This is a genomic window from Moorella naiadis (nom. illeg.) (assembly GCF_051020825.1).
In the GTDB taxonomy this organism is placed as follows: Bacteria; Bacillota; DSM-521; order Neomoorellales; family Neomoorellaceae; genus Neomoorella; species Neomoorella naiadis.
Window position 1 is genome coordinate 1 of the sequence record NZ_JAXGFQ010000004.1, and the last position, 115,343, is coordinate 115,343.

General features: G+C 57.7%; 113 protein-coding genes, 1 pseudogene and 3 riboswitches. Of the genes and pseudogenes, 33 read left to right on the top strand and 81 right to left on the bottom strand.

What is annotated here, in order from left to right; all coding sequences use genetic code 11:
- Positions 1–126: 126 nt before the first annotated feature.
- Together SDD30_RS03405 and SDD30_RS03410 are read left to right on the top strand one after the other, a co-directional pair.
- Positions 127–342 carry a hypothetical protein gene (locus SDD30_RS03405; RefSeq protein WP_434073534.1) on the top strand — a complete coding sequence of 72 codons (216 nt, stop codon included), beginning with the start codon at positions 127–129 and terminating at the stop codon, positions 340–342.
- Between the two features lie 3 nt (positions 343–345).
- Positions 346–1,182 carry an energy-coupling factor ABC transporter ATP-binding protein gene (locus SDD30_RS03410; protein WP_434073535.1) on the top strand — a complete coding sequence of 279 codons (837 nt, stop codon included), beginning with the start codon at positions 346–348 and terminating at the stop codon, positions 1,180–1,182.
- A 141-nt stretch (positions 1,183–1,323) separates the two neighbouring features.
- On the opposite strand, the gene SDD30_RS03415 is transcribed toward SDD30_RS03410, so the two are convergent.
- From SDD30_RS03415 to SDD30_RS03555, 29 genes are all read right to left on the bottom strand, one after another.
- Complete coding sequence (locus tag SDD30_RS03415) at positions 1,324–1,491, bottom strand: hypothetical protein (protein WP_434073536.1); 168 nt, start codon at positions 1,489–1,491, stop codon at positions 1,324–1,326.
- A 126-nt stretch (positions 1,492–1,617) separates the two neighbouring features.
- Positions 1,618–1,956, bottom strand: a complete 339-nt coding sequence (locus SDD30_RS03420; RefSeq protein ID WP_434073537.1) for a hypothetical protein — start codon at positions 1,954–1,956, stop codon at positions 1,618–1,620.
- A 174-nt stretch (positions 1,957–2,130) separates the two neighbouring features.
- The gene (locus tag SDD30_RS03425) at positions 2,131–3,789 is read right to left on the bottom strand and encodes a methyl-accepting chemotaxis protein (protein WP_434073538.1); all 1,659 of its coding nucleotides are present in this window, start codon (positions 3,787–3,789) and stop codon (positions 2,131–2,133) included.
- 154 nt (positions 3,790–3,943) lie between these two features.
- Positions 3,944–4,774: a phosphoribosyl-AMP cyclohydrolase gene (hisI, locus tag SDD30_RS03430; RefSeq protein WP_434073539.1), complete on the bottom strand. Its 831-nt coding sequence runs from the start codon at positions 4,772–4,774 to the stop codon at positions 3,944–3,946.
- 13 nt (positions 4,775–4,787) lie between these two features.
- Positions 4,788–5,546: an imidazole glycerol phosphate synthase subunit HisF gene (hisF, locus tag SDD30_RS03435; protein WP_434073540.1), complete on the bottom strand. Its 759-nt coding sequence runs from the start codon at positions 5,544–5,546 to the stop codon at positions 4,788–4,790.
- Between the two features lie 131 nt (positions 5,547–5,677).
- Complete coding sequence (hisA, locus tag SDD30_RS03440; protein WP_434073541.1) at positions 5,678–6,424, bottom strand: 1-(5-phosphoribosyl)-5-[(5-phosphoribosylamino)methylideneamino]imidazole-4-carboxamide isomerase; 747 nt, start codon at positions 6,422–6,424, stop codon at positions 5,678–5,680.
- Entirely contained in the window at positions 6,402–7,034 is a 633-nt protein-coding gene (gene hisH, locus SDD30_RS03445; protein ID WP_434073542.1) for an imidazole glycerol phosphate synthase subunit HisH, read from the bottom strand. The genes hisA and hisH overlap by 23 nt, the downstream gene beginning before the upstream one ends.
- A gap of 25 nt (positions 7,035–7,059) precedes the next feature.
- Positions 7,060–7,650: an imidazoleglycerol-phosphate dehydratase HisB gene (hisB, locus tag SDD30_RS03450; protein ID WP_434073543.1), complete on the bottom strand. Its 591-nt coding sequence runs from the start codon at positions 7,648–7,650 to the stop codon at positions 7,060–7,062.
- Complete coding sequence (hisD, locus tag SDD30_RS03455) at positions 7,647–8,939, bottom strand: histidinol dehydrogenase (RefSeq protein ID WP_434073544.1); 1,293 nt, start codon at positions 8,937–8,939, stop codon at positions 7,647–7,649. Before hisD ends, hisB begins: the two co-directional genes overlap by 4 nt.
- Complete coding sequence (gene hisG / locus SDD30_RS03460; protein WP_434073545.1) at positions 8,923–9,609, bottom strand: ATP phosphoribosyltransferase; 687 nt, start codon at positions 9,607–9,609, stop codon at positions 8,923–8,925. Before hisG ends, hisD begins: the two co-directional genes overlap by 17 nt.
- A gap of 39 nt (positions 9,610–9,648) precedes the next feature.
- On the bottom strand, positions 9,649–10,824 hold the full coding sequence (gene hisZ / locus SDD30_RS03465; protein WP_434073546.1) for an ATP phosphoribosyltransferase regulatory subunit: 1,176 nt from the start codon (positions 10,822–10,824) through the stop codon (positions 9,649–9,651).
- A gap of 224 nt (positions 10,825–11,048) precedes the next feature.
- The gene (locus SDD30_RS03470; RefSeq protein WP_434073547.1) at positions 11,049–11,348 is read right to left on the bottom strand and encodes a YerC/YecD family TrpR-related protein; all 300 of its coding nucleotides are present in this window, start codon (positions 11,346–11,348) and stop codon (positions 11,049–11,051) included.
- A gap of 192 nt (positions 11,349–11,540) precedes the next feature.
- On the bottom strand, positions 11,541–11,768 hold the full coding sequence (locus tag SDD30_RS03475) for a hypothetical protein (protein WP_434073548.1): 228 nt from the start codon (positions 11,766–11,768) through the stop codon (positions 11,541–11,543).
- A gap of 92 nt (positions 11,769–11,860) precedes the next feature.
- Positions 11,861–13,333 carry a Ger(x)C family spore germination protein gene (locus SDD30_RS03480; protein ID WP_434073549.1) on the bottom strand — a complete coding sequence of 491 codons (1,473 nt, stop codon included), beginning with the start codon at positions 13,331–13,333 and terminating at the stop codon, positions 11,861–11,863.
- Positions 13,330–14,427 (bottom strand): GerAB/ArcD/ProY family transporter, encoded by a 1,098-nt coding sequence (locus SDD30_RS03485; protein WP_434073550.1) that lies wholly within the window; start codon positions 14,425–14,427, stop codon positions 13,330–13,332. The genes SDD30_RS03480 and SDD30_RS03485 overlap by 4 nt, the downstream gene beginning before the upstream one ends.
- The gene (locus SDD30_RS03490; RefSeq protein WP_434073701.1) at positions 14,428–15,984 is read right to left on the bottom strand and encodes a spore germination protein; all 1,557 of its coding nucleotides are present in this window, start codon (positions 15,982–15,984) and stop codon (positions 14,428–14,430) included. It lies immediately after the preceding gene.
- 296 nt (positions 15,985–16,280) lie between these two features.
- Positions 16,281–17,546 (bottom strand): phosphoribosylamine--glycine ligase, encoded by a 1,266-nt coding sequence (gene purD / locus SDD30_RS03495; protein ID WP_434073551.1) that lies wholly within the window; start codon positions 17,544–17,546, stop codon positions 16,281–16,283.
- A gap of 15 nt (positions 17,547–17,561) precedes the next feature.
- Positions 17,562–19,103 (bottom strand): bifunctional phosphoribosylaminoimidazolecarboxamide formyltransferase/IMP cyclohydrolase, encoded by a 1,542-nt coding sequence (gene purH, locus SDD30_RS03500; protein ID WP_434073552.1) that lies wholly within the window; start codon positions 19,101–19,103, stop codon positions 17,562–17,564.
- A gap of 30 nt (positions 19,104–19,133) precedes the next feature.
- Positions 19,134–19,751, bottom strand: coding sequence for a phosphoribosylglycinamide formyltransferase (gene purN, locus SDD30_RS03505; RefSeq protein ID WP_434073553.1), 618 nt, complete (start codon positions 19,749–19,751; stop codon positions 19,134–19,136).
- Positions 19,752–19,769: 18 nt separating this feature from the next.
- Entirely contained in the window at positions 19,770–20,819 is a 1,050-nt protein-coding gene (gene purM / locus SDD30_RS03510; protein WP_434073554.1) for a phosphoribosylformylglycinamidine cyclo-ligase, read from the bottom strand.
- A 38-nt stretch (positions 20,820–20,857) separates the two neighbouring features.
- The gene (gene purF, locus SDD30_RS03515; RefSeq protein ID WP_434073555.1) at positions 20,858–22,297 is read right to left on the bottom strand and encodes an amidophosphoribosyltransferase; all 1,440 of its coding nucleotides are present in this window, start codon (positions 22,295–22,297) and stop codon (positions 20,858–20,860) included.
- The gene (gene purL, locus SDD30_RS03520; protein WP_434073556.1) at positions 22,261–24,462 is read right to left on the bottom strand and encodes a phosphoribosylformylglycinamidine synthase subunit PurL; all 2,202 of its coding nucleotides are present in this window, start codon (positions 24,460–24,462) and stop codon (positions 22,261–22,263) included. The genes purF and purL overlap by 37 nt, the downstream gene beginning before the upstream one ends.
- Positions 24,452–25,162 (bottom strand): phosphoribosylformylglycinamidine synthase subunit PurQ, encoded by a 711-nt coding sequence (purQ, locus tag SDD30_RS03525; protein ID WP_434073557.1) that lies wholly within the window; start codon positions 25,160–25,162, stop codon positions 24,452–24,454. Before purQ ends, purL begins: the two co-directional genes overlap by 11 nt.
- 174 nt (positions 25,163–25,336) lie before the next feature.
- Positions 25,337–25,603: a phosphoribosylformylglycinamidine synthase subunit PurS gene (gene purS, locus SDD30_RS03530; RefSeq protein WP_434073558.1), complete on the bottom strand. Its 267-nt coding sequence runs from the start codon at positions 25,601–25,603 to the stop codon at positions 25,337–25,339.
- A gap of 266 nt (positions 25,604–25,869) precedes the next feature.
- Positions 25,870–26,586, bottom strand: coding sequence for a phosphoribosylaminoimidazolesuccinocarboxamide synthase (gene purC, locus SDD30_RS03535; RefSeq protein WP_434073559.1), 717 nt, complete (start codon positions 26,584–26,586; stop codon positions 25,870–25,872).
- A gap of 41 nt (positions 26,587–26,627) precedes the next feature.
- Entirely contained in the window at positions 26,628–27,923 is a 1,296-nt protein-coding gene (purB, locus tag SDD30_RS03540; protein ID WP_434073560.1) for an adenylosuccinate lyase, read from the bottom strand.
- Entirely contained in the window at positions 27,920–28,444 is a 525-nt protein-coding gene (gene purE / locus SDD30_RS03545) for a 5-(carboxyamino)imidazole ribonucleotide mutase (RefSeq protein WP_434073561.1), read from the bottom strand. Before purE ends, purB begins: the two co-directional genes overlap by 4 nt.
- A 391-nt stretch (positions 28,445–28,835) precedes the next feature.
- A riboswitch (purine riboswitch) is annotated at positions 28,836–28,938 on the bottom strand.
- Between the two features lie 747 nt (positions 28,939–29,685).
- On the bottom strand, positions 29,686–29,979 hold the full coding sequence (locus tag SDD30_RS03550) for a hypothetical protein (RefSeq protein WP_434073562.1): 294 nt from the start codon (positions 29,977–29,979) through the stop codon (positions 29,686–29,688).
- A 14-nt stretch (positions 29,980–29,993) separates the two neighbouring features.
- On the bottom strand, positions 29,994–31,658 hold the full coding sequence (locus SDD30_RS03555; protein WP_434073563.1) for an AAA family ATPase: 1,665 nt from the start codon (positions 31,656–31,658) through the stop codon (positions 29,994–29,996).
- A 225-nt stretch (positions 31,659–31,883) separates the two neighbouring features.
- Here SDD30_RS03555 and SDD30_RS03560 point away from each other — a divergent pair, with 225 nt between their 5' ends.
- Entirely contained in the window at positions 31,884–33,041 is a 1,158-nt protein-coding gene (locus SDD30_RS03560) for an IS3 family transposase (RefSeq protein WP_434073564.1), read from the top strand.
- A gap of 61 nt (positions 33,042–33,102) precedes the next feature.
- Here the strand turns inward: SDD30_RS03560 and SDD30_RS03565 are convergent, their stop codons facing one another.
- Genes SDD30_RS03565 through SDD30_RS03590 form a run of 6 tightly spaced genes read right to left on the bottom strand, consistent with a single transcriptional unit; the run spans position 33,103 to position 39,954 of the window.
- The gene (locus SDD30_RS03565) at positions 33,103–33,312 is read right to left on the bottom strand and encodes a hypothetical protein (RefSeq protein ID WP_434073565.1); all 210 of its coding nucleotides are present in this window, start codon (positions 33,310–33,312) and stop codon (positions 33,103–33,105) included.
- Positions 33,313–33,324: 12 nt separating this feature from the next.
- Positions 33,325–35,208 (bottom strand): restriction endonuclease subunit S, encoded by a 1,884-nt coding sequence (locus SDD30_RS03570; protein WP_434073566.1) that lies wholly within the window; start codon positions 35,206–35,208, stop codon positions 33,325–33,327.
- Positions 35,205–36,875, bottom strand: coding sequence for a type I restriction-modification system subunit M (locus SDD30_RS03575; RefSeq protein WP_434073567.1), 1,671 nt, complete (start codon positions 36,873–36,875; stop codon positions 35,205–35,207). Before SDD30_RS03575 ends, SDD30_RS03570 begins: the two co-directional genes overlap by 4 nt.
- Before the next feature lie 7 nt (positions 36,876–36,882).
- The gene (locus SDD30_RS03580) at positions 36,883–39,177 is read right to left on the bottom strand and encodes a DEAD/DEAH box helicase family protein (protein ID WP_434073568.1); all 2,295 of its coding nucleotides are present in this window, start codon (positions 39,175–39,177) and stop codon (positions 36,883–36,885) included.
- Positions 39,178–39,221: 44 nt separating this feature from the next.
- On the bottom strand, positions 39,222–39,719 hold the full coding sequence (locus tag SDD30_RS03585; protein WP_434073569.1) for a type II toxin-antitoxin system VapC family toxin: 498 nt from the start codon (positions 39,717–39,719) through the stop codon (positions 39,222–39,224).
- Positions 39,709–39,954 carry a hypothetical protein gene (locus SDD30_RS03590; RefSeq protein ID WP_434073570.1) on the bottom strand — a complete coding sequence of 82 codons (246 nt, stop codon included), beginning with the start codon at positions 39,952–39,954 and terminating at the stop codon, positions 39,709–39,711. Before SDD30_RS03590 ends, SDD30_RS03585 begins: the two co-directional genes overlap by 11 nt.
- A 277-nt stretch (positions 39,955–40,231) precedes the next feature.
- Between SDD30_RS03590 and SDD30_RS03595 the strand changes: the two genes are divergently transcribed.
- Complete coding sequence (locus tag SDD30_RS03595) at positions 40,232–41,233, top strand: serine hydrolase (protein WP_434073571.1); 1,002 nt, start codon at positions 40,232–40,234, stop codon at positions 41,231–41,233.
- Positions 41,234–41,459: 226 nt separating this feature from the next.
- Here the strand turns inward: SDD30_RS03595 and SDD30_RS03600 are convergent, their stop codons facing one another.
- The gene (locus tag SDD30_RS03600) at positions 41,460–43,463 is read right to left on the bottom strand and encodes an oxidoreductase (protein ID WP_434073572.1); all 2,004 of its coding nucleotides are present in this window, start codon (positions 43,461–43,463) and stop codon (positions 41,460–41,462) included.
- Between the two features lie 451 nt (positions 43,464–43,914).
- Between SDD30_RS03600 and SDD30_RS03605 the strand changes: the two genes are divergently transcribed.
- Both SDD30_RS03605 and SDD30_RS03610 read left to right on the top strand, forming a co-directional pair.
- Positions 43,915–44,703 (top strand): copper amine oxidase N-terminal domain-containing protein, encoded by a 789-nt coding sequence (locus tag SDD30_RS03605; protein WP_434073573.1) that lies wholly within the window; start codon positions 43,915–43,917, stop codon positions 44,701–44,703.
- Positions 44,704–44,708: 5 nt separating this feature from the next.
- Positions 44,709–44,957 carry a hypothetical protein gene (locus tag SDD30_RS03610; RefSeq protein ID WP_434073574.1) on the top strand — a complete coding sequence of 83 codons (249 nt, stop codon included), beginning with the start codon at positions 44,709–44,711 and terminating at the stop codon, positions 44,955–44,957.
- Positions 44,958–45,012: 55 nt separating this feature from the next.
- Here SDD30_RS03610 and SDD30_RS03615 read toward each other — a convergent pair whose 3' ends face one another.
- Together SDD30_RS03615 and SDD30_RS03620 are read right to left on the bottom strand one after the other, a co-directional pair.
- Positions 45,013–45,444: a type II toxin-antitoxin system VapC family toxin gene (locus tag SDD30_RS03615; protein ID WP_434073575.1), complete on the bottom strand. Its 432-nt coding sequence runs from the start codon at positions 45,442–45,444 to the stop codon at positions 45,013–45,015.
- Positions 45,425–45,682 (bottom strand): AbrB/MazE/SpoVT family DNA-binding domain-containing protein, encoded by a 258-nt coding sequence (locus SDD30_RS03620; RefSeq protein ID WP_434073576.1) that lies wholly within the window; start codon positions 45,680–45,682, stop codon positions 45,425–45,427. The genes SDD30_RS03615 and SDD30_RS03620 overlap by 20 nt, the downstream gene beginning before the upstream one ends.
- 170 nt (positions 45,683–45,852) lie before the next feature.
- Between SDD30_RS03620 and SDD30_RS03625 the strand changes: the two genes are divergently transcribed.
- The gene (locus SDD30_RS03625) at positions 45,853–46,617 is read left to right on the top strand and encodes an ABC transporter ATP-binding protein (RefSeq protein ID WP_434073577.1); all 765 of its coding nucleotides are present in this window, start codon (positions 45,853–45,855) and stop codon (positions 46,615–46,617) included.
- Between the two features lie 16 nt (positions 46,618–46,633).
- Positions 46,634–48,304 (top strand): putative ABC transporter permease subunit, encoded by a 1,671-nt coding sequence (locus SDD30_RS03630; protein WP_434073578.1) that lies wholly within the window; start codon positions 46,634–46,636, stop codon positions 48,302–48,304.
- A 281-nt stretch (positions 48,305–48,585) separates the two neighbouring features.
- Here the strand turns inward: SDD30_RS03630 and ligD are convergent, their stop codons facing one another.
- The 5 genes from ligD to SDD30_RS03655 form a co-directional block, all read right to left on the bottom strand.
- Positions 48,586–49,572 carry a non-homologous end-joining DNA ligase gene (ligD, locus tag SDD30_RS03635; RefSeq protein WP_434073579.1) on the bottom strand — a complete coding sequence of 329 codons (987 nt, stop codon included), beginning with the start codon at positions 49,570–49,572 and terminating at the stop codon, positions 48,586–48,588.
- Positions 49,573–50,146: 574 nt separating this feature from the next.
- On the bottom strand, positions 50,147–50,902 hold the full coding sequence (locus SDD30_RS03640; RefSeq protein WP_434073580.1) for an energy-coupling factor transporter transmembrane component T family protein: 756 nt from the start codon (positions 50,900–50,902) through the stop codon (positions 50,147–50,149).
- Positions 50,877–51,722 carry an energy-coupling factor ABC transporter ATP-binding protein gene (locus tag SDD30_RS03645; protein WP_434073581.1) on the bottom strand — a complete coding sequence of 282 codons (846 nt, stop codon included), beginning with the start codon at positions 51,720–51,722 and terminating at the stop codon, positions 50,877–50,879. Before SDD30_RS03645 ends, SDD30_RS03640 begins: the two co-directional genes overlap by 26 nt.
- 187 nt (positions 51,723–51,909) lie before the next feature.
- Complete coding sequence (locus tag SDD30_RS03650; protein WP_434073582.1) at positions 51,910–52,764, bottom strand: energy-coupling factor ABC transporter ATP-binding protein; 855 nt, start codon at positions 52,762–52,764, stop codon at positions 51,910–51,912.
- 25 nt (positions 52,765–52,789) lie between these two features.
- Positions 52,790–53,344 (bottom strand): tryptophan transporter, encoded by a 555-nt coding sequence (locus SDD30_RS03655; protein ID WP_434073583.1) that lies wholly within the window; start codon positions 53,342–53,344, stop codon positions 52,790–52,792.
- Between the two features lie 372 nt (positions 53,345–53,716).
- Here SDD30_RS03655 and SDD30_RS03660 point away from each other — a divergent pair, with 372 nt between their 5' ends.
- Complete coding sequence (locus SDD30_RS03660) at positions 53,717–54,226, top strand: sigma-70 family RNA polymerase sigma factor (protein ID WP_434073584.1); 510 nt, start codon at positions 53,717–53,719, stop codon at positions 54,224–54,226.
- A complete protein-coding gene (locus SDD30_RS03665) occupies positions 54,219–55,100 on the top strand; it encodes a hypothetical protein (RefSeq protein ID WP_434073585.1) in 882 nt (293 codons plus the stop codon). Before SDD30_RS03660 ends, SDD30_RS03665 begins: the two co-directional genes overlap by 8 nt.
- A 176-nt stretch (positions 55,101–55,276) precedes the next feature.
- Here SDD30_RS03665 and SDD30_RS03670 read toward each other — a convergent pair.
- Positions 55,277–55,914, bottom strand: a pseudogene (locus tag SDD30_RS03670) (acyltransferase family protein); the annotation flags it as partial.
- Positions 55,915–56,328: 414 nt separating this feature from the next.
- Here SDD30_RS03670 and SDD30_RS03675 point away from each other — a divergent pair.
- Entirely contained in the window at positions 56,329–56,643 is a 315-nt protein-coding gene (locus SDD30_RS03675) for a nucleotidyltransferase domain-containing protein (RefSeq protein WP_434073586.1), read from the top strand.
- Positions 56,633–57,055, top strand: a complete 423-nt coding sequence (locus SDD30_RS03680; protein ID WP_075517190.1) for a HEPN domain-containing protein — start codon at positions 56,633–56,635, stop codon at positions 57,053–57,055. The genes SDD30_RS03675 and SDD30_RS03680 overlap by 11 nt, the downstream gene beginning before the upstream one ends.
- On the opposite strand, the gene SDD30_RS03685 is transcribed toward SDD30_RS03680, so the two are convergent.
- Both SDD30_RS03685 and SDD30_RS03690 read right to left on the bottom strand, forming a co-directional pair.
- On the bottom strand, positions 56,959–57,510 hold the full coding sequence (locus SDD30_RS03685; protein ID WP_434073587.1) for a TolB family protein: 552 nt from the start codon (positions 57,508–57,510) through the stop codon (positions 56,959–56,961). The two genes, SDD30_RS03680 and SDD30_RS03685, sit on opposite strands and share 97 nt — an antisense overlap.
- A gap of 187 nt (positions 57,511–57,697) precedes the next feature.
- Positions 57,698–58,486, bottom strand: a complete 789-nt coding sequence (locus SDD30_RS03690; RefSeq protein ID WP_434073588.1) for a hypothetical protein — start codon at positions 58,484–58,486, stop codon at positions 57,698–57,700.
- 230 nt (positions 58,487–58,716) lie between these two features.
- Here SDD30_RS03690 and SDD30_RS03695 point away from each other — a divergent pair, with 230 nt between their 5' ends.
- The 3 genes from SDD30_RS03695 to SDD30_RS03705 all read left to right on the top strand — a co-directional run bounded on the left by SDD30_RS03695 (position 58,717) and on the right by SDD30_RS03705 (position 60,598).
- Positions 58,717–59,004: an autorepressor SdpR family transcription factor gene (locus SDD30_RS03695; protein ID WP_434073589.1), complete on the top strand. Its 288-nt coding sequence runs from the start codon at positions 58,717–58,719 to the stop codon at positions 59,002–59,004.
- Entirely contained in the window at positions 59,001–59,672 is a 672-nt protein-coding gene (locus SDD30_RS03700) for an SdpI family protein (protein WP_434073590.1), read from the top strand. The genes SDD30_RS03695 and SDD30_RS03700 overlap by 4 nt, the downstream gene beginning before the upstream one ends.
- 197 nt (positions 59,673–59,869) lie before the next feature.
- Complete coding sequence (locus SDD30_RS03705; RefSeq protein ID WP_434073591.1) at positions 59,870–60,598, top strand: carbon-nitrogen hydrolase family protein; 729 nt, start codon at positions 59,870–59,872, stop codon at positions 60,596–60,598.
- Between the two features lie 373 nt (positions 60,599–60,971).
- On the opposite strand, the gene SDD30_RS03710 is transcribed toward SDD30_RS03705, so the two are convergent.
- From SDD30_RS03710 to SDD30_RS03765, 12 genes are all read right to left on the bottom strand, one after another.
- On the bottom strand, positions 60,972–62,132 hold the full coding sequence (locus SDD30_RS03710) for a bactofilin family protein (protein WP_434073592.1): 1,161 nt from the start codon (positions 62,130–62,132) through the stop codon (positions 60,972–60,974).
- Between the two features lie 119 nt (positions 62,133–62,251).
- A complete protein-coding gene (locus tag SDD30_RS03715) occupies positions 62,252–62,482 on the bottom strand; it encodes a hypothetical protein (RefSeq protein ID WP_434073593.1) in 231 nt (76 codons plus the stop codon).
- Positions 62,483–62,721: 239 nt separating this feature from the next.
- The gene (locus tag SDD30_RS03720; RefSeq protein WP_434073594.1) at positions 62,722–63,261 is read right to left on the bottom strand and encodes a DUF1648 domain-containing protein; all 540 of its coding nucleotides are present in this window, start codon (positions 63,259–63,261) and stop codon (positions 62,722–62,724) included.
- Positions 63,262–63,328: 67 nt separating this feature from the next.
- On the bottom strand, positions 63,329–64,519 hold the full coding sequence (locus SDD30_RS03725; protein ID WP_434073595.1) for an ABC transporter permease: 1,191 nt from the start codon (positions 64,517–64,519) through the stop codon (positions 63,329–63,331).
- Positions 64,516–65,247 carry an ABC transporter ATP-binding protein gene (locus tag SDD30_RS03730; RefSeq protein WP_434073596.1) on the bottom strand — a complete coding sequence of 244 codons (732 nt, stop codon included), beginning with the start codon at positions 65,245–65,247 and terminating at the stop codon, positions 64,516–64,518. Before SDD30_RS03730 ends, SDD30_RS03725 begins: the two co-directional genes overlap by 4 nt.
- Entirely contained in the window at positions 65,244–66,503 is a 1,260-nt protein-coding gene (locus SDD30_RS03735; RefSeq protein ID WP_434073597.1) for an efflux RND transporter periplasmic adaptor subunit, read from the bottom strand. Before SDD30_RS03735 ends, SDD30_RS03730 begins: the two co-directional genes overlap by 4 nt.
- Before the next feature lie 225 nt (positions 66,504–66,728).
- A complete protein-coding gene (locus SDD30_RS03740; RefSeq protein ID WP_434073598.1) occupies positions 66,729–67,397 on the bottom strand; it encodes a YIP1 family protein in 669 nt (222 codons plus the stop codon).
- Between the two features lie 325 nt (positions 67,398–67,722).
- Positions 67,723–68,352, bottom strand: coding sequence for an ABC-2 transporter permease (locus SDD30_RS03745; protein WP_434073599.1), 630 nt, complete (start codon positions 68,350–68,352; stop codon positions 67,723–67,725).
- Positions 68,353–68,357: 5 nt separating this feature from the next.
- Positions 68,358–69,266: an ABC transporter ATP-binding protein gene (locus tag SDD30_RS03750; protein ID WP_434073600.1), complete on the bottom strand. Its 909-nt coding sequence runs from the start codon at positions 69,264–69,266 to the stop codon at positions 68,358–68,360.
- A 117-nt stretch (positions 69,267–69,383) separates the two neighbouring features.
- Positions 69,384–69,773: a GntR family transcriptional regulator gene (locus SDD30_RS03755; protein WP_434073601.1), complete on the bottom strand. Its 390-nt coding sequence runs from the start codon at positions 69,771–69,773 to the stop codon at positions 69,384–69,386.
- A 168-nt stretch (positions 69,774–69,941) separates the two neighbouring features.
- Positions 69,942–70,316: a nucleotidyltransferase domain-containing protein gene (locus SDD30_RS03760; protein ID WP_434073602.1), complete on the bottom strand. Its 375-nt coding sequence runs from the start codon at positions 70,314–70,316 to the stop codon at positions 69,942–69,944.
- Positions 70,317–70,388: 72 nt separating this feature from the next.
- Positions 70,389–70,952, bottom strand: a complete 564-nt coding sequence (locus SDD30_RS03765; RefSeq protein WP_434073603.1) for a Uma2 family endonuclease — start codon at positions 70,950–70,952, stop codon at positions 70,389–70,391.
- A gap of 1,019 nt (positions 70,953–71,971) precedes the next feature.
- Here SDD30_RS03765 and SDD30_RS03770 point away from each other — a divergent pair.
- Entirely contained in the window at positions 71,972–72,709 is a 738-nt protein-coding gene (locus SDD30_RS03770; protein WP_434073604.1) for a stalk domain-containing protein, read from the top strand.
- A 113-nt stretch (positions 72,710–72,822) separates the two neighbouring features.
- On the opposite strand, the gene SDD30_RS03775 is transcribed toward SDD30_RS03770, so the two are convergent.
- Complete coding sequence (locus SDD30_RS03775) at positions 72,823–74,238, bottom strand: DUF6612 family protein (RefSeq protein ID WP_434073605.1); 1,416 nt, start codon at positions 74,236–74,238, stop codon at positions 72,823–72,825.
- A gap of 397 nt (positions 74,239–74,635) precedes the next feature.
- Between SDD30_RS03775 and SDD30_RS03780 the strand changes: the two genes are divergently transcribed.
- The 9 genes from SDD30_RS03780 to SDD30_RS03820 all read left to right on the top strand — a co-directional run bounded on the left by SDD30_RS03780 (position 74,636) and on the right by SDD30_RS03820 (position 85,726).
- Positions 74,636–75,718 (top strand): HlyD family secretion protein, encoded by a 1,083-nt coding sequence (locus SDD30_RS03780; protein ID WP_434073606.1) that lies wholly within the window; start codon positions 74,636–74,638, stop codon positions 75,716–75,718.
- A 105-nt stretch (positions 75,719–75,823) separates the two neighbouring features.
- The gene (locus SDD30_RS03785; RefSeq protein WP_434073607.1) at positions 75,824–76,654 is read left to right on the top strand and encodes an ABC transporter ATP-binding protein; all 831 of its coding nucleotides are present in this window, start codon (positions 75,824–75,826) and stop codon (positions 76,652–76,654) included.
- Positions 76,651–77,784 (top strand): ABC transporter permease, encoded by a 1,134-nt coding sequence (locus SDD30_RS03790; protein WP_434073608.1) that lies wholly within the window; start codon positions 76,651–76,653, stop codon positions 77,782–77,784. The genes SDD30_RS03785 and SDD30_RS03790 overlap by 4 nt, the downstream gene beginning before the upstream one ends.
- Before the next feature lie 110 nt (positions 77,785–77,894).
- Positions 77,895–78,455, top strand: coding sequence for a TetR/AcrR family transcriptional regulator (locus tag SDD30_RS03795; protein WP_434073702.1), 561 nt, complete (start codon positions 77,895–77,897; stop codon positions 78,453–78,455).
- 155 nt (positions 78,456–78,610) lie between these two features.
- Positions 78,611–79,066, top strand: coding sequence for a ferritin-like domain-containing protein (locus SDD30_RS03800; RefSeq protein WP_434073609.1), 456 nt, complete (start codon positions 78,611–78,613; stop codon positions 79,064–79,066).
- A gap of 120 nt (positions 79,067–79,186) precedes the next feature.
- Positions 79,187–80,572, top strand: a complete 1,386-nt coding sequence (locus SDD30_RS03805; RefSeq protein ID WP_434073610.1) for a cytochrome ubiquinol oxidase subunit I — start codon at positions 79,187–79,189, stop codon at positions 80,570–80,572.
- Complete coding sequence (gene cydB / locus SDD30_RS03810) at positions 80,563–81,567, top strand: cytochrome d ubiquinol oxidase subunit II (protein ID WP_434073611.1); 1,005 nt, start codon at positions 80,563–80,565, stop codon at positions 81,565–81,567. Before SDD30_RS03805 ends, cydB begins: the two co-directional genes overlap by 10 nt.
- A gap of 240 nt (positions 81,568–81,807) precedes the next feature.
- A complete protein-coding gene (gene cydD / locus SDD30_RS03815) occupies positions 81,808–83,754 on the top strand; it encodes a thiol reductant ABC exporter subunit CydD (RefSeq protein WP_434073703.1) in 1,947 nt (648 codons plus the stop codon).
- The gene (locus tag SDD30_RS03820) at positions 83,741–85,726 is read left to right on the top strand and encodes an amino acid ABC transporter ATP-binding/permease protein (RefSeq protein WP_434073612.1); all 1,986 of its coding nucleotides are present in this window, start codon (positions 83,741–83,743) and stop codon (positions 85,724–85,726) included. The genes cydD and SDD30_RS03820 overlap by 14 nt, the downstream gene beginning before the upstream one ends.
- A gap of 9 nt (positions 85,727–85,735) precedes the next feature.
- Here the strand turns inward: SDD30_RS03820 and gmk are convergent, their stop codons facing one another.
- From gmk to SDD30_RS03845, 5 genes are all read right to left on the bottom strand, one after another.
- Complete coding sequence (gmk, locus tag SDD30_RS03825; RefSeq protein ID WP_434073613.1) at positions 85,736–86,383, bottom strand: guanylate kinase; 648 nt, start codon at positions 86,381–86,383, stop codon at positions 85,736–85,738.
- 82 nt (positions 86,384–86,465) lie between these two features.
- Positions 86,466–87,515, bottom strand: coding sequence for an MtaA/CmuA family methyltransferase (locus tag SDD30_RS03830; RefSeq protein ID WP_434073614.1), 1,050 nt, complete (start codon positions 87,513–87,515; stop codon positions 86,466–86,468).
- Between the two features lie 111 nt (positions 87,516–87,626).
- Complete coding sequence (locus SDD30_RS03835) at positions 87,627–88,901, bottom strand: PucR family transcriptional regulator (RefSeq protein ID WP_434073615.1); 1,275 nt, start codon at positions 88,899–88,901, stop codon at positions 87,627–87,629.
- 281 nt (positions 88,902–89,182) lie between these two features.
- The gene (locus SDD30_RS03840) at positions 89,183–90,190 is read right to left on the bottom strand and encodes an MtaA/CmuA family methyltransferase (protein ID WP_434073704.1); all 1,008 of its coding nucleotides are present in this window, start codon (positions 90,188–90,190) and stop codon (positions 89,183–89,185) included.
- A gap of 27 nt (positions 90,191–90,217) precedes the next feature.
- Positions 90,218–91,567 (bottom strand): MFS transporter, encoded by a 1,350-nt coding sequence (locus SDD30_RS03845; RefSeq protein WP_434073616.1) that lies wholly within the window; start codon positions 91,565–91,567, stop codon positions 90,218–90,220.
- 322 nt (positions 91,568–91,889) lie between these two features.
- Positions 91,890–92,033, top strand: a riboswitch (cyclic di-AMP (ydaO/yuaA leader).
- A gap of 8 nt (positions 92,034–92,041) precedes the next feature.
- On the opposite strand from SDD30_RS03845, the gene SDD30_RS03850 reads away from it, so the two are divergent.
- Complete coding sequence (locus SDD30_RS03850; RefSeq protein ID WP_434073617.1) at positions 92,042–92,695, top strand: C40 family peptidase; 654 nt, start codon at positions 92,042–92,044, stop codon at positions 92,693–92,695.
- A 192-nt stretch (positions 92,696–92,887) separates the two neighbouring features.
- Here the strand turns inward: SDD30_RS03850 and SDD30_RS03855 are convergent, their stop codons facing one another.
- The 5 genes from SDD30_RS03855 to hpt all read right to left on the bottom strand — a co-directional run bounded on the left by SDD30_RS03855 (position 92,888) and on the right by hpt (position 95,898).
- Positions 92,888–93,124, bottom strand: a complete 237-nt coding sequence (locus SDD30_RS03855; protein ID WP_434073618.1) for a type II toxin-antitoxin system HicA family toxin — start codon at positions 93,122–93,124, stop codon at positions 92,888–92,890.
- On the bottom strand, positions 93,121–93,342 hold the full coding sequence (locus SDD30_RS03860; protein ID WP_434073619.1) for a type II toxin-antitoxin system HicB family antitoxin: 222 nt from the start codon (positions 93,340–93,342) through the stop codon (positions 93,121–93,123). The genes SDD30_RS03855 and SDD30_RS03860 overlap by 4 nt, the downstream gene beginning before the upstream one ends.
- Before the next feature lie 51 nt (positions 93,343–93,393).
- Positions 93,394–93,612 carry a type II toxin-antitoxin system HicB family antitoxin gene (locus tag SDD30_RS03865; RefSeq protein ID WP_434073620.1) on the bottom strand — a complete coding sequence of 73 codons (219 nt, stop codon included), beginning with the start codon at positions 93,610–93,612 and terminating at the stop codon, positions 93,394–93,396.
- A 71-nt stretch (positions 93,613–93,683) separates the two neighbouring features.
- On the bottom strand, positions 93,684–95,234 hold the full coding sequence (guaA, locus tag SDD30_RS03870; RefSeq protein WP_434073621.1) for a glutamine-hydrolyzing GMP synthase: 1,551 nt from the start codon (positions 95,232–95,234) through the stop codon (positions 93,684–93,686).
- Positions 95,235–95,355: 121 nt separating this feature from the next.
- Positions 95,356–95,898 (bottom strand): hypoxanthine phosphoribosyltransferase, encoded by a 543-nt coding sequence (hpt, locus tag SDD30_RS03875; protein WP_434073622.1) that lies wholly within the window; start codon positions 95,896–95,898, stop codon positions 95,356–95,358.
- Positions 95,899–96,034: 136 nt separating this feature from the next.
- On the opposite strand from hpt, the gene SDD30_RS03880 reads away from it, so the two are divergent.
- The 7 genes from SDD30_RS03880 (at position 96,035) to SDD30_RS03910 (ending at position 101,130) form a co-directional block, all read left to right on the top strand.
- Positions 96,035–96,343, top strand: coding sequence for a J domain-containing protein (locus tag SDD30_RS03880; RefSeq protein WP_434073623.1), 309 nt, complete (start codon positions 96,035–96,037; stop codon positions 96,341–96,343).
- Between the two features lie 147 nt (positions 96,344–96,490).
- On the top strand, positions 96,491–97,915 hold the full coding sequence (pabB, locus tag SDD30_RS03885; protein WP_434073624.1) for an aminodeoxychorismate synthase component I: 1,425 nt from the start codon (positions 96,491–96,493) through the stop codon (positions 97,913–97,915).
- A complete protein-coding gene (locus SDD30_RS03890) occupies positions 97,912–98,745 on the top strand; it encodes an aminotransferase class IV (protein ID WP_434073625.1) in 834 nt (277 codons plus the stop codon). Before pabB ends, SDD30_RS03890 begins: the two co-directional genes overlap by 4 nt.
- 231 nt (positions 98,746–98,976) lie before the next feature.
- Positions 98,977–99,155, top strand: a riboswitch (cobalamin riboswitch).
- A gap of 69 nt (positions 99,156–99,224) precedes the next feature.
- Complete coding sequence (locus SDD30_RS03895) at positions 99,225–99,974, top strand: ABC transporter ATP-binding protein (protein WP_434073626.1); 750 nt, start codon at positions 99,225–99,227, stop codon at positions 99,972–99,974.
- Between the two features lie 12 nt (positions 99,975–99,986).
- On the top strand, positions 99,987–100,541 hold the full coding sequence (locus SDD30_RS03900; protein ID WP_434073627.1) for a hydantoinase/oxoprolinase family protein: 555 nt from the start codon (positions 99,987–99,989) through the stop codon (positions 100,539–100,541).
- Between the two features lie 23 nt (positions 100,542–100,564).
- A complete protein-coding gene (locus SDD30_RS03905) occupies positions 100,565–100,870 on the top strand; it encodes a DUF4258 domain-containing protein (protein WP_434073628.1) in 306 nt (101 codons plus the stop codon).
- 5 nt (positions 100,871–100,875) lie between these two features.
- Entirely contained in the window at positions 100,876–101,130 is a 255-nt protein-coding gene (locus tag SDD30_RS03910) for a YgiT-type zinc finger protein (protein ID WP_434073629.1), read from the top strand.
- A 96-nt stretch (positions 101,131–101,226) separates the two neighbouring features.
- Here the strand turns inward: SDD30_RS03910 and SDD30_RS03915 are convergent, their stop codons facing one another.
- The 12 genes from SDD30_RS03915 to SDD30_RS03970 form a co-directional block, all read right to left on the bottom strand.
- The gene (locus tag SDD30_RS03915; protein ID WP_434073630.1) at positions 101,227–101,778 is read right to left on the bottom strand and encodes a nickel-dependent lactate racemase family protein; all 552 of its coding nucleotides are present in this window, start codon (positions 101,776–101,778) and stop codon (positions 101,227–101,229) included.
- A gap of 19 nt (positions 101,779–101,797) precedes the next feature.
- A complete protein-coding gene (locus SDD30_RS03920) occupies positions 101,798–102,490 on the bottom strand; it encodes a hypothetical protein (RefSeq protein ID WP_434073631.1) in 693 nt (230 codons plus the stop codon).
- A 413-nt stretch (positions 102,491–102,903) separates the two neighbouring features.
- Positions 102,904–104,013, bottom strand: a complete 1,110-nt coding sequence (locus tag SDD30_RS03925; protein WP_434073632.1) for a uroporphyrinogen decarboxylase family protein — start codon at positions 104,011–104,013, stop codon at positions 102,904–102,906.
- A 94-nt stretch (positions 104,014–104,107) separates the two neighbouring features.
- A complete protein-coding gene (locus SDD30_RS03930; RefSeq protein ID WP_434073633.1) occupies positions 104,108–105,943 on the bottom strand; it encodes an ASKHA domain-containing protein in 1,836 nt (611 codons plus the stop codon).
- A complete protein-coding gene (locus tag SDD30_RS03935; protein WP_434073634.1) occupies positions 105,924–107,579 on the bottom strand; it encodes a response regulator transcription factor in 1,656 nt (551 codons plus the stop codon). Before SDD30_RS03935 ends, SDD30_RS03930 begins: the two co-directional genes overlap by 20 nt.
- Before the next feature lie 106 nt (positions 107,580–107,685).
- On the bottom strand, positions 107,686–109,509 hold the full coding sequence (locus tag SDD30_RS03940; protein ID WP_434073635.1) for a histidine kinase: 1,824 nt from the start codon (positions 109,507–109,509) through the stop codon (positions 107,686–107,688).
- A gap of 137 nt (positions 109,510–109,646) precedes the next feature.
- Positions 109,647–110,444: a methyltetrahydrofolate cobalamin methyltransferase gene (locus tag SDD30_RS03945; protein WP_434073636.1), complete on the bottom strand. Its 798-nt coding sequence runs from the start codon at positions 110,442–110,444 to the stop codon at positions 109,647–109,649.
- 17 nt (positions 110,445–110,461) lie between these two features.
- The gene (locus SDD30_RS03950) at positions 110,462–111,088 is read right to left on the bottom strand and encodes a corrinoid protein (protein WP_434073637.1); all 627 of its coding nucleotides are present in this window, start codon (positions 111,086–111,088) and stop codon (positions 110,462–110,464) included.
- Positions 111,089–111,278: 190 nt separating this feature from the next.
- Positions 111,279–112,046, bottom strand: a complete 768-nt coding sequence (locus tag SDD30_RS03955) for a response regulator (protein WP_434073638.1) — start codon at positions 112,044–112,046, stop codon at positions 111,279–111,281.
- Between the two features lie 46 nt (positions 112,047–112,092).
- Positions 112,093–112,494: a response regulator gene (locus SDD30_RS03960; protein WP_434073639.1), complete on the bottom strand. Its 402-nt coding sequence runs from the start codon at positions 112,492–112,494 to the stop codon at positions 112,093–112,095.
- Positions 112,460–114,577: an ATP-binding protein gene (locus tag SDD30_RS03965; RefSeq protein ID WP_434073640.1), complete on the bottom strand. Its 2,118-nt coding sequence runs from the start codon at positions 114,575–114,577 to the stop codon at positions 112,460–112,462. The genes SDD30_RS03960 and SDD30_RS03965 overlap by 35 nt, the downstream gene beginning before the upstream one ends.
- Entirely contained in the window at positions 114,570–115,253 is a 684-nt protein-coding gene (locus SDD30_RS03970) for a LuxR C-terminal-related transcriptional regulator (RefSeq protein ID WP_434073641.1), read from the bottom strand. The genes SDD30_RS03965 and SDD30_RS03970 overlap by 8 nt, the downstream gene beginning before the upstream one ends.
- Between the last annotated feature and the right edge of the window lie 90 nt (positions 115,254–115,343).

Genomic DNA, 115,343 nt, shown 5'->3' on the forward strand with positions numbered 1-115,343 from the left:
TCGCCGTTATGGTAAATATTCCTGCTACATTATGTCGATTTGAAGGTGTTTTGAGAGGGTTTTTGCACCGGAATCATTATTGCCATCGAGCATAACCTTGAACTCCTGGCTGCCGTGGCCGACGAAATGGCTTTGCTTAATGACGGCCGGATTATTTTTCAGGCCCCAACCCGGGAGTTCTTCGATAACTACGACCTGCTAATCGCCAACCGGATCTACCCGCCCGAGGTAACCCAGATGGCTGGTATCTTAAAGAAGGATGGTTTCTGGACCGGTCCCCTTCCTTTAGATATTGAGCAGGCCCGCAAACAAATCCGCAAATCTTTAGCCAGGGTGGTGTAATCCATGGCTGCCTATATCGATGTCCAGAACCTTTCTTATAGTTACCCTGATGGGACGTTAGCTTTAAGGAAGATTAATCTCCGTGTCCATGACGGCGATTTTCTAGCCCTCATCGGCCAGAATGGCTCCGGTAAAACAACCCTTTCCAAATGCTTGAATGGCATTCTGAAACCCAGCGAAGGCACAGTCCTGGTCGATGGCTTCGACACCGGCACCGCTGCCGTTGCCGATATGGTAAGGCGCGTGGGGTACGTTTTTCAAAACCCTGACCATCAGATTTTTAACAGCAGCGTTTACGATGAAATAGCCTACGGACCCCGCAATATCGGCTTAAAAGAAGCGGAAATCAAAGAAAGGGTTATCGAGGCGACGCGGGTGGTGGGCTTAAAGGATGAACACCTGGGCGTCCACCCCTTCTTTTTACCCAAAGGGCTACGCCAGCGGGTAGCTATCGCCTCCATCCTGGCTTTAAGGCCCAAGGTGATTATTGTTGATGAACCGACAACCGGCCAGGATATGCACCAGTCCCACGAGATAATGAATTTCCTGACCGAACTCCACGAAAACAGCGGCCACATCATCATCATTATTACCCACGACATGCCTATCGTCGCTCGCTACGCCAAAAGGGCCGTAGTTATGGCCATGGGACAAATTATTATGGACGGGCCGACAGACGAGGTGTTTGCCCACCCGGAGGAATTAAAAAAGAGCTTTGTTAAACCGCCCCAGATTACCCGCCTGGGCCAAAGTTTATTAACCTACGGTTTTCCCCCCAATATATTGCGGGTTGAAGAAATGGCGACCATCATTAAGGAAAAAATAGCCTTTGCCCCTTAGAAACAAAAAAAGGCAGCTATTACTTTTCCCGCAAAAGTAATAGCTGCCCGATCGTGAAAATCGAGGTTGGTGTTGGACGTAAGCCCCGGTATGAAAGTCTGCCTTCTGCCAGCGCCAACCTATCGGTATCACTGGCAAATTTTAATCTGCCGGCGGCACCGGTGAAGGAATGGCAAAGGCCAGGATTGAAGCGAACAGGAAAAAGAGGGAACCCACCAGGCTCAAAACATTGACCAAAAAGGTGAGATCAAAAGTGGGTTTCTGCGCGGGCTTTTGCCGGGGCGGTGCCCCGGGTCTTTCATTAGGCATAACCCAACACCTCCGTACCCTTTATCTCCTAGCTTAACCAGCGAATCTGCGGCCCCTTGAAAGGAAACCAGTTCTCCTGGCGTAAAATCGAACTCCCACAAGGGTAGCGCGGTTATATCTTAATAATTAGTTGCCCTTCCCCCAGCCTTTTAAAAACTCCTCGACATCCGGCGGCAGCGGCTGGCCGTTATTCAACTCATAGGCCATGCCCTGGATAACCTGGGAAAGCTGCTGTTTCACCTCCGGGCTCAAATCCTTGGTCAGGTTATTAATCATGCCCGGCATATCCACCTGGCCATCCGGGAAGAAGCTGCTCGGGTCAAAACCGGCCTGCTTCATTAGTTCCTCTAAAGCCCGGGGGTTGTCGGGGGTTATACCCAACTCTTTGAATACCTGGCCGGGGGAGATCCCCTGCATGGCGGCTTCCAACAGGCGCTGGCGCAGGGTTTCGGGATCAATGCTCACTGGCTTCACCCCATTGTTTAAAAATTAATCTATAATCATCATATGTCCCGCCCCGCCTTTTAGTGCCGGGCTACAATAACCCGGCCCAGAAAATTCTCCCGGGCGGACGCCTAATAAAAGACGCGCCCCTGGTAAATAATGAGAGGGCGCGCCCTTATTGCCAGCAATAGCCGCTTATCTTTCCGCCGGGGCGATGTTGGCCGCCAGGACGCCTGCAATCCGGCCGTCATCACTGCGGACCGGCACGGACACGGTAATAGCCACCCGGTTGGAACTCTGGGTCACATAGGGCTCGCTAGCATAGTTTTCACCCTTGATGGCCGCCTGGAACCACGGCCGGAAGGCCCAATTGGTAACTGCTGCCTGCGGCCGGTTGTAGATGGCTTGACCATCGGGCAGGGTGGCGATCAGGGTCTGGATAATGGGCGAGTTACTGAAGGTTTCATCGAGAAGGGGCGCCAGGCTGGTGGCCTCCATCTTTTTAACGGCCGGGTTGGCGGCTACCTTAGCCAATACCGCCTGACCTTCCCGTATAAGCTCCCGGCGTAAACCTGCATCCCAACCTTCCCTGGTGTAGGCAGCGGCCATAGTCGCGAAATTCTGGGCCATCTCCGTAAACTTGCGGGTATTCTCCTCTACCACGGCCATGGTGGCCTTTTGTTCCTGGGTCGAGGCCGACACCTCTTCGATACTGGCCGCCGTCTCCTGGGCCACGGCAGCCATGCGGTTGGCAGCTTCGCTGACCTCCTTCACCCTGGCCAGCTGGTTGGCAGCCTGGTGACTGATGTTGGTCATGACCTCCGCCGCTTTGCTGATCGCCTGGCTCACAGTAGTAAAGTTCTCCCGCACCTGGGCGCCGCGCTGGAGGTTATGCTGGACCAGTTCCACGTTCTTGTCCACCTGGGCCGCCGTCTGGCGCGCTTCGTCGCCGATAGAGGCGGCCAGGGAGGTTATATTCTGGGCTGCCGCCGCCGATTGTTCGGCCAGCTTGCGCACCTCTTGGGCTACCACGGCGAAGCCGCGGCCCTGCTCTCCGGCCCGGGCAGCTTCGATGGCGGCGTTCAGGGCCAGGAGGTTGGTCTGATCGGCGATATCCGTCACCGCCTGGACCAAGGTATTGATCTGGTTCATTTTGGCTTCCAGCTGGCGCATCCGCCCGGCCGCTTCCTGGATGGAAGTAGCCCCGGCTTTGATCTCCTGGAGCAACTGCTCCAAAAAACCCTGGCCTTCCTTTTCCTTCTGGCTGACCTCCTCACCCAGCTCCATACCCAGGCTGGCCCGGTCGCTGATGTCCTCCGCCAGACTATGTAAAACATTGATATTTTCGGCTACCTGCTGGGCTGAACCGGCCTGCTCGTCGGCGCCGCTGGCAATGCCCTGGATGGCCGCCGTAACCTCTTCCAGATTACGATAAGTAGTGCCGGAACTCTCCCCCAGATTACGAGAAAAGTAACTTAATTCATCGGCAGTCAACTGCAGGCGGCCTACCAGGCGGTAAAAGCTATCCAGGACGGCTGTCACCGGTCCCTGGAAGCTCTCCCCCAACTGAGCCCCCTGCAAAGACTGCTGGGCCCGGACCGGGTCGCCCTCCCCCAGTAAATTGAGGAACTGCAGCATCCGTTGCAAGGGCCGCATCCACTTTATGTAAAGGTTAGTGAGGATAATCAGGCTTAAAACCAAACCTAAAGCGCCGGCGATAATGGCCGGTAAAAGGAGGGTCTGCCAGCTGGTACCCTGCAGGGCCACCAGGGCCGTACCTATGGTGCCCGGCGCCAGGGCCAGCAGCAGTAAAAGGATAAAATAGAGCAGTTTAGTGCGCCAACTAATTACCATAATCCCCCACCTCCGTACATTATTCTTTATATTACCACAAATACCGAGCCTTGGCCAGGAAAAAATAAGGGGGGGAGTCTTTCCCCCAACCACATTCTGGAGCAATGCTTAATGACGCGCAGGTTGCGGGGCTGCCGGCTTCTGCCATCTATATTTAGCGTCGGGCGGCCAGCTCGGCAGCCAGCTCACCCGGTTCCAGGTCGTGGTAGGCCAGGAGGACCAGGGTGTGGTAGTAGAGGTCAGCCAGTTCGTAAAGGATCTCATGCCGGCTGTCGTTTTTAGAGGCGATGATCGCCTCCCCGGCCTCTTCGCCGATTTTCTTCAAGATCTTGTCCTGGCCATTATTAAAAAGATAAGCCGTATAGGAGCCCTCGGGCCTGGTGGCCTGGCGCTCCTTGATCACCCGAAAGACCTCGTTCAGAACAGCTCCCAGGTCGAATTTAGCGGTTGGGGCGGGAACATCTCCCGGCCCAGCCGTGGCTACCGGCGGCAAAGCAGGGGCCTGTACGCCGGCCGCGTCTAAACCCCCGTGTCCGTCGCCGTCTGACGCCGGCCCCTTCCGGCCCGGTTCTTCCGGTGCAGGGTAACACCCCCCCTCTGGTACACTGCCTGCCATCCAGCCGCCTCCCCCTGCGGTGGTCCGGGGGCGGCTCACCTGCAAGGGCAAGGGATTATGGAAACAGGAAAACTCCCCTTCGTGGCAGGCCACCCCTACCTGGCGTACCTGGAAAAGGAGGGCGTCGGCGTCGCAGTCATAACTGGCAGCTTCGATATACTGGCGGTGGCCCGATGTCGCCCCTTTATGCCATAACTCCCGGCGGCTGCGGCTATAGAACCAGGTCTCACCGGTGGCCAGGGTCCGGGCCAGGGACTCCCGGTTCATATAGGCCAGCATTAACACCTGGCCGCTCGCGATATCCTGAATAATGGCCGGGATCAGGCCCTCGGCGTTAAAGTGAATAATACTGGGAATAGTAACGGCCATAGGAAATACCTCCTTACAACCGCACCGGTACGCCGCGTTGGGCCAGGTAGTCCTTGGCTGCGGCAATAGTATAGGTACCAAAGTGAAAGATAGAAGCAGCCAGGACAGCATCAGCGCGGCCGGTCGTTAGACCCTGGTAAAGGTGCTCCAGGCTGCCGACACCGCCGGAGGCAATTACCGGGATATTGACGGCCTGGCTGACGGCGGCCGTCAGCTCCAGGTCATAGCCGTCCTGGGTACCGTCGCAGTCCATGCTGGTTAAAAGGATCTCCCCGGCCCCCAGCTCCTCCGCCTGCCGTGCCCAGGCGAGCGCCCCTTTGCCGGTGGGCCGCCGGCCGCCGTGGGTATAGACCTCCCATTCACCGGGACCGGTACGCCGGGCATCGATGGCCACCACCACGCACTGGCTGCCGAAACGCCGGGCGGCCATAGCCACCAGGTCCGGGTCCAGGACGGCGGCTGTGTTCAGGGAGATCTTGTCGGCCCCGGCAGCCAGCATGGCACGGATGTCCTCAACCGATCGCAGGCCCCCGCCGACGGTAAAGGGGATGAAGACCTCTGCCGCCACCCGCCGGGCCACGTCGACCATAATATTCCGGCCCTCCACCGAGGCGGAGATATCCAGGAAGACCAATTCGTCGGCCCCGGCCCGGTCATAGGCCGCCGCCAATTCTACCGGATCACCGGCATCCCTCAGGTTTAAGAAGTTGGTACCTTTCACCACCCGGCCGTGGTCGACGTCCAGGCAGGGTATAATCCGCTTGGTGAGCATTCCCTCATGCCCCTCCGAAATTAGCTGGTTATTAATAACCTGACTCCGGAAGATCCCCTAAAAACAGCAATTAATACCGTAAGGTTCCGGCTGCCTGGTAATAGCTTGATGTCCTGGCAATCAGCATCTACCTACTTGCTTGCCTGGCTAGCAATTCCCCCGGCCACGGCCAGGGCCTCCTCCAAGGTAAAATTGCCGTTATAAAGGGAGCGGCCCAGGATAGCCCCCTCTACGCCTATGGTTTCCAGCTCCCCTAGAGCCCGCAGGTCGTCCAGGCTGGCGATGCCCCCGGAGGCGATAATCTTTAAATCACTGTGGCAGGCCATCTCCCGGATAGCGGCAGTGTTAGGGCCCTGCAGGGTGCCGTCACGGCTGATGTCAGTAAAGACCGTCCTTTTAACCCCCAGGGTGGCCATACTCTGGGCGAACTCCACCGCCCCCCGGGACACCGTAGCCTCCCAGCCCTCGATGGCGACCATCCCTGCACGGCTGTCGATGCCTACGACTACCTGTTCGCCAAAACGTTCCACCGCCGCAGCTACAACCTCCGGGTTGGTAATGGCTACCGTACCCAAGACCACCCGGGCGGCGCCGGCAGCCAGCAGGGCCGCCAGGCTCTCCAGGCTGCGGATGCCACCCCCCACCTGGACCGGTACCCCAGCGGCCTTGATAATGGCTGCCACAACCTCCTGGTTGCGCGGCCGGCCGGCAAAGGCGCCGTCCAGGTCCACCACGTGGAGCCAGGAAGCCCCCCGTTCCACCCACCCCCGGGCTACAGCCACCGGATCGGTGGAATAGACGGTCTCGTCTTCCAGCCGCCCCTGGTAAAGACGCACACAGCGGCCCTCACGTAAATCAATGGCCGGCATGATCAGCATGACGCACCACCTCCCCGAAATTCTTTAAAACCGCCAACCCCAGGCTGCTACTCTTCTCGGGATGAAACTGGACCCCGAAGAGGTTGCCCCGCTGGATGCTGACGGCAAACTCGAGGCCGTAGGTGGTCGTCCCCGTAACCACTTCTGCATCCCGGGGGACAATATAATAAGAATGGACAAAGTAGAAGTTTGTTCCCGCGGGAATCCCCTGGAAGAGGGCTCCCGGCCGCGGGAAGCGGACCTGGTTCCAGCCCATATGGGGCACCTTCAGGCCCCCCGGCAGCCTCTTAACCGCACCGGGCAGGAGATCCAGGCCGGCTACCAGTCCCCCTTCCTCGCTGGTGGAAAATAGGAGTTGCAGCCCCAGGCAGATACCCAGGAAGGGCACCCCCCGTTCTACCACCTGGCTGATGACGGCCACCAGCCCCTGCTGCTGCAGGTTGGTCATAGCGTCGGCAAAGGCCCCTACCCCGGGCAGGATCACCCCGGGAGCAGCAGTGATTACTCCGGGGTCGCCAGTGACCTCAGCAGGATAACCCAGCCGGGCCAGGGCCTTCTGGACGCTCAAAAGGTTACCCATCCCATAGTCGATAATAGCTAACGGGCGCATGCAGGTGCCTCCAAAAAATCGCTATTTAAGTAAGGCTCCCCTTGGTGGAAGGTACTCCGGCCACCTGGGGGTCGAGGGTGACGGCCTGCCGGAGGGCCCGGCCCAGGGCTTTAAAGAGGGCCTCCGCCAGGTGGTGACTATTATGGCCGGCCAGTTGCCGGGCGTGGAGGGTCAGGCCGCTGTTGTTAACCAGGGCCCGCAAAAACTCCTCCACCAGCTCCGTCTCCAGGCTGCCAATCCGACCCGGGAGCAACTCCAGGCCCCAGGCCAGGTAGGGGCGGCCGCTGCAATCCAGGACCACCTGGACCAGGGCTTCGTCCATGGGTACCAGGGCGCTGCCGTAGCGGCCAATACCCGCTTTATCCCCCAGGGCCTCCTTCAGGGCCTGTCCCAGGCAGATGCCGATATCCTCCACGGTGTGGTGGTTATCGACCTCCAGGTCGCCCTCGGCCCAAACCTTCAGGTCCAGGAGGCCGTGGCGGGCCAGCTGGGCCAGGAGGTGATCAAAGAAAGGGATGCCGCTGCTTCCCTGCCAGGTGCCGCTACCGTCCAGTTCCAGCTTGACGCGAATATTTGTCTCCGTTGTCCGCCGCTCAACAAGGGCCTCGCGACTCATTGCGAACTACCCCCTTCTCCCACCCGCAGGGCTATTGCCTGGGCGTGGGCTTCCAGGCCCTCGGCCCGGGCCAGGTCCTGGATGAAGCCGCCGGCCGCCTGCAGGTAGGCCGGGCTGGCGGCAATGAGACTGCTCCTCTTCATAAAGGTAGCCACGCTCAAAGGCGAATAGAACCGGGCTGTGCCCCCGGTAGGCAGGACGTGGCTGGGGCCGGCCAGGTAATCCCCCAGGGGTTCGGAGCTGTAGGGTCCCAGGAAAATGGCCCCGGCATTCTCCACCTGGCCCACCAGGCCCCAGGGGTCGGTTACATACAGCTCCAGGTGTTCCGGTGCCAAGTTATTGGCCAGATCCAGGGCTACTTCCAGGTCGGCCGCTACCACGGCCGCCCCATAATCCTCCAGGGAACGGCTGGCTATCTCCCGCCGGGGCAGGGTAGCCAGCTGGCGATCTACCGCAGCGACCACTGCCCGGGCCAGGCCGGCATCAGGCGTAATCAGGACCGCCCCGGCCAGGTTGTCGTGTTCGGCCTGGGAGAGGAGGTCAGCGGCCACCCACTCCGGTCGGGCGTTGCCGTCGGCAATGACGACAATCTCGCTGGGCCCGGCCAGCATATCGATGTCCACCTGGCCATAGACTTCTTTCTTGGCCAGGGTGACGTAAATATTCCCCGGCCCGGCGATCTTATCCACCGGCGGCACCTTTTCCGTTCCATAGGCCAGGGCGGCTACAGCCTGGGCGCCCCCCATTTTATAGATCTCCTCCACCCCGGCCACAGATGCCGCTACCAGCAGTAGGGGCGGCAGGGTGCCGTCCCGGCGCGGCGGGGTGGCCAGGGCTAGCTCCGCTACCCCGGCCACCCGGGCCGGTACGGCGGTCATCAACACTGAGGAAGGATAAGCCGCCGTGCCGCCAGGTACGTAGAGGCCCACCCGCCCCAGGGGCCGGCAGAGCTGGCCCAGGATGGTACCTGTTTTATCCGTTTCCATCCAGGAACCCTTCCATTCCCGGCGGTGATAGGCCTCAATATTATCCCGGGCCTTAGAAATGGCCTGCACCAGGTGATCAGGGACGGCCTGGAAGGCCGCCTCGACTTCTTCACGCGTCACCCGGAAACCGGCTGCCTGCAAGTCAACGCCGTCCAGTTCGCGGGTATAACGCTCTACCGCGGCCTGGCCTGCTGCCTTTACATCGGCCACAATAGCCCGTACCCTGGCGGCCACTTTTTCCTGGGCCAGTAAGCGCCCGGACCAGCGACGCCGGACCTCTTCCCCATCACGAAGTGGTAACAACTTTTTCTCCCCCTTGACCGGCCGCCCGCTTCAGGGATTCCACCACCGGGGTAAGGCGGCGATAATTAATGCGATAGCTAACCCGGTTGGCTATCAGGCGGGCAGTAGATGGAAAGATAGGAGCGACCTCCACCAGGTCGTTCTCCTTCAGGGTCCGCCCGGTAGAGACGATATCGACGATCAAATCCGCCAGGCCCGCCCGGGGAGCCAGTTCAATATTGCCGTGGAGTTTGATGATCTCTACCGGCAGCCCGCGTTCCTGAAAAAAAGAGGCCGCCACCCGGGGGAACTTGGTGGCCACCCGCCGGCTGCCGGCCAACAGGTTCTCCAGGGAGCGGCCGGCCCCTTCCCAGCGCTCCCTGGGGGCGGCGACGACAAAACGGCAGTAGCCGAAGCCCAGATCGGCCAGCTCAAAGACGTCCGCCCCGGCTTCGGCCAAGGTATCCTTGCCGACAATTCCCAGGTCAGCAGCCCCGTGCTCCACATAGGTCGGCACGTCTGTGGGCCGGCAGATCAGGTAACGTACCCCTTCGGCGGGGAAGATAAAGGTCAACTGCCGGGCTTCGGTAGCCACTCCCTCTACCGGCAACCCGGCTGCCTGTAAAAGCTGTAAAGCATCCTGGCCCAGCTTGCCCTTGGGCAGGGCCAGGGTCAGCAAATTGGCACCCATGATCTTCCTCCGTAAATTCTCGGCTAGCAAACTTCGCGCTCAGCCTTCCTCGTCCACCCAGACTAAGGTCAAGTTCTGATCTGCGGCCCGGGCGGCTGCTTCCGCCCGCCCCCGGCTCTCACCATCGAGAATTACCATTGCTCCGTCCCGGCGCAGTTCCCGGGCCCGCCGAAGGAGGGCGGCCGGATCCGGCCCGGCTACCAGGTAGCCCTCTGCCGGGCTTACCTGGATCATAGCACCCCTGGCGTGAAGGACCCTTTCCAGGCCCAGGGCGAAGCCCGTAGCCGGGCAGGGATAGCCAAACCGGGCCAGGAGCCCGTCATAACGGCCGCCGCCGCAGATTGGAGCCCCCATACCCGGCGCGTAACCTTCAAAGACAATCCCCGTATAATAATCAAAATCCCGCAGGATGCCCAGATCGATAAAGAGCCATTTCTCCAGGCCGGCGGCCCGCAAAGCCGCCCATACCCGGGACAACTCCGCCAGGGAAGCGGCCGCGGCCGTATGGCCGAAACAGGCCCGGGCCTCGGCCAGGGCCTCGTCGCCGCCGTTGATGGCAGCCAGCAATTCCAGCTGCCGTCGCCGCTCCCCGGTTAAATGATATTCGTCATAGATTCCTTCCAGGGCCACTAGGTCCTTGCCGGTCAGGGCGGTTTTAATCCTGGCGACAACCTCCGGGGCCAGGCCCAGATCCTGGAGGACGTCCTTGGTCACGGCCACTTGGCCCAACCCCAGACGAAAATCATCCAAACCAGCCTGCACCAGGCTTTCCACTGCCAGGGCAATGATCTCCACATCCCCGGCCACGCCCCCGGCACCGATAAGCTCCACACCCGCCTGGTGGAACTCCCTCTGCCGCCCGGCCTGGGGTTCCTCATAGCGAAAGACCCGGGCGCTGTAACCCAGGCGCAGGGGCAGTTCCCGGCGGCGCAGGGAGGTTGCTGCCAGGCGGGCAATGGGAGCGGTCATTTCCGGCCGCAGGGCCAGGACCCGCCCCTGGCGGTCGATAAATTTGTAGAGGGTATCTTCATCCCCGGCCGGGGAGCCGGCTTGAAAGGTTGCCGCGAATTCCAGGGTCGGGGTCATTACTTCCTGGTAACCCCAGCTCCGGAAGCAAGCCAGCAGCCGCTGTTCCAGTTGCCTGAGGGCGGCCGCCTGGGGAGGCAAAAAGTCCCTTACCCCGGCTGGCACCTGGAGGGGAAGGTTAATGGCCACTCTGGCTCCACCTGCTTTAATATGTTAACGTATTAACGTAATGATAACACTCGTTCCCCCCGCAAAGCAAAGCCCGCCTACCGCTATAAATGGCCCTGACTATTAATTAGCTCCCCTAAAAGCAGATAGAGGCAGGAAAACTGCCGGTTACACCCGGGCTTGCCGCTTTCCTACCTGGATCCCACCCTGCCCCGGGCTCTCACCCCGACCCGGTTCCGGAGGTTCTATTTACCATCGCTCTCCAGGCGCTCTAGAATCAGCTTATAACCGTCGGCGCCATAATTTAAAAATCGCTTGACCCGGCTGATGGTGGCGGTGCTGGCCCCGGTGATTTCGGCAATGGCCGTATAGGTGACCCCCTGCCGTAAAAGACGGGCTACGGCCAGGCGCTGGGCCATGGCTTTGATCTCGGCGGTGGTACAGAGGTCTTCAAAGAAACGGTAACACTCGTCAATATCTTCCAGGGCCAGGATGGCCTGGAAGAGCCCATCGACCTGGGGGTCCCGTAATTTATCCCGATCCATAAAAACCCTCTCCCAGACACCATTATATTTTCAGACAAAAGCAGACGGCGGCCATCGCGACCATATTCCGGGCCTAAGGTCATCGGTGGGTGTTCACTACCCGGCCGCGGCAGTTCAAGGAAATTGCTTGAAAACCGCCCTGGTTATTTTCGCCACGGACCAGGCTTTTTCCTCCTGAAAATCACTGCTCCTTCAACCAATCAACCCGCTCAACCATTCCGTCAACGGGCCAAAGACCCGGGCCAGGAGCTTGGCCGGACTGGGAAGGGGGAGGTTTAAGGCCACGGCCAAGGCTAGGGCCAGGCCCAAGGTCCAGATAATGCCCATGACGGTGAGTTCCCGCCATTCTTTTTTCTGCCAGAGGGTTGGAGCGTCCAAATAGGCGATACTCAGGAACCCCAGGACAATAAGGATTAGCATTTTCCCCTTAATAACCTCCCCCGAAAATAGGGTTCTGCCAAAATGGACCCACAGGTGGGGATGGGCCCCGGCGCTAGAGCAAGTAAAGGGGTTTACCTGGTGTTGCCCTGGGTGACGCTTTTACCACCCGCGGCCCTGATTATGCCCGGCGTCCTGTTGGTCATACCCACCCGCCGCAACTGGATCTCGACCTCGACCTGCACCTGGGCCCGGGGAAATTCATCGTTCCAGTGGTCCTGGACCTGGTGCCAGTAGCGGGTATTGCTCCGGTGCAGGATCTCGCCGAAACCGAAAAGGTCCGTCCGCAGTTCCTGCTGGGCTTTAGCCACGACGGCCCGGGCGCGGTCGGCAATTTCTTTGTTCACGGCCTCCTGAATGACCCGTAACTGGTCCAGGTTGTCAGGGTTGAAGTTGCCTATCACCTCGAGCAAATCGCCGTGGCCCTTGATGTGTACTGTAAAAACAACCTGCTGGCCCTGGACCCGGGCCTGCGTATTGGTGTTAATACGGTGAAAGGCAATAGAAGCCCGGGCCGGTGTTGGGGTCGGAGTTTGCACCAGGGGCAGATCCCGGCGCTCTCCCTTCGTCGCCCTGGGGCTTGGCGCCCCGCCCTGGCCGGGACCCTGGTCCTCCCCGGGGGATGCACCCTGCCCCTGGCCGGCATCCGGACTCTGTTCCTGGCCCTTTTGCCGGCCCGGACCCTGTCCCGTCAGCGGTCCCCGGACCCCGGGCGGGAGGGACACAGTAATAACTCCTTCCGTTACCTCCCCCCGCAGCCACATGAGGCCGTTGGTCTCCCTTTCGTCGAGCCAGCCAACCAGGCGGTCGTAGCGGAAAGCTCCGGCACCCTTGATGACTACAGCTTCGGGTTGTTGCTTTTTCTCTCCTTCCTTGCCCCCTCTCCCGGCGTCCTGTCCCCCACCGCCACCTGGTGCCTGGCTTCCCTGTTCCGGTGTCGGCGTCATAACCACCTCGGGCAGGGCCGGGTTATCTCCCGGCGCCTCCCACATGGCCAGAAGGTCCTTTAATTCCACTTTAAAAGTGGTGTGATTGCGTAAAATTCCCGTCAAGATGGTACCGGTGTTTAGTTCGATCCCCGGCGGCAGGTCCAGCACCCGGCGCGCTTCACCCCTCGTGATTAAAACCGGCGTGATCAGCCGCATCTGGCGATCGCGGATAAAAAGGTCCAGGTAATACAACCCCCGGCGGGCCAGGTCGGCGCCAATAACCAGGACCCGGTTCTGGGCCCAGTAAAGGCGCCGCGGCACCTGTCCTTCCAGCCGGCGGGCGGCCTGGGAGTAGTCGCTGCCGGTGGCACTGATAATCTCACCTGCTTTCTTGGGTTCACCGCCGCCGCCGCCACCCATGGAGGGGCCCCCGCCTACGGCCCGGGGAATAACAACATAAACGCTCAAACGCACCTGGTTTCCAGGAGCGGTATCCAGGGCCGCAGCCATAACAATCGCCAGATCTTCAATCTCGTGGCGGCTCCAGCAGCCGGTGAGGAGGGGCAGGCCGCAGGCCAGCAAAACCCCGGCCAGCAACCGCCGGCACCAGACCCTCACGACCCGGTCCTCCTTTTCCCCCGCAGCCAGGCCACGACCAGCAAAAGCGCCGGCAGCAGGAGCTGCCAGGTCAAAGTCCAGCCCGGTTCGACCATCAACAAATCACGCCGAACTTCACTGAGGTTTTGATAAGAAATAACCGCGATCACGATGTTCAAAGCCCCCAGGGGCGCCACCAGGGGCCGGAACTCCTTGAGTCCGGTGACAGAAGCCAAGCCCAGGGCGGTAACATAAAGGTTAAGGGTGATTTTAATAAACACCCCGGCCACCCAGATGGCCAGGAAAAGCACTTCGATGCGCTCAAAAAACTGGCCCAAGGAGACTACGCGCGCCAGGGTATAACCGGCAAAAATCAGGCGCGAGGCTTCGAAGGGCCCAAAGGCAAAGATTATCCCCATGGTCACCAGGCCCAGGAAAAAGGCGATGCCTGCCAATCCGGTTACCAGACTGAGCCCCAGGGCCCGGGGCGAATTGACGAAGGCGCCGTAGGCAGCCAGGATAATCACCTGGCCCAGGAAACTCCAGGTCACCAGGGCGCCGCCCAAAACCGGGCGGGGGCCGTATTCCATTACGGGGAACAGGTTGCGGACCGTCATTTCCGGCGCGGCAAAGAGCAGGATAATAACTATAAACGCCACCAGCAAGGGCATGATAAAATCCGTACAGCGGGCGATAACCTCCAGGCCTTGGCGGGCGGCATAGATAGCTACGGCGACAATACTGCAGGCAAAAAACAGGCAAGGTGTCTCCGGCATGACAGCAGTCGTCAAAAACTCACTGAACTCCCGGATGACGACGGAGTTTAGTAAAAAGAAAGCCAGGACAAATAACAGAGCCGCCATTTTGCCCACCGGTTTTCCCAGGATCAACTCGCAATATTGAAATAGGGTATAATGGGGAAAGCGTTGGGCCAGCAGGTAAATACCGAGGGACAGTACTCCGGCCGCCAAAGTGGCCACAATAACGGCCAGCCAGGCATCCTGGTGGGCGCGCAGGGCCAGTAGGGACGGTAGGAAAAGAATGGCCGTGGGCAGGATGGCGAACCACAACAACACCGCCGCCTGGCGGGGGCTGATATAACCCTCTTCCCGCATCTAGGAATCTCCCCTTCGGGGTGGGGGATTGGAACTGGCCGGCGGCGTCGGCTGCAGGCCGGCCCCCTGGCGGATCGGGTCGCGGTAGCCGATCTGGTCGGGCCGGGAGTTCATGGCCCAGCGGGGCACCCGCACAAAGACATCTTTAAAATCGCCGAAGTTTGCCGGTGCCACCGGCGCCAGGTAGGGAACGCCAAAGGAACGCAGGGTATTCAGGTGCACCAGGATAACCAGCAGGCCGAGCATGATACCGTAAAAACCGATGGTTCCCGCCAAAATCAGCATGATGAAACGGAGCAGGCGCAAAGTAATGGCCATGGCGTAAGAAGGGGTGGCAAAGGAGCTAATCCCCGTCATGGCGACGACAATGACCATGGCCGGGGAAACCAGACTAGCGCTGACGGCCGCCTCGCCGATGACCAGGGCGCCGACAATACTCACCGCCTGGCCTACCGGCCGGGGCAGGCGCACCCCGGCCTCCCGCAGGAGTTCGAAGGTCAGCTCAATAATCAGGGCTTCCACCACCGCCGGGAAGGGAATCCCTTCCCGCTGGGAGGCCAGCTTGACCAGGAGGTTGGTAGGCAACATTTCCTGGTGAAAGGTGCTGACGGCCACATAAAGTGCCGGCAAGAGGAGGGCGACATTCAGGGCGACAAACCGGGCCAGGCGCAGGAAACTGGCCAGGTAATACCGTTCATAATAATCCTCGCTGGACTGGAGGAATTGGACAAAAACGGTGGGTACAACAAGGGCAAAGGGAGTATTATCCACCAAGATGCCCACCCGCCCCTCCAGCAGGGCGGCCGCCACTTTATCCGGCCTCTCGGTATGGTCAATCTGGGGAAAAGGGGAAGTAGGGTTGTCTTCAATAAGCTCTTCGATGTAGGCGCTTTCCAGGACGCCGTCGATCTGGATCCGCTCCAGGCGCTGACGCACCTCTCGCACCACCGCCGGGTCGGCCAGGTCCTCGATGTAAGCAATAACGACGTTGGTCATGGTATAGCGACCCAGGCAGATAGCCTCCATCTTCAGGGCGGGGGTCTTCAGGCGCCGGCGAATGAGGGACGTATTGGCCCGCAGGCTTTCGATAAAGCTCTCCCGCGGGCCCCGTACCGCGCTCTCGGTTATGGGCTCTTCAATGGACCGGTGCTCCCAGGAGCGGGTACTCAGGGCCAGGGCTTTTTTATAACCATCCAGGAGCAGGACCGTGTCGCCGTTGAGGACGTGTTTGACCACGACCGCCAGATTATCACAAACCGCCACGTCCGTCAGGGGCATAATGCTCTCCATGACGGTGACCAAGTCCCGGGTCTTCTCCGCCAGGTACCGGGCCAACTCCGCCGGCGCCTGCTGCAGGGTCCGCACCAGGGTATCTTCAATCAGTTTTTTATCGGCCATGCCGTCGATATAAAAAACGGCTACCTTGAGCGCCTGACCCAGATAAAAATCGCGGTGGACGACGTCGCTGCATTTAGCAAAGATCTTCTTTAATTGCTCCAGGTTGAGCTTCAGTTCGGCCGTCAGCTGGTATTCCTCCAGGGGCGGGTAGGGGGTCATCTGGTTATTGCCAGAGGACTGACCCTGAACCTGTTTCCCGCCCTGCTTCCCCTGTTGGACCGGACGCTGCCGGCGGCGGAACAGGGCCGCTCTTAAAGGCTTGCGATAAGGACCGGGCAATTTTGTTCCCTCCTACGTACACAGGCTGGACTTCCATGCCGCCAGGCGGCACCACCGGAAAATAAAAAACCGGCGCCAGCCCTTCCCATGGAAGTTAGCTTTCACCGGTGGAGGAAACTTTATGCATCCAGGGGTATTTCGGGATTTATTGTCCCACAGCCCCTCGTTGCTAGCTTCTAGCGAGCAGGCAGCGCCCGGCGGCCGATGTCGCGGCGGTAGTGCATACCGGGAAAATGGATGCCTCTGATACCGGCATAGACGCGCGCCAGGGCGGCCGGTAAATCTTCGCCCCGGGCGGTGACACAGAGGACCCGGCCCCCGGCCGTTACTACCCGGTTGTCCGCCAGGGCGGTGCCGGCGTGAAAGACTTCCACCCCGGCCGGTACCTCCTCCAGCCCGATAATGGGCTCGCCCTTCCGGTAAGGCCCGGGATAACCGCCGGCCGCCAGGACCACCCCGGCGGCCGCACCCGGGTACCATTCTACTTCCTTCCCGGCCAGCTCGCCGCGCACGGTTGCCAGCATCAGCTCTACCAGGTCGCTTTTCAGAAGCAGCACCAGCGGCTGGGTCTCCGGGTCGCCGAAGCGGCAGTTGAATTCCAGGACTTTAGGGCCTTCCCGGGTCAACATCAGCCCGGCGTAAAGGACACCCCGGTAGGGGTGGCCAGCCGCAGCCATAGCCTGGATCACCGGCCGGAGAATGGCCTCCTCTACCTGACCGGCTATGGCCGGGGTGTAAAAGGGGACCGGCGCATAGGCCCCCATACCGCCAGTATTGGGACCCGTATCCCCTTCCCCCACCCGCTTGTGGTCCTGGGAAGGCAGCAGGGGTAAAAGCGTCTCCCCGTCGCAGAGGGCCAGGATGCTGACCTCTTCCCCCTCCAGGCGCTCCTCGATGACCACCCTCGCCCCGGCAGCGCCGAACCGGCCGCTGAACATATCCCTTACCGCGTCCTGGGCTGTAGCCGGATCTTCGGCCACCACCACCCCCTTGCCGGCGGCCAGGCCGTCGGCCTTCACGACTACCGGGCCGGGATGGGCCTCCAAGTAAGCCAGGGCCGCCCCGGCCGCTGTAAAGGTAGCATGGTGGGCGGTAGGGATGCCGGCCCGGAGCATCACTTCCTTGGCGAAGACCTTGCTTCCTTCCAGCCGGGCCGCCGCCCGGGAGGGGCCGAAGATCGGTAGGCCCGCTTCCTGGAAGGCGTCGCCAATACCGGCCACCAGGGGGGCCTCGAGACCGACAACGGTGAGATCGATAGCTGCCTGGCGGGCGAAGCCTATCAGGCCAGCGACATCGTTTGCGTTTATAGGAACGCAACTTGCCAGCCGGGCGATACCCGGGTTGCCCGGGGCGCAGTAGATTTCCGTAACTCCAGGGCTTTGGGCGATTTTCCACACCAGGGCGTGTTCCCGCCCGCCGCCGCCGACTACCAGGACGCGCACCTGACACTACCCCCTTTAATGACGGAAGTGGCGGACGCCGGTAAAGACCATGGCTACTCCGGCGGCGTCGGCTGCCTGGATGGATTCCTCGTCGCGGATGGAGCCGCCGGGCTGGATAATAGCCGTAATGCCGGCTGCAGCCGCCTGTTCCACGGTATCGCCGAAGGGAAAGAAGGCATCGGAGGCCAGGACGGCCCCCTTCGCCCGGGCCCCGGCCTGCTCCAGGGCGAGGCGCGCCGCCCCCACCCGGTTCATCTGGCTGGCGCCTACCCCCAGGGTGACACCATCCTTTGCCACCACGATGGCGTTGGATTTGACGTGCTTGACCACCTGCCAGGCGAAGAGGAGGTCTGCCATTTCCCCGGCTTCAGGTTGACGGGTGGTTACCACCTTGAGGTGTTCAGGGTCGAGGATATGGTAATCCGGCTCCTGGACCAGGAAGCCGCCGCTGACGGGCCGGACCAGATATTCCTGGGTATGGTAGCCGGCCCTGGCGCCGGCAGCCAGGAGGCGCAAGTTGGCTTTGCTTTTCAGGATCGCCAGGGCCTCCGGGGTAAAGGACGGGGCAATGACTGCTTCCAGGAAGATCTCCGCCACGGCCCCGGCCATTTCGCCGTCCACCGGCCGGTTGCAGGCGACGATGCCCCCGAAGGCGGAAACCGGGTCGGCGGCGTAGGCCAGGCGGTAAGCCACGGCCGGGGTAGCGGCCCGGGCGACGCCGCAGGGGTTGGTATGCTTGATGATGGCCACCACCGGCTCCTTAAAGTCGCAGGCCAGGTTCCAGGCGGCATCCAGGTCCATGAGGTTGTTATAGGAAAGCTCCTTGCCCTGGAGCTGCCGGGCCCCGGCCAGGCTGCCGGCGGGCGGGGCCGGCAGGCGGTAGAAAGCGGCCCCCTGGTGGGGGTTCTCGCCGTAGCGCAGGTCCTGGACCTTTTCCCCGCTGAGGACGAAGCTGGCCGGGAAGGCTTCTTCATGGCGGATTAAGCGCTGGAAGTAGGCGGCAATGGCCGCGTCATAGGCGGCAGTATGGGCAAAGGCGGCTGCCGCCAGGCGCCGCCGGGTGGCCGGGCTGACGGCGCCCTGTTCCCGCAACTCGGCCAGCACCTCGCCGTAACTGGCCGGGTTGACGACCACCGCCACCCGCTCGTGGTTTTTAGCCGCCGCCCGCACCATGGCCGGGCCGCCGATGTCGATATTCTCGATGGCCTCTTCTGGAGTCACGCCGGGCCGGGCGATGGTCTCCCGGAAAGGGTAGAGGTTGACCACCACCAGGTCGATGATCTGGATGCCCTGTTCCTGGAGCTGCTCCTGGTGTTCCGGGGTCGGCCTAGCCAGGATGCCGCCGTGGACCCGTGGGTGCAGGGTCTTCACCCGGCCGTCGAGGATCTCCGGGAAGCCGGTAACAGTCGCTACCGGGGTGACAGGCAGGCCGACCTCAGTTAACGTTTGGGCCGTGCCGCCGGTGGAGATGAGCTCCCAGCCCAGGTCGACAAGGCCGCGGGCGAATTCCACCAAGCCAGTTTTGTCGGCAACGCTAAGCAGCGCCCTTGGTGCCATATGTAAATCAGCTCCTTTGAAATGAGATTTTTACGCCTTCACCCTGACCCGGCGGCCCTGGAGTTCTACCCGGCCCTCGGCGATCCATTTGATAACCTCGGGGTAGAGGCGGTGTTCCTCCACCAGGATACGGGCCGCCAGGGTTTCCGGGGTATCGTCGTCTCGGACCGCCACTACTGCCTGGGCGATAATGGGGCCGGTATCGGTGCCAGCATCGACAAAGTGGACGGTACAGCCGGAGTATTTGACGCCGTAATCCAGGGCCTGGCGCTGAGCGTTAATCCCCGGAAAGGCCGGCAGCAGGGCCGGGTGGATGTTGATGACCCGCCCCGGGAAGTGGTCCAGGAAATCCTGGCTAAGGAGGCGCATAAAACCGGCCAGGACCACCAACTTGACGCCCTCTTCCTTTAGGGCCGCCGCCAGGGCCCGGTCGTAGGCTTGCCGGGCAGGGAAAGCACCAGGCGCCAAGCTAAGGGCCTTTAGCCCACGTTGCCGGGCCAGGTCCAAGGCCCGGGCCTGGGGCCGGTCGCTGATCACTACCTGGATGCGGGCCGGCACCTCCCCGGCCTCGATGGCGTTGGCAATGGCTTCCATATTGCTCCCCCGGCCGGAGACCAGAATGCCGAGAGGTAAGGGTGACGCAACCATGGGCTTTACTCCTCCCTATTATAAACCAGGCACGAATTCTACTTCCCCCTGGCCGGCTATAACCTCACCCACGACAAAAACCTTCTCGCCGGCGGCCTCCAGCCGGGATTTTACCCGGCCGGCGTCACCAGCAGCGACTACCACCAGCATGCCCAGGCCCATATTGAAGGTGCGGTACATTTCCGCCTCGGGCACTCGGCCGGCGGCCTGGATGAGCCGGAAGATGGGCGGCACCGGCCAGCTGCGCCGGTCCAGGCGCAGGCTACAGCCCGGCGGTAGGATCCGGGGCGGATTCTCAACGAGCCCCCCGCCGGTGATGTGGGCCAGACCCTTGATTACTCCTTCTTGCAATAGGGGTAAAATACTGGCTACATAGATCCGCGTCGGTTCCAGGAGCTCTTCCCCCAGGGTACGACCCAGTTCCGGCAGTAACTGCTCCAGGGAATAGCCGGCTTCGGCCAGTAAAACCCGCCGCACCAGGGAGAAACCATTAGAGTGCAGGCCGCTGGCGACCAGTCCCAGGACTACCTGCCCGGGCCGGATACCCCGGCCGTCCAAAAGGTGTTCCCGCTCGACAACGCCCACGGCAAAGCCGGCCAGATCGTATTCGTTTTCCGGGTAAAAACCCGGCATCTCCGCTGTTTCGCCGCCAATCAGGGCGCAGCCAGCCTGGCGGCACCCCCCGGCCACCCCAGCAACGATTTCGGCCACCTTTTCCGGCACCATCTTCCCCACCGCCAGGTAGTCCAGGAAGAATAGGGGCTCGGCACCCTGGACCAGGATATCGTTGACGCACATGGCCACGGCATCGATGCCAATGGTGTCATGGCGGTCCAGGAGAAAGGCGATTTTCAGCTTCGTCCCTACCCCATCGGTGCCCGCCACGAGTACCGGCTGTCGATAGTGCCCGGGTTCCAGGGCAAAGAGGCCGCCAAAGCCGCCCAGGTCCCCCAGCACCCCGGGCCGGAAGGTCCGGCGGACGTGCTCCTTCATTAACTCAACCGCCCGGTTGCCGGCGGCGATGTCCACGCCGGCGGCAGAGTAGGTGAAGCCTTCGCTAGCCACCATTACATCTTCCTCCGCAAATAGAATTCTTACCCTCCGCATCACCCTTCCAGGCTATATTTGGTAGCCTCCTCCGGGGAGGGGATGGGAATGGGGTAGCGGCCGGTAAAGCAGGCGGCGCAGAATTCCTCCGCCCCCCGTTTTACCGAACTGAAGAGACCCTCCAGGCTCAGGTAGTGGAGGCTGTCGGCGTCGACGTGGCGGCGGATGTCCTCCAGGGTGTACTGGGCGGCAATGAGCTCGCCCCGGGCGCTGGTGTCAATACCGTAATAACAGGGGTGAAAGACCGGGGGTGAAGCCACCAGCAGGTGCACCTCCCGCACCCCGGCCTGGCGCAGCATGGCTACGATCCGCCGGCTGGTGGTCCCCCGCACCAGGGAGTCATCAATTATGATTACCCTTTTATCTTTTAAAATTGGCTTGATGGGATTAAGTTTCAGGCGTACCCCCAGGTCGCGCATCTCCTGGGTGGGCTGGATGAAGGTGCGGCCGACGTAGCGGTTTTTCATCAGCCCCTCCACAAAGGGCAATCCGGCCACCTCGGCATAACCGGCGGCGGCGGCGATACCCGAGTCGGGCACCGGTATAACGGCGTCGGCCGCCACCCGGTATTCCCGGGCCAGGTTGCGGCCCAGTTCCCGCCGCACCAGGTTGACGGTCTCCCCGTCCAGGGTGCTGTCCGGCCGGGCAAAGTAGACGTATTCAAAGATACAGTGGGCACGGTGGGGGGCCCGCGGTCCTTGGAGGGAGCGGACCCCCCGGCCGTCGATGATCACGATCTCCCCCGGCTCCAGGTCCCGGATAAAATCGGCCCCCAGGGTATCCAGGGCGCAGGACTCCGAGGCCAGGATCCAGTCTTCCCCCAGCTTGCCCAGGCACAGGGGCCGGACGCCGTGGGGGTCGCGGACGCCGATGAGCTGTTCCTCCGTCATGACCACCAGGGAGTAGGCGCCCCGGAGCTCTTCCTGGCAGAGGCGCAGGGCTGCTTCGATGGGCTCCTGGCTGTGACGGGCGATGAGGTTGACGATAATCTCGCTGTCGGTTGAGGACTGGAAAATGGAGCCACTGGCTCCCAGATCCCGCCGCAGCTCGCTGGCATTGGTCAGGTTACCGTTATGGGCGATGGCCACCATGCCCCGCAGGTAGCGGAAGACCAAGGGCTGGGCGTTGACCAGGGAACTGGCGCCGGTGGTGGAGTAGCGCACGTGGCCGATGGCCAGGTCACCCTTCAAGGTCCGCAAGTTGTCCTCATTAAAGACCTCCGCCACCAGGCCCATACCCTTGTGGACGGCGATGTGGCGGCCGCCGGCTACGGCAATGCCGGCGCTCTCCTGGCCGCGGTGCTGCAGGGCAAAGAGGCCATAATAGGTAAGGCGCGCCACGTCCCGGCCCGGCGCGTAGATGCCGAAGATACCGCACTCCTCGTGCCAGGGCGTCCCTCCCCTCACCGGGCCATTAAGGCCGGTATGCTCTCCCGCCATGTTTTCTCCATCTCCCCAGGGCTAAGACTAATGATCTTTCTACCGTTAACCTGTATAACCAGCTCCCGGCCGCCGCAGCGGCCGATGGGCGCCGCCGGTACGCCCTGCTCCCGGGCCAGGTCCAGGACCCGCGCCACCGTCGCCGGCTCCACCGCCAACAACACCCGCGACTGGCTTTCGCTAAAAAGGAGCCAATCCGGCCGCAGCTCGCCCGCCAGGGCCACCTCGGCCCCCAGGCCTCCGGCCAGGACACTCTCCGCCAGGGCCACGGCCAGACCACCCTCGGCACAGTCGTGGGCGGCCGTCACCAGGCCGGCGGCGATGGCCGCCCGGACCAGGGCCTGGACGGCAGCCTCCCGCTCCAGATCCAGGGCCGGGGGTTGCCCGGCCACCAGGCCGTGGACTGCGGCCAGGTATTCACTGCCGCCCAGCTCCGAGTAAGTCGCTCCCAGCAAGATTATAACGTCCCCCTCCCGCCGGAAACCCATGACGCAGCGTTTTTCGATATCCGGCAGCAGGCCGACCATGCCCACTACGGGCGTAGGATAGATGGCCTCGCCCTCGGTTTCATTGTAAAAGCTGACGTTGCCCCCGGTGACGGGGGTTTGCAGGACCGCGCAGGCCCGGCTCATACCGGTTACCGCCTGGTAAAACTGCCAGGCCACCTCCGGCTTTTCGGGATTGCCGAAGTTGAGGCAATCGGTGATGGCCAGGGGCCGCGCGCCCACGCAGGCGAGGTTCCGGGCCGCCTCGGCCACGGCGATGGCCCCGCCCCGTTCCGGGTCCAGGTAGCAGTAGCGGCCGTTGCCGTCCACCGTCAGGGCCAAACCTTTACCGGTTCCCTTGAGCCGCAGGACGGCGGCGTCGCCCCCGGGCCCGGCCACCGTGTCCGTGCGCACCATATAGTCATACTGGCGGTAAACCCATTCTTTACTGGCCAGGTTCGGCGCCGCCAGCAACTGCAATAGCACCTGGTTGTAATCCTCTGGTTCCGGCAGGTGGCCCAGGTCCCTGGAGTGGACTTCGTCCAGGTAGGCCGGCCGGCGGCGTTCCCGTTCGTAGAGGGGGCACTGGTCCGTCAGGGCCTGGGCCGGTACTTCAGCCACCACCAGGCCGTTTTCCTTGATGCGCATCAGGCCGTCGTCCGTTACCCGGCCGATAATTACCGCTTCCAGGCCCCAGCGCCGGCAAATGGTCCGGATTCTCTCTTCAGCGCCCCTTTTGGGCACCAGGAGCATCCGCTCCTGGGACTCCGACAGCATGACCTCATAGGGGGTCATGCCCTCTTCCCGCCGCGGCACCAGGTCGATGTCGATCTCCATGCCGGTACCGGCCCGGGCCGCCATTTCGCAGGAGGAGCTGGTGATCCCGGCGGCGCCCAGATCCTGCATGCCGATGATTAAATCTTCTTTAATAATATCCAGGCAGGCTTCAATGAGGAGCTTCTCCCGGAAGGGGTCGCCCACCTGGACGGAAGGCCGCCGCTCCTCCGAGGCCTCACTCAGCTCCTCAGAAGCGAAGGTGGCGCCGTGGATGCCGTCCCGGCCGGTGCGGGCGCCTACCAGCATGACGCTGTTGCCCACGCCGGCAGCCGTGCCTCGGCGGATATCCTTTTGCTCAATGAGGCCCACGGCCATGGCGTTGACCAGGGGGTTGCCGGCATAGGAAGGCTCGAAGTAAACTTCCCCGGCCACCGTGGGCAGGCCCAGGCAGTTGCCGTAGAAGGCGATACCCCCCACCACCCCGCTCATGAGGTAGCGGGTGCGGGGGTCGTCCAGGGGGCCGAAGCGTAAAGAATCGAGGACGGCAATGGGCCTGGCCCCCATGGCAAAGATGTCGCGGACAATACCCCCCACCCCGGTGGCCGCCCCCTGGAAGGGTTCGATGGCCGAGGGGTGGTTGTGGCTCTCGATTTTAAATACTACGGCCTGGCCATCACCGATATCGACTATGCCGGCGTTCTCCCCCGGCCCCTGGAGGACCCAGGGGGCCTTCGTCGGGAACATCTTTAACACCGGCCGGGAATTCTTATAGCCGCAGTGTTCGGACCACATGACGGCAAACATGCCCACTTCTACGTAGTTGGGTTCCCGGCCCAGAATGGCCCTAATCTTCGCAAACTCCACGTCTGTCAGGCCCATCTGCCGGTAGACTTCAGGCTCCAAGACGCTTTCCCCCCTGCCACCAGTCAATAATAGAAGCTAACAATTCCCGGCCATCGGTGCCGCCTAGAATACCTTCGGCGCAGCGTTCCGGGTGGGGCATCATCCCCAGGATATTGCCCTCCCGGTTGCAAATGCCGGCGATATTGCCCACCGAGCCGTTGGGGTTGGCCGCCGGCGTCACGGCGCCGTCCGGGGTGCAGTAGCGCAGGACCACCTGCCGGTTGGCCTCCAGTTCGGCCAGAGTGGCGGCGTCGGCGTAGTAATTACCCTCCCCGTGGGCAATGGGGATGCGGATGACCTGCCCCTCCCGGAAACGGTTGGTAAAGGGCGTGGCGTTATTCTCCACCCTCAGGTGGGTCCACTGGCAGCGGAACTGGAGGCAAGCGTTGCGCTGCATGGCCCCGGGCAGAAGGCCGGCCTCCAGGAGGATCTGGAAACCGTTGCAGATGCCCAGGACCAGGCCCCCGGAGCGGGCAAAATCGATGACCGCCGGCATAATGGGGGCAAAGCGGGCAATGGCCCCGGCCCGCAGGTAGTCGCCGTAGGAGAAGCCCCCGGGCAGGACCAGACAGTCATACCCCGCCACCCGGGTGTCGCCGTGCCAGAGGTAGTCTACCGGCTGGCCCAGGACCCTGCCCAGGGCGTAGTGGACGTCCTGATCGCAGTTGGAGCCGGGAAAGACGATGACGCCAAATTTCATGGCTGTTCCTCCGTATATGAGATGTGAGAGGTGGGAAGTGAGGGGTGGGAGGCTGGTCGGAACTGGCTAAAGCCAGTTCCACATTTCCAAATGGAAACCCCTCAGGCCTTCAAAATCACCTGGCTCCCGCCGTTTTTAGTATTCGCTGGCGGGACTCAGCCCCCCGGGAGTAAATCAGGATGTGAATGCGCCGGTAACCTCCTCCAGCGAGTAGCGGTACTCCTCGATTACCGGATTAGCCAGGAGGCGCCGGCACATCTCTTCGACCTGCCGTTCTACCTCCGCCCGGTCATCCCGGTCCAGCCGGACTTCCAGATATTTACCGACGCGCACCGCAGCAACGCCGGCATATCCCATAGCTTTAAGACCCCCGGCTACAGCTTCACCCTGGGGGTCGAGGACGCCAGGCTTCAGGGTGACGTGAATTTTAGCCAGTAACACAGACGCTACACCTCTTCCACAGACGGATATTAGTGGAACAACCCCGTTAATACTGCTGGCGGTACAGGCTCCGGCTCCAGTGGTTTTCGGCTAGCAAACTTAACGCTCAGCCTTGCTCCCCCATCCCGTTCACCGCCGCCTCGCTACGGCACAGCTCGAGTTTGCTGACGCCTCAAACCAAAGTCGCCTTGCGCCTGTACACGCCAGCACCTATACGCCACATCTGCTATTTCATATGCCTTTCTGATGCTACCGCGCAAACAGCCCTAACCGCACAAGCTTTCTACCCGGCGCAGGACTTCCTCATAGGCATCCTCTACGCCGCCCAGGTCGCGGCGGAAGCGGTCCTTGTCCAGTTTTTCGCCGCTGCTACTGTCCCAGAAACGGCAGGTATCAGGGGAGATCTCGTCTGCCAGGAGAACCCGGTCATGATAGAGGCCGAACTCTAGTTTGAAATCTACCAGGACCAGGTTGGCCGGTTGCAGGAATCCCGTCAGTAGCTCATTAACCTTCCAGGCGTAGCTTTCCATTTCTTTAATCTGGGTAGCGGTGGCCAGTTCCAGGGCGGCAATGTGGTAGTTATTAATCATGGGGTCATGGAGTTCATCGGATTTATAGTAAAACTCCAGCACCGGGCGCTTGAGGACTGTCCCTTCTTCCAGGCCCAGGCGTTTGGCCAGGCTGCCGGCGGCGATGTTGCGGGCTACCACTTCCACCGGGATGATCTTGACTGCCTTTACCAGCATCTCCCGGGGACCGGTCTGCTCGATAAAGTGGGTAGGGATGTCCTGGCCGGCCAGCATGGTAAATAACAGGGCCGACAGCCGGGTGTTAATTTCCCCCTTGCGGGCGATGGTGCCTTTTTTCAGGCCGTCAAAAGCCGTGGCGTCGTCTTTAAATTCCACTAAATAACAATCCGGGTCGTCCGTCCGGTAAACCTTTTTGGCTTTACCCTCATAAAGTAATTCTCCCTTAATAAGCATGGCAGCTCGCTCCTTTTGAAATTTCTATACCGGTCCCGGGGTTACTCCAAACCGGCGCGGCGGAAGATGTAGTCCACATGGCGCAGGTGATAGTCGTAATCGAAAAGTTCCTCGACTTCCTGCGGGTCCAGATGGGCCTTGATGTCTTGATCTTTGAGGACCAGTTCTTTAAAGGGCTGGTGGGTCTGCCAGGCCTGGAGGGCGTTGCGCTGCACCCAGGCATAGGCCGTCTCCCGCAGGACGCCCTTGTTCACCAGGGCCAGGAGGACCCGCTGGGAAAAGACCAGGCCGTGGGTGGCCTCCAGGTTGCGGCGCATATTCTCCGGGTAGACGTTGAGACCCCTGATAATCCCGGTGAACTTCACCAGCATGTAGTCCAGCAGGATAGTGCTGTCGGGGATAATTACCCGTTCCACCGAGGAGTGGGTCAGGTCGCGCTCGTGCCAGAGGGCGATGTCTTCCATGGCGGCCAGGGCGTTGCCCCTTAACACCCGCGCGAGGCCGGCCACCCTTTCGGATAAAATAGGGTTGCGTTTGTGGGGCATGGCCGAAGAGCCCTTCTGGCCTTTAGCGAAGGGCTCTTCCACCTCCAGGATGTCGGTGCGCTGGAGGTTGCGGATCTCCGTGGCCATTTTCTCCAGGGAACTGCCGATGATGGCCAGGGTGGCCAGGAACTGGGCGTGGCGGTCCCGCTGGATGATCTGGGTGGAGACGCCGGCGGGCTGGAGACGCAGGCGCCGGCAGACGTGTTCCTCCACCCGGGGGTTAATGTTGGCGAAGGTACCCACGGCGCCGGAGATCTTGCCCACGCTGATCATCTCTTGGGCCTGTTCCAGCCGGGCGAGGTGGCGGTCCACCTCCATAACCCACAGGGCCATCTTGAGGCCGAAGGTGGTGGGCTCAGCGTGGACACCGTGGGTGCGGCCGATCATCAAGGTGTACTTGTGCTCCCGGGCCTTTTCTACCAGCTCGGCCCGTAGATCCCGGAGGCGCTGTAAGAGCAGGCCGGCGGCGTCCCGCATCTGCACGGCCAGGGCCGTGTCCAGAACGTCGGAGGAGGTCATCCCCAGGTGGATGTACTTGGAGGCGTCGCCCACCTTTTCCGCCACTGCCGTTAGAAAGGCCAAGACATCGTGGTGGGTGGTGGCTTCGATTTCGTTAATGCGGTCAAGGTTAAAATCAGCTCTGGCCCTAATCTCTTCCAGGGCCGCCGGCGGGATCCGGCCCAGCTCGGCCCAGGCCTCACAGGCGTAGATCTCAATAGCCAGCCAGGTGCGGAACTTGTGCTCTGCTTCCCAGATCTTCCCCATTTCCGGCAGGGTATAGCGTTCAATCATTTCCGTTCCTCCCCCAAATAACCTTTGATTCCCCGTTGCGTCAGCCGGGCGTCTTTGGCCGCCACCTCGCGGGCCAGTTCTTCTTTATAGGCCGCCAGGCGTTCCCGGAGGGTCCCATCGTTGACAGCCAGAATCTGGGCTGCGAGTATCGCGGCATTGGCCGCACCATCGATGGCCACAGTGGCCACCGGGATACCCCGGGGCATCTGGACCATGGCGTAAAGGGAATCGACGCCGCCCAGGGCCGCCGTATGGATGGGAACGCCGATGACCGGCAGGGTGGTCACTGCCGCCAGGACGCCGGCCAGGTGGGCCGCACCCCCGGCGCCGGCGATCAAGACCTTGAGCCCCCGGCCGGCTGCTTTGCGGGCGTATTCCAGAGCGGCGTCGGGGGAACGATGGGCGGACAGGATTTTAACTTCATAAGGGACCTGGAAGCGGTCCAGCATAGCCGCCGCCCGAGCCATAATAGGCAGGTCGGAGTCGCTGCCCATGACAATACCTATATGTACAGGATGCATCAAATTCCTCCTTTTCCTTAAAATTTAGCATCTATTACATCAAGCAGCTTTATGCTCTTTGCCATCTACTCCTGTTTAAATATAGTTTAACTCCCGGTCCGGTTCATCTCCACTTCATCTCCGCTTCTGCTCCCATTAATGAGCATAGAGATCATAAAGTATAATTTAACTCTTATTTCCACCTCTTCCCAGTAACCCCTCCTGAAAATAACGTGCTTTCGTCCATTGCTGGTGCCGCCTGGCGGCCTGGGTGTCTTGTAAACTAAAGAACCCAGGCCAGGGTAGGTCGCGCAACGCTGAAACCTACCCGCCTGGGTTTTTGTCCCTCCGGTGTAGCACGAAAGTGCCTGTACCACTCGGACCTGGCCGCGGCAGCCCCCGCGCGGAACCCTGAGGTACACTTTCAGGCTGTAGCCAGGGCAATTTACGGTTGCCCGGTAGAAACCCGGAAGCCCTATTCCCCCGGTTATACAGACCATTTCCTTATTCTCTTTTCGCCCCCATAATAGCAAAAGGGGTGGTAGCTGTCAATAAGTTTTCGCGCCATAACGTTCCAATCATGAAATTTCCCTTTCACCGCGAAGCTTAAACGGGCTCATAACAGGGTCGTAATCATTCCATCTTCTTCTACGTACATCCTCATCGAGGAGGCTCCAGTCAGTGCTGTTCCCGTGGGAATCGGTTCGGCAATCCAAACCTCCAGGCGTGGATATTCCGCACTGATCGGTTAGAATGAAACGGTCATGCATCGTTTCTGAGTCCCGTAGTGATTCCCACAGAAAAACCTTGAAGCGATGACCGTCTGCTGCGATCAGTGGGCGGAGTTTCTGATCCCATGCATCCAGGTAATCGCTGACGGTGCGGCCGTCCGGTTTCTGATTTCGGTATTCCGCATGGATGTGGATACGGCCCTGGAGCCTGGCATATCCCCTTTGACCCATGACGTTTGAGCAAATTGTAACGGTGTCAAAATAGCGGGACTCATGGGAATTCAGCCAGGGATCAATCAGGGAGAGCGATTTTGCATAACGCAAGATTGGGGTAAGTGCTGCTCGATAATCAGCAGTGGACTTTGTTAAAGTAAAAGTACGCTGTCGTCTCCTATCCCATTGGGGCGAATCCAAGGCACCGAGAAACTCGACAAAGGCGCCACATTCCTGGTCACAGGAGTCCATAAGAATTTGGCTCAATATAATTCCATGAAAGGGAATTCGCCGATGGGAATCTAATGCCAGGTTGAGTCAATCCAGATCAGATGATGGATCGCCACTCATGCATTTCGGGTGGCGGACCAGGCGGTGCCGGTCATGCAGGACCTTCAGGCAGGTCATGACCTTGTCTTTCAATGTAGGAGGGAGCGTAGAAACCCTTGCTTCGGTGACATGGCGTAGCCAGCGATCTTTATGGAGATTCGCTAAGAGCCCGTTTTCCGCAATTCCTCGCAGAAGTTCGACCAGTACGATGCCGGCCGTGCCGTCCGTATTTACTCTGGATGCGTCGAACAAATCTGGTGTCATGGCGAATTCATACAGCACAGGCAGTCCCTCCTTTAAGCAAACCTTTCACGGTATCCTTCTTCAAAGAAGCCGCCCGGCCAAGCATCAAGAAACTGTCCATCCTCATCCAACTCCAAATGGCGCACAGCTGAAGAGGTGCCCCTGGGCTGCACGAAAAGTACGCACACGTCTTCGGGTTTGACCATTGGTACGTTTTTCGGAAGGTTGCCGTTACTGGTTTCACGCATTCGCCGCATGACTCGCAGAAGCAAGTGTTCGCTATGGGTCTCAATCAGAAAACGGTTCTGATCGTCACCAAGCGCCGACTGGATGAACACATCGCCCAGATCGGTTTGTAACGCCGGATGAAGGTGAATCTCAGGTTGCTCGATGGCGATAATCTGTTTCTTGGAAGCATAGGCCCCCACCAGAACTGGTAGAACCTGGCTCACACCGATTCCTACGTCCCGGTGGCTCACTATAGTGTTCGAACGGCGATCAATCATGATGAGTTCGTTGAGTTTCTCAATATCCGAAGACTGAATAAGGTTGCGGATCTTTGTCGCCTCTGCTTCAAGGTCCTTGATTACGGGCCATGAGGGACCCATCTGGTCCTCGTCGATTTCGTGTTCTATGCCAAGTCCTTCTTCATTCAGCCGTTCAAGACCCTCGAGTAACGGCCCGCCGAGTTGGTCAATCCCTACGAGATCTCTCAAAACCAATTCATAAGGCGTCTGCAGCCGATCCGGGGCGGTGAGCCAAGCGTTAACCAATTCGCGCACACGGGAATCGCGACGAACCACATCCCAGGCATAACCCCCGCCGGCAATCCAATTAGGGTCATGATGCTGTGAAAAGGCCAGATGCCGTGGTGGATAAGACCGGAGGGGGCCCAAATACTGAAACCGGGAGAGTTCCTCAGCAACCGCCTGTCCAATGCCCCGTATCAACTCGTCCAGTGTACGGGGAATGAAAAACTGGACGGCAGCGGCCAAATCCTCCCGACGGCGTCCGCGGCTGACAGGAAAAAGCGAAGCTTGCGTGCCGGGGTTAAAAACCTCTGATCTGGTGAGTCCCTCGGGCAGAAACTTCCCTGCGGAGGCAACGATTTTAGGAACAACTTCTGTGATGGCCTCCTCTAACCCTTCGAAATCGGAAGGCAGAAGGGTTTCGGTGGTTGTGGACATCTCCACAATCGCCTTCACGACTTCCCGGAAAACGGGGTGCCGGTGATCCAGCCGGTCCAGTTGCAGCTTACCGTCTGGGCGCTTACTCATGCGCATCAGGCTTCTATCATCGCCCAGAACCTCATAAGTATGAATCTCAGGCAAGGTTTCGGGGAGAGGCCGTCCCTGATCATCTAATGCCATTCCCACCGCAAGAGAGACTGTCAGCCGCTTCACCGGAGCTAGAAGTTCGGCCATTCGGCCCCTCAACGACGCCGTGTCAAGTTCCGCCGACCACTCCATCCGGCGGTTAACATCCCGGCGATGGATAAATTGGCGGAACCCTCCCAAATCCACGGACTCACCGCCCACGGTGGTCCGATGTACATCCAAATCGCCCGTCTCCAATGCATGGCGAGCCAGAATCAGGCTGTGAATAATACTCGATTTCCCCGAGCTATTGGCCCCGTAGATCAGGGTGAGGGGGCGCAAGGGAATCCGTTGCGTTTCGGCAAAGGCCTTAAAATTCGCGATTTCTATGGCGGTAAGCACAGCTATTTCGTCCCCTCCCATATTTGCAGAATATACATGAGCCAGGAATCCGTTTTGAGGAGGAGGGCACGGAGTTGCTCATCTGTCAGTTCCAACTCCGGCGCATGAACAGTGCATGTGCGCTCAACCCCTCATTTACGGCGGCGGTTATACGGGGACTGGTTGGTCGGCTTGTATAATGGACCCAGGATTTAAGACACAAAAACAGGGGGTCCTAAGATAAAAATGTCTGTTCGGAAAAGCTACTCACCAGAATTTAAAGCCAAAGTGGTGCTGGAAATTCTCAAAGAGGAAAAATCCATCTCGGAACTCTCATCCGAACACGGGGTGCATCCAACCCAGCTCAATCGGTGGACGGCCCTGGCCATTAAAGAACTGCCGAGCCTATTTACTGACAGGCATAATGAAGTCGCAGCTCTTAAGGCCGATTATGAGCAGCAGCTCCAGGAGTTGTATGCTGAAGTAGGGAAGCTCACCACCCAATTGGCCTGGTTGAAAAAAAATCTGGTTTCTGACCTTACCCGAGCTGAACGCGTGGCCCTGGTGGAATGGGACAATTCCGAAATACCCATCATGGCCCAAGCAGAACTCTTGGGGCTTAACCGCACCAGCCTCTATTACAAACCCGTTGAGCCCAGCCCGGAGGAGGTGGCCATTAAGCGCCGTATCGACGAGATCTATACCCAGACTCCATTTTATGGTTCCCGGCGCATAACGGCTCAACTACAAAGGGAGGGATATCTGGTCAATCGCAAGGCCGTGCAGCGCCATATGCGGGAAATGGGGATAGCCGGCATCTGTCCTGGTCCCAATCTGAGCAAAAGAAATCAGGAACACCAGACCTTCCCCTATCTCTTGCGCCATCTTACAATCGATCACCCCAATCAAGTCTGGGGCATTGATATCACCTACATCCGGCTAAAACGGGGATGGATGTACCTGGTCGCCATCATCGACTGGTACTCCCGCTACGTCGTAAGCTGGGAGTTGGACCAGACTCTGGAGGTCCCCTTTGTTTTAGAGGCTGTCCAAAGGGCTCTGCATCAAGCCCGGCCGGAGATTATCAACAGCGATCAGGGGAGCCAATTTACGAGTCACCAGTACATCAGTCTCCTCCAGGCAGCCGGTGTAGCCATTAGCATGGACGGCAGGGGTCGGGCCCATGACAACATCTTTACTGAGCGATTATGGCGTAGCTTGAAGTATGAAGAGGTTTACCTCCATGAATACCAGACTCCCAGGGAAGCCCGTGAGGGCATTAAAAACTACCTCAAATTTTATAACGAACAACGCCTCCACCAATCCCTGGGCTATTATACACCGGCTCAAATTTACTATCAGGCAGCCGATTCCCAGGAACTAGTATCCATATCTGGAAACTAAACAAGCCATATCAAGATAATCAATTTCCAAATATAACCTTATCGAAACATCTGTTTGTAGCTTAAAATTTTTCATTTTGTGTCTTGACATCGGGGTCCACCTTATTGAACGTGATACTTTCCTCGCTTGCCTTGGCGCGGACTGCATCCTCGGTGCGTCCCAGTTTGAGCGCGATCACCCGCGTGGGCGTGTTCTGATCGGCCAGCTTCTGCAATTGCTTAACCTGCTTGTCCGTCCAAGGTTTACCGTGATTTTCCGGTTTCGTGGCCATAATATGCCTCCTTTAGTTTTGGGTTGGAATAAATCCGAAGCTGCGTAGCCCTCGAAGTGCAGCTTCGATATTCCTGTCCGAGAATTCTTTGCGTTCGAGCTTGGCCCGCCAATCAGGGTATCGTTGAATCTCATCTTTAATGGAAGCTACAGTCACCTGGCTGCCCAAGGTGTCAAGTGCTTCGGCGGCCTCGAGGACTGTGGCCCAGCACTCCAATACCGGATACCTCCAGCCCTTCATCCCCTCAAGCATCTGATCCACCATAATCCTGGCTTGACCGAGTAATTTAGCAGTCTGCTCGGTAGCTTCGGCGGCATTTGCCCCGGGCCAAACCGGTTTCAGCTTGCCTTGAGCCTTACCAAGAATGACCCACCCTTTCTTTTGCGCGAGATTTAGAAACTTGTAGAACTCGTCGTCTAGCGGGCCTGCAGCGCGCTTGGCAAAGGTTTCGGTGAGCTCCAGTTTAGCCTTGCGCTGCACCAGGTAGAAGAGCTTGGCCAGCTTCACACGACCGATTGGCCGGTCCGGCTCGTGACATTTCTGCGTGATGTAGGCGGCCAGGGCAGCCTTGTTATACATGTCATGACCGGCGTGGCGCTTGGTCCTCACCTCTGGTTTGCCCTTTTCGCAAGCGGGAGCCTCCAGCGCTTTAGCCTGCTGCTCCATCTCGGCCAAGAGTTCCTTCATGTGCGCCTCGCGCCACTTGGCGGTGAGGTCGCCGGTAAAGGCGCGGTGGAGGAGATTTTGGAATATCTGCTCAACTTTATTTTTCAACTCGTCAACCTGGTTCGCTCGGTTGAGGATGTCTTGCACAGCCACAGCAAATCGGTGTTGGAGTTCAAGCGGTGGACAGGGAATACGATAGCGCTTCAAAAAATCAACCGGTACCCGTTGTTGCCCGGCTGATCCCGTAAAGCTGGCTACCGCTTGCCGTCGGAACACTTTAAGGCGAACGAGGCAGTAAAGCCACTCGGGGGTCGCCATTGCTCCCGCACGGAGAACATGAAACTCTGTGGAGCCAAAGCCATACCCATTCCGTAGCCCGGAAGCGATTGCACTTTTCCCATTCTGCATACAGGGTGTGATTTTGGCGAATAGGATGTCACGGTCTTTGAATGGAGTGTACCCGCGAGAAACCTCCGCAAAAGGTCGGCACTGGGAACCGACTATTCGTCCCCATTTCTCATCAATATCGGACATGGGCACAAAACCGAATTCGGTTTCCGGTTGAGGATTCCCTCCATCGAAGCGTGGGTTTATTTCGGCGACATCCGGATCTCCCAAAAACCTGGTTGGCCACCCCTTTGGGTTCGTGACTGGGTCGCCGAACATTTTGTAGAAAAGAGCGGGAAGGATACGGGCAGCCCTGGCGTCGGCCTCAACGCGCTTCTTCCGCAGCGCATCAGCCTGATCGAGTATCTCCACAATTCGCCTTTGCTCGGAGGGGGACGGAAGGGGCAATTTGTATTTTTTTAGTGCACCACGTCTAATCTCTTTGAAGGTCGTTGACCCAGCCAAAGAAGAAATCTCACCTGTAAAGTACTGGAGGGCGTATGCTAGATATTTAGAATCAACCCCTGGCTTGGGGATAAAATTTGTGAAGCCTTGGTTGGTTGCCAAAGGAACACGAGCTATACCAATCTTTCCGATTGTCGCACGAGACGAATAGAGTACAGTCCCAACAGGAAGGAGGTTTGCGGCACAGGAACGTAAACCCGTCTCGGTAATATGATCGGCCGTATCGTAAACATCTGCTATCCCAGACCCCGGCAGTGGGAGATCAGTCGGCGTAACCCAAGGAATATCGCCATCCCAGTATTCAGAGCGATTACGTTTGGGGGTACTACCTCCAGAAACACTGGCAAGTTTGTCAAGTTGAAGCATCGGCCACTTCATTCCCCTGCCTCCACTTCCCGAAGCAACTTCTCCAGGCCGTTTGCGATTTCCCGTTCGATAGCCAGTGTCTCACGGATAAGCTGGGCCGGGTCTTCGTCCGGGGCGTTCTCGGCGACCTGCGGCTTATAGCGCCCGGCGGCCAGGTTGTAGTCGTTTTCCGCAATAGTTTTTATCGACGCCCACCAGCAACGCGGCTCATCGCTGCCAGGAGGTAGAAACGTTTCTGCTTCAACGCCGGGGGGGTTCTTATAGCCAGACTTCTTGTATTCCTCCCATCGGCGCAAAAGGTCGGGGATATCGTTGCGATCTGGTGTCTCTGGCCTGCCGCCGGCCTGAATTTTATCCGGGTCAAAGCCGTCAGCACGGACATCATAGAACCAGACTTTTTCCTTGTACTTGGCTTTCTTGTCCTTCCGGCCCCCGGCGGCAGGCCGCCGGAAGACCAGCACCCCGGTCTTCACGCCAGCATAGGGCTTGAAGACGCCGGCGGGGAGCGACACTACGGCCAGGAGGTCGTAGTCCTCGACCAGCTTGCGCCGAAGCTCCATATGTGCCGAGGTCGAACCAAAGAGTAGCCCTTCGGGCACTACCACGGCGCAGCGGCCGCCGGGAGCGAGGGCTTCCATCATCACCGCCAGAAAGAGCAACTCGCTCTTTTTGGAGTTCGTAGGTAAGTCCTTGCGGATAGACTCCCTGGGCAACACGCCGGCGAACGGCGGATTAGAGAGGATCACCTTGTAGCGGCGATTAAGATCGTCCTCGGTGAGCCCGCCCATGTCGGAAAGCGTGTTGGCGCGTTTGACGTTGGCCTTACGGATGCCGTGCAGCACCAGGTTCATCATAGCAATTCGCATCATCTGCCGCGATACGTCGTAGCCATAAATGGAGTGCTCCAACAGGTCCCAATCCGCGATCTTCTCGCCCGCGCCCTTGCGGTAAGTCTGCAGAGTCGGGATGTCCTTCCTGGCCTCCTCGATGGTCTGGCTGCGTTTCTCCAGCCATTCCTCACCGTAAATGGGCACTTCCTGAGGCTCGGCGGAGTACTTGGCGAGAATGTATTCCACGGCGTCAATGAGGAAGCCGCCCGTGCCGCAGGCCGGGTCATAGATGGTATCGCCCACGTCCGGGTCCACCATTTCCACCATCATGGTACGGATCTGGCGCGGCGTGCGGAACTGGCCGTTTAGAGCCGACTGGCCGAGGTGGGTCAGCAGGTATTCGAAAATATCGCCTTTAACGTCAGTGCCCAGTTTGGCAAAGTCAATGCCGTCGATCTCGTCCACCACCTGCTTAAGCACGTTCGGGTCAACGATCTCGAGCACCGCGTCACGGAAATATTCGGCTATCTGGGGCTCTTCTTGGACCAGGGAAGCCATATAGGGGAAAACCTGGTCGCGCACGAAGTCACGCAGGTCCGGACCGCTCTTGAATCTCCATTTACTCCAGCGGTAGCGCTCCGCCTGTTCGGGGAAAAGGCATTTGCCGTTGCCGTTGGCTTTTTCACCGAGAAGGCGCGCTTTGAGCTCGCGGCTCGACTCCTCTTCATCGAGCAGCTTCAAGTAAATGAGGTAAGAAATCTGTTCTATATAGGTGACTGGATTGGTGACTCCCCCGGCCCATAGGATGTCAGTGATCCGGTTCAATTTTCTGCGCAAGTCCTGGTTCATTTCTTCTTCACTTCTCCTTGGGCGATGCAACCTTCTTCATGAAGACCGATTCATTCATATCCTGGATGATTTCTTTGAGCCCTTTTTCCCCGAAGAGTTCCACGCCGAGCCCCGCAGCGTTCAAGATGGAAAGTGGCGGCTGGAAGAGGTCTTCCAGCTCAATTTTGCCCCTGGCAATACCCCGGTTTTTAAGGAGCGACAGGTATTGCGCCTGCTGGGGTGTGAGGGATTTGGCCACCAGCCAGGCCTGGAAGTTTTCCGTTAGTTCCTCTTCGCGGTCCTTGATCTTGAGGCTACCCAGTGCGGCCCGGATGAAGTCGATCAGGTTACCGCCGGGCTGACGGTATGCTCGCCGGAGATTTTCCTCGTTGAAGTACATCTCCGGCCGATTTAAACGCCCGGCCAGAGCCTTTTCCTCTTCTTCCGTGAGCAGTTCGCCACGACGCACCTTCTGAAGAACCGGGTCATCCTTGGCATTGGACTGTACAGTTTTCTCCCAGTTGGTAATGTACTCGCGCTTGTCTATGCGCTCACCTTCCGGACCAACTTCAATATAGGTAACAGCGTAAAGCCACTCATCTTCAAGACCCAGTTCGACAAGGTCGCCCGGCGATTTGGGCGGTTTCCGAATGCCGCCAGTTGCATGACCACGGCCGGCACCGCTGAAAATGTCGGTATCGCTATCGTTGAAGTACTCGTGATTACCGAAGAAATCGTAGATGACAAACTTTTGCTTGCCGATGTGTGGTGCGGTCCTGGTTCCGCGCCCTCGCATTTGCTGGTAAAGGATAGGGCTGCGCACGCGGCGGCACATAACTAAATGCAAAACCTCACGGCAATCAAAACCAGTATCCAGCATACCCACGCTGACCGCGACCTGGGGATATTTCTCCCACTTGAACTTGCGGATCAGATCATCAGCGTTGGCAACATCACTGGTGATGATCTCGGCATATCGGCCCTTGAGTTCCGGGTGCAGTTCGTTCAGATAATGAGCTAACCTTGCAGCGTGGTGCTTAGTGATGGCAAAAACGATAGTCTTGCCCGGGCCGACACTCTGACCGGGCGCGAGCTCCTTGTAGTTTTCCCAGGCGAGGCGGTCGAACTCCTCCATCATCTTGCGGTTTGTGTCTTCATTGGTCCACTTGCGCTCGAACTCGGCCGGATCGTAGGTCTCATCATTTACTTCCGCGCCTTCAGCGAGAATGACCGTGATACCGGTGGCAAATTTGTAGGGGACAAGGTAGCCATCTCGGAACGCTTGCTGGATGGGGAACACAAAATCCGGTTGGCTATCCTTGCACTGATAAAACTGGAAGGTGTTCCGCTCGATATAGGCTGATGGCGTCGCAGTCAAGCCAATGTGTAAAGCGTCGAAATGTGTAAGGGCAGTCTGCCATGCGCCGTAGATGGAACGATGACATTCGTCGGCAATAACAACGTCAAAATACCCACTGGTAAACTCCATATACCGGCTGATCATAGTCTGGAGAAGGCAAACAGTAATCTGCTGTTCCTGGCGGTCCATTCCGGGCCGTAACCAGTAACTGCTATACTGATTCAGGATATCTTGAATGGTTCCCAATGCCTGATTAGCGAGCTGCTCGCGGTCCACAAGGAATAAGATACGTTCAGCTCGTCCTGCCTGGATGAGACGTTTAATGTACAGGCAAATCATGTCTGTTTTGCCCGTACCAGTAGGAAGCTCGATTAAGAAACGGCGCTTACCCAATTCCACCGCATGGTCAAGCGCCTGCATTGCCTCCCGCTGATAGGGACGAACCTGGCGAGTTTCCCCTTGACGGAGGTAGTATTCGGGGATCTCGATTGTAGCGAGCGGTTGGCGAGTTGCGCGCATCTCCACAAGCCGTTCCAGGTCGCGCCTTGAAAAAAACGAATTGACGATGCGGGCATCATCGTTTCCGTAGTCCCAGAAATAAATAAGTTCACCGTTCGTTAAAAAGATGAAAGGTGAGCCTATCTTCCTGGCATAGGGGAGGGCCTGCTTTTTGGCCGTGTAGGGCTCAATAGCGGAGCGCTTGGCCTCGATAATGGCCAGCGGCCGGCCGCGACAGTCTAACAACACATAATCCGCTCTCCCGGTCGGGATCTCATCGCCATCAGGTGTCCTGCGGGATGGCCCGGCTTCATATTCAGCCTGAGACTCGGCGACTTTGGCGATAGGTAAGCCGATCTGAAATTCAGTGAGTACCTGCGATTTGTCGGCGGGATCCCAACCTGCTTGCCGGAGCAGGTCATCAATCATGATTCTTGCATCCGCTTCGCTTGAATGATGTTTCACAGGCACTCCTCCCGTGATCCTCGATAATTGTAATCTTCAGGTGATCACACATCCATCGGCTGTAATAGGGTTAAATTTTCCACCTGGCTAAAGGCTGAATCATTGCTGGCCAGATGCAGGCAGTCCTGTTGCCGGCAGGCGGCTAGAAGGATAGAATCATTAGTCATTAGCCCGTACTTCTGTTGCCAGGCAACCGCCTGATAGCATAATTCCTGGGTAACGGGGATTATGTTAATATTCATTTCCGGTATTTTTTGTACCTGACTGGCGTAAGCAGTGAGTTGCTTAACTATTTCCGGCTTACTTTTTAATTTTTTGGCTATATTGCCCGGCGTAACCAGTTCCCGGGCCAGGGCTTCCAGCATCATTAGACGATGCATGACTTCTAATAAAATGCTGGTAGTGGTAAACCCCAGGATCTCTTCCCCTTCACAACGCTCCAATAATAAACTGCATTCCTCTGATATGCCGGTGAAGTGATAGATAAAGATATTCGCATCAATAAAGATGCTGCTTCCTGCTTTTAATTCCTCAAATCTCAAAAAAGGCTTCCTCCTCGAGGACCTTCTTTACCAGGTCCGCCGGCACCGGTAAACTCCCTTTAGTACTTCTAACTACAGACAGCAAGCCTTCCCCGGTTTTCTTTTTACTTTGGGCCAGATACTGTTCCAGGGCTTCTTCGATTATTTCGTTTAAATGTTTTTGCTTTTGATTGGCAAAAAGCCTAGCCCGGTAAAGCAGCCGGGGGTTAATGGCCGTACCTATTTTTTGGCGCATATTACCACCTCACCTAATTAAAGTATAGTTCCAGCTATAAAATATGTCAAGATTGTATCTAGATATATTTCGTGGGAACAGCAAAGTGATTGCCGATTTTACCCTCCTTGCCCCTGGTAACTGCTACAGGACTTTCCTCCACCGGTAAAAATTACGCTGGTGATACTTATACTTCTTTAATCTTTCACCGTCGCTTCTATGTTTTAATATTTAAAGGGACACCCCCCCTCATTCCTATCAATTAATATTTCCCCAACTATCCTCAGGAGGTGCTTTGATGTTCCGGCGTCATAAGTTCAAGTTCTTTTTACTAGCCGGCACCCTGGTAACTATAATAGCCTTTCCCCTAGTGGCCTGGGCCATGAATTATCAGGTCCAACCCGGCGATACCTTGTGGGCCATTGCCCGACGTTTCAGTACCAGCGTCACCGACTTAAAGGCCGGCAATAATCTTAGTAGTGATGTTATTTATCCCGGCCAGAATCTCAACGTTCCCGATGGCGCCTCGCCTGGTGTTCCCGATTATACCACCCTGCAGCAGCAGATCCAGAATTATCTGGCGGACAAGCCTGGGACCTACGGCGTCTACTTTAAAGACCTGGCCTCCGGCCGGTCCTTCGACATCAATGCTGACACTCCTCTGCCGGCAGCCAGCACGGTGAAACTACCGGCCGTCCTCTTCATCAATAGCTTGGTGGACCAGGGTATCCTGGACTGGCAGCAAAAGCTGACTTACAACAGTGCCACCGATTACCAGGGCGGTAGCGGTATCCTGCAGTTCAGCGTCAAGGACGGGGATCAATTCACCCTGCGTACCTTGACTACCCTGGCCATTACCACCAGCGACAACATAGCTTACAACATGCTGCGCCATTTCGTCGGCCAGGGCAGCATCGCCGGTTATATGGAAAGCCTTGGTGGCCAGACCGTCTTCCCGGACGGGCAAAACCTCAGTACCGCCCGGGATATGGCTGCCTATGTCCAGGCCGCCCTGAATTCCGCCGATACCAGCGCCAACGGCCGCCGGTTGCTGGACGATATGGCCAACGGTATTTATAATGAAGGTATTCCTTTGCAAATACCCGCCGGTGTTACTGTAGCCCACAAGGAGGTCTTTGTCTGGGGTAGCCCCGGTGACGTCGGCGTGGTCTTCGGCTCCCGGCCCTTCATCTTCACCATCCTTTCCCAGGACGTTCCCGATCCGGACCAGGGTTTCGCCAATATCGCTACTATCACCCGGATGACGTATGACTACCAGGAGAATTCGGCTGGCAAATAAGCTATTCTCTTGAGGTTGACTCAAAACCTTTATTCAGGGGCTTGCTCCCTGAAACGCCCGGCAATAAGAGGCCCCCGGTATGCCTGCAGGCACTACCAGGGGCCTTTTTAGCTGATACTATACAACCAAGCCACCCCGCCGCCGAGCACGGCTGAGTGCCAAGTTTGCTAGCCGAGAACCACCGGAGCCCGGTGCCTATACTACCAGCCCGTAAGTTAGAGATTGCCTAAATGCTCCGCCCCACCTCGTAGCCCTCCCAGATGGCTGCCAGAATGTTCCGGGGCTCCCGGGAGTCGCCGATGAGATACAGGTTGGGGGTCTTATCCCGTAGGGCGTTGTAGAGCCGCTGGTCGGCAGCAAAGCCCACGGCCAGGACGACGGTGTCGGCCGGCAGGTTGCTACGCCGGTAGGTCTTACTGATAAGGGTTACGCCCGCATCAGTCACCTCCAGGACGCTGGTCTCTGTCAACCATTTGACTTTCTTCATTTTAAGCAAATCAATAAGCATCATGCGGTTCATATAAGGAACGGGGATGCCGGCGCGCATCAGGTCGTCCAGGATCTCGATAATGGTGACCTCCTTACCCTGTTGCGCCAGCCAGAGGGAGGCTTCGCAACCCGCCAGGCCGCCGCCGACCACGACCACCCGGCCCCCTGCCTGCTTCCTGCCCAGGAGGAGGTCGGAGACGGTAGTTACTTTATCTTTATTGACTCCGGGTATGTCGGGGATCGCCGACGTAGAACCGGTAGCCACAATAACCGCATCGGGATTTTGCTGCTGGACTAACTCCGGCGTCACCTCCTGGTGCAAGTGGATCGCCACCTGTAACTCGCCGAGTTCAGTCTTGTACCACTCCAGCAGGCGGCCGTCATCAGCCTTGAACTCCGGCACCGCGGCCTCGACGACGTGGCCGCCCAGGCGGTCGCTCTTTTCGTAAATGGCTACCCGGTGACCCCGCAGGGCGGCCACCCGAGCCGCCTCCATGCCGGCCACGCCGCCGCCGATGACCATGACCTGTTTTGCTACCGGCGCCCGGTCGATGGCGTACTCCTTTTCCCGGCCGCAGGCGGGGTTCACCGTGCAGGAGAGGGGCCGGCCCAGGAAGCCCCGGCCCAGGCAGCCGTCATGGCAGCCGATGCAGGGCCGGATATGCTGGCTCCTCCCGGCCATGGCCTTGTTGACCCAATAGGGATCCGTGAGGAGGCCGCGGCCGATGGCGATCATATCGGCCTGGCCTTTGTTCAGGGCTTCTTCCGCCAGTTCCGGGATCTCCATTCTCCCGGCGACGATGACCGGTACCTTGACAACTTCTTTTAACCTCTGGGTAAGGGGCAGGTAGCAGCCGTGCTGCTGGTAGACCGGCGGGTGGGCCCAGTACCAGGCGTCGTAGGAGCCGGCGTCGGCATTAAAGCCGTCGTATCCCGCCGCTTCCAGGATCCGCGCCGCAGCCAAGCTTTCATCCACGTCCCGGCCTTTTTCCTGGAATTCCTCCCCGGGCAGGCCGCCCTGGCGCCAACCCTTAATGTAGTTCTTGATGCTGAAGCGCAACAGGACGGGGTAGTCCTTACCTACCCGGTCCTTAATGGCGCGGACGATCTCCATGGGGAAGACCAGCCGGTCCTCCAGGGCACCCCCGTATTTATCCGTCCTTCTATTGAATAAGGCAATGGTGAACTGATCTAAAAGGTAACCCTCGTGCATGGCGTGGATCTCCACGCCGTCAAAACCGGCTTCGACGGCGATCTCCGCCGCTTCGCTGGCCCGTCGGACCAGGACCTCCACCTCCGCCGTGGTCAACTCCCGGCAGGTTAGGGAGGGGTCCCAGAAGTTAGGGATGGCTGACGGCGCCACCGGCTGGCTTTCCAGGAGAATGGGCGCTGCCACCCGGCCGAAGCCCATACCTAACTGCAAGAAGATCTTCGTACCATAGGCGTGGACCCGTTCCGTCAGTTCACCCGCCGTGGCGATAAAGTGCAGGGGGTTCGCCGTGGCCACCGGCACCGCCCCGGCCTTAAATTTCTCGATCTCATTATCGACTTTGGTGACGCTGGTGATAATCAGCCCGGTGCCGCCTTTGGCCCGCTCTACGTAGTAGTCAACCACCCGCTGGGAAAAACAACCGTCCAGGGTGGCCAGGCCTAGGACGCCCATAGGGGCCATGACAATCTTGTTCTTAAGCTCCACCCGGCCGATTTTTATCGGCTCAAAGAGTCTGGCGTAAGCCGGCATGATAGTTCCCTCCTGATCTGGTAATTAATTATAGGCGTAAAAGTATTGTAGATGGTCAGCAAATAAATTTTAAAGTTGTACAGACCAGCACCAGCTTTATTTTTCGATTATGATAGAGAATTATGCACCGGAAGGAACTTTTGGCCCTGTCCATACGTCTAGCTATATTGGAAAGGATATCCGGGGGTGATAACCTTGCCCGGACCGTAATTATCCCAACAATGCCAGGGCTGGTAGCAGGTAGCGAGAGACGCCGGGGTTTTAGACCACCCTGCCCGCCGCTTGAGAACTGAGTGATAAGTTGCTAACCTGGCAACGCTGATATCCGGAGGCTGTACTTGCTGATGCCGCCCGGCGACGTGGGTGTCTTGTAAAGATGTTCGGGAGAAAGCGTTTGGCCAGTAATCGGGCAGAACCAATCTTTAAAGTTTAAAGAGGGAGGTCATTTTCCATGCCCGCACTACATATACGGCCCCAGTCCCGGTCCCTGATCCTGCTGACTCTATTCTTCCTCCTGGCGGCCATATTTCCCGCCGGTGTCGTCCTGGCCGGCCCCGGGGATATAAGCATCGTTATCAACGGCCAGCCGTTGAACCTGGATGCGCCGCCCCTGCTCCAGGGCGGCCGCCTGCTGGCGCCGGTGCGACCCCTTGCTGCAGCCCTCCAGGCCCGGGTGACCTGGAATGAAGCCACCAATTCCGTAATAATCACGACAGCAAAAACCACCATTGTCCTGGAACCCGGAACTAAAAAAGCGGTCCAGGATGGCAAGAGAGTATCCCTCGATGTACCCGTCCAACATGGCAGTAATGACCGCATCATGGTGCCCCTGCGTTTCCTGGCGGAATCCCTGGGCGCTGCGGTAGCCTGGGATGCTCAGAACCTGACGGCCACCATCACTACTCCGTGGGTCACCGCCACCGGCAGGCTGGTGGTGAGCGACGTCGAAGGCCGTCACTTTGAACTGGAAACCGGCCAGGGCCGCCTGGTGCTGCTGCCGGAAGAAGGCTCCACCGGTATAGCTAAGGATCTGGAGAAATACGCTGGCCAGATGGTGATAGTGGTCGGCACCATGACCAACGAGCCCAATATCTATATGCGGGGGCCCATTATGCGGGTGAATTCCGTCAGTCCGGTACAATCCCCCACTCCGGCAGGCAGCGGTGAGGAAACCTATATGCTAGCATTGCTTCCTTCACCATCGCCTCACCCTACCTGGTGGTCAAGGGGCAGAACCTAGCCCGGGTGGAGATCTGGGCCGTACCCACCGGGACGGGGATAACCGAGAAGGATTATCAACTCCTGGGCCAGGCTGTTAAAAAACCGGAAACTGTCGGTCAGCAGGTCTGGACCTTCCCTATTCCCCAGAAAACCATCCTGGCCACCGAGATCTTCGCCAGGGGCTATGATGACCAGGGCCGGGAGGTTAGCAGGGTATCTTTGCCCTTCACGGGCGTTACCGAACTGAACAAAGCCCTGGGTACAACTGATTAGCCAATCGAAAAGGTGGCGGCCTTTCACCCCGGGCCGCCACCTTTTTCCCGATTAGTTATTTCAACCATAACAAAGGGAAGCCCAATTTATTGCTGGCTTCCTTTATTTCCGGATCACCGGTGACAACTGTGGCTTTATATTGTAAGGCAGCCCCTATGGCAAAGGCATCAGCATAGGAAAGGAGATGTAAAGCCTTTACTTTCGCAGCAGCAAGGGTCAATTCTTCATCACCCGCGAGGAATTCCACAGGCCATTTTTTAACGGTCTCTAACACTTTTTTAGCTTCTATTTCTCCATTTCTACGATATACGCGATAATATACTTCGCCTAAATTTACCCAGGTCAGCAAAAGCTTGATCATTTTTCCCCGAGCTTTTTGTAATAGTTCGGCCACCTTTTCGGCACCAGTCTCATCTTCCAGGTAGCAAATAACGGCATAGGCATCCAGGATATAATCCCCGGCGCTTTCAGGGCAGTCGTTGTTCATGTTTTTCCTCCAACCGGCGTTCCTCCTGCTTATAGGACGCATAAGTACTGGTAAGTGATGGTTTCCCTTTCAACATACCTCTAGCCTCAATTACCGGGTCAGAGGGGGCAGGAGTAATAATGATTTGCCCCTCCTTTTCGATAATTAAAGCGCGTCCCGGAGCCTGGAGGCCGTATTTGCGGCGCAAAAGGGCTGGAATTACCAATTGCCCTTTTGCAGAAATCTTTACCATAGGCATTGCGATATCCCTCCTTTGTTTTACCGTTATAATAATTGTAAAACATCCGCGGAAAAGATACAACATCTCCTTAAAGGGAAAAAATAGCGTTGCCAGTTGCCGGCCAGATCAGTTGCTTCCGGGACGGTAAAATGGTAGACTAACTGCAGCGAAATCCGGGGGGGTTGCATGTGATTGAACTCAACCATCTGACCAAGGTTTATCGCCAGGGACGGGTTAAAGCCGTCGACGACCTGAACCTCCGGGTTCAGGCCGGCGAACTCTTCGGCTTCCTGGGCCCCAACGGCGCCGGCAAGACGACGACCATCAAGATGATGGCCGGGCTGTTAACCCCCACCTCCGGTGAAGTCATAATCAACGGCCACCATATGGCCGCGGACCCCCTGGCCGCCAAGGGCTCCCTGGGGTTTGTCCCGGATAACCCCGACATCTGGGAAAAACTGACGGGCCTGGAGTACCTGCAGTTCCTGGCCGATGTCTACCGGGTGCCGGTTGCCGCCAGGCAGGCGCGGGTGGAGGAACTGGCGGCCACCTTTGAACTCCAGGACGCCCTGGGGGACAGCATCCAGAGCTATTCCCATGGTATGCGCCAGAAGCTGGTCCTGATGGGGGCGCTGGTCCACCAGCCGCCGGTGCTGATCCTGGATGAGCCCATGGTCGGCCTGGATCCCCGTTCCGCCTACCTGCTGAAGGATATCCTGCGCCGCCACTGCGATGCCGGCCATACCGTCTTTTTCTCCACCCACATCCTGGAGGTGGCCGAGCACCTTTGCGACCGGGTAGGGATCATTAATAAAGGCCGGCTGGTGACCCTGGGAACTATGGAAGAAATCAAGGCCCGCCATTCCCAGGGCGAGGAAACCCTGGAGCAGATTTTCCTGGAGATTACCGGCGCCGACCTGCCGCCTGAAAGGATGGACTTTAAGGAACAATAGCTCGGAGGCAAAAATTATGGCTACCTGGCGCCAGCGCAGTCCCTGGCAGGCCTTGTTGATCACCACTTTGAAAATAAATTTTCGTAGCCGGGGCGACAAAGGGAGATTTGCCGGCAAAAAGCTGCCGTTCCTGCTCTTGGCTTTACTGGTGTTGCTAAGTTTCATCCCCCTGGAGTTACTCTTTTTCTCCTTTTTCCTATCCCTCTCCAGGGCCTGCCTGGCCGCCAGCCAGCCGGCCCTGGTGCCGGTCCTCATAGTCGTGGCCGGGCAGATGGTCGTACTGGTCTTCGGCATGTTTTACCTGATGTCGGCCTTTTATTTCGCCCACGATATCGATGGTATGCTCCACCTGCCCCTGCGGCCCAGTCAGCTCCTGGGAGCCAAATTCCTGGTGGTCATGCTGGGGGAGCTCTTGACGGCTGCCGTCATTATCGCTCCAGGCTTCTTGGGTTACGGCCTGGCCCGGGGCGGGGGCCTGGCCTACTGGCTGATGGCGCTGCTAGTCTGGTTAATGCTACCCCTTTTACCCCTGGCCCTGGATACTATCTTTACCCTGGCCCTGGCCCGGGTGGCCAATCTCTCCCGGCAGCGGGATGTGTTGCGGGTCCTGGGGGGCCTTTTGGGACTGATCCTGGCTATCGGCATCCAGTTTTTCAGCCAGCGGTTCGCCCCGGGTGGGACGGCTTACCTGCCGGGTAACCTGGAGGTTTTCCAGGGCATGGCCGGCCGCATCGGCAGCACCTTCCCCCCGGCCCTCTGGGCCGCCGGGGCCCTGGCAATGCCAGATAAGGTGACCGGATGGGTGAATCTATCCTTGCTGGTGGCCCTATCCCTGGTGGTGGTGGGCCTAACAGCCCTGTTAGCGGAAAGGGTTTACTTCCGTGACCTCCTGGCCGGCCGGGAAGGACCGGGCTGGCGCCGTCGTCAGCGCCCGGCCCCGGTGAGCCTGGCCACTGCCGGCGTTACGGCCGCCCTCTGGCGCCGGGAACTGAAACTGTTCCTGCGGACACCGACCTTTGTCATGAACGGCCTGGTAAGTACCATAGTCTTCCCCTTAATAATGGCCATTCCTGCCCTATCCCGGGGGGATACTGCTAGCTGGACCTTACTCAGCCAGCGGCCCCTCCTGGCCGGCTGGGTAGCCCTGGGTGGCGCCGGAATGGTTATGTTTTTGAATACTATCAACCACGTAGCCCCTACGGCCATCTCCCGGGAAGGCAAATTTATCTGGCTACTCCGCTCCCTGCCGGTGGAACCCCGGCTCCTGGTTCGCATTAAACTCCTCTTTAGTCTGGCCTTCGCGGTCCTGGGGGCCGTCCTGGTGAGCCTTGTCCTTTACCTGGTCCTGCACCTGCCCCTGGCATACCTGGCTATCATATTCCTCCTGGGCCTCTTAAGCAGCTGGCCGGTGGCCGCCCTGGGGTTGGTGGTCGATCTCTCCTACCCCCGCCTGGACTGGGTGGACCCCCAGCAAGCCATGAAGGGCAATTTTAACGGCCTCATCGCCATGGTCCTGGCCCTGCCACTGGTTCTCCTCCTGGTCCTATCGGTCTTTCTCTTGTCCCGCTTAGGCCAGGGGTATAACATCATCGTAGCCCTGTTGGCCCTGGAACTTGCGGTTGCCGGCCTGGTGACGACCAGCATCCTGGAGGGCATGGCCGAAAAGCATTTCCGCAAGATGGAGTAATGTGGGTTATGCCCCAACGGGCGGAAAACACGGTGAACGGTAAACCAACATAAAGATTTCCGCACAGCTGCAACAGATTATTGACGATATATTTGATATCAACGACCTGAAGAAACTGGAAGATTACCTGCAGTAAAGATCAACCTCAACACCAGGCCATCTGCACAGGAAGTTGAGCCATGGGTATAACGGCATCATGGCCCTAATGGCCCGGGCTCACTATGAACCGGTGGATACCGGGTCGATTACAATAATTTATTCCAGCGACATCTGGCCGGGGTTTAAACCCCGGCCAGTTTAAGCAGCGGTTCCAGAGCGTTTGGTTTCGCCAGGAAATCCTGATAAAGGTCGCCATAAACCTGCAGGCGCTCCCTGGCGGTGCGAATGTTAAAGTCAGCCGGGCTGAAATTTCCCTTTTCCACCTCTTCCCAGGTCAGGGGCATCGAAACCGGCGCCCCGGGCAGGGGCCGCAAGCTGTAGGGAAAGGCCATAGACCGGCCGCGGACATTCTGCAGGTAGTCCAGGTAGACCCGCTCCCGGCGTTTCGGGATTGATCGCTCGGTAGTAGCTTTCTGCGGGTAAACCCCGGCGACCAGCCGCGCCAGGTAGCCCATGGCTGCCGTCACCTGGTGAAAGGTCCAGCGGGGTTCCAGGGGGATAAAGATATGCAACCCCGTGGCGCCGGAAGTTTTCGGATAGCAGCTGATACGAAACTCCTTTAAGGCCTGGTGGACCAGGCGGGCGATATCCAGAACATCTTTAAAAGTCACCCCCGGGGCCGGATCCAGGTCCATGATGGCGATATCGGGGTATTCCAGGTGGACGGCCCGGGAGAGCCAGGCGTGGACCTCGATGCACCCCTGGTTGGCCAGCCAGATCAGGGTGGCGGCATTGTTGCCGAGGATGTAATTGATCGTCTTATCGCTGTCGGCGTGGTAGATAGGTGCCGTGGCTATCCATTCCGGGGCGTAGGCCGGGCATTCCTTCTGGTAAAAGGCCTCGCCGGTAATACCGTCGGGGTAACGCTTCAGGACTAGGGGGCGATCCCGTAGGTAGGGCAGGATCACCGGGGCCATGTCGACATAATATCGAATCAGATCCCCCTTGGTCAGGCCTTCCGGCCAGAAAACCTTATCAAGGTTAGTTAATTCCAGTTGTATCTCTGGCCCGCCTTGTTCCCGCCCTTGTATAGTTGATGGTAACAGGGGCGATGGGTACGGCCGTTCGGTAGTTAGTGACGTCGGTGTTCCAGGATGCTCATGTTGCATGCTTATAAAGCAGACCCCTTCCGCCTTCCAGTATTACCTGTAGTCTCTCCCATTCCGGCTCAGGCTCATACCCTGAGCCGCGCCCACCTATTTCCCCTGATACTGAGTCTCCCTACGGCTAAAGTCGCCTGCAGCCATGGGCTTTACGGCGATAAAGTGGTATGCGGTGCAAAATAGCTATACTTCAGGTTACAAATTTATGATATTAGCTGTGGGGGTGCATAAGGATGGAAGAACTGCACGAAGCCCTGGCCCAATACCTGGCTTCTCGTCTGCAGCCACCCGGGAAAATGAGCTTTACCGAGTTTCTCAAGGCAGCCCACTAATATAGCGCCGCTATTGCTACCCGCCTTTGGGCTTGCGCCCTACTCCGCAGGTATGGCTAGGGTGTTTTGTTCCTGCAGGGTGCCCAGGTCGTGGGCCTTGAACATGGCCCAAGAGAGGGTGTAAAGGGAATTATCGATATAGAGGATGCAAATATATTACCTGTCCCGATCTGCCGTGACAGTACCACGAGAAAATAGCATAAACTTTACCATGACTTCCCGGGCGGATAGATTAACTTTGTTTATCTTTAGAACAGGGTGATGACCACCAGGGCCACGGTAAAAAGCAGGGACCCGGCTATTACCCCCAGGTCCAGGGTCCGGAAAGTCGAAGTCCGCAATGACGTGCGCGAGCCGGCGCCGAAGCCGCGGGTTTCCATGGAGATGGCCATGGTCCGCGCCCGCTGGACGGATATCAGCAGTAGGGGCAGGGCCAGGGGGACGATGCCCAGGAAACGCCGGAGGATATTACGGCTTTCCAGGTCATAAGCCCGCGCCCGTTGGGCCTGGATAATCAGGTTCAATTCCTCCTGCAGGGTGGGAATAAACCTGAGGGAAGTAACCAGCATCAAGGCATAGACGTAGGGCACCCGCAGTTGCTCGACAAAGGCCACGATCATATCCTTGGGCGGGGTGGTGGCCAGGATTACCGGAATGGTGGAGGTCATGGCCAGCATCCTTAAAGCCAGCATGGTGCAGGCCGCCAGCCCTACGTCGGTAACCCGGCCGAAACCGGACCCCGGTATGAGGGTAAAGACCGTGTTACCCTCATCGATCAAAAAGATCTGGAAGAGGATGAAAATGGCGGCAAAAATAAGCAGCCCCCGGATGGCCGGCAGGATCTCTTTCAAGACCTTCCCGGCCAGGGCGACGGCCAGGACGGAGGCCCAGAGGCCCAGGAGGGGCAGGGGTTGTTGGAAGACAAAGGCCACGGTAATGACGGCCAGGGACCAGACCATCTTGGTCAGGGGATTGAGTTCATGCAGGAAGGACCTGGCGGGCATCCTTCTCCCCCCTTAAAGCAGTAATAATGGCTTCATACAATTCTTCTACCGTCAATACCCCCGGTAAAAGCCCGGCTTCCCAGTAGGGCCGGGCCAACTGGACGGCCTGGGGCGGTACCAGGCCGGTGGCTGCCAGGATGTCCTCCCGGGCGAAGACAGCATCCAGGGAGCCGTCCAGGAGCAATTCGCCCCCACCCAGGACCAGGGCGCGGTCGGCGAAGCGGGCCACCATCTCCATGTCGTGGCTGACACAAAGTACGGTGTGACCCTGGTGGTGTAATTTTTGGATAATGGTCATAATCTCCAGGGCTTCGCGGTAGTCCTGGCCGGTGGTGGGTTCGTCCAGTACCAGGACCGGTGGTTCCATGGCCAGGATGGAGGCCAGGGCCACCCGCTGGCGCTGGCCTTTGCTCAGTTGCCGGGGGTTAGCCTCCAGGTGAGAGGTGAGGCCGACGGCAGCGGCCGCCCCGGCCACCCTCTCCGCCAGGGTCCGGCCCTTAAGGCCCAGGTTCCGGGGGCCGAAGGCCAGCTCCTCCCGGACGGTAGGCAGGAAGAGCTGGTGGTCCGGGTTCTGGAAGAGGAAACCGACCCGGCGGGCCAGTTCTACCGCCCGCACCCGGGTAGTATCCAGGCCGCCGACCAGGAGGCGGCCGGCGGTGGGTTTAAGGAGGCCGCCCAGGAGCTTCAGCAGGGTGGTCTTGCCGGCACCGTTCTCGCCGATGAGGGCCACAAATTCCCCCGCCTTGATCTGAAAGGAAAGGCCCTGCAGGGCGCGGAATCCATTAGGGTAGGTAAACTCGATTGCTTCAGCCCGGATCATAGCTGTTCCTCCGATATAAGATGTGGGATGTGAGATGTGGGGGTGAGTGAGACAGATTCCCTCCGGGGCATGATACGCCCCTTATACCTGACGAACTCGGCCGGCAATTGGGCACGGCCTTAACTCGCCCTTACAAGGCTAATATTTACATGGCCAGCTAACGGAGATGCAGGCACCCAAAGGGGGCTCACATCCCCAACAGCCGGTCCAGTTCCCGCCGGCCCTGGTCTACCGCCAGGGGTAGGTCGCCGTGGTAGACGCCGGTCCGGGATAATAACCGGAAGAGAGCCGTCACCGGCGGCACTTCCAGGCCCAGTTCGGCGACCAGCTTTTCCTGGGCCAGGACCTGGCGCGGGGCGGCGTCGGCCACGATGCGACCCTGATGCAGGCAGACCAGCCGGGGTACCAGGGGCGCCAGGATACTAACCTTTTGCTCGATCAGTAGGATAGTCATGCCATACTCGCGATTGAGCCTTGCCAGGAGGGCGATAACCTCCATAGTACCCCGGGGATCGAGTTCAGAAGTCGGTTCGTCCAGGACCAGGACGCGCGGCCGCAGGGCCACCGCCGCAGCGATGGCCACCTTCTGTTTCTGGCCGCCGGAGAGCTGGCGCAGGGAGCGATGGCACAAGGCAGTAATGCCCACCATCTCCAGGGCCGCGGCAATGCGCGCCTGCATCTCTTCCCGGGGCACGGCCAGGTTTTCCAGTCCGAAAGCCAGCTCATCCTCCACCGTTTCGGCTACCAGCTGGGCCTCCGGGTCCTGGAAGACGCTGCCGATAATCCCGGCCAGCCGAGCGCAAGGGGTGGCGGCCGTATCCCGGCCGGCGATGGTCACCCGTCCGGCCAGGCGGCCGCCCTGGAAATTGGGGATGATGCCGTTCAGCACCAGGGTAAGGGTGGTCTTACCGGCTCCGGTGGGACCAGTAAGGCCCACAAACTCCCCCGGGCGCACCGCCAGGTTGATCCCCGCCAGGGCTGGCACCTGACTATCAGGATAATAAAAAGTATAATCTTCTACTTTAATGATGGGGTCCAGCATTTGTTCCTCCGAGATGAGGCAATGCCTACATATTCTTCATTAACTGTTTCAGCGGGAAGTAGAGGACCTGCGCCAGGATGGCGTTAAAAATCCCGGTGACAATAACCACCAGCAGCAAATAGGTGTAGGCCGGGTTCTTCGGCAGGGTGGCAAAAAGGGTAACGGCTTTGAAGATGGTGATATAGGTAAAGCCGCTGGCGAAGGTGCCCAGGAAGGTTACAACAAAGGGTTTAATCGTTTTTAGCAAGCTGTTTTTATCGAAGGGCAGGTAAAGTAAAAGGGCGGTGGCAATGGCCCCTACCGGTTCACTGGCAAAATTCAAGTAGGGCAACAGGGATTTGGTGGTTAACTGGCAGACGGCAGCGGCCACCAGGCCGATGCCCAGCACCTGGGGCAGGCGGGGTTTCAGGAGCATAATGGCCAGGACATACATGCCGATGACCACGTTGGGGGTGATGCCGAAAAAGGGCGGGATAATCAGGCGTAGCGCTGCCCCTGCCGCCAGCAGGACGGCTACTACAACTACATCTACTGCCTGCAGGCCCTTTTTCTCCACCCGGGTCAGTTTGACTTCTTCCACGACAGCTTCCTCCTTGATGATGAAATTATTGCTGCCGGCAGCTAAGCCCCCGCCGGCTATAAATACAAAAACAGCCCGACGAAAACCGCCAGGCTGTTATTGCCTACACTCCGGCCAGTCTCGTCTCTTCTCAACTCTTAACCATGCTCAACTCAACTCAACAATATTTAATTGTTGCCACCCGGGCAACCATGTATTGCCTTTACCGGGTTAACCTTAGCATACCAGGGGTGCCCCGTTCCTGTCAAGGGGAGATTTTCAGAAACCCTTTTTACAGGCGAAAAACATTATTTACCTGCAGCGGAAACCAGATTACTGACGTCTATATTATTGAATGAAAACCGGGCCTGGTCTTCAGGAGGAAACATAAAAGTGGAGTTAGAACAACTTATTGACCAATATGGTAATAGCATCATGCACCTGGCTTACTTTTACGTCAAGGACCGCGGGATTGCCGAGGATATTACCCAGGAAACCTTTTACCGGGCTTATAAAAAACTGGCCACCTTCCGTGGCGACAGCGATGTCAAAACCTGGCTCCAGCGCATCGCTATCAACCTCTGCAAGGATTATCTGCGCTCCTGGTCCTGGCGCAAATTATGGGTTATGGGTGAGGAATTCTGGGGCGGCCTGAAGGCCCCGCACGCCGATCCCTCCCAGCAGGTACTGGCCAGGGATGAAAAAAGAGCCCTGGTCGAGGGCATCTTGCAGTTGCCGATTAAATACCGCGAGGTTATCGTCCTCTATTACTATGAGGAACAAAGCACCGTCGCTATCGCCAGGATCCTAAATATCAATGAAGGTACCGTACGCAGCCGCCTCCACCGGGCCCGGTTATTGCTCAAAGTGAGGCTGGCCAAGGAGGAGATTACCAATGTCTGACCCGGACAAGTTATTAACTGGTTTGCGCGAGGCAGCCGGGACTACGATTTTCAACGGTTGGCAGATAGATGAAAACAAAAAACGAGCGATCATGGCCGGGGTTACCGTAAGGAGCCAAAAGGAAGGACTACGGCGGCGGTTAATAGCCGGTGCGGCGGCGGCCATTGTTCTGGTGGCAGCCTTAACTTTTAGCCTACCCCAGGCCCGGGCAGGATTGCAACAAGTACTGGCACAGGCAGCGCTCTGGGTAAAGAACAATACCAGCCTTCCGATCTACCTGCCTGCTGGTTGGCCTCCGGCGGATAAATCAGATCAGGATCAGGTTACCCCCGAACCGACCTTGAACTATTACTTTGAAACAACAGCGACTAAAAATGGATATAATATTAACATTTATGCTCTGAATAAACCGGTCCCGATCAATCAGGCCAATAAACTCCAGGTGCCCTTGAGTGAAAGCCAGTATGTGGGGAGTATTAGCGGTTATCGGCGGGCAGAAAGCAAGCTCCAGGAGCCGGTATGGGATCAAAGCAAGTTGACCAGGGCCCGGGAACTCGATTTGGGTCATGGTATTACGGCTTACGACCTTGACCAGGTGGAGGTATTCTGGGAAAAGGATGGCTGGCGTTACTGGGTGGTAGGCCCTGATGCTAAAGCATACGCCCAGAAAATAGTAGCGGCGACTGCCGGCGCCGAGCCCATACCCCGGGCTTCCGGGGGCTGGGTGAAAGTTGTCGCCGGCAACCATACCACCACTTATGTTGGCTGGAACCAGGGGGATTATCAATATGAGCTGACCTACCGCGGTGCCGATATAGCCCGGGCGCTGGATGTAGCCCGCAGCGCCACCCTGTGGCGTGAGAATCAGCAGTAGGTCATTTAATCAGTGGATCCGGAAGCGGGTCTACGCGAGTAGGACGCTCAGGGTTAAAAAAGGGCCTAAGGCCCCCGGAGGCTTTACCAGTCAGGGGGCCTGGGCATCTAGCAGGTGCCCAGGTAACTCTTACCTAGGATAATATCGTAGTCAGATCTCCGACTTAAACTTGTAGTGAGCAAAGCGAAGGCGCGGGTGTCGGTGCCATAATATACCCGGTTAGGGTCGCTGCCAGGCTGGTAAATTACGGTCAGCGCCAGGGCCGAGGCGGCTGCGCTGGCCAGGGTCAGCCCCACCAGAGTACCCCGACTGCGGGTGTGACGCAGTCCGAACCACAGCAGTAACGGACAGAGCAGGTAAAACTGCTCCTCCACCGCCAGTGACCACAGGTGGCCGAGGGGTGAGGGAGGCCGAAACGGGCAAAGTAGGACACGTGATGGAAAACGAACCACCAGTTGCTAGCGTACAGCATGGTTGCCAGCACGTCGCCCCTCAAAGCCGCCAGTTGGGCGCGGTCGAACAGAGTGACCCACCCCCCCACCGCTACGAGCATGATGCATAGCGCCGGAAGTAAGCGCCGCGCCCGCCGCAACCAGAAGTTCTTCAGATTGATTTGCCTGTTGCCCTGCCACTCGGCAACTAGCAGGTCGGTAATGAGGTAGCCGGACAACACGAAAAACACGCCGACACCGAGGAGCCCGCCCGGTGCAATGCTCAGGTTGAGATGATAGGCGATAACGGCGAGGACCGCCAGGGCCCGAAGTCCGTCCAATCCAGCCATGTAGCGACCGTTCCCCTTGACTGGTTCAGGCATGGGGACGCCCTCCTTGCTGCCCGGTGACGGCTGCCGGCGCTGCCCCCTCGCAGTCCTGGCTGAACCCGTCGGCCTTTTTTTAGCCAATAGACACCCGAATACACTATGATTATGTGCCCCATGTTCCGTTTACTCCCATTCCGTGATTACGAATTCAGCAGTTGCTCAGTTCCTGTTTAGCCTACTTTAACGACGAAGCCCTCCCTGTAAATGTGACCCCATTCGAGGTTTTTCTCGGCCACTTTAGGGACACTTTTCTATGAGTCTCAAGTCCTTGGAGAAAACCCTACAGTGGCTTGACATATCAAGGTGATACTAATTTGACTTTAACTATGGTTATTGTTATACTTTTCTTAGGAAGAATTACCCAAGACAGAGATGTGATACTGCGGTTAAAGAATGGGGGAAGTGGTTATGGATGATATATTAAAAACAATCGTAGCACGTATTAAAAGGACAGCCGATCCCGATAAAATAATTCTTTTTGGTTCGCGAATTGGTTCGCGAAGCCGGGGGAAAAAAACGGATAGCGATTATGACCTTCTTATTTTAAAAAAAGGTGTTACTCACAGGCGCAGTATCGCTCAACAGCTTTACAGAGAGTTAGCTGATATACCTATCGCGGTGGATATTATAGTTGAGACACCGGAAAGGGTAGAAAAATATCGGCATACACCGGGATTTATTTATACTGAAGCTCTAAAGGGGCAAACCATATATGAGCGATGAACCCTGGAAACAATGGTTGCTACGGGCCAAGAGTAATCTCACTCGGGCCAAATTGGGTAAACAGGCGGATGATATTCTCTACGAAGATCTCTGCTTTGATGCCCAGCAGGCTGCCGAGAAAGCCCTAAAGGCACTATTACTGTACCTGCATCTCGACTGTCCCCGCACCCATTCTATCGGCCAACTTTTAAGTTTGCTTGAAAGTTCTCGGAAGGTCTCTGTACCGGAGGAGATAAAAGAGGCTGCGATTTTAACCGATTATGCTGTTACCACCAGGTACCCTGGAGATTGGGATGCAATCGATTTAGAGGAGTATCAACAAGCCCTGAAATGTGCAGAAAAAATCTGGGAGTGGGTAGCAGGGGAAATGGTCCGAACAGCCAGTGGCGGTGTGCCGGTGCCGATCGAGTAGGAGGGGGCAAAAGGCAACCCCTGCACCTGATGGGCCTGACTGCCGTCCCGGCGCACCAGCCAGAGGGGCCCGGTTGTAGCCTGGGGATCGGTGGCGCGCATGAAGGCCAGCCACTCACCGTCGGGGGACCAAAGGGGTTGCCGGGCCTGGCCAGATTCGGTTAATTGTTTGACCTCACCCGTATTGTCGTCCAGGGTGTAGAGCAGGCCCTGCCAGACAAAAGCCAGGTCACCCTGATCCTTAAAGGCAGTTGGGTTTACTTCCGGGGAGCTGGCCCGGGTATTGGAAGCCGGCGATGAGCCACCAGGTTCTGCCTGGGCTGCCGGGGCCGGTGGCAGCGGGGCGGCGTAAGGGAGTTGCAGGGGACGGTTCAGCCAGAGTACGGCGCCAAGGATAATCGCCAAGCCTGTACCGGCGATGATAGGGCGGTACCAGCGACGCATCTTTAGTTTCAAGGCTAATCAACCTCCTCACTCCCTGTTTTAGCACCCGGGTGTTGCGAAGCCATGACGAGATATTAAGAAGTTGTTACAGAATCGGGCTGAGCCCCGAGCCGGCAAGCCACACTATGGAACACCAGGGTGGCCACTCCAAACAAAATCAGCGCTAAGGCCATGGAGAATGAGCCTACCCGCCATTGCCTCATGGTTTTTTCTTCTCGTTGCATCTTTCACCCTCCATTATATCGTTTATGTCGTTTATATCATTATCCATATCATTATCCAAACATGATTCCGTCTTTACTTTCTCCGTAATTGGCAGGTTGAGCCTGCTTCCCATAACCAGCCGTACACCACCACCAATAAACATCGCTGCTATAAACCCCGTTTTGATTATGTTTATTAAGTTATAGCTAAGGTAGGGGACAACCACGCGTTCAAAGATAATCAGGACACCTAAGGCAATTAAACTAAGACCCACCCATCGTTGCTTTTCCACCAGCCAGGATAACAATGTATCCTCACTTTCGGGTACAGTCCTATCACAAGCTGACACCAGTTTCAAAGCGTCAAAGAAACTATAAAGCCAGATGACCGGCAGCATAAAAAAGAAAAGGCTCAGGTGCAGCCAATCCATAAGAAACAGGGCCAGGAAAAAGATGGTCATAAGGCCAAGTCCCCCCGGACCAGCCAGCCGCCCCGCCATGGCCGTAGGATGTTCCTGGTCCCTGGCCAGGTTGTCCCGGGAAAGGGCCGTCTCTAGGACAGTGTACCTGTCATTGGGATCAATGGTTAAAACCTTGATGGCTTCGTTGTATTCAGGAGCGTCAAGCCTGTAGGCCGAGTAACGTACCCCCGTGGCCAGGGGTACCTGCTCCGTTTCAGCCGTTACCCGCCAGGATGGAGCCGCCAGGGCTGCCAGGGGACTGGCCAGCAGGCTGCAAACTAAAACGAGGGCCGTAAAGACTGGCCAACACCGCTTCCTGTGCACTGGTGATATAATGAATGAATACCTCCCGCGCGTTTCCGCTTTTAGTATGCCATGTTTTAGAAAATGGTTTTCCTGCTGATTTTCAGCTCTATCCTTTATAAACGTTGTTGAAGGTTGCCAGGTTCCCGAAATGTCTCCCGTCTAAATAATCGCCGCTACTTGACAAAGCATCAGGCCGGGGTTATATTGTAGTTAATTAGATGTTTATCTAAATAATAGGAGGGAGGGTTATGGGGCTCAATACCCTCTTCAAGGCCCTGGGGGATGAGACCCGCCGGGAGATCCTGCGGCGGCTGGCCCGGGGGGATATGGCCGCCGGGGAGATTGCCGCGTCCTTTGACCTTTCCTGGCCGACCATCTCCCACCACCTGAATGTCCTCAAGGAAGCGGGGCTGGTGCAGGATGAAAAAAGGGGCCAGTACGTCATCTATTCCCTCAACACTACCGTATTGCAGGATATCACCGGGTGGCTCTTCGACATGCTGGGGATAATAACGGAAAGGAGGCATTGTCTATGAAAACCGGGTATCACGTCGATAAAGAAACCCTGGCCCGCGACTGGCCGGCCCTGGTTGTCCTGGCGGCCATGTTCGTCGCCGGCATTATCCTCTACCCCCACCTGCCGGAACTGGTACCGGCCCACTGGAACTTCCGCGGCGAAGTGGATAACTACTTTAGCCGCTTCTGGGGCGCCTTCGCCCCGCCCTTAATGGGTAGTGGCATCTACCTGCTCATGCTCTTTGCCCCTTACCTGGACCCCAAGCGGGAGAATTACCCCCGCTTTAGCAAGGCCTATTGGGTGGTACGCCTGGGGCTAGTCCTCTTTATGGGGGTAATTTATGCCACCACCCTGGTCGTGGCCCTGGGCGGCCCGGCCAACCTGGTCAGCCGGGTGGTACCCCTGGCAGTAGGATTGCTCTTTATCCTGATTGGCAACTACCTGCCCCAGGCGCGTTTCAACTACTTCTTCGGCGTCCGCACGCCCTGGACCCTGGCCAACGAAGAAGTCTGGCGGCGCACCCACCGTTTCTCTGGCTACGCCTTTATCCTGGCCGGGCTGATGTTTATAGCTGCCGCCTTCTTACCACTGCCGGCCAACTTTATCCTGGGCCTGGCCGGCCCGGGCATAGCCGTGGCGGGTACGATAGTATATTCCTACCTGGCCTTCCGCCAGGTGGCGCACTGACTTAAGGAGCGGGTAGCCAGTCACCCATAAGTACTACCCGTTCTTCCTCGTTTGGGTTACGAAGTTATCAAGGCTTGCCAGGATGAAGGGGCTCATCATGCTCCACTTGCTTTTTTCATCGGCCGGCTTGCTACACTGGCGCCGGGATAGTAAGATAGAGAAGGTAAATTATGCTATGTGCTATGGAGGCGATCCCCGTGCGTCTTGGTGCGGCCCAGGTGTTTATCGCCGACACCCTGGCAACTAATGAAGCTACCGTCCTGCGGCTGGCCGAGACAGCGGCGTCCCGGGGCGTTGATCTACTGGCTTTCCCGGAAATGGGCCTGACAGGCTATAACCCGGCTACCTTGAGCCAGCCTGGTTTTCCAGAAGAACTGGAAGGTTCCCTGGCCCGCCTCTCCCGGCGGGCAGGAGAACTGGGCCTCGGCCTGATTGTCGGCCACGCCGCCTTTTCAGGCGGCCAGCTATATAACGCCGCCACGATTTTCCTGCCGGACGGCACCGCCCATACCTACCGTAAAATAAACCTGACCGCCGCCGAAGCCAAATACTTCACCCCGGGCGCTACTCCCCTGGCCTTCACCTGCCAGGGGCGCAAGTTCGGCGTGATCATCTGCCGCGACCAGAACTATCCGGAGCTGGCCCGCAGCCTGCGCGAAGAAGGGGCCGAAGCCATGTTCATCCTCTCCGCCCATTACTACCACCCCGCCGAGGCGCGCTGGAAGCTGCCCAAAAACCGCGCCCTGCCCATTGCCCGCGCCGTGGAGAACGGCATTTACGTCCTCCTGGCCAACGCCGTGGGCAGCCACATCGGTATGGTCAGCCTGGGGAACAGCCTCATCGCCGACCCGGAGGGCGCCCTGGTAACCCTAGCCGGCGAAGCCGGCGAAACTATCCTGACCTGCGACTTGCCCGCCGGCCGGTGAGCGTTAACTTTTATCCCACCCGGGCCCATCTGCCGGGTATTTTATTTCCTTCAAAGGCAACCAGCCTGATCGCCATTCCTGCTGCTGTTCCCCGTAACCTGATTAAACGAGGTAAAACCGGCAACAAAGACAGCAGCTGCGTTCTAAGAAGAAAAAGCCCCCGTATCCGGTAACCGGCCAGATCCGGGGGCTCTCTTTCCATTTTCACATGTTACCAATGCCGCTCTACCTCATGAATGTCTATCCCGAAAATAAGGATCTTTACCATTTTCATCCTTCTGCTGCAGGCGTCGGCGGCATGGGCGTCTATCTTGAAATGAAGGTATGCGTAACTGAAGGTTGTTGCTGGCGGCGTAGAGGTCCCCCTTCCACCTTATTCCACGACGGCTCGGTGCGGCCAGGACAGAACATGACGTCCCAGCAAAATTATCGCGCTGCCCAGGGTAAAGATCACCCCCAGGATGGTGATTATCGTCCCTACCACAGGTATGAGGCCCACCAGCCAGAGGATAGTCGCCCCCAGCAGTGTCTCCCAAATCAGGGAAAGCTGCCTGCCGCCCCCAAACCGGGCCAGCAACCAGTGACCCAGGAAAGCTCCCAGGATGGGTTTAAAGAGCAAGCCGGCGCCGAAAAGCAGGGCCAAATAGGCGAGGCCCAGCAGGCCGGCCACTGACTGGCCGACTACCACCAGCGCCAGCAGGATAATGGCCAGGGGTGCCAGTACTATCCATCCCAGGCCTGCGCCCAGGCCGCTCCAGGGTTTCTGCTGCAACACTTTCACCAGCGCCTGCAGGAACGGGGCCGCCAGGAGGGCCAGGAGCGAGGCCAGGGCCAGGAGTTTGACCAGGGCCAGCAGTTGCTGTCCCAGGACCTGCCACCAGGTTCTCCTGGCGGGTGTTTCGGGGGCAACGGCTGTATAGCGGACCTGCCCCTGCACTACCGCCCCGGGCGCTATCTGCGGCGGGTTGGGCCCCCGCAGGACAATATCGCCATTTATACGCGCGCCAGGGAGTACGTCCAGCCTGGTGGCATCGACCTCCAGGTTGCCGCCCACCTGGCCGGAAACAGCCGCCGTATTGACCCAGGCGCGCACATTGCCGCCCACCGTACCATCCAGGTCCATATTTTCCCCGGCATAGATCAAGTTGCGGCCCACCCGGGCGGCGGGCCCCAGGGTTAGCTGCTGGCCGAACAGGGTCATGGCCTTGTCTACATTGGCCGTGATGTTGATCACCTGTCCGGCCGCCCGCACATCGCCGCTTATACTGCCGCCCAGGTCGAGAAAGCGGCCAGCCGCCAGGACGTCGCCGCCGGTCCGGCCAGAGCCGGTAACCGTCTCACCCGCAGCCATTAAATCTCCCTTTACCTCACCTTGGATCCTGACCATGCGGCCCGCGGCATAGAAATCATCATTTACCACCTGGCCGGCCTCAAGGGTAACCCTGTCCCCTCCCGCCGCCAGAACCGGACCAGCCAGCATGGCCAGGATAAAGACTACCAATCCCCAAAATAGCATCCTGCGCGATTTTAGCATGTCGCTCCCCCTTCTATTCCTAGTCTTACTTTGGCACCGGGTACGATATAATATATCCTAATTATACCAGGTACATATTAAATATCTGTTAACAAACATGGCTTGTTTTGTTAATAATATTACTTGTGCCAGGCTATACCGATCAGAGTAACTGCCGCCGCTCCCAGCGCGGTAGCTTTAACCACCAGCCCGGCAATTAAACCCAGGTAGGGCAGCCAGGTGACCAGGCTGATGATGAGGATACCGGCCAGGGTGGCGGAGTAGATTTCCGCCTGCCGGCCCCCCAGGGCAGCCAGGATTTTCTTGCCGGTTGCCAGCTTAAACCTGCCATCCCCAGGAAGTAGAGGCAAGCCAGGGCCAGCGTCAGTAAGAATGAACCTAACACCAGCCAGTATACCCCTGGGCGATTATTTCTTCTGGATTCCCCCCTGAGTGTTTCACCCGGCACCCCCGGACGGGCAAAAATTTTGCCGGAACGCTCCGTAAAGCTCCCGGCAAAAACCTTCTTGAGTATATTGCGGAAAAGGAGCCCTGAGATCAAGGCTCCTTTTCCTATTCCCGCTGCGGGATACCTTGCCGGGAACTGGTTTCATTTGCTGCCGATCAGGAGCAGGCACCGGATACCCAGGTAAAAAACGGTAGCTGCAGCCATAATACCAAAAACTAATCCCACCCAGCCGATACCGGTGGCCAGTCCCAGGGCCACCTGGACATTCTTGTAGGTCAAGTAAGCGCTCAGGCTTAGAATAAATATCTTCAGGACTAGCAGGCCACGCAACGTTACCATACGCACTGCCTCAGCTGCGGCTGGTTGGATCTTTTTTCTATCCTTCTCTGGCGCACTTATAATCCGGCGGGGGTCGTCCACGGCGGCGATCCAGAGGGATATGCCGGTAAACAGGAAATAGATGGCGGCGGCAATGAAGGGCATTACTAAAATCGATTTTTTGTGGCCCCAGTTATCCGGCAAACCAGTAAAGCCGAAATGGGTCGGTATGCGCGCCGGCAGGTCGGCGTAATGGCCGGCCAGGTACCAGAAAGCAAAGATCAGCAGTAGTACCGAAGGCACCTCTAGCCAGATCGGGTAATAACGATTCAATTTTTGCCAGCCACGCCAGATCCAACTCATCCCAAGTTCTCACCTGCCGTTTATTGTTAAGAGTTGCTGCTTAAACCAAGGAAAAACGCCGCCTTTCTTACTCATAGCGCAAAGCCTCGATGGGATCCAGGCGGGCGGCCTTGTTGGCCGGGTAGAGGCCGAAAAAAAGGCCCACGGCCGTGCTGAAGGCAAAGGCGATGGCCACGGTACTCCAAGAGATCAGGGGCGGCCAGTGGGCGAAATGGGCGATGGCAAAGGCGCCGCCGGCGCCGATAAGCATCCCCAGGATACCCCCCGCCAGGCTGATGGTGATGGCCTCCACCAGAAACTGGCCCATGATATCCTGGCGCCGGGCTCCCAGGGCCATCCGGATGCCGATTTCCCGCGTCCGCTCCGTCACCGAAACCAGCATGATATTCATGACGCCAATGCCGCCGACAAAGAGGGAGATGGCGGCGATGGCGCCGATAATCAAGGTGAGAATCCCGGTCACCCGGTTGGCCACGGCCATCTGCTGTTCCATGCTCATGGTCTGGTAACGACCCGGGGCGGCATTATGGCGCCGCTCCAGGATCCGGGCTGCCAGCTTCATGGCTGGGTCCACCTGGTCCTTGCTGGCAGCCTGGCCTTCCAGCTGGTTGATGGGCCGGCGGGGAAAGAGCTGCTGCCAGTAAGTGATGGGAATATAAGCGGTACTGGTCTGATCGCCGCCGCTGAGAAAGGAGGATTCGGCTTTGGCGACGCCCACGATGACGGCGCTGGTTCCTTTCAAGAGTACCTTTTGACCGACGGCATCCCCGGAACGGAAGAGCTCCGCGGCCAGCTTTTCATCAATGACTACGGCCGGCCGGGCGGCGGCAACGTCGGCGCTGGTGAGAAAGCGGCCGTGGAGGATCTCCACATTGCGTAGCGGGCCATAATCGGTGGTGGTACCCTGAACCGTTACGGCCTTCTCCTTACGGCCCGAGGAAATATTGGCCTGGTTGAAGCTGGAGGGAGCCAGGTATTTAACCGCCGGCACCAGTTCTTTGATGGCTGTTACATCTTCCAGGGTCAACTCGTTTTCCCGCGGCATCTCGCTGCTGTTCCAGGGAATATAAACAGCGAAGAGGTTGCTGCCGATCTTCTCCATCTCCTGCATTAAAACGGCGCGGCCCCCTTCCCCTACCGCCACCACGGTGATGACGGCGGCAATGCCGATGGTGATCCCCAGCATGGTCAGGAAGGAACGCAGCTTGTTACTCCAGATGCCCTCCAGGGCCAGGAAGAAACCTTCCACCAGGTTCATGGCTGCCGCCCCTCCTTTCCCGCCGCCAGGAGTTCCCTGGCTGTTAAAGGCCGGGGTACCTCTTCTTCTTTCAGCAAATGCCCGTCGCGAAAGTGGAGGATGCGGCCGGCGTGGCTGGCGATATCCCGCTCGTGGGTCACCAGGACGACGGTCACGCCGGCGGCGTGGAGCTCCTGGAAGATGGCCATTATCTCTTCCCCCGAACGGCTGTCCAGGTTGCCGGTGGGTTCGTCGGCCAGGATCACCGGCGGCCGGTTGACCAGGGCGCGGGCGATGGCCACCCGCTGGCGCTGGCCGCCGGAGAGCTCGTTGGGCCGGTGGCGGTAGCGCTCTGCCAGGCCCACCCGCTCCAGGGCCGCCCGGGCCCGCTGCCGCTGCTCCGCCGCGGGTACGCCGGCATAAATCAGGGGCAGTTCCACGTTACGCAGGGCCGTCTGGCGGGGCAGCAGGTTGAAGGTCTGGAAGACAAAGCCGATCTTCCGGTTGCGCACCCGGGCCAGGGCCCCCTCGGCCAGGCCTTCCACCGGCTGGCCGTCTAAAAAGTAGCGGCCGCTGCTGGGCCGGTCCAGGCAGCCCAGGATATGCATAAGGGTTGACTTGCCGGAACCGGAGGGGCCCATAATGGCTACGAATTCCCCCGGCCGCACCTCCAGGGAGACATCCACCAGGGCCGGCACGGCAATGCTCCCCAGGCGGTAGATCTTACTTACCCCCTCCAGGCGAATCACTGCTTCTCCCCCTCGGGTTTCACGGCCACGCCGTCTTTGATTTTATCCGTGGGGTTCAAGATTACCTGATCGCCGGCCTGCAGGCCCGCCGTTACTTCGATATAGAGTTCATTCTCCAGACCCGTCCGGACAACCACTTTCTGCGCCTTGCCGTCAACAATGCGGTAAACATAACGCTGGCCCTTTTCTTCCTGGACGGCTTCGAAGGGGACGGTCAGGGCCCGGGGCTTGCTGGCGGTAGTAACCTTTAAGTCGACGCTGTAACCGGGTTTGAGCAGGGGCGCCGGCCCGGCCAGGGCGATAACGGCCTCCACCGTAGTCTCCGAACTCTGCTGGGACTGCCGGGTCACCGCCGCCGGGGCCACTAGGGCTACTTTTCCCGTGTAGGTCGTACCCCAGAAGGCGCGGCCGGTGATGGCCACGGCCTGTCCCGGCTGCAGGTTACCGCTGTCAGCCTCGGCCACGTTGGCCCGGATCTGCATGGTCGCCGGGTCCCCCACCCGTAACAGGGTGGTTCCCGGGGTTACCCACTGACCAACCCTGGCCGTCACCTCCAGCACTGTGCCTTTTATGGGGGCAACCAGGGCTGTTCCGGCCAGCTGTTCCCGGGCCGCCGTGGCGGCGAGTTCCGCCTGGTGCAGCTGGGCCTCCAGGGCCGCGATATCCCCTGGCCGGGGGCCGGAGGTCAGTGCCTGTAATTTGGCCTCGGCCTCCGCAACCTGGAGTTTCTGGCGGGCGACCTCATTCTGGGCCGCTTCCAGGTCGGCAGCCGGCACCGCCCCGGCGGCGGCCAGTTCCCGGGTCCGCTCCAGTTTCTTTTGCGCCTCCTCCAGGTTGACCCCGGCCTGATCCCGGGCTATTTGGGCGGCAGTTACCTCTTCCGGGCGCGCCCCTTCCTTTGCTTTGGCCAGGTTGGCCCGGGCCACTGCCACGGCTGCTTCGGCTTCCCGGACCTTATCTGCCAGGTCGGGGGCCTCCAGGCGGATCAGGGTTTGCCCGTTAGTGACCCGGTCGCCGGGTTGTACCAGGACCGCACTCACCCGGCCGGCAATGGTTGCGGTAACCTCCTGCTCCCCGGCCAGCTCCGCCCGGCCGGTGGTGAGGACCGTGGTGGTCATATTCCGTTCTTCTACCCGGGTTACCTTCACGGGTAACCCGCCGGGCCGACGGGTACGGTAGATGTTGGCCGTAATAATGGCCCCGATGATCCCGATAACGGCAATGATGCCTGCAATGGTTAAAACCCTTTTCCCCATGACTACCTCCAAGTTTTTACTAGGGATGGCCTCTACCCACTCCGAAGTTTATTACCCTTTCTGAAAATAAGGTTCTACCAAAAATGGTCACTGTTGGCATGCAGCCACGGGCTGGTGGGTACAGGCTCCAGCCTTCAGTGCGGATTCCACCACTAATGTTTCACCCTGAACTAAAAAAGAAAGTGATATAGGAAAAGCCGGTCGTATAACCGGCTCTTTTCGGGTTTAACCGGCGGCGGGGCTGAAGGCCGCCCCGGCCATACCTAAAGCCACGCTGGAAACTACATAAACCAGCCAGATAACAAAGGCCACCGTCAGGCCACGCCGTTGTTCCACCCTGGCTACAGCCGCTGTCCCCATCCCCAGGAGGATAAAGTTCCAGATTGTAAAGGGGTTGATTTTTCCCAACAACAGGTACCCCACCCCCGGATGAGGTGCTGGCGGGAGCAGGGCTGCCAGGCTCAACTGGATCTGATGCATGGCTTCCGGGGGCAGGGCCAGGATTAATATCGTCTGGATAAGGCCACCCAACAGGGCCGGTACCCAGGCCACGACAGTCACCGGCAACAGGTCGCCGTAGGTGGACTGCAGGCCGAAGAAAACACGGCCCACCAGGCTGATAGCCCCCGCCTCCAATACCCAGATCACCAGGGGGATGGCCAGGGCCCTCAGGATGGCCATGGCCGGTACCCCGTAATTGATAATCGTCGTAGCCATGGCCAGGTGGGGAGAGCCGGCCGGTACGGGGCTTTGCTCCAGGGCCAGGAGGGCGGCGGCCTTGACTTTAGGCAGGGCGATCAGGGACAGGATGAGGTTAAAACCTATCAACGCCAGGGCCGGGGGCCAGAAGGGTGCCTTTTCCGGCCATTCACTAAACGTTCCACACGGGTGCACTAAAACGCCTCCAAACCGTCTTACCCAGGAACCTGCCTGCATTTTCTTACCCCTTCCTAGTTTTACAGAATTCGCCCTTAAAACCCATAGTCACTTTTACAGAACTCAATTCGCAACCGCCGCCTACAAAATCCTGTTTAATGATGCGATTTGTTCATATTTTAGCATATACGCTATATGATACAGGTTAACGGCGGGTTAATAGATTGTTAATTTTGGGGCTCTCCCCTGCCATTTTCTACACCTTCAGGGGGATTACTGCCGGCTCCGGAATGGTAATGCTGGCGACTGCCCCCGGGCTTAACTTCTACCTAACGAGACCCGGCTAACGCATCTCCCGGCGGACAAAGGCCCGCCGGGCCAGGACCAGGAAAAAGCCAAAGCAGGCCACGGTCAGCAGGGCCAGGAGTACCCCGGCTGCTACCGGAAGGGTGGCGAAGAGTCCCATGATAGGGACTCCCATGATAGGGACGATGGTAAACCACAAGACAAACCATGTAATGAGGGAGGCTATCCGGTTTACCCGCCCACCGAAACGGAAGAAGAGCCATAAAGTGGGGCTGTAAAGGATCTCTACGACGGCCAGGGAAAAGATAAGCCCCCAGATAACCTCCGGACCGGTGACTGTTTTTAAGCCAGTGACACTAATAAAGGCTACTATAACCAGTCCACAGACTTCGCCCAAGAGACCACCCAGGACCAGTTGCATAAATTTGGCATCCACTATCGCCCTGGTCGGGACAGGTAGGAGCCGTAAGAAGCTAAGGCTATTGTTTTTATCCTCGATTGACAGGGAACTCAGGACCAGGAGATAGGCGGAGATCCCGGTGCTAATGGCCAGGACCGCCGCCGCTCCACCACGGAAGCCGAAAAAGTAGCTAAAAAACAGCAGAACTAAAACCCACCAGGCCTGCCGCCGCAAGAGATAATAATCCTTCGTTACTAATCCCCACATAACATCTAAACCTCCTCTGCCTTTGGCCACTCGTTACCGGCCAGGATAATCATAATCTCCTCCAGGCCCAGGGGCCGACGGTCAACCTCGCCTGCCGCTAAAAGCCGCAGTTCCTGCAGCAAGCGCGGGTTGTAAGCGCCGGTAACGGCCGCTACCTCCAGGCCACTTTCTTTAACGTAGGGCACCAGGCGCTGCACCTGCCGGAGCTGGCCGGCGTCTTTTAACCGGAAGGTAAGCTCCTGCCACTGCTCCAGGATGGTTTCCTTGTCGCCGGCCAGGGCTATCCGGCCACCTGTGATATAGGTCACCCGGTCGGCCACCTTCTCGATATCTTCGATGATATGGGAGGAAAAGAACACCCCCCGGGTCTCGTCCTGAATTACTTCCAGCAGTTCTTGCACCAGGGTATGACGCACCACCGGGTCCACCCCGGCGGTGGGTTCATCCAGGATTAAAACCTCGGGCCGGTGGGCCAGGGCCAGGGCCACCGCCAGCTTGGTGCGATTGCCTTTGGAGAGCTGCTTGACTGTTTTGTTGCCGGGAACCTGGAATTTAGCCAGCAAGGCGTGGAAAAAGGCGTCGTCCCAGGTGGGGTAATAGCGGCGCAGGAAACTGCCCAACCAGTAGCCGGTGGCCCCTTCGTACAAATGGCTGTTTTCCGGAACGTAACCCAGGCGGGTTTTGATGGCTACCTCGTCCCGGTCCCAGGTCCGCCCCAGTACCTCTACCCGGCCGCCGTCCTGCCAAACCAGGTTGGTGATGATGCGGATGGTGGTGGTCTTCCCGGCGCCGTTGGGACCGATGAAGCCCAGGATACAGCCCGGCGGTAGTTCCAGGTTAATGTCCTGGAGCTCGAAACCGGGATACGCCTTGCTTACGCCCGTCAGGCGGAGAAGCGGTTGCGCTGCACTCAAATTAGGCACCTTCCCTTAATAGAATGGCCATTTACGCCACTCACCCTGTCCTCCCACCGGGACTGCCGGAGGGCTGTAGGGTGGTACTGATAATAGGAGTGTTTAACTGTGCTGCCTTTACCCGGGTGGTTCCCGTCCCCGCCCGAGAAGTTCATCCAGGAGGGCCCGGAGCTCTTGATCCTGCATGCCCACCCGCCTGGCTTCCAGGATGGCGGCCTGGAGGTGTTCCTTTACCCGGGCCTGCTTCAGGGAGGCTACCATCTCCGGCCGGACCCCGGCTACAAAGGTCCCCAGGCCCGGGCGCGAAATAAGCAGGCCTTCCTTTTCCAGCTCCAGGTAGGCGCGTTTGGTGGTGATCATGCTGGTGGTCAGCTCTTTGGCCAGTTCGCGGATAGAAGGCAACTGAGTACCTGGTGACAGCTCGCCGGCCAAGATTTTGGCTCGCACCTGCTCCACTATTTGCTGGTAGAGGGGAACCGGGTTCCGCGGTGAAATGGAAAATAGCATCTTTTTTACCTGCTCGCTTTATTTTAACCTTATCTGTATAGTACCGTGTATAATCTATATATACATTATATCTAAAAAAATAGCCCTGTCAAGGGTGGTGATAACATATCCTGTTCGGCAGCCAACTTACACCCCCACAATTATCTTGAGGGCTTCCCGGTAACGGGGTTAATTTTCGGCGTACTGGCGGCTTATTTTTTCAATGAAATCGCTGACTATCAGAGGCCGGTAGTTATAGATCAAGCGGCCGCTTTTTATTACTTTGAAAGCGAAAATGCTGTTTATTATATTTAAGGGTACCACATCAAAAGGATGGCCGTTAAGCCTGGAAAGGCGGTTGGCTATACTATTGGCTATCCTTTCGTAGTATTCCTCCGGCGGCCCGGCAAGGGGGTCTATGACCAGCCCGATATCAATATCACTATCCGGACGGCATAACTCCAGGGCTGAACCGAACAAGTAAGCCCCGGCTATTTCCTCCTTGGACTCCAGAGCCGGGGTAACAGCTTTTGCTATGAGGTCGGTAGGGATTCTGATCATCATCGATCACCCTTTTACTTATAGCAAGGCATCAAATGGTATAGTCAGGGTACCAAGACTATTCCAGGATGGAACTTAAAAGATACTTTCTACTTGTACTGCTAAGCCGGCTATCACCCGCGACCTTACCGTACCCTGCTGCTCAGCTTCCTGGTCCAGGAAGAACTTCCCGTCCCGCAAACAAAAGACCTGCACCGATTTTTGCCGGGGATCGACAATCCAGTATTCCCTGACGCCACTCTTTTCGTAAACCTTATATTTGCTGCGCAGATCGTAATAGCCGGTGCCGGGGGAAAGGATTTCCACCACCAGATCCGGGGCGCCCTTAATGCGCTTTTCTTCAATAATCTCCAGCCTGGAGCTGGCAATAAAAATGAGGTCCGGCTGGTAGGTTTCTTCTTCATTAAGGTAGACATCAACCGGGGCATATAAAACAACTCCCAGCCCCTTCTCCAGGACCAAACCCGCCATTTGTAATTCCAATTTCATGGATACCATTTGGTGGTAGGGTGTTGGTGAAGGTGTCATTACCAGTTCCCCCCCGATTAGCTGATATGGCGATCCTTCCGGCAGGCGACAATAATCCTCATAGGTATACCGTCCCCGGCCTGCCGCCAGTTCCGCTAAAGCAAGGCTCATTTCCCGCACCTCCTCATCTGATAGTGAATTCTGTCCCTGACAGCTTTTTCTTTATTTTACCTGAGGGTTACTGATTGAGCAAGGGAGAATGCCATTAGGGCGTGCAGATCCCCGTCAAAGACCTTCTTGTTTCTGGTCGGCGAGTTCCAGAAACCGCTTGTATATTGTCTCCGGTTCCTCCGGCCCTTAATAACACTCGCCTTCTATTTTAAAGAGGATTGCCAGGGCGCCAGGTCATAATCATTACTAACCGCGGTAAACCTGTCGCCATTTTAAAAAATTTTAATCCCCGTGATTTTGGTTGTCACGGCCAATAAGAATGATAGCCTTTATCAGCAGTTGCGAACGCAGATCTTAAAAGATAACCCGGAACTCGCTTCCCGGGATGCGCAGCAGGTTGCCGCAAAGTTTGAAAAGTTGACAGCAAAAATAAGAAAACAGAGGGCATATGGGAACTGGGAGGAAATGGATCGAAGTTTGAAAGGAGACCCCTATGGTCTTGCTGGACACTAATATCTGTGGCTGCTGCGAGTAATAGGCTTCAGGGTAAACGACAGGCCCCCGGGTCAGGCAGGTATACCTGGCCGGGGGCCTGTTTTGTATCTTTGCCCCCGCCGCCAGGGAGCACCTGGATCAGCTCTGAGAGTCCTCACCGCAGTCCGGCCTGTCCCTTCCGTTGACTTTTTGCCAGGTTGCCTCCATCAAGTTCAGTAATCCACCCAGAAGCTGGTGGGGATATAACCTTTCGTCCAGGATCCAAAAACCTAAAACTGCCGTAACGGCTGGCTCCAGGGTGAATAAGAGTACTAGTAATGAACAGAAAGTCTACCCTACCGGTTTTATCATGCTATGAATAAAGCGGCTTCCGGGATGGCGGAGATACTGCCGGGGTCAGGGCTTATTCAAGGTATTTCCACCCCGGTGGAAGGATTTAGCCCCTTGATAGCAAAGTTATTAGTAGTTACTATATGTTTCCTGTGTCATCTTAACCCTCGCCATGTCTGGGGGTACATAACAGCTTGAAACGATTTATCTTGATTTCCCTTATGGTTGTAGCTACGCTGGTAGCCGGTTTGGCACCGCCGGCTCTGGCCCAAGAACCGGGGAAACAAATTCCGGTGCTGGTAGATGGCCAGCCGGTAACCTTCGACGCACCGCCGGTTATCCAGGATAAGCGCATCCTGGTACCCTTTAGAGCTATAGCGGAAGCATTGAACGTGCAGGTAGATTGGGACGGCAATACGCGCACAGTAAGGGCTACGGACGGGAAAACATCTATCCGGCTCCAGGTTGGCGACCGGACCGCTTACCGCAATAATGCCCCCCGCGGCGCCCAATTACAGATCGTCCGGGACAGGTTTACCAGGTTCGCGAAACTGCTGTCCAGCCAGCTGCAGGCCGCCGGTCTTCACCTGACCCTGACCCTGCACGCCCCCAACAGCGTCTATAAGGGTTATGACTACAAAGGGCTGGGAGCTATTGCTGACCGGATCATCATTATGGCTTACGACTATGGTGCCATACCGGAGCCGGTAAGTAAAGTGGAGGAAGCGGTGCAGATGGCCCGGGTAGTTGTCCCGCCGTCAAAGCTGGTCCTGGGCATCTCCGCCCCTACCGAAACGGCGACCAGCATCCTGGGCAAAGTGGGTATCGCTAAACGCTATAACCTGGGTGGTATAGCCCTCTGGCGGCTAGGTCTGGTCAGCGACGCAATGTGGGAGGCGCTGCGGACCAGCGTAGTTACAAGGAGGTTATAAGCCAGAGGCGACCACGTGAAAATGATCTATATCACAAATCGCCTCACTTACAAAAAAGCAGGCCTCATTGGAGATCTGCTCTTAAAGGATTCTAAACTATAGCGACAGGGGTATCACCCCTGTACCTGCGGAACCATAGATGTTTTTGTATCTGGCTGCGGGGGTGTCAAGGGCAACTCCGGGGCCGCCAGGGCCTCAGCAGGCACCTCGATCTTGACGCCGCTGTCATACTGGTAATCCGTAACCTTCATGCTGATGGTCATGGCCTCCAGGGGCATGGCCTCGCCCTGGAATTGATCGGCGAAACTAACCAGGCCGCTCATTTCCGAGGCATAAGTAAGGTTGTCTTCAACGCCGACGGCTTCTACACCCCAGAAGGAAATGGACTGCAATATGCCGCCGGCCTGATTCAAGGCCTGCTCCATCTCCGGAGTCAGCCCTCCAGGCAGGGCCTTGAGCAAGGTCTGCCAGTCGTTAATCAAGCCGTAGTAGGCAATACGGTGCACCCGGTGGCCGTTCTCTTCCCCCTCACCCAGGTACTGGAAGTGGAAGCTATCCTTTAATTCCGGTGCTACGCCCCCGGGCATAGTGGCCGCATTCCGGCTCTGTTCTATCAGAGCTTCGAGATCCGGCAGGGCCTCCTTAGGCAACTTCATCCACTGGGGTTTTTCCATACCGGGGGCCGCGAGCTTCTGGTACATAGTGCCGTCTACCAGGTATTGTTCCGTGGAAAACTGCACCTTGCCTTGCGGCTGCAAATCCGGTGGCAGGTCATTACCCGGCATCTTATTGACCGGCAAATTAATAGTCATATCCATCTTCTGATGCAGGTTCAAGGGATAGTTGATTTCACTCTCGATCTTGCCCTGCATGGAAACTGGGGGCATCTTTCCGGCTGCTTCCGGCCGCGGGCTCACAATCATGGCCATGCTGCCGGTAAACTTCAGGTCTTTGATCTTCGCCTGAGCTTGCTGGGCGGCTTGGATAATCTTTTCCGCCTGCGGGTCACTGCCGAAGACTCGGCTTAGGAAAGCAATACCACTGTCCACTGTCAGGGGCGCCTCGGCATCCTGGCCGGGCTGTAGCAGGCCGACCCGCACCAGCCAGGCATAGGGGGTATAACCCCAGCTATCCCGCCCCAGGGACCCCGTTACCTCCGGCGCGGCGACGCCGTCAGGCAACGCCAGCAACCGGGAAGCCATAACCGCTCCTTCCAACAGGGTTACCGGCTGGTCAACGTGGAGGAGACCATCAGGGTAACCCCTGATGACGCCCTTTTCCTTGAGGGTCATTACTGCCGGAACGTACCAGGTGTCATCCTGGCTGGCAGCCGAACCGGCCACCTGCAGCCCTGCTGCCCGGGCCAGGAGAGCGGCAAACTCGCCCCGGGTCAGGGTTCGCCCCGCCGCCGGGGCCTGGGGAAATACCTGGCGCAGCTGGTCAACGGTGACCGTCGCCGCCAGGGCTGCTGGGGCCAGCGCCAGGATTAAACCCAGGGCCAGTACCAGGGTCAGCAACCGTTTCCTCATTCTGTTTCCTACTCCCCTTTCGTTGTTCTTCCCCTGTCCTTCTCATTTTTCTATACTTCTATGCCCTACCAGTTTTCTCCTGCCAGGACGGAAAACTTTTAGCAGGGACTATTAAAAGCTTGACCGCCGGTGCCGGGGCGGCTGCTGCCAGGTGCCGCATTCTTCATATCCCTGCCAGATAAGCTCCGCTTCTGATTGGAAACGTGGCTAGTTCACATCCCGAGGTATGTAGAAAGGGAAACGATCACTTGCCGGTTTGTTTACCCTCTCCCCTTTACATCCGTAGTGCCAGGTGTTATAATGGCACCAGGTAAACTATTACGGTGTATGTGGTTTACCTGGGCTCTACATTATTGTCAACCTGGCGGGTCGTACATCATGGGGGAGGGTGCTTTTATTGTCTAAAGGTAAAAAAACTTGTTTTTTACTGCTGATTCTCCTGGTTAACATGACTGCCCTGGTGAGCGGGTGCCAGCGCCGGGACAAAGAGCAGTACCTAACAGCCAGCGGTACCATCGAAGCGACCGAAGTTAAGGTTATGGCAGAGGTAGGCGGTACCCTGCAGGATGTAGCCATTAAAGAAGGAGACATGGTCGCCACCGGCCAGATCCTCGCCTGTCTGGACCAGTCCGGCTACCAGATCCCGGTCGCCCAAGCTGAGGCCGGGGTGGAGGCCGCTCAGGCTGCCCTGGCCGAAGCCCGGGCCGGTGCCCGCTCCCAGGAGATTACCGCCGCCGAACAGGAAGCGGCGCGCCTGGAAGCCGGGGTGAGAACCGCGGCAGAACAGGTAGCTACTTTACAGGAGCAGGTCAACCTGCTGGCAGATAACCTGCAGCGAGCACAGAAACTCTTCCAGGCCGGCGCCCTGCCGGAGCAGGAACTGCGCAACCGGGAAAGCCAGTATAACCAGGCCCGGCATCAACTGGAAGGGACTCAAGCACAACTCGAAGGTGCTAAAGCCCAGCTGGAGGGTGCCCGGGCCCGCCTGGACCTCCTCCGCGCCGGCAGTACCGGATACACCCTGGACCGCCTGGCTGCCGGGGTCAAACAAAATCAAAGCAGCCTGGAACAGGCGCAATTGAATTTGGGTAAAACCATTTTGAAAGCCCCAGCTGCCGGCCTGGTCAGCAGTGTTAATTATGCAAAGGGAGAGCTGGTCCGCCCCGGGGCCGAGGTGGCCACCCTCCTGGATACAGCTAACCTCTGGCTCAATGTTTACATCCCGGAAAACCGCCTGGGCGAAGTAAAGGTTGGCCAGGCGGTGCAAATCCAGGCCGATCCCTACCCCGGCCAATCCTTCCCCGGGCAGGTGGAGTATATCGCTCCGCAGGCGGAATTTACCCCCCGTAACGTCCAGACGAGGGAGGAGCGGGTCAATCTGGTCTTCCGGGTGAAAATCCGGGTCACCGGCGGGCAGGATCAGCTGCGGCCGGGACTGCCGGTCGATGTTACCTTTCTACCGGCAGAACATGGGCAATGAGTGCCCAATTATAAAGAACTACTGCCTGTCCATCAATCAGTTGCTGTATAAGGTGGGATAGCTGTCATGGACTACCACCAGGCATCCAATAGTAGACCAGGAAAGATGCCAGCGAAGGCCAACCGGCAGGGTTTTACCTCTGCGGATAATGCCGCCTCAGGAGTGAAACAACCATCGCTGACTACCTCCAGCCACCAGGACGACAACGCCATCACGGTGACTAACCTGAGCAAAAACTTCGGTTCCCTCCAGGCCGTGCGCCAGGTGAGCTTTCAGGTCCCTGCAGGCAGCATCTTCGGCCTCCTGGGTCCCAACGGCTGCGGCAAGAGCACCACTATCCGCATGCTCTGCGGTCTTATGCGGCCCAGCAGCGGCAACGGCCGGGTCCTGGGGCTGGACATCGTCACCCAGGCTGAGGCCATCAAGGCCAGCATCGGCTATATGTCCCAGAAGTTCAACCTTTACGAGGACTTGACCGTAGCCGAAAACCTGCATTTCTTCGGCAGCATATACGGTCTTAGCGGCGCAGCTGTATCCCAGCGTTGCCGGGGACTCTACGAGCGTATGCGCCTGGATGGCCGTGAAAAGCAGCGCGTGGGCACCCTATCCGGGGGCTGGAAACAACGGGTAGCCCTGGCCTGCGCCTTTATCCACCAGCCGCACCTGCTGGTCCTGGACGAACCCACCGCCGGTGTCGACCCGGTTTCCCGGCGCCTTTTCTGGGAGCTTCTCGAGGGACTGGCTGCCGAAGGGATCACCATTTTAGTAACCACCCACTATATGGATGAAGCGGAACGCTGCCACCTGGTGGCCCTGATGGACCGCGGCCGCCTCCACGCCTTCGGTCCCCCGGCCCGGCTCCTAGCCGCCGCCGGACTTACCACCCTGGAAGACGTCTTTATTAAGATGGCCACGGAAGGAAGTGATAGGTCGTGAACTGGCAGAGATTGCTGGCTATTATCCGCAAAGAATTCATCCACATCCGCCGCGATCCCCCCAGCCTGGGGATGGTCTTTATCATGCCGGTGGTGATGCTGCTCCTTTTTGGCTATGCTGTTAATACCGATGTCAACCACATCCCCCTGGCCGTCCTGGACCGGGACCAGAGCCAGGCCAGCCGCCAGCTCGTGGCCGCCCTGGTAAACAGCGGTTATTACGACCTGGTTGGCCAGGCCGGTAGCGATGGTGAACTGAAATCCCTGCTGGACAGCGGCCGCGTCCAGGCCGGCCTGGTTATCCCGGCCGGTTATTCCCGGGACCTAAAACGGCAAGAAATGGCCACCGCCCAGTTTCTGGTAGACGGCTCCGACCCCCTGGTGGCCCGCACGGCCCTCGCCATGGCCGAATTAATCGCCCGCTACAACTCCCAGGAAATGCGCCTGGTCGTCCTGGGTAAGGAGGGCAGGGCCTTACCTGCCGGCCCGGGCGTGGACCTGCGCGCCCGGGCCTGGTATAATCCCGGCCTGGAGAGCTTGAAGTTCAATATCCCTGGCCTCATCGGCCTGGTCATGCAGAATATCACCATCATGCTCACAGCCTTTGCCCTGGTGCGGGAACGGGAGCGGGGCACCCTGGAGCAACTGATGGTCACCCCCATCAAGGGGCCGGAATTAATGCTGGGTAAGCTCATTCCTTACATCGTCGTCGCCTTTATCGACATGGGCCTGGCCCTCGGGATAGGCACCCTGTGGTTTAAGGTGCCCATTACCGGCAGCCTGCTGTTGCTTCTAGGGTTGACCCTCCTCTTCCTGGTCTTCGCCCTGGGCCTGGGCATGTTTTTCTCCACCGTGGCCCGTACCCAGCTTCAAGCCATGCAGATGAGCATGCTCTTCATCCTACCCAGCGTTCTGTTGAGTGGTTTCATGTTCCCCCGCGCCTCCATGCCCCGACCCATCCAGTACCTGGGCAACCTGCTGCCCCTTACCTATTTTCTGGATATCCTGCGGGGTATTATGCTGAAGGGTATTGGGGTTAACTATCTCTGGCGGGACGTCGTGGCCCTGGCCGGTTTTGGGACCGGTATCATCGCCCTGGCCGCCCTGCGCTTCCGCAAGCGAGTAGAGTAATTGGTAGAACGCAGTTTTGCCAATTAGCCACCCCTGGGGGCTGCCACTACCGCTGCTTAGCAAGGCTGAGCCGCTAAGTTTGCTTGAAGGAGAATAGATTCATAGTGGAAATGAAAGATAGGATCCTGGCCGCCATGAAAAGGTTGGCCAGCCAGAAAGGCTTCCACGCCGTGACCACCGACGAGCTGGCCGCCGCTGCCGGCATCAGCAAGCGCACCCTGTACCGTTACTTCCAGAGTAAAGATGAAATAATAGAACAGGTGTTGGAGACCATGCTCCAGGGGTTGCTAGCCAGAATCGAGGCTATCCTGGCCGGACCCCAAAGCCCTCCTGTCAAGCTCAAGGCTGCGGCCCGGGCTGTGGCCGCGGAGGCGGGCTTCCTAGAGCCCCACATCTTTGCCGACCTGCAACGTTATTACCCCCACCTGTGGATCAAAATTGACCGCTTCCGATCCGAGCGCATGGGCGGGTTGGGACAGGTCTACCTGGAGGGCTGTCGCCAGGGTTATTTCAAGGAATTCGACACCGCTGTGCTCCTTACTTCCTACCTGGGCGCCGTCCGGGCGGTCATCGACCCGGCGTTCCTTACCAGCCATAATATTTCCCTTGCCCGCGCCCTGGACACCCTGGTGGAGATCTTTCTCCAGGGTATCAGTAAGGCGACGCCTTGAACAAGTTTTACCCTACCATTTTTAGTTGGCGCAATCTCACTTAGAAGAACACCCATCTAAGGCATCCAAAACCGCTTCAGGCCATGATATTTCCGGGTCCCCCCTTTGCATAACTATATCCACGACAGCGCAGGCTAAATCAGGGGTGTTATGCTTTGACCGAGGAGGACCTCATCCGCAGCCTCAACTGGTTCTACAGCCTGGAAATTGAGCAGGTGGACCTCTACAAAACCCAGGCCAGGGCGGCCGGCGACCTTTACCTGCAGCAGGTCCTCACCCGGGTGGCGGAGATTGAACAGAAGCACGTCATCAACCTGGAAGCCGAGCTCAAACGCCGTGGCGCCACGCCCACCCGCCTGGGAACGATCATTGCTCCCATCCTGGGGATAGCGGCCGGCACCATCCTCAACTGGACCAGTACCCGCACCATCCTCTGGGCCAACATCACTTTGGAGGAAAAGGCCATGACCGATTACAAGGGCCTGATCCTTAAAGTTGCCGAAAAACCCCTCTTTGACCTCCTCTGGAGCCACCTCATCGACGAAGACCTGCACACCGCCTGGTTCAGCAATAAATTGAAAGAACTGGACCGCTTAGCCCTTCGTAGCTAATACTCCCTAAACCGCTCCTATCGCCCTTACTAGTTACAAGAAATCCTTGACGATAGTAATAAGATGGATTACTATTACTATAAGGCGCGCGCTAATCATTTATAGAAGGAGGAATGTCTGGTGGATGCCCTCTGGTTGGCCCAGCTGCAGTTCGGAATTACCTCCGTTTACCACTTCCTTTTCGTCCCCCTGACCCTGGGACTATCCGTCCTGGTGGCTATCATGGAGACCATCTACGTCCGTACTGGTGATGAAACTTACAAGCACATGACCCAGTTCTGGGGTAAACTCTTTCTCATTAACTTCGCCATGGGCGTGGTAACCGGCATCGTCCAGGAGTTTCACTTCGGCATGAACTGGTCGGAATACTCGCGCTTTGTCGGCGATATCTTCGGCGCCCCCCTGGCCGTCGAAGCTCTGGCCGCCTTCTTCCTGGAATCCACCTTCCTGGGTTTATGGCTCTTCGGCTGGGATAAGCTGCCTAAAGCCCTGCACGCCGCCTGTATCTGGCTGGTGGCCTTCGCCTCCAACCTTTCCGCCTTCTGGATCCTGGTGGCCAATTCCTTTATGCAGGAGCCAGTGGGTTTTACCTTACGTAACGGCCGCGCCGAGATGACGGATTTCTTCGCCCTCCTGACCAACCCCAACGTCCTTTACCAGTTTCCCCATACCGTCCTGGCCGGTTTTGTCACGGCTGCCTTTTTCGTCCTGGGGATCAGTGCCTATCACCTGCTGCGCCACAGTCAGCTGGAGCCCTTTCGCCGTTCCTTCCGGCTGGCGCTAATCATGGGCCTCAGCAGCAGCCTGCTGGTGGCGGGTATCGGTCACCTCCAGGGCCAGCACCTGGTCGCCTCCCAGCCCATGAAGATGGCGGCGGCCGAAGCCCTCTGGGACAGCGCCGACCCGGCCCCCCTGGCCCTGGTGGCCGTAGTTAATGAAAGCCAGCAGGCGAATTCCTTCGAAATTAAGCTCCCCGCCCTCACCAGTTTCCTGGCCTATAACCGTTTCCAGGGTGAGGTAAAAGGGCTGAAGGACCTCCAGGCCACGGCGGCAGCCCAATACGGCCCGGGGAACTATCTCCCCCCCGTAACCACCGTCTTCTGGAGCTTCCGCCTGATGATCGCCGCCGGGTTGTGGCTAATCCTGCTGGCCTTATATAGCCTGTACCTCTGGCGGCGGGGACGACTGGAGGCGAGCCCCCTGGTCCTCCGGCTCCTGCTCTGGAGCATACCGGTGCCTTATATCGCCAACACCGCCGGCTGGTTCATGGCGGAGATCGGCCGTTATCCCTGGATCGTCTACGGTTTGCAGCGCGTCGAAGCCGCCGTCTCGCCGGGGGTGGGCGCCGGTGCCATTTTATTCACCCTGCTGGCCTTCACCCTCCTGTATGGGGTCTTGGCGGTAGCCGACGTCTATCTTCTGGCCCGGTACGCCCGCCAGGGGGTCGAAGAAACCACACCGCCAGGAAGGGTAGAAACTACCGGGGAGGTATCACTATGGATCTGAATGTCCTCTGGTTTATCCTTATCGGCGTCTTGTTTACCGGCTTCTTCTTTCTTGAGGGTTTCGACTATGGCGTCGGCATCCTGGTGCCCTTCCTGGGGAAAAACGACGGCGAGCGCCGGGCCATCATCAACAGCATCGGCCCTGTCTGGGACGGCAACGAGGTCTGGATGCTCACCGCCGGCGGCGCCCTCTTCGCCGCCTTCCCCCACTGGTACGCCACTCTGTTTAGCGGTTTCTACCTGGCGTTGTTCCTAATCCTGGTGGCCCTGATCCTGCGCGGGGTGGCCTTCGAGTTCCGCAGCAAGGATGCGCGCCCGGCCTGGCGCAACTTCTGGGACTGGCTGCTCTGCCTGGGAAGCCTCTTACCGGCCCTCCTGTGGGGCGTGGCCATGGCCAACCTGCTGCGCGGGGTGCCCATCGACGGCCACATGCAGTACGCTGGTACTTTTTTTGATCTCCTCTCCCCCTATACCATGCTGGCTGGCCTGGTTTCCCTGGCAGTCTTTATCCTCCAGGGGGCCCTCTTCCTGGCCCTGAAGACAGGCGCCGACCTGCCGGAACGGGCCCGCCAGGCAGGTTTACGGTTGGGCGGCATCGCCATGTTCGCCTTCCTGCTCCTGGTAATCCTGAGCTACAGCCAGACGGATCTCCCGACCCGGCCCCTAGCGGTGCTGGCCCTCTGGGCCGCCCTGGTGACCCTGGTACTGGCCTGGTGGTTGCTGCGCTCCCGGCGTTACGGCCTATCCTTCATCTTGAACGGGTTGACTATTATCCTGGGCACCGCCGCCCTCTTCGGCGGCCTCTTTCCCCGGGTGATGGTCTCCAGCCTGAACCCGGAATGGAGCCTGACTATCTACCGCGCCTCCTCCAGCCCCTATACCCTGAAGGTGATGACCATTGTCGCCCTGACCCTGGTCCCGGTAGTCCTCATCTACCAGGGCTGGACCTACTGGGTTTTCCGGCAACGGGTCAAGGCAAAGGATTTGGAGTATTAGCGGTGGGAATTGGAAGGGAGACTTGTTGGATCTGGCTGCACCAGTCCCTGATTGAAAGCCTGCCATACCACCATTTGCTTCCTTAAAAGCTGGTACCGCAGAGGAGCATCAGAAGTGTGGCCACGTCAAGCGACCGGGTGGCCCTCCGGGACCACTGGGCCGGGTCTGTAAAAGCAGGGTGGGATGCGCTACAAGGAGTAACTACCAAAAGGTACCACCAGGGAGAGGTGAGGCAACTTGTTGCTGGAACGAAACCTCCTGGGCGAAGCCCGTCGAGTGCGCCTGCACCTGACCTTGACAGTGGGCCTGGGGCTGGGAGCCGGCCTCCTGACTATCCTGCAGGCCGGTTACCTGGCCCGGGTAATCAACGCTGCCTTCCGGGGCGGCCAGGGTCTGGATAGCGTCCGGCCCTGGCTCAACATCCTCCTGCTGGTTTTCTGCCTGCGGGCTGTCCTTGTTTGGGGGGGCAAGGTGACAGCCCACCAGGCCGCCGCCCGGGTAAAATACGATTTACGACAGCGCCTGGCCGGCCACCTCCTGGCCCTGGGTCCGGTACCCCTGAGAAGCGAGCATACCGGCGAACTGGTCAACGTCCTGACGGAAGGAGTTGAGGCCCTGGAGGGTTACTTTGCCGGCTACCTGCCCCAGCTGGCCCGGGCCGCCTTGCTCCCCCTGCTGATCCTGGCCTTCGTTTTCCCCCGGGACCTGACTTCCGGCCTGATCCTTCTGGGCACCGCTCCCCTCATCCCCCTGTTCATGTTCCTTATCGGCCAGCGGGCCGAGGCCATGAGCCGGCAACAGTGGGCGACCCTGAGCCGGTTAAGCGGTCACTTCCTGGATGTCCTCCAGGGCGCGACTACCCTAAAGATCTTCAACCGCAGCCGGGACCAAATCAAAATCCTGGCCCGGGTAAGCGACCGTTTCCGGGACACCACCCTGGGGGTCTTACGGGTGGCCTTTCTCTCCGCCCTGGTGCTGGAACTCGTTGCCACCCTGAGCGTCGCCCTGGTAGCCGTAACTATAGGCCTGCGCCTGGTAGATAACCGGATGCCCTTTGAGCAGGCCCTCTTGCTCCTCCTCCTGGCGCCGGAGTTTTACCTGCCCCTGCGTCTCCTGGGCAGCCGCTTTCACGCCGGGCTGGACGGCGTTACTGCCGCCCGGCGCATCTTTACTATCCTCGACCAGCCCCTGGCGGCCGGTGTAAGTTCGGCGGCTCGGCCCCAACCGGCCCCGGTACCAGCAGGCCCCCGTACCAATTCCATCGCTACCGGGGGCGATAAAGTGAGCATTGCGTTTAACGTCCATGAGTCTTACTCTCACGACGATGGAAACACACCTGATCCAGCAGTTTCATTAGATGATGATAACCTCCGGTCTTTAGCTGATGAAGAAAAAACACGCTCCCACCAACCCGGTCTCCACATCGCTTTGCACGATGTCTATTACAGTTATGACAGGAGCAACCGAAAGGCCCTGAAGGGTGTTTCCCTGGAATTGCATCCAGGTGAAAGGGTAGCCCTGGTCGGTCCCAGTGGTGCCGGCAAGTCAACCATCGCCAACCTGTTACTGCGTTTCAGCGAACCTGACCGGGGGACGATCCTGGTCAACGGTATCCATTTAAGTCAGATACCCCCGCAGGAGTGGCGGCGGCAGGTGGCCCTGGTGCCCCAGCACCCTTACCTCTTCCACGGCAGCATTGCTGCTAATCTCCTCATGGCCCGGCCGCATGCCTCCCGGGAAGAGCTGGTCGCCGCCGCCAGGGAGGCCGGGGCTCACGAATTCATTACCCATCTGCCCCGGGGTTACGATACCCCCATCGGCGAAAGGGGGTCACGCCTCAGCGGCGGCCAGCGGCAGCGCCTGGCTATTGCCCGGGCCTTTCTGAAGGATGCCCCCTTTATTATCCTGGATGAAGCCACCGCCAACCTGGATCCCGCCACCGACCGGGTAATCCAGACCGCCCTGGAGCGCCTAATGGCAGGCCGCACAGTGCTGATAATCGCCCACCGGCTGACCACGATTCGCCGGGCCGACCGCATCCTGGTCCTGGATGGCGGCCGGATAATTGAAGCAGGATGGCACGAGAAGCTCCTGGCCCGGCGGGGTCTCTATTATCGCCTGGTGGCGGCCTTTAATGACCCGGCCGAGAAGAAAGATGAAGGAGCGGGCAGAGGTGAAACAAAGTAACTGGCAGGCGTTTAAGTATCTCCTGGGTCTGACGGCCTCCTCCTGGAGACACATGATCCTGGCCGCCTTCCTAGGCTTCGTAACTATTGGCAGCAATATCGGACTGCTGGCTACTGCGGCCCTGCTCATAGCCAGCGCCGCCCTCCATCCCCCGGTGCTGGACCTGATGCCCGCTATAGTCGGGGTGCGCTTCTTTGGTATCTCCCGGGCTCTCTGTCGCTACCTGGAACGTTACGTCGGCCACCAGGCTACCTTTCAGCTCCTGGGCGAGTTGCGGGTATCCTTTTACCGCGCCCTGGAGCCCCTGCTCCCGGCCCGGCTGCCGGATTACCGCAGCGGCGAACTCCTCGACCGGGTCGTAGCCGATGTGGAAACCTTAAAGGATTTCTACCTCCGGGTCCTGCTCCCGCCCCTGGTGGCTTTGATGGTCATGGGGGCAGTCTTTATTTTCTTGGCCCGTTTCAGTATTAGCCTGGCCCTGGCCTGGCTGGCCTGTTTCCTGGCTGCCGGAGTAGTCGTGCCCCTGGTCCTGGGAGCGGCCAGAAACCCGGACCGGCGCCAAGAGGAGGTACGGGCTACCCTTAACGCCACTCTGGTGGATACCGTGCAGGGCATGACCGAAATCCTGGCCTGTGGCCGGGAGCAAGAACAGGTGCATCGCCTCAACACCCTGGGCCGGGAGTTGCAGCGTCACCAGGAGAAAAGCGCCAGCCGCGACGGCTTGGCATTGGCTCTGACCGGCCTGGCCGGAGACCTGTCCCTCTGGCTGGTGCTAGTGCTAGCCGTCCCCCTAGTAACCGCGGGTAAGCTGGATGGCGTCTACCTGGCCATGCTCACCATGGCAGCAGCAGCAAGTTTTGAAGCCATTGCATCTCTGCCGGCCATCAAAGAACACCTTCAAGCCAGCCTGGGGGCAACCCGGCGTCTCCTGGCCATTATCGCTACCTCAACCCCGGAACGGGGGTACGCCGCCGGCCCCATACCCCTCAGCCGGCAGAACCCGGCCGGCCCCGGGTCATCTAACCAAGGATTAGATAGTACCTGCAAGGTCCTTCCCCTGGCCCGTCAGACCCGACCCAGCCGCCGATCCTATAATAGCGGAGGGACAACCGGCCCTGAAATGGCTCTACAGGGTGGTAGTGGCCAGGGGTTAGATACGACCCGGGAGACTGCCGGCCGGTATTATACCGGCCGGACACCTGGAGTATGCTCTGCCTGTACCTCCCGTTCGATTGACTATCACCTGCAGGTCCGGGGATTGCGTTTTCGTTACAGCTCCGATGAACCCCCGGCCCTGGACGGTATCAACTTCACCCTGCCCGCAGGTGGCCGACTGGCCCTGGTCGGCCCCAGCGGCGCCGGAAAGACTACCCTGGTTAACCTCCTCCTTCGCTTCTGGGACTATGAGGCGGGTTTCATCCGTCTGGGTGGGCGCGAGCTCAAAGATTATCCGGTTGAAGACCTGCGGCGCTTGCTGGCAGTAGTCAGCCAGCCTGTCCATCTTTTTAACGCCTCCCTGGAGGAAAACCTGCTCCTGGCCCGGCCGGAGGCCGGTACGACGGAACTATGGTCGGTCCTGCGCGCCACCGACCTGGAAAACTTTATCCACAGCCTACCCCAGGGTCTTGATACCTGCATTGGTGAAGATGGCTTAAAACTCTCCGGCGGCCAGCGCCAGCGCCTGGCCCTGGCCCGGGCCCTCCTGAAAAATGCCCCCATCCTGATCCTGGATGAAGCTACCAGCGGTTTAGATGCCCTGTCGGAGCAAGGATTGTTGCGGACCATCCACCAGATTATGGTCGGCCGGACCACCCTGGTCATTACCCACCACCTGGCGAGCCTGGAGGCTATGGACGAAATCCTGGTCCTGGACAAGGGCCGGGTCATTCAACGAGGCCGGCATGAAGAACTTCTCCAGCAGGATGGCCTTTACCACCGCATGTGGGAAATGCAACAGGTGATAGCGCCATAACAAATAATGCTATTTCAATTTCCCCGAACCCTTCTGGGAATACTCAGTCAGGATCTGGACCAGTTCGCCCCCGGCCCGTTCCAGGTCATCGTTGATGATCACATGCCGGTACCTGTCAACGTAGCCCATTTCCATAGTCACCCGTTCCAGCCTTCGGGCAATGACGCCGGGATCCTTTTCCCTCCCGGCCAGCCGGTGGCGCAATTCCTCCAGGTTGGGTGGGGCGATAAAAACCGGTACTACATTATCCGGGAAGCGCTTCATAACTTCGGCGCATCCCAGGACATCCATATCGGTGGTGAGGTCATAACCCTTCTCCAGGGCGTAGAGGATGGTCGGCAGGTGGGTGCCGTAGTAATCCCCCGAGTAGATCTGTTTCCATTCCAGGAAGGCGCCGGCGGCAATCATGGCCTCAAAATCATCTTTGCTGACAAAAAAATAGGGTGCACCCTGGGTCTCCCCCGGCCGTACCGGACGGGTGGTAATGGAGGGCAGGTAATAGATACCTCTCACCCGCTCCAGGGCAAAATGGAGCAGGGTGTTCTTCCCGACTCCGGAAGGCCCGGAAATAATAAAAAAGAGGCCCGGCCTCTCTTTGCGGTCCCGGGTTTGAAAGTTGAGGATAAGCCCTGCCGTAGAATTATTGCCATCTTCCATAGATTGTCATCACACACCATAAAAATTATGGAGGCCTAGCAAATTAAATACATTTTAGCATACCTTTCGAGAAGGAGCAATGCTACTTTTCCCCGTGTTCGCGCTGCCGGCGGTTGAAGTCACGCACCGCCCGAACGACCGCCTGCAGGTTCCGGTTCGGCGTCCGCAGGGGTACGGCGCACTCCGGCGCTACCAGGTGGACGCCGGCCCGGAGCAACTCTTCGACGGCGGTCCTTACTTCATCGACTCTACTGTTGAGGAGGGTCTGGGGGTTGTTAAGGCCGCCCACCAGGGTCAACTTCCCATTGGCCAGATTGAGGAGTTCTCCCGGCGGGTTGCGGGAATCGAAATGAAAGGCCGTAAATCCAGTCTGGGTGAAGTAACCCAGCCGATCGGTAGCCCGGCCGCAGGTGTGCAGGATGACGGGAATTTCCGCCGGCCACTGTTCCATGGCCTGCTGGTGCCGGGGCAAAAGAAACTCCCGGTAGGCTGCGGCGCTGACCAGGTCACTGGTGGCGTGGTCAGCCCAGGTGAGGACGTCGGCCCCGGCCCCCAGCTCCGCCGCAGCCAGCTGCAGGGGTACCGCCAGTAACCGGTCCAGGAGTTCGCGCACGGAATCCGGTTCCAGGACCAGCCCCAGGAGGAAATTCTGCACCCCGCAGAGGTGGTAGGCCAGGGTCCAGGGACCAATGACTTTACCTACCACAGCTATTCGGTTGCCGTAGCGGTCTTTTAACAGGCGGATAGCTTTCAGCAGGGCTTTAACCGGTTGCCGGTCCAGGAAATTACTCGGCGGTCGCCAATCGTCCCATCTCTCCAGGGGGTTCTTTTTAACAGCCGGCATGGCATCCGCCGGATTCCAGTCCACGTCACACCCCAGAGCGGCCGCTTCCAGCAGGATACTGAAGTAGGGGGCCGTGGTATCAAAACCCAGGAGTTCATGGCCGGCGGCAGCCAGGGCGGCCATCTTATGCGGGTCGGTATGGGCTTCCGGGAAATAAGCGCCGGTGGCCGCCATGCTTTCCACCGTCGCCACCGAAGTCGGCGTTATCAGGGGTAAGCGATCGACTTCCCCTCCCTTTAAAGCCCCTATTACTCGCTCGCAGCCCGTCATTTGTTCCCTGGCCGCCATGACTTATCACCCCCCTCCCCCTCACGACCGTCTCACTATGGCTGCGCTAAGTTTGCCGCTACCGCAAACCCCGCCGGAGACGGGCCATTCCTCCCCTCCCGCGTCCAGCTGCTATCCCCGGTCCAGGCCTGAAGGCACAGGATCATTTCGCCGCTGTAACGCGGCCAGGCGCCGGTAAATGGCCAGCATCTTCAGCCAGAAAAGGGCGCAGAAGCCGCTATCGGGATCCAGGCCCGTCAGTTGTTTCAATCTCTCCAGGCGGTTGGTGACGGTGTTGCGGTGCAGGTACAGCTTATCGGCCGTTTGCTTGATGTTCATGTTATTATCAATATAAACCTCGATCGTGTCCAACAACTGGATACCCTCTTCTCCGGCTGTTTCGATCCGCTGAAATAGTGGTTCCAGGTACCTGCTGGTCAGACGCCCCGGCAAGGCGCACACCAAGGCTTCAAAAAGAATAGCCTCGGCATCGATAAAGCCATACATCTTGCCGCAGGACCGACCAAGGGAGATTAACTCCACCGCCTCCAAGTAGGATTGCCGCAAGCCGGCAACCTCGGCAACAATACTCCCATAAGCCGCCTGGACGGCAAAGAGGTGGTTATCCTTTATCAGTTCATATAGGTGCTTGCCCATCACATCCAGGGCCTGGTAAAGGCGGCCGGGGTTCTCCATATTTAGAAAAGCCTTGCAAATCACCAGGTGCTCCTCACCATGGAAAGCAATAAGGTCCTGAGCTGTTAGATAAAGATCGCCCTTGATCTGATCCCAGATTTCACCTTTTAACTGTTCCCGGGTAACGTCATAACCCAGGTGCAGGTTAATATTAAAGTAGCTGTTCTCTTTGGGTTCCAGTCGTAGGACGATAACGGCCCGGGGCAGGTTGAGATCATACCCGGCATTCAGAGCCCGTAACTTTAATTCCTCCTCCCTGGCTGCGGCTTCCCGGTCCAGAAGAGCATTTAAAAGGGCCTCCTCTTCCCGGGCGGCGAAGTGTTGCTCGTCCCGGCGCCGGGCTGCCGTCAACACCCCTACGAGGGCGGCCTGCAATAAAGCCAGGGTTTCCCGGGACAGCACCCCCTGCCAGCCCAACCAGGCGGTAAGTTCATCGCTAACGGTTATGGGGAGGAAGGGGGCTATCTGGCCACCATTATCCTCCAGTTGCGGATGTTGCCGGGCGGTATGGAATTCGGCAGCGGGCACTGGGGCCGAGGGCAACGCGACCCCGGCAACGGTTAACTCCTGTACCTCCGGCCGGGTTAAGTTTACCCGCGACGGATCAGAGCTGGCAACGATTACCCCCTCAAGGTTGATAACCTCTATAACCCCCGGACCGAAGGCCGCCGCACGGTCCAGCAGGGGCTGAATTAAGTCCTGGTGCAGCATATTGGGCTCTACCCCCCTTCCTCTCCGCTTCCCCTCCGCTTTTTGGACCATTGTCTAATAAAGTAAAAGTTAACTCCCAACAACTATAAACGCCTCTACCGTCAGACAAAAAATTCGCGATAACCTTTCTTTACTCCTGCTCTTTTCTATAAACAGGCCCCCGGCTTCTCTTCCGGGGGCCCGCCAGAATGGTGACAGATTTTCGCAGTATTAATCACTGGCACCCGGATAGCCATCCTGGGGGTTTGCCAATCTTTGTTGCACCCGTTTTAAGGCCCATTTTAATGGGTGCGGCAGTATTCCTCCACCGCCGCCACGATCGCCTTCAGATTCGCGTTAGGTGTCCGTAAGGGCACGGCGCACTCCGGGGAAATAATTTCAATACCGGCCTCGCAGTTGGCCCAGACCTCCCGGCGGACATCGTCCGGGGTGCCGTTAAACAGGGTCACCGGGTTGTTGATACTGCCAGTCAGAGCGATACGGCCATTGATAATTTTGTGGGCCGTTCGGGGGTTGACCTTGGAATCGAAGTGGAAACAGTTGAAGCCGGCCCGGGCGATATAATCCAGGCGGTCGGTGGTGTTGCCGCAGATATGCAGGATAGTAGGGCCTTTGATCTGCCCCGTCATCTCCTGGTGCACCGGCAGGAGGAAGTCACGGTAGCAGGTGCCGCTCACCAGGTCGCCGGTAGCGTGGTCGGCCACCGTGACCACATCGGCGCCGGCGGCGAACTGGGCGTTGGCGAACATAACGCTAAGGCCTTTAAGCTTATCCAGGAAACCGCGCACCTTGTCCGGTTCCAGGATGGTTTTGATGAGGAAGTTCTGGGTGCCGTGCAGGTGGTAGGACAGTGTCCAGGGGCCCATTATCTTGCCCACCAGGCAGACGTGGTCGCCGTACTCCTTTTTCAGGATGCGCAGGGCATCCAGCACGGTCCGGATAGAGGGGCGCTCCAGGAAATCATCCGGGATCGTGATCGCCCCAGGATCCTCATAGGGGTTCTCCAGGACATCGGGCATGGAGTCAATTTCACCCCAATTCATCTTGAGGCCGAAGGCCGCCGCCTCCTGCTGGACACTGAAGTAGGGGGCGATGGTGTCGAACCCCAGGATCTCGTGGCCGGTGGCGGCCAGGGTGGCCATTTTCTCTGCGTCCAGGTGGACGGCGGGGAAATAGGCGCCGCAGGCCGCCATGGATTCTACAGTAGCTACCGATACTGGATTGCCCACGGGGATACGGTCGACCCATTGCTGGTTTAAAGCACGGAGGACACGTTCTTTGGGAGTCATGACGGACAATGGATGTCACCTCGGTAGTTATTCAGTAATAGCCTGATTATGAAATGTGGTCTCATGTCTATCGCTGACTAATGATGAAGCAATCAAACCCAGTACCGCGCAAAAGGCAATAAACACCCAGGCGTAGGTGTAGGAAACACCGGCTGCCGTTTTCATAATAAGGCGGCTCATAATGAGCGGAGCAAAGGCAGCTCCAAAGTAGGCGATGCCAGTCACAAAACCGAGGGCGCGGCCATACATCTCTGGACTGAAAACATCGGCCGGCCAGGCAAGGATTGGACCCCAGATCATATTGGCAAAGAAACCGGCACCGGCTAGGATGAGTACCAAGGCCATATTGCTGATCCCCGGTCGCACCGTGGCCAGAAGAAGAATAAAGGGGATGGTGCCGATAAAGGAGAGGATAATCATTGGGCGGCGACGACCACTGAATACCTTGTCCGAAATCCTGGAACTCAGGAAAGCACCGATTATTCCGGCGGCAAAGTAGATAGAGGCCCAGGCACCCATCTTCGTCAGGCTAAACTTAAATACTTCACTTAAATAACTGGGCGACCAGGTAACTACCCCCCAGAAGGTCATCTGGCAGGCCAGGTAAGAGATCACCACAGCTATAAAACTCTTATTCAGTAATACATCTCGCAGGGGAATCTCAGCCTTTTTAGCCTGCTGGGCCAGGTTCTCCCGGCTAAGGGCCCCTTCCTGCAATATACCGCTCTCAAGTTCATCGGCGTAACTCTCCTTAACCTCAGCATCACTTAAACGACGCATCTGTTCAGGCCGGTCATAAATAAAAAACAATACGATTATCAGTGGTACCAGACCGAAAAGACCCAGCCAGATAAAAACCGGACGCCAGTCGTTAAAGTAGGCAGCCAGAAAAGTTGCCAGCAAAGGTGCCCACGCCGGGGTAACAATCCAGGACCAGGAAAGGATCCCCTGGGCCTGGGCCCGCTCCCTTTTCGGGAACCAGCGGGCGATTAGGCGGGCACTCGGTACAAACTCGGTGCCAACTAAAATACCAAATAAAGCATTACGGATATACCATTCAGTGACATTCTGCATAAAAGCCATGTAAATAGTAAAGAGGCTCCAGGTAAATAATGAAAACACCAGTACTTTTTTGGGACCAAAGCGGTCGCAAAGGAAACCGGATAGAACCTGGGTCGGACCGTAAAAAACCATCAATAAGAACATGGCATTGCCAACATCACCATGGGTCAGGTGGAGGCTTTCACTGATCAAGGGCACCAAAACCGTTGTTTTTACCCGGTCCAGGTACTGGATGCTGTAGCCGAAAAACAATATGGCTGCAACCAGATAACGGTAACGCCACCAGCCGGCAGCTGCCGGAGCATTTTTGTTCATAAAGTTCCACCTCGCTTTTAAGGTTTAGTGTCCATTCCGGTGTTTTCAAGCCTCCTCCCTCCCACACCGTTTTCTGATTATGGACTAAATATACTTTCTTCGCTCTAGCGGAAAAACCTGTGGTCTTCATGCACACTCTTTCTTCGCCAAAACGTTAATTGATAGGCAAAAAGCATATCCCATTCTTCCCGGTATAACTGGTATGAATTCATAAGAAAAAGCTCCTTAAGGAAAGAATATTTTACTTCCTGCCAGGTTATGGCGCCAGAGCTAGTATAATGGCATTTTACTGTTCCCTTTTTCGACGGTATAATTAAAAAGTCATATTTTTGCACCGAATTCCCGTAAAGACGGGAAACGGGGGATATTTTTGGGGTGAAGAGCAGGGGTAAAAAAGTCCCTGACTCCGGGCTAACTCTCGGTCCGAACCCGACAACTAACCTCGTAGGTGTGCGAGAGTGAGGTCTTAGCTAATTGAAGAAGTGGTCGAAGTATTGTCTGACCGCCACCCTGGCCGGGGCCTTTACTTTAGTGGCCGCCGGGGTAGCCCTGGCCCAACCATACGAAGTGCAGAGGGGGGACACCCTCTGGGCTTTATCACGGCGCTATGGTGTAACGGTAGAACAGATTCAAGCCGCCAACAACTTGGATTCCTCGCTAATTCTTGTTGGACAAACCCTGGAGATCCCCACCGGCGACAACCCACCCGCCACCAGTTATGAACCCACCCCGGCATCTCGTAGCGAAAGCGTCGCTCCCTCTACCGTGGGCGCCCGGATCGCCGCTATTGCCCGCCAGTATGAAGGAACTCCTTACCGTTGGGGTGGGACGAGCCCTAAGGGTTTTGATTGTTCCGGATTTACCCTGTACGTCTTTGACCGTGTAGGTATTGATCTGCCCCATTCGGCTAGCGACCAGGCCTCCTTGGGCACCCATGTGGATAAAGATGAACTTATGCCGGGCGATCTGGTCTTTTTCCACACCTATGCCCGGGGTATCAGCCATGTGGGCATTTATGTCGGAGATGGCAATTTTATCAGCGCCACCAATAGCGGCGTGTCCATTGACAGCATCAACGATCCTTATTACTGGGGGCCGCGCTACGTTGGCGCCCGGCGGGTGAGGTAGCCTAAATTAAAAGGCGGCTGAACGCCGCCATCCCTTGTTGATTGCTGCAGGTGGTGCCCCGCGTAACCAGGGCTTTTGCTAGACCTCTTATCCTTATTTTCCAGGTTAAGAGGTCTTTTATTTCCACTGATTGAAGACAGGGATCGAAATACATCCTCAAGTATTACACGCCCAAAAAAGGGGAAATATGGTTTACAAGACTGTTTGTCGTAACCTCTCATATTCATCAGGATCGATTTTTATATCACGCAATATTTTACGGATTAGACCCCTTCCAAGATCTTCACCTGGATGAAAAGGCACAACCGTACATCTCCCATCATAGTGTTCAAAAAAGACATGGCTCCCTACCTGGCTCCGGCGCTTGAAGCCTAAATATTTTAATATACGCTCCATGTCCGCCGGAGAAATAATGGCTAACCTGGTCATAGGGCTACCTCGATTTCATGAACACCGACAAAGGTTTCGGGTACAGTTTCTTTTGCTCCCTGTACCCCCAGGCATAATTTAATTGCTTCCTGAATCCTGGTGTCAAGATCATTGAGGTTATCGGCCTGAGTGTGACAACCAGGTAAAGCAGGTACTATAGCGATGTATTTACCATCCTCGTCTTTTTCGATAATTACGGTGAAGCGGCGCTTTACCACTATTATCGCCCCTTTCCCTCATAAACTTTTTCTAAGTCGGCGAAGACACCACTAAACCTCCACTGGTACTTGCTCCAATAATGCGCCTCCTGAAGGAATCTCCTTGTTTTGCTGGTGATAGGCCAAAAACATCTCCTTCAACGCATCTTTTAGCATCTCCCCGTATTCTTCCAGGGTTTTCCCTTCTGTTACTACTTCTGGCCACTCAACCAGTTGCCCTAAATAGCCGGAGCCAATTTTTATATATCTCGCCGTATAATTACTTAACATAAAAAACACCTCCTGTTAAACCCTCACTATAAAGTATAACTGCTTTCGCAATGTCTTTGCAATAATGTTGCCTACTCCCACTCGATGGTTGCCGGGGGTTTGGAGGTGATGTCGTAGACGACCCGGTTGACATGGCGGACCTCATTGACGATGCGGGAGGAGATACGTTCCAGCAGGTCATAAGGCAGCCGCGCCCAGTCGGCCGTCATGGCGTCGTCACTGGTCACCGCCCGCAGGACGACGGGATAGGCGTAGGTGCGCTCATCCCCCATGACCCCGACACTCTTCATGGACGGCAGCACGGCGAAGGACTGCCAGATCTCCCGGTAGAGGCCGGCGCGCCGGATCTCCCCGGTGACAATGGCGTCGGCCTGGCGCAGGATGGCCAGCTTCTCCGGGGTAACCTCCCCCAGGATGCGAATGGCAAGGCCGGGACCTGGGAAGGGCTGGCGCCAGACGATCTCCTCCGGCAGGCCCAGTTCCTCCCCTACCCGGCGCACTTCGTCCTTAAATAAAAGGCGCAGGGGTTCCAGGAGCTTTAGTTCCATATCCTCCGGCAGACCGCCGACGTTATGGTGGCTCTTGATAACCGCCGCCGTTGCCGTGCCGCTCTCAATGACATCCGGGTAGAGGGTGCCCTGGACCAGAAAGTCCACCTTACCCAACTTCCGGGCTTCCTCCTCAAAGACGCGGATAAACTCGCGGCCGATGATCTTACGTTTCCCTTCCGGGTCTACTACCCCGGCCAGTTTGGACAGAAAGCGCTCCGTGGCGTCAACGTAAACCAGGTTCATTTGCATAGTCTGGCCAAAGGTCTGCTGCACCTGTTCGGCCTCCCCCTGGCGCAGGAGGCCGTGGTTGACAAAGACACAGGTCAGGGCCGGGCCTACGGCCCGGTGGACCAGGGCGGCGGCGACGGAGGAGTCCACCCCGCCGCTCAGGGCGCATAGCACCCGGCTATTACCTACCTGCCGACGAATGGCCGCCACCTGGTCTTCAATAAAAGAACTAACTGACCAGTCGCCGCGGCAGCCGCAGATCTGGAAGAGGAAGTGGCGTAGAATCTCCTGGCCCCGGGGCGTATGCTTGACCTCCGGGTGAAACTGGACGCCGTACAGGCGGCGTTCCGGGTTGCTCATGGCCGCCACCGGGGTATGGGTCGAGCGAGCCGTCACCTTGAAACCCGGCGGCGGGGCGCTAATATAGTCGCCGTGGCTCATCCAGCACGGCATGGTACGGGGCAGACCGGCAAAGAGAACGTCCGCGCTCTCTACTTCCAGCTCCGTCTTGCCGTACTCCCTCCCGGCGGCGGCTTCCACCCTGCCTCCCAGGTCGTGGGCCATGAGCTGCATGCCATAACAGATGCCCAAGATGGGAATACCGCTGGTATAAAGGGCCTGATCGATGCGGGGCGCGCCGGGGCTGTAGACACTGGCCGGGCCGCCGGAAAAGATAATTCCCTGGGGTTTCCGGGCTAAAATCTCTTCCAGGGTGGTATTAAACGGAATCATCTCCGAGTAAACGCCGGCCTCGCGGACACGCCGGGCGATGAGCTGGTTGTACTGGCCGCCAAAATCCAGTACCAGTACTATTTCCGCTAGCTGTTTGTTTCCTTCGGTCATCTATGCTAACCTCACCAGTTAATTTTAATGGGTCTTAATGGCCCTGCATCTTATCAAGCGAACGTATGCTCTAATTTTCTTGCCTCAAGGCAACCGCCAATCTTTACCCTGATGCCGGCCCCTACTTTCGGTTATAAACCTCCGGTTTTAAGACGCAGATATCCGGCAGGTGGCGGTACTTCTGGGCATAATCCAACCCGTAACCAACAACAAAGTAATCCGGGATGCAGAAGCCGCTGTAGTCAACATGAACATCTACCAGCCGCCGTTCCGGTTTGTCCAGGATGGTACAGGCCTTGATGCTAAGGGGTTGGCGGGCCTTCAAGTTTTCCAGTAAATACTTCAGGGTCAGACCGGTGTCAACAATATCTTCAACGATCAACAGGTGTTTATCCTCCACCGGCACCTCCAGATCCTTCAGGATTCGCACTGCCCCCGAGGTGCTGGTGCCGGCGCCGTAGCTGGAAACGGCCATGAAATCCAGCTGCAGGGGAATCGTAATCTCCCGCACCAAGTCGGCTAGAAAAATAATCGCCCCTTTCAGGATACCAACCACCAGCAGGTCTTTTCCCGCATAATCACGGCTGATGGCCGCGCCCATTTCCTTGACCCTCTGCTGAATAGCGGCGGCGCTGACTAAAACTTCGGCAATATCTTTCCGCAAACTAAGTTCCTCCCCCGGCATGCCTGCTTTATATAATATACCGCTTGACAGTTTACCATAACCTTGTTATCTTCGCTATATAACCTGAAAATCCTGCCTGGGGAAGCGGTTTTACCGGACGGAAGGGGCAGCCAGAATGACCGTTAGAAACACGACCCTGGAGGATAGGGCGCGCCAGATCCTAGGGGTGGAGGCCGGGGCCGACATTATGGCCATCAAAAAGGCTTACCGCCGCCTGGCCAGGCGGTACCACCCCGATTGCAACCGGGATGCGGATGCGAGCAGTGAGAAATTCATGCTGATCACCGAGGCGTATAACTACCTCCTGCGCCACCAACTTCCCGGGCGCAATTCCCCCCTGGCGTCCGGCCTTAACCTGGAAAAAGAAGACCCGGATGCAGCATACGCCTCCTGGTGGATGGAGCATTACCGCGATTTTTTCTAAAGCCCAGGATCTCGCTCGCGAGACAGGCAGTACCGTGCCTGCAAGGTATGTGTCAGCACCTCTCCCTCTTGTCCTGCTGCGACATCTATGTTATATACTAATCGGCACACTACAAAACTCTTGCCCAACTTGCTGGAGGCGTAAAAATTGCTGCCCATCGTCACTGAAATCAAGGCCCCCGCCGATCCAGAAGCCCTTTATATCACCTTGACCAGTGGCCGGGAAAACAGCTTCCTGCTGGAGAGCGCCCTCCGGCACTCCCGTTTGGGTCGCTACTCCTTCCTGGGCGGCGACCCCTTCCTGGTCCTTAAAACCTGGGGCCATCAGGCTCTCCTCTTCCGCCCCGGTGGCTTAACCAAAACGATTACCGGCCACCCCTGGGAGGTTATCCGCTCCCTCCTGGCCCAATACCGCTTACCGCGGCAGGAACAACCCATCCCTTTTACCGGGGGTGCCGTTGGTTACCTGGCTTATGACCTGGGCCGTTATATAGAAAAGATACCTGCTTGGGCCACCGCTGATCTGCCCTTCCCGGAGGGCTACCTAGCTTTCTATGATACCATCGTCGCCATCGACCACCAGGAAGAAAAGGTTTATCTGGCTGCCAACGGTTTCCCGGAAACCGGCCCGGCAGCGGAAAAAAAGGCCCTGGCCAGAATCAAAGAACTCGCCCCACGCCTGGCAAGCATCCGGTCCCCGCAGCCTCCGGCCGGTCCTAACGATGAAAGGCCGGGCATTACCTCCCTGTTTACCCGGGAAGCTTACTGCCAGGCCGTCGCCAGGGCCAGGGAGTATATCGCCGCCGGGGATATTTTTGAAGTTAACTTATCCCAGCGCCTGCAGGCGCCCCTGACGATGGAGCCCTGGGAGCTATACCACCGCCTGCGGCGAGTCAACCCGGCGCCCTTCGCCGCCTACCTCCCTTTAAAAGAAGGGGTCATTGCCAGTGCGTCGCCAGAAAGATTTTTGCGGGTAAGCCAGGGGAAGGTAGAAACCCGGCCCATCAAAGGCACCCGGCGCCGGGGTGAAAACCCGGAAGAGGATCAATCCTTGCGACAGGAGTTATGGCAGAGCGCTAAGGACCGGGCCGAACTGGTAATGATCATCGACCTGGAAAGGAACGACCTGGGTCGGGTCTGCCGGGTTGGCTCGGTGCAGGTACCGGAGCTTTTTGTTCTGGAAGAATATGCCACGGTTTTTCACCTGGTAAGTACCGTCACCGGCGTCCTGGAACCGGGAAGGGATATGGTGGACCTCTGGCGGGCCACCTTTCCCGGCGGTTCTATCACCGGTGCCCCCAAGGTACGTTCCATGGAAATCATCGAAGAACTAGAGCCTGTACGGCGCAGCGTATACACCGGGGCCATCGGCTACCTGGGGTTCGACGGGGAAGCCGACTGGAATATTGTCATCCGGACCTTGCTTCTAGCCAGTGACCAGGCCTATTTCCAGGTCGGCGGCGCCGTGACGGCCGACTCCCAACCCCTGCTTGAATACCAGGAGACTCTAGACAAAGCCCGCGGCTTGATCGCGGCTTTATGCGGCTTTACATGGAGGAAAAGAATAAAATGACAGGATCGGTTGTCTATTTAAATGGCTCCTTGTATCCCCCCACCACAACCGGCATCGACCCGGATGCTCCCGGCTTCTTGTACGGAGCCGGGCTCTTTGAGACCATCCGCATTGAGAATCGTCAGCCCCTGTTTCTTGACGAACACCTGGAGCGCCTTACCAACAGTGCTTTGCACCTGGGCTGGCCACCACCTGCAAAGGAGACTATCAATATCCCCTTCCAGGAGGCCATCGCTAGAAGAGGCGTAACTATCGGCCGCGCCCGTCTTAATTTTTTCCAGGGCCGGGAGGGTTTTAACCTGCTCCTGGCGGTAAATGACGGCCTGCCCTATACCCCTCAGGAGTACCATCGAGGCTGCCCGGCAGCCATTGTGAGCATACCTCGCAACCAGCGTTCCCCCCTGGCCGGATTGAAGACCATGAACTATCTGGAAAACCTCCTGGCCCTGGCCGAGGCCCGGTCCAGGGGAGCCCGCGAGGCCCTGCTCCTGAACCTGGATGGTTACCTGGCCGAAGGCAGCCGCAGCAATCTTTTTATTGTTTCTGATGATGCCCTCTATACCCCCGATCCGGCCAGCGGCCCCCTCCCCGGCCTGGCCCGTGCCCGGGTCCTGAAAATAGCTACCGGCCTGGGCCTGATGGTAAAAGAAGAACCTTTACCACCGGAGGCGCTCGCTACAGCAAGGGAAGCCTTCCTGACCAACAGCCTGATGGAAATCCTCCCCCTGACGCAGGTAGACGGCCGTCCCGTTGGTGATGGCCACCCCGGACCGGTGACGACCCTGCTTCAAACCTGTTATCAGGAGAAAAAGGCTGCTGCCCGCGGCTAAAAAAGCCCCTGCCACTTCACTTTTGCCAGGTTAATTGCCCAAGCATCCGGGTTATCCGGGGTTGGAAAACCCTCCCGGTTAAGATATGTTGGCGCCTTACCTGCCTTGATCGGCTTCTAAAAGAACTCCTGCCGACTATTTACTCCCTCTAAGATACGGTGGATCTGGCGGTTTTTTTAAGCTCCTGGCAGGAATTTTCGACCGGGCGTCGTATATTTTTAGTAACAAGAAACCTTATGAAGCGTCGGAGGTGCCCGCTGCCTAAGCGGGAGAATAGGGAATCAGGTGTCAATCCTGAGCGGACCCGCCACTGTGTCCGGGGAGGAGCCTGCCAAGACCACCCTGCGGGGGAAGGTGCAGGAGTTCCGGTGATCCGGGAGCCAGGAGACCTGCCCCGGCGTGGACCTGTTGTGGCGGATGATGGTAAAATCCCCACCCATTAATTGGGTGGGGATTTTTGTTTTCGGGGGTGAAGGCGCGTGATCCGAGCAACAATTAAGTCTTTTTCTTACCCCGGCAGCGCAACCGTCCTTAAAGATATCGACCTGCACATCCAGGAGGGGGAGTTTGTCGTCATCACCGGGGTATCCGGGGCGGGTAAGTCCACCCTGGCCCGCTGCCTGGCAGGGGCGATACCCCATTTTTTCCCCGGCCGGTTGGTGGGCGAGGTAAGAGTCAAGAGCCGCGAGCTGGCCTCCTTGACCCTGCCGGCCATAGCCACCTTTATGGCCTATGTCGACCAGGAACCCCAGAACCAGCTCTTTCACCTCAGCGTTGCTGAAGACGTGGCCTTCGGGGCCGGCAACCTGGGCCTGGAAAGGGAGGAGATCCGTGCCCGGGTCGATGGTGCCCTCACCTTCGTCGGCGGCCGGCACCTGGCAACCAGGAGCCCCATCACCCTCTCCGGGGGCGAACTGCAGCGCTGCGCCCTGGCCACCTATATCGCCATGGCCCCCCGGGTGATGATCCTCACCGTGGCCCTTAACGCCCTGATCGAGAAAAAGGGGGTGAAGACGGCCCTCATCACCACTGCCGGTTTCCGGGATGCCCTGGAAATCAGGCGCTCCCGGAGAAAGAACCAATGGGATTTCCGGGCTCCGGTACCGCCGGTCCTGGTACCGCGACGGCTGCGCTTCGGCCTCCGGGAGAGGATGGATTACCGGGGCGTCCCGCTACTCCCACTAGACCGGGAGCAACTGGCCGCCATTGCCGCCCAGCTGGAGGCGTAAGGCGTCGCGGCCGTGGCGGTATGCCTGCTTTTTGCTTTTAAAAATCCCGCCCACGAACAGGAGGTAGGCGCTTACCTCCGCCGCCGCCTGCCGGGGGTATTCATCTCCCTCTCTTCCGAGGTATCCCCCCGCCTGGGGGAGTATGAACGAACCTCGACCACGGTTTTAAACGCCGCTTTAAGCCCCCTCCTGGCCGACCACCTGGAGGAGCTCCAAGCCTTTTTCGCCGGGGAAGGCATGAAGGGTCGAGTATGGCTAATGCAGAATAACGGCGGCCTGACCGATAGCCGCGCGGCCAGTTCCTTTGGGATCAAGGGGCTCTTCTCCGGTCCGGCCGGGGGTGCGGCATTATTTCGGCCGCCAAGGGCCAGGAGGAGTACGGCGTGGTCATTAACGGTAACGCCGTCGACGAGGAAGCCACAGCTTCCTTACGGGCGTAGATGCGCCGGTAGCGGTAAAGAGGCGCACCGGCCACTCCTGGCGGAAATGCTACTGGGATTTTTATCTCTGGGCTTTTTCACGGGGAATTTCATAGATTGTGTTTTCCTCTACCGCATGGTACTATAGTTTTGAACTGTGAGGCTAAAACCTTGGAAATAGGGCAAATACGAAAGAGGATACGGGAAGGGCAATATCGTTTAACGGTTCACGCTGCAATTCGTTCCAAGGAACGGGGCATTACTACAAACGATATGGAAGCCGCAATCCTGAATGGCGAAATAATCGAAGAATATCCCGACGATAAGCCTTTTCCAAGCTGTCTTATTTACGGTCGTACACTTTCCGGCCTGCCGTTACATGTAGTTTGCAGTTTGGCGCCCATAAGCGATATTATCACCCTCTACCTTCCGGATGAGAAGAAGTGGATAGATTACAAAGTCAGGCGAAAGGAGTAAACGCCATGAAGAACGACCAAAGTATTTGCCCGGTATGCGGCGGAACGCTAGAAGAAAAACTAACCCAGCTTGATTTTCGTTATAAAGGCCGATTAATCGTGGTGGAAGGGGTGCCGGCCCAGGTTTGCAAAGACTGCGGCGAACAATTAATTTCCGCCAGGACTTCCAAGGATATAGATGTTCTCTTGGATTCGGATATCAAACCAATTAAGCAAATTAATGTGCCTGTATTACCCTTTCGCCATATTGCCCAGGCTTAAGAAAGTAGCCCTCTCTTGCCGGTGGCCTAAAAACCACCGGCTTTTTATTTTTTATTTACTGGGCAAGCCAGGTTCGATAATTACTGACTAGGTGGCCTAGACAGGCAGTACTGAACCCGCCTGGGGTATTAACAATACTTTCGCTTCGGGGCCTATTTCCCCCAAAGCTCGGTTATAAGCTTCCGGCAAGCTGGTAAAAGGCTCTACAAAGACTTGCTGCACAACCTGCTCTGGTAAAGAAGATACCAAATAGATCTGAATATCCTTTAAAACCATGGCAATGGCTGCTGCTTTATGACCGCCCAACTCGAAGTTAGTATGAATACGTGCGATCAGATCCTCGGGTTTTTGGGCCGCTGCAATCCAGCGGGTAAAGGCCTCATCTCCAAGGCCCTCCGGGCATGCGGCCACCAGGATGAGGATCCCGCCCGGCCTGACCGCCCGCCGGGCGTTATCGATGGCCTTCTGGGCCTGGTAAAGGTTGATGTCTTTAGGGAAACCCCCCGCCGAGGCAATGACTATATCTGCCGGTTCAGCAAAAAGAAAGCCACAGAAATAATTGCCCGGGAAAATCGATAATATAAGGTCATATAAGTGATGGTTACATGAATGATATAGAATGCCATATATCACTTTGAGCAATACCAATATAATGTTTAAACCGCCCTTACTGGGGCGGTTTGATGTTAATGCGCTTATTAAAGTCGTAAAAGTCGACGATCATGGTCAGTTTATCCTGGGGGTGTTCCCGGTGACTGGCTTCCAGAGAGACGCGGCGGATATAGGTACTGCCCCGTTCCACCAGAAACTGGTAGTTGAAATCCTGCCAGTAACTGTTGAGAAAATGGTTGTTGACCCGGGGCTTGCAGGTCAGGAGGTAGGGCCGGCCCGGGATCTTCTTCTGGCGGCCCAGGTACTGCAGGTCGTTGACCTGCATGATCTTTAGGATAGACATGGGATTAATTTCAGCCATAAACTTTTCCTGGTCCAGGGGGCTGTTGCCCGGGGTTACCATCCAGCGCTTGGAGGATGGGTCGCGAAAATAGGTCGTTTCCTTGACTTGATAAATCTCCACCGGCTGGCCCGTCATCTGCCCTTTTAGATAGAGGCTGCCGTCGCTGGCCTTTTCCCCATCCAAATTGCTCAAGGCGACTTTATTACCTCCCGTCAGGAGGCTGGCCTCGACGTGAAAACGGTAGCTGCCGGCCTGGTTGGTAGTGTCCAGGGCCTGCACGATAAGCTCCTGGGGGTCGACCTTGACCTCCCGCAGGTAATAGTTATAGGCCCAGGCGCCACCGCCCAGAACCACGATTAATACTACCGGCAGGATGATTTGCCAGCGTAAGAACCTTTGCAGCAATGACTTCCCCCCTCTCCGGCCGTCGTTTCCCGGGTACTCAGCATATTCTATTTAATGGTATGGCAGGCGGCCAGGGATATACCAGGATATTTCTGGCAACCAGCCGACCTTGTACCACAGCAAAAAAAGGCCTGACTGAATGTCAGGCCTGTAAATTCAAGGTTACGCCCATATTGCCCAGGCAGTACTCTCACATTTGAAAACGGTAGAAGTTATCTCGCAATATAGCCTCATATCGGGGTTTAAGCCCGCACCAGACAGGGATAAATGGCATTTACCGCAACGCGGGACCCGTTCCGGGACGGGGGGCCACTTTACAAGATCCATGGAGCGAGCCAGGCGATGCCAGCCCGCTCGTACCAACCCGATAGCATCACGAGTAAACAAAAATTTAGGACCGAGATTCGGGCGGCTTACTGGTATCTCCCATATTCATCTACGGCCCGGTACAGGGCCAGGACGTTTTCCGGGGGCAGGGAGGCGTGCAAAATACCGCAGGCTGTCGAGAAGATATAGCCCCCGCCGGGGGCCGCCACGTCCAGCAGGCTATGGACGGCTGCGGTTATAGTATCCGGGTTGCCGGTAACCAGGAGATCCAGGTCGAAGTTGCCCATTAGGCACAACTTCTCCCCATACTCCCTTTTAACGGCCCCTATATCCATGCCGGCGGCCGGCTCCAGGCCCTGGAGACCGTCCAGGGGCAAACCGGCCAGGTCGGGCAGAACGGCCTGGAGATTGCCGTCGGAGTGATATAGGACCGGCAGGTCCATTTCTTTGAGCCCCTCCACCTGACACCGCAAAAGGGGTAAAAAGAGCTCCCGCCAGAGGTCCGGCCGGATGTAGGTGCCCCGGTCGTAGGCAATATCGTCGCCGATAATAATACCGTGGGCCCCGGCCTGCCGGCAGAGGCGCGCCAGTTCTAGATTGAAGTCGGCAACGGCCGCCGCCAACTCCTTAATGACCCCCTCACGGGCGGCTGCCGCCAGGAGAAATTCGGTAAAGTCAAATAACCGCCCCGTCCCCTGGAAGGGGCCGTCGACAAAGGCCAGGACAAAAAAGTCCGTTTCCTCCCGCCAGCGGCGGATGGCCTGCAGGTCGAAGGAGGCGGGGTCCGGCAGGGTATAACCTGCGGCAGCCCCAATATCCGGGATAGCCGGGGCCAGGAATACCTTTAATTTCCCCCGGTTGGTATAACGGCAACCCCAGGCATCCTGGTAGCTGTCGGAACCCTGTTCCGCCACCGGCGCCGCCGGGGTAACGGCCAGGAGGTCCATCCCCAGGAGCTCCCGGGCCGCAATCTCAGACTGGAAGCTGGCACCTGGATTCCGCCTGGTGGTATGCCCAGGGAAGGCTGCATCAGTTCGCCAGGAAGAACTTAAATCGCCGGCACCGGCAGCGGTCCCAGCTTTCTCCCGTCTCACCAGGGCGGCCACCAGGCCCGGTTCCAAAGCAAATTCCCCCCGGGGTACCCGGTCGGGCCGGCCGCCGGCCAGGGCCACCCGTACCCTTTCAATATGCGTCACGTTCTTTTTCCTCCATTCGACTCTAAGACCCGGCTCGCTATTAACTGCTTCAAATTGTGAAACTGGCGTAGCCACTGTCCCTCTTTTTGTGTTTCTACGGCAGCAAAAGCGAATTTACATATACATCCTGGAAGGAGGGTTGAGTCATGAGTTCAATATAGCCGACTTCCTTGGCAATACTCTCGCACCGGCGGCGTTCCGTCATGGAGATTAGGGATAGGCGCGCCCCGGTGCCGGCGGCATTGCCTACCTGGTGAAAGGCCGTCAGGGGCAGGTTGGGGAACATGCCGATGGTAACGGCGCTTTCCAGTTGCAAATGAGTGCCAAAGGCCCCGGCGACCACGACTTCCTCCAAGTCCGCCACGGTCAGCCCGGCCGCCTCCAGGAGTAGCAAAGTCCCGCTGGCGATGGCGGCCTTGGCCAGCTGGATCTCGCTGACATCCTTCTGGGTGACCACCAGGTCGCCGTCAATGCCGGTAGCTTCGGCAGGTACCAGGAGAAACTCCGGCGGCCCGCCCTCGACCGGCCGCCGCACCCGGGGGTGTTTGAGATCCATGCGGCCGTTTTTGTTAATGACACCGGTACGGTACAGCTCGGCCACGGCATCCAGGATACCCGAACCGCAAATACCTAAAGGAGGTGCCCCGCCGATGCTCTCCCAATAAACCTCCCGGCCATCGTCGCTCAGGCGGACAGCGGCGATGGCGCCGGTGATGGCCCGCATCCCCTGGGCGATATGGGCGCCCTCAAAGGCCGGCCCCGAGGCGCAGGAACAGGAGAGCATCTTGCCGCCGTAGCTCAGGACAATCTCCGTATTGGTGCCGATATCCAGGCCCAGGGTGACCTGGCGGGCCTCATCGAGCCGGCTGCCCAGGATCATGGCCACATGGTCGCCGCCGACAAAACCGGCGATTACCGGCTGCAGGTAAACATAGGCCCCCGGGTTAAAGTTTAAGCCCAGGCTCCGCGCCTTGACCTCCACCGGCGTAGTCAGGGCCGGCACATAGGGTGCCCGGGCCAGCTGGGCTACCGGTAGATGTAGTAACAGGTGGTGCATGGCCGTATTGCCGACAATGACGGCTTCCTCAATATCCGTCGGGGCCACACCGGCCTTTACCGCCAGGGTGGCGGCCAGGCGGTTCAAACCTTCAATCTCCACTTCCTGGATACGCCGGTACTCCTCTTCACCCTCCAGGGCATAGCCCAGGCGGGCCATTACGTCTTCCCCGTAAGCTATCTGGGGGTTCATAATCCCATCGGCCGCCAGGGTCGCTCCTGTCTCCAGGTTGATCAGAAATCCGGCGACCTTGGTGGTGCCCAAGTCGACGGCCAGGCCCACCGGCGGCGCCGGCCGGCCGGCGTAAATATTGATCACTTCGGACCCGCGTACCGTGACCACACCCTGGCCCTCCGCCGCCAGGGGTTCTCCCTCCCGGGCCAGGCCAAAGTCCACCCCGGGCCGTTCCAGGCCATAGGTGTTCTCCAGCTCCCCGGTCACCTGTTGCCAGATGGGGTGGGGATTTTCAATAGTAGTCTTATTCAAAGATATGTTATATCTTTTTACCGGCGGTTCGGGGACAACCTCCACTTCCAGTCCCTCGACCTGAAGTTTCTGAACTCCGAGCATGGATTCCGGCGGAATCTCCACCTTGACGGGACCGGTGACCGTGGCCTGGCAGGCCAGGCGGTAGCCCTGCTCCAGTTGCGCCGGTGACAAGAAGCGCCGCTCTGCCGGCGTTATCTCCCCGGCCGGCCCGGAGGCTACCCGGACCCGGCAGCGGCCGCAGAGACCGCGGCCCCCGCAGGGAGCAGTAAGCCCGCCAGACCCCAGGGACAATCCTAGTTGCTGGGCGGCAGCCAGAATCGTTTGACCGGTTTCCACCTCGGCCCGCCGGCCCACCGGCTGAAAATCAACTAACACTTCTGCCATAGCTGGCACCCCCAATTTTGCGGAAGACACTTGGTGTGTAACCTTCCTGTTTTTTAAAGACCTGGCCAAAGTAGCGGGCGTCGTGGTAACCCACCCGGGCGGCGATCTCCGCCACCGGCAAATTAGTGCTTAATAGCAGCTCCTTGGCCGCCTTGAGGCGCACCCTGGTCAGGTAATCGATAAAGTTTAACCCTTTAAACTGTTTAAAAAGGCGGCTGAAATAGCAAGGGCTCAGGTAGACCTGTTGGGCGACCTCCTCCAGGGTCAAATCCTGGCTGAAATTGGCCTCAATGTACTTACCGGCCCGCTCGATAAGGGAGGAGTTGCGCTGCTCCCTGATTTCCGCCACCTGGCCCACCAGGGCCAGCAGGCGTTTCAGGATGCGTTCCCGCATCTCGGCCAGGTTATCCAGGGTGAGAAATTCATCGCTACCGGCCAGGGCAAGGCTGGAGACCGCCTCGGCATCGGCACCGCCCTCCAGGGCGGCCCGGGCTGCCAGGGCGCTCAGTTCCAGGAGTTTCATCTTCAATATCGCCGGTCTCTTTTCCTGTTCCAGGAAGAGCTGCATCAAAATTTTATTAACCTGATCATAGGCAGCCTGGCTAACACCCATCCGGATGGCCTGGGTTAATTCCTGCTCCTGGGATGCCGGTAAAAACTGGCTGGTAACGGACCGGGCAATAACGTCGTCGGCATGGATAATCTGGTCGCCGCCATAGAGCAAGCGAAATTCCGCCGCCGCCACCGCCTCAGCGTAAGAGCCGGCCAGTTCGGTGACCCTGGCCACGGGCCGGCCAATACCAACCGTTACCGTAGCCCTGGTGTCCCGGCGGACCTGCCGGCAAATAGCCTCGCCCAGGTCGACGACGGCCCGGCGCCCGGCTTCACCGCCGGGCAGGTGGTCCAGGGGCAAAAGGATAACGAATTCATCCCTGGTAACAGGGGCCAGCAGGGCGCCCGGCCAGGATGCCGTGACCCCTTCCAGGGCCTCTTTAACCTGCTGCTTTAAAATCTGGCGGTCGATTTCCGTCCCCTCCCGGGACAAGGCGGCGAAATTATCAATATCCACCAACAGGGCTATCCGGGGTAGGGTGTTGATCCCCAGAAAACGCGCCCGGCTGAGGGCCTCAGTGACGGTGATATTACCATTAATCAAATCCATGATAAAGCCCAAGCGAATAAAGGGTTTGGTTTCCTCCAGGACGGCCCGCAGCCTGGCTGTCTCCTGCTGGCGGCGGCGGGCTGCGGCGATGCCGGCGGCCAGCTCGTCCAGAAGGGGCAGCATCTCTTCCCCAGCCACCGGTTTCAATAAATACTTGGAGGCGCCCAGGGAAACAGCCTCCCGGGCATAATCGAATTCACCGTAGGCGGTAACAAAGATTAACCTGACCTCAGGGAGAAGAGCGCGGATCTTCTGCCCGGCAGCCAGACCGTCCATGACGGGCATTTTAATGTCCAGGAAAATGATATCCGGCTGGAGCCTGGAGGCCTGGTTTACCGCTTCGACCCCATTGCCCGCCTCACCAATTACCAGGTAGTCCGGCCGCTCCCGGGCCAGCAAGAAACGGATGGCCTGGCGCTCCAGGGGTTCGTCATCGACGAGAAGGATCTTGATATCCTTGCCATCCGTGGCCAAAATGGGCCTAGCCTCCTTTTTATTTTATAAGATGCGGGAGGTGAGAATCCCGGTAAAATTGGCTCCACCAGAGATGGACAGCTGGTTTTTCGTTTCCTCCCATTACTCAAATAGTATAAGGGAAAGTCAGCTGAACGCAAGTGCCTTTTCCTGGGGTGCTGGCGACGTCCAGGGCGCAGTTGCCGCCGAACTGGTGTTGCAGGCGCCGGTAAACGTTGACCACCCCCAGGCCGCTCACCTGCCCCTTGCCGCTCCGCCGGACTTCCAGGTCGAAAATGGCCTTTTTGACCTCGGGCGCGATGCCCACGCCGTCGTCTTTAATCGCCACCTGGACTTGATCGCCTAACAGGCGCACTGTAACGGTTATTTCACCGCCCTCTTCTTTAGGCTCCAGGCCGTGGATAACGGCATTCTCCACCAGGGGCTGCAAGATCATGCAGGGTACCCGGGCCTGCAGAGCGGCTTCTTCTTCGACCACCACCCGGCCGCGGATGCGGTCAGAAAACCGGGTTTGCTGGATATAGAGATAATCGCGTACGGCAGTAATCTCTTCCGCCAGGGTAACTGTCTCTTTGACCTGGTAGAGGCTGTAGCGCATGAGGCGGGCCAGGGCGCGGACCATTTTTTCCGTAGCTGCCGCCCCGTCCAGGAGGGCCAGGCGGGCTACGATATTTAAGGAGTTAAACAGGAAGTGGGGGTTGACCTGGGACTGGAGGGCCTTGAGTTCGGCTTCTTTCAGGGCCTGTTCCAGCTGGTGCTGCCGTTTGAGGAAGTGGATGAAACTGCTGCGCTGGTCCTCTAGTTCTTTATTGGCCAGCAAAACCGTATTGAGCTGCATGATCTGGCCGGAGACAAAGGAAAGCAGGCCGCAGACGGCCTCCAGGTCAGCCAGAGAGAGGACCGGTACGGCTGTCTGCAAATCGGCCGGGGCGGGATCGCCCTCCAGCAGGCAGTGGCCGCAGAGAACGGCCCCTACTGTCCCATCCTCATTGGCCAGGGGGTAGGAGATCTCCACCAGCCCGACGTGGCAGCGGTAGATAAAGGCTTCTTTAAAGTTACCCCGCAGGGTGGTGACGTCCAGGGGCCGGGCCGGGTTTTCCTGCAGCAGGTGGCAGTGCCGGGAACACTCCAAAAAGCCCCCCAGGGGCGTCAGGGGGTTGCCGGCGGCATCCACCATCACCAGGTGCAGGCCCGTCATGCGGGTAAAGGCCCGCTGCAGGTCCTCCAGGGATCCCTCGCCGAAAAATAGATCCAGGGTGGCTGGCGCCAGGACGGCCTGGCGCTTGCGGTCGGCGCCGATTAGGTTTTTGATCAAAGGAATGGCAGCTGTGGCATCGGCGGCGTAGCCGTCAGCTCCCATGCGGGCGGCAATCTGGGAATTCAGGGGCGTGCCGCCTACCACCACCTTGACCTTGTTACGCCACCCGGCTTCCTGGAGAGCGGCAATGGTATCCTCCATAGCGTTCCGGGTCGAAGAGAGCAGGGCCGACAGGCAAAGGACGTCGGGGTGGTGTTTAATAACGGCTTCCACAAAGGTACTGGGGGCGACGTTAACGCCCAGGTCAATAACCTCGAAGCCCGAGGCCTCCAGCATAATGCTCAACAGGTTCTTGCCGATATCGTGAATATCCCCCTGGACGGTCCCGACAATGGCCCGCCCTACCGGTGGCACCCCCCCCGCCAGCATCAAGGGTTTTAGCTCCTTTAATCCGGTATGCATGGCCCGGGCGGTGATAATCAGGTCGGTAACGTAAATCTCGTTGCGCTCGAACCTTTCCCCCACTACATCCATGGCTGTCACAAAACCGTCGGTAATTATCCGCGCCGGTTCGATGCCGGCGTCCAGGGCCTTTTTAATCTCTTCCCGGACCCGGGCGGCATTACCATTGATCACGGCCTGGATCAATTTTTCCAGGGAAAAGGATGCCATATTATTCCTCCTAAGGAAAACGGCCGCAGCAGGGAACTAACCCTCCTGAGGCCGCAAGGAATTCCCACTTAATCATAAATTTGACGTCAGACACAAATTCCCTTCCCCGGCAGGCCGCCTCATTAAAGAGTTGGAGTCTAAGCTTTAATCTTTCCGGCCCGGGCGGCCGCGATATACTCCAGGCAGTATTCATCCTGGCCGTACAGGGCGGTGGCGGCCCGCAACAGGCCCATTAAAGGCATATCCAGGGGATCCAGGATAAAGGCGTCCATGCCCCGGGTGAGGCACATGACCATAAAGGCCCGGTTCAACAGCCGCCGTTCCGGCAGGCCGTAGGAAACATTGGAAAGACCACAGATGGCATGAACCTTTGGATATTTTTGCCGCAAGGCGGCCACCGACTCCAGGGCTTCGACGCCGTACTGGCTGTTAACCCCCAGGGGTTTAATCAGGGGGTCCAGGTAGATATGATCTTCCGGTATGCCGGCCGCGACCAGGCCCGGCACCAGCTTATCAGCTACCCGCAGCCGATCCGCCACTGTTTCCGGCATACCGCCGTCATCCATGCACAGGGCGATGACTTTGGCTTTATACTGTTGCAATAGGGGCAAAACCTCGGCCCAGCGCTGCTTCTCGGCGGTGATGGAATTGACCAGGGCCTGGCCTTTATGGGCTGCCAAACCGGCGGCCAGGGCCTCGGCGCTGGGGCTATCAATACAAAGGGGTAAATCCACGACTTCCTGGACGCTGTTTACCAGCCAGGTCATGACCTTTTCTTCTTCACCAATGCTTGTCCCGCAGTTGACATCAATAATATCGGCTCCGGCCTCGGCCTGTTTCCGAGCCAGGTCCTGGATATAGGCCTGGTTGCGGTCGGCGATGGCCTGGGCGATAGCCTTACGGCTGGAGTTGATTAACTCTCCGACGACGAGCATTCCTTAGCCTCCTTAGATTAAGCGAGGAGTTGCGCCGCCAGATCCACGGCCGAGGCGGCATCAGGGGCATAGCCGTCGGCGCCGATTTCGTCGGCGAACTTCTGGGTTACCGGGGCGCCGCCGATCATAATCTTAATCTTATCGCGGTAGGCAGCCAGGCCTTCGACGGTCTTCTTCATCTGCATCATGGTGGAAGTCAACAGGGCCGAGATGCCCACCAGCTGGGGCTTATGCTCTTCCACGGCCTGGACAAATTTCTCCAGCGGCACATCGATACCCAGGTCGACAACTTTGTAGCCGGCGCCTTCCATCATCATGATAACCAGGTTCTTGCCGATATCATGTAAATCGCCCTTTACCGTGCCGATAATCAAAGTGCCCTTATCCTTCATCTCGCCGCCGGCCAACAGGGGCTTAACCACGTCCATGCCGGCGTGCATGGCCCGGGCCGCTACCAGGACCTCCGGTACATAGACTTCATTATTCTTAAATTTAACGCCGATAATGTTCATGGCCGCAATCAGGCCATCATTGATGATCGTATTGGGTTCGATACCCTCATCCACAGCCTGCTGGGCCAGTTCCCGCACCTTGTTGGCATTACCAGCCATTAATGCTTCTTTGATTTCCTCCAGGACTGCCATTTGCCGTTCCTCCTTAAAATATAGGTTGCTTCATTTTTAAGTTTATTTTAAGATAAGTGGAACGGCAAGGCTAAATTATTGCCAAAGGTTGATTTTCTTGCCCTTGGCGGAAATTGGCTGCCCTGGAGCAGGTAAAACGTCAGGAGCGTTCAGCACAGTACCTACCCGCTGCCCCCGGCGTAGCCGTCCCTTACGGCTCGTTGGCTTTTTCCGCCGCCTGCAGTATTTGTAAGAAGGACAACAAACCCGGGGGCAAATCTGGCATATTGGGGTCAGGGCCAGGAGTAATGTGATGTCCTTTTACCAGGAAGATCGTTGTCGGCGGGAACCCCAATACCGCCAAAATCCCGGCCCCGATAGCCGCATGGTCATCATCTTCCCCACTACTAAAGGCCAGGCCTATATCGTGGAGTAAGGCCGCTTCATAAAGACTGGTTGTATTTATGGCGGGCGTTGGCAGCCCGGCCACCATCTCCTGACAGGTAGCGACTACGCTTTGAGAATGGCCGCTGCGCTGGAGCCTTTTTTCCCCCAGGTCGTTGAGATGCCGGGCCACCCGCAGCCGCCAGGCATCATAATGCTGCTGACGCCGGGAGAAATTAGCGGCTAATAATACCAGCTCCTGCAGATCTAGGGGTTTATTCAAAAAGGCATCTACCCCGGCCTGAAAGGCACGCATCCGGTTTTGTTTATCCGGGAAGGCACTGGTGACAATTATCGGCGGCGCTAATTGGCCGTCCTGCCGAGTTAGATTCTCAGCCACGACGAAACCGTTTTCCCCCGGCAGGCGCAAGTCCAGAATAATTAAATCGAAGCTTTCCTTTTTAGCCCGTTCGATAGCGTCGACGCCGTTATTTTCATGCGTAACTACCGCCCCTTTAGCGGTCAAGAGGTCCTTGAGCAATCGGGCGCTATTAACGTCATCTTCAACTAATAATACCCTCGCAGTCTGCATCATAATAAACTTTATTCTCCTTTGCGGCTCTCGTTTGCAGCCGGCAGGGTTAATCCCGGCGCAGAAATTTATGGATTAGTTCCGGCAGAGCCCGCGTATCAATGGGTTTGGCGATAAACCCGTCGCAGCCGGCCTTATAGGCATTATCACGATCCTGTTTCATAGCATGCGCTGTCAGGGCGACAATGGGGATATCCCTGGTCCCGGGGTCACCCTTTAACATTCTGGTAAAGGTGAGGCCATCCGTCCCCTGCAGGGAGATGTCCATTAAAATCAAATCCGGTTTTTGTTTCTGGAGGGCTGTTAACGCCGCAGCAGGATTAACGGCCTGGATAACGTGAATATTGTACACCTCCAGGAGATCGTTAATCAGGCGCATATTATCAGCATTATCTTCCACAACCAGCACCAGGGGTTTACCCTGCAAAGGAACGGCTTCCCGGCTTGCCATCTTGCTGACCCCCTTCCGAACTCTCCTGGGAAAGCTTCCCGGCCGGCAAATAGAAGATTACTTCCGTCCCTTGACCATACTTACTCTGGAGCTCGATCCGGCCCTGATGCAACTCAATGAGCTTTTTGGATAAAGGTAAACCCAGACCCACCCCCTCAAACTTTCTCTGATATAAAGACTCGCATTGATAAAACTCATCGAAAACCCGCTGCTGGTCTTCAGGCTTGATTCCTATACCCGTGTCCCTCACACTAACTGCTACTTCATCTTTTTTATACCAGGCCCGGAGGGTTATCTTCCCTGCCGGCGCAGTAAATTTGATGGCATTGGAAAGCAGGTTATAGAGTACCTGTTTAATCCGGACGGGATCAATGGCCAACTGCGGTAATTGCGGTTGGATATCCACTCGAAGTTCCAATTCCCGTCCGTTGGCCTGGGGTTTAATGATGGTTACTACCGCCTGAATAAGCTCTTCCAGATTGACCCTCTCTTTATTGAGAACGATCTTCCCCTGTTCGATGCGCGCTAGATCCAGGATATCGCTAATGACCTGCAGGAGGTGACGCGAACTACGGAGGACTATCTCCACATATTCCTTCTGGGTGGGATTTAATTTACCGAAAAGCTCATCCGCCAGCATTTCGGAAAACCCAATAATGGAATTAAGGGGTGTCCGCAGTTCATGGCTCATATTGGCCAGAAACTGGGTCTTAAGGTGATTGAGGGCCTTTAATTCAATAACCGCCTTTTTTAATTCCCCGGTTCGCTCTTCCACCCTTTTTTCCAGTAAAGAATTGGCTTCCGTCAATTCATCAGCCAAGTGCTGCAGTTGCCGGCGATCATTCTCCAATTCCTGCATGTAGGTCTCGGTTTCTTTGCACTTTTGGTACAAGCTTCTGGCCATGCGGTTAAAACAACGTTGTAGGTACCATATCTCCTGGATATCGGGAACGTTTATTTGCTCCAGCCGGTCGATATGTTCCTTAGTAACCGATTCCGTCTGGGAGATCTCTTTAGCCAGGTGGCTGAAGGTGGTGACCGGCCGGGTAATACGGCGCGATAAAAAGGCCGCCAAGATAAGGCCCAATAGTAAACAAATGGCCAATGCGGCCAAGATGGCTAAAAAAGTATCCCTTTTAATATTGGTGATTCCCTGGGACGGCACGCCAACGCTGAACTCACCAATAATGCGCCCGGTAGAGTTATAGATAGGATCCGATACTACCAGGTGAATCTCCCCGGGACTTATCTGGGCCTGCCCGATATAACGTTTGCCGGCTTCAATAGTGGTGACTAAAGTGGGGGGTTGCGGGAGGCCGACAAAGTTCATCCGGGAAGCGCCCTGGATGTTGGCCGCTATCCTGACTCCCTGGACCCCGATCGATAGAAAAGAGCCGGGTACCTTATGAGTATAGTTGCCGGCGATTTCGTAGTCGTTGTTTAACAGGTGACCGGCCACCAGGCAACCGAGGATTTGGCCCTCTACCTTTACCGGTACGGCGACGACCTGAATCAACGCCCCGTTAAAAAAGGTGTTAGTCGACTGGCCATCGAGATCTTTGATTTCCACCAGAACCCGATCCTTGAGCCCGGGGTTTAAATAGGTGATTGTATTAATCGGAACAACCTCAGAGGAAGTTAGCGTCTCTCCCCCCGCCCAGCTTTCCCGGAATAAACCAGCAATACTCGCTGTTGGGTCACCCTCACTTCTCCCACTTGCGGCTATGACCCGCCCCTGGTTATCGATGGCCTGCCAGAAATCAACCTGCGGCCTGTTGTTCAATAAACCCGCCACTTCCCCGGCATCCCCTCCGGAAAAAAGCGCCGTTACCCCTTTTAATGAGGCGATAATATCCAGATTGGCTTTGGTCTCGCGAAAAAAACGATTATATTCATGCCAGGCAATAATCAGGGAGCGATCCAGAAGGCTGTTTATATTAGCCTGGATGCGGGAGGAAATGATAGGCAGGGAAAAGCCGGAAAATAAGGCCATAAAGGATCCTAGCACCAGGGTGAAGGCTATTAGCAGGCTGGTGTAAAGAGAAGGTAGCTTCTTATAATGCTCTTTGGGCTTTCTAGGCAAGGTCATCACTTTTTACCAAACCCTTTTCAAGGGCGAAGATGGCAGCCTCGGTACGATTGGCCAGGACCATTTTGTGCAGGATATGGGTCACATGGGTTTTGACGGTACTGGGGCTGATAAACAGTTTGGCTGCTATATCTTTGTTCGACAGGCCCAGGCCCACATAATATAGAATCCTGATTTCCTGCCGGGTAAGGCCCTGCAACGCCTCCGCCTGGAGCGTTATTTTCCGGTAGTCATGATCTTTAACCTTTTCCGACTCCGGGTAGCTGATGCTTACCGGCAAAGAATATACAGCCGTAATTATACTCAAATTTCTTTTTATTGCCGCTATATCACGGGTCCGGCCGCTGATAAGAAATAAATCTTTCCCCCCCAGCTTAAAGGCCGTTTTTAAACAACAACTGTAAACGTTTTGGTAGCAACAATGCAGCACCGTTTCTTCTTTGCCAGTTTCTTGCCCGGCTTTTTTAAGCAAATACCGCCTTTCTTCCTGGCACCTGTTACCTGCCGTTTCGGCCTGAAAGCAGTCCAGGGGCAGGCGCGAAGGGATTGTTACCTCCGTCCCATTATTATCTACCAGTACCAGGCTGAGCCCGGTCTTCTCTGCTAGCACATCCTGGGCTCGTTGTAACCGGGTCAGTAAATCTGCCGCCCCCATAAACCCCCGCCCCATCTCTTCCTTAAAAATAACTTCTAAATAACCTCTAGTTAATAACCCATGTTAAATGACCCTTTAATTATACCATGATTATTATTCGCCTTT

Coding starts and splice junctions, on each gene's coding strand:
- SDD30_RS03410 (WP_434073535.1), top strand. CDS start 346: ATGGCTGCCTATATCGATGTCCAGAACCTTTCTTATAGTTACCCTGAT.
- SDD30_RS03785 (WP_434073607.1), top strand. CDS start 75,824: ATGCCAGCGAAGGCCAACCGGCAGGGTTTTACCTCTGCGGATAATGCC.
- SDD30_RS03615 (WP_434073575.1), bottom strand. CDS start 45,444: ATGAACAACGACTGCCCTGAAAGCGCCGGGGATTATATCCTGGATGCC.
- purQ (WP_434073557.1), bottom strand. CDS start 25,162: ATGAAATTTGGCGTCATCGTCTTTCCCGGCTCCAACTGCGATCAGGAC.
- SDD30_RS03760 (WP_434073602.1), bottom strand. CDS start 70,316: ATGATGATCAGAATCCCTACCGACCTCATAGCAAAAGCTGTTACCCCG.
- SDD30_RS03570 (WP_434073566.1), bottom strand. CDS start 35,208: ATGAAGTGGCCGATGCTTCAACTTGACAAACTTGCCAGTGTTTCTGGA.
- SDD30_RS03645 (WP_434073581.1), bottom strand. CDS start 51,722: ATGATCCGGGCTGAAGCAATCGAGTTTACCTACCCTAATGGATTCCGC.
- hisA (WP_434073541.1), bottom strand. CDS start 6,424: ATGCTGATCATGCCGGCCATTGATTTACGTGAGGGCCGCTGTGTGCGT.
- gmk (WP_434073613.1), bottom strand. CDS start 86,383: ATGGAAGATGGCAATAATTCTACGGCAGGGCTTATCCTCAACTTTCAA.
- guaA (WP_434073621.1), bottom strand. CDS start 95,234: ATGACCGAAGGAAACAAACAGCTAGCGGAAATAGTACTGGTACTGGAT.
- SDD30_RS03865 (WP_434073620.1), bottom strand. CDS start 93,612: ATGTTAAGTAATTATACGGCGAGATATATAAAAATTGGCTCCGGCTAT.
- hisG (WP_434073545.1), bottom strand. CDS start 9,609: ATGGGTGCCAATTTGCTGACCCTGGCCCTGCCCAAGGGCAAGCTGGGC.
- SDD30_RS03485 (WP_434073550.1), bottom strand. CDS start 14,427: ATGCGGGAAGAGGGTTATATCAGCCCCCGCCAGGCGGCGGTGTTGTTG.
- SDD30_RS03835 (WP_434073615.1), bottom strand. CDS start 88,901: ATGCTGCACCAGGACTTAATTCAGCCCCTGCTGGACCGTGCGGCGGCC.
- SDD30_RS03845 (WP_434073616.1), bottom strand. CDS start 91,567: ATGAACAAAAATGCTCCGGCAGCTGCCGGCTGGTGGCGTTACCGTTAT.
- SDD30_RS03415 (WP_434073536.1), bottom strand. CDS start 1,491: ATGCCTAATGAAAGACCCGGGGCACCGCCCCGGCAAAAGCCCGCGCAG.
- SDD30_RS03840 (WP_434073704.1), bottom strand. CDS start 90,190: ATGACTCCCAAAGAACGTGTCCTCCGTGCTTTAAACCAGCAATGGGTC.
- SDD30_RS03830 (WP_434073614.1), bottom strand. CDS start 87,515: ATGGCGGCCAGGGAACAAATGACGGGCTGCGAGCGAGTAATAGGGGCT.
- SDD30_RS03950 (WP_434073637.1), bottom strand. CDS start 111,088: ATGGCAGTCCTGGAGGAAATCAAAGAAGCATTAATGGCTGGTAATGCC.
- SDD30_RS03490 (WP_434073701.1), bottom strand. CDS start 15,984: ATGACCCCCTACCCGCCCCTGGAGGAATACCAGCTGACGGCCGAACTG.
- SDD30_RS03560 (WP_434073564.1), top strand. CDS start 31,884: ATGTCTGTTCGGAAAAGCTACTCACCAGAATTTAAAGCCAAAGTGGTG.
- purN (WP_434073553.1), bottom strand. CDS start 19,751: ATGGTTGCGTCACCCTTACCTCTCGGCATTCTGGTCTCCGGCCGGGGG.
- SDD30_RS03945 (WP_434073636.1), bottom strand. CDS start 110,444: ATGCTCGTCGTCGGAGAGTTAATCAACTCCAGCCGTAAGGCTATCGCC.
- SDD30_RS03695 (WP_434073589.1), top strand. CDS start 58,717: ATGGGGCTCAATACCCTCTTCAAGGCCCTGGGGGATGAGACCCGCCGG.
- hisF (WP_434073540.1), bottom strand. CDS start 5,546: ATGCTCACCAAGCGGATTATACCCTGCCTGGACGTCGACCACGGCCGG.
- hisH (WP_434073542.1), bottom strand. CDS start 7,034: ATGCGCCCGTTAGCTATTATCGACTATGGGATGGGTAACCTTTTGAGC.
- SDD30_RS03425 (WP_434073538.1), bottom strand. CDS start 3,789: ATGGTAATTAGTTGGCGCACTAAACTGCTCTATTTTATCCTTTTACTG.
- SDD30_RS03665 (WP_434073585.1), top strand. CDS start 54,219: ATGTCTGACCCGGACAAGTTATTAACTGGTTTGCGCGAGGCAGCCGGG.
- SDD30_RS03470 (WP_434073547.1), bottom strand. CDS start 11,348: ATGGATCGGGATAAATTACGGGACCCCCAGGTCGATGGGCTCTTCCAG.
- SDD30_RS03735 (WP_434073597.1), bottom strand. CDS start 66,503: ATGGGGAAAAGGGTTTTAACCATTGCAGGCATCATTGCCGTTATCGGG.
- SDD30_RS03475 (WP_434073548.1), bottom strand. CDS start 11,768: ATGCTAATCCTTATTGTCCTGGGGTTCCTGAGTATCGCCTATTTGGAC.
- SDD30_RS03710 (WP_434073592.1), bottom strand. CDS start 62,132: ATGCTAAAATCGCGCAGGATGCTATTTTGGGGATTGGTAGTCTTTATC.
- SDD30_RS03675 (WP_434073586.1), top strand. CDS start 56,329: ATGGATGATATATTAAAAACAATCGTAGCACGTATTAAAAGGACAGCC.
- SDD30_RS03590 (WP_434073570.1), bottom strand. CDS start 39,954: ATGCGCCAAAAAATAGGTACGGCCATTAACCCCCGGCTGCTTTACCGG.
- SDD30_RS03605 (WP_434073573.1), top strand. CDS start 43,915: ATGCCCGCACTACATATACGGCCCCAGTCCCGGTCCCTGATCCTGCTG.
- SDD30_RS03640 (WP_434073580.1), bottom strand. CDS start 50,902: ATGCCCGCCAGGTCCTTCCTGCATGAACTCAATCCCCTGACCAAGATG.
- SDD30_RS03620 (WP_434073576.1), bottom strand. CDS start 45,682: ATGCCTATGGTAAAGATTTCTGCAAAAGGGCAATTGGTAATTCCAGCC.
- SDD30_RS03940 (WP_434073635.1), bottom strand. CDS start 109,509: ATGGCATCCTTTTCCCTGGAAAAATTGATCCAGGCCGTGATCAATGGT.
- purM (WP_434073554.1), bottom strand. CDS start 20,819: ATGGTGGCTAGCGAAGGCTTCACCTACTCTGCCGCCGGCGTGGACATC.
- SDD30_RS03855 (WP_434073618.1), bottom strand. CDS start 93,124: ATGACCAGGTTAGCCATTATTTCTCCGGCGGACATGGAGCGTATATTA.
- SDD30_RS03720 (WP_434073594.1), bottom strand. CDS start 63,261: ATGAGTTGGATCTGGCGTGGCTGGCAAAAATTGAATCGTTATTACCCG.
- SDD30_RS03930 (WP_434073633.1), bottom strand. CDS start 105,943: ATGGCAGAAGTGTTAGTTGATTTTCAGCCGGTGGGCCGGCGGGCCGAG.
- cydB (WP_434073611.1), top strand. CDS start 80,563: ATGGATCTGAATGTCCTCTGGTTTATCCTTATCGGCGTCTTGTTTACC.
- SDD30_RS03700 (WP_434073590.1), top strand. CDS start 59,001: ATGAAAACCGGGTATCACGTCGATAAAGAAACCCTGGCCCGCGACTGG.
- purB (WP_434073560.1), bottom strand. CDS start 27,923: ATGATTGAACGCTATACCCTGCCGGAAATGGGGAAGATCTGGGAAGCA.
- SDD30_RS03955 (WP_434073638.1), bottom strand. CDS start 112,046: ATGATGCAGACTGCGAGGGTATTATTAGTTGAAGATGACGTTAATAGC.
- SDD30_RS03575 (WP_434073567.1), bottom strand. CDS start 36,875: ATGAACCAGGACTTGCGCAGAAAATTGAACCGGATCACTGACATCCTA.
- SDD30_RS03630 (WP_434073578.1), top strand. CDS start 46,634: ATGGCTACCTGGCGCCAGCGCAGTCCCTGGCAGGCCTTGTTGATCACC.
- purC (WP_434073559.1), bottom strand. CDS start 26,586: ATGCTTATTAAGGGAGAATTACTTTATGAGGGTAAAGCCAAAAAGGTT.
- SDD30_RS03600 (WP_434073572.1), bottom strand. CDS start 43,463: ATGCCGGCTTACGCCAGACTCTTTGAGCCGATAAAAATCGGCCGGGTG.
- SDD30_RS03595 (WP_434073571.1), top strand. CDS start 40,232: ATGTTCCGGCGTCATAAGTTCAAGTTCTTTTTACTAGCCGGCACCCTG.
- hisI (WP_434073539.1), bottom strand. CDS start 4,774: ATGGCCGTTACTATTCCCAGTATTATTCACTTTAACGCCGAGGGCCTG.
- SDD30_RS03775 (WP_434073605.1), bottom strand. CDS start 74,238: ATGAGGAAACGGTTGCTGACCCTGGTACTGGCCCTGGGTTTAATCCTG.
- SDD30_RS03755 (WP_434073601.1), bottom strand. CDS start 69,773: ATGCTATTTTCCATTTCACCGCGGAACCCGGTTCCCCTCTACCAGCAA.
- SDD30_RS03745 (WP_434073599.1), bottom strand. CDS start 68,352: ATGTGGGGATTAGTAACGAAGGATTATTATCTCTTGCGGCGGCAGGCC.
- purF (WP_434073555.1), bottom strand. CDS start 22,297: ATGGCGGGAGAGCATACCGGCCTTAATGGCCCGGTGAGGGGAGGGACG.
- SDD30_RS03565 (WP_434073565.1), bottom strand. CDS start 33,312: ATGGCCACGAAACCGGAAAATCACGGTAAACCTTGGACGGACAAGCAG.
- SDD30_RS03725 (WP_434073595.1), bottom strand. CDS start 64,519: ATGAACCTGGTGGAAGGTTTCTTCCTGGCCCTGGAGGGCATCTGGAGT.
- SDD30_RS03910 (WP_434073629.1), top strand. CDS start 100,876: ATGAAGAACGACCAAAGTATTTGCCCGGTATGCGGCGGAACGCTAGAA.
- SDD30_RS03765 (WP_434073603.1), bottom strand. CDS start 70,952: ATGAGCCTTGCTTTAGCGGAACTGGCGGCAGGCCGGGGACGGTATACC.
- purE (WP_434073561.1), bottom strand. CDS start 28,444: ATGCATCCTGTACATATAGGTATTGTCATGGGCAGCGACTCCGACCTG.
- SDD30_RS03680 (WP_075517190.1), top strand. CDS start 56,633: ATGAGCGATGAACCCTGGAAACAATGGTTGCTACGGGCCAAGAGTAAT.
- SDD30_RS03650 (WP_434073582.1), bottom strand. CDS start 52,764: ATGCTGGACCCCATCATTAAAGTAGAAGATTATACTTTTTATTATCCT.
- purH (WP_434073552.1), bottom strand. CDS start 19,103: ATGGCACCAAGGGCGCTGCTTAGCGTTGCCGACAAAACTGGCTTGGTG.
- SDD30_RS03890 (WP_434073625.1), top strand. CDS start 97,912: ATGACAGGATCGGTTGTCTATTTAAATGGCTCCTTGTATCCCCCCACC.
- SDD30_RS03880 (WP_434073623.1), top strand. CDS start 96,035: ATGACCGTTAGAAACACGACCCTGGAGGATAGGGCGCGCCAGATCCTA.
- SDD30_RS03405 (WP_434073534.1), top strand. CDS start 127: ATGGCTTTGCTTAATGACGGCCGGATTATTTTTCAGGCCCCAACCCGG.
- SDD30_RS03970 (WP_434073641.1), bottom strand. CDS start 115,253: ATGGGGCGGGGGTTTATGGGGGCGGCAGATTTACTGACCCGGTTACAA.
- SDD30_RS03960 (WP_434073639.1), bottom strand. CDS start 112,494: ATGGCAAGCCGGGAAGCCGTTCCTTTGCAGGGTAAACCCCTGGTGCTG.
- hisB (WP_434073543.1), bottom strand. CDS start 7,650: ATGAGTCGCGAGGCCCTTGTTGAGCGGCGGACAACGGAGACAAATATT.
- SDD30_RS03795 (WP_434073702.1), top strand. CDS start 77,895: ATGAAAGATAGGATCCTGGCCGCCATGAAAAGGTTGGCCAGCCAGAAA.
- ligD (WP_434073579.1), bottom strand. CDS start 49,572: ATGCAACATGAGCATCCTGGAACACCGACGTCACTAACTACCGAACGG.